Below are 115343 nucleotides of genomic sequence, written 5' to 3'. Positions count from 1 at the left end.
AATTGGATGATGTTGTTGGTGCTGTTTCGGTTCACTTGACATGTGGTATCTGGGGGACATTGGCTGTAGGTATATTCGGTATTGGTGAGTTCTCTTTCATGACTCAATTGATCGGAGTATTGTGTTACGCAGGAGCTGCTTTCCCAATCGCTTTCTTGTTGTTCTTCATCTTGAAGAAAACTACAGGGGTAAGAGTATCTGAACAACATGAGACCGAAGGCCTTGATAGCCACGAGCACGGTATCAGAGGTTACACGATCATATTCGACGAGTAATTCATTCTCATAAAATAAAGAAAGACCTGTTTGCACTGTGGTGCGAACACAGTAAACAGGTCTTTTTCTTCAACTTTAAATTTCAACTCTAAATAAGGTAATAATGAAAAAATTTACAAAAATTTTATTGGCTGCTTTGTTGGTAGCTTCATTTGCAGCGAATGCTCAGGACGAAGAAGAGTCTTCTAAACCAGCGCTTTCGATTTCAGGTAGTGTGGACGCATATTACAGGGTAAATTTGAACTCTGCAAATGACGGGACTGGTTCAGCACCAGGGTCTTCTTTTGCTAATCAAAACGGGTTTGCGCTGGGTATGGCCAACTTAATCGTTGGGTTAGAAGGAGAAAAGACTGGGTTTGTAGCTGACTTGGTATTCGGTCCAAGAGGAGATGCTGCAGTTTTTGGTTCAGTTGACCCTTCTGGCGATCCTTCCAACAGTGCTATTGTCAACCAATTGTATGTGTACTGGAATGTGTCTGATGTGACAACTTTGAGTTTTGGTAACTTCAATACTTTCTTGGGTTATGAGGTGATTTCTCCAACGGCTAACTTCAACTACTCTACTTCATACATGTTCTCATATGGCCCGTTCTCTCATACTGGTTTGAAAGCAGATTTTGCATTGAATGATGACTTAAGCTTGATGGTGGGTGTTTTTAACCCAACCGATATGACAGATTTCAACCCAACTGATACTTACTCATTGGGAGCTCAATTGGGATACAAAGGGGTTTACTTGAACTTGTTGTATGGAGATCAAACTGGAACTGGTGATGATGTGAACGCTCTGTTTCAAGCAGATTTGACTGCAGGATGGGACTTGAGTGATGCATTTTACCTAGGTGTCAATGCTACATATCAAACAACCAAAGTTGTAACCGACGGTGTAGATAACTTTGGGTTTTACGGAGCTGCTGCTTATGTGCAATATTCATTGTCTGATGCATTCGGACTGGGTGTAAGAGCAGAATATTTCAGTGAATTCGGCCAGTATGGTGCTATCGGTCCAGTATGGGATGCTGATGGGAAAAGTAATGTGTTTGACGTAACTCTTTCTGCAAACTATACTGTAGGAGGATTAACTTTCATCCCTGAGATTAGATTGGATGCAGCTTCAGAAGATGTGTTTGGAGACAAAGACGGTGATCCACAAAGTAGCCTTTCTTCATTCGTGCTTGCAGCTGTGTATGCATTCTAAGAACAAGACTTTATTAAGTGTTTAAGCAATTATGTGTTTGGAGTGGGTGCATATGCATCGCTCCAAATACTTTTTATGCCCAATTGATTATCCATGGATATGGAGGGTTTGAAAAAAGTTGCTACCTTTGGTATTCCGTAATAATACGTATTTGTTCTCGGTAGACCACAAAATAACTGACGACACATCTATCTCATATACAACACCCCCCCAAAAGTGAAAAGAGCTTAGAATTAGAAAATTATTAAATACTTATAGAAAAATGGCAAAATCAAAATTAGAGTATATCTGGCTAGATGGATACCAGCCTACTCAATCTCTTAGAAGTAAAACCAAAGTTGTATCAGATTTTAGCGGTAAGCTAGAGGATTGTCCTGAGTGGTCATTTGACGGTTCATCAACCCAGCAAGCAGAAGGCGGTTCTTCTGATTGTATTTTGAAGCCAGTCTATATATGTCCAGATCCAGCAATCGAAAACGGTTACTTGGTGATGACTGAGGTATTGAATGCTGACGGTACTCCACACGAATCTAATGGTAGAGCTACTATCGACGATCAAGATGATGACTTCTGGTTTGGGTTTGAGCAAGAGTACTTCTTGATGGATCCAGAGACTAAATTGCCTGTTGGATTCCCAGCTGGTGGATACCCTGCTCCTCAGGGACCATACTACTGTGGTGTAGGAGGACAAAATGTATTCGGTAGAGACTTCAAAGACGAGCATCTCGATCTATGTATCGCTGCTGGTTTGAATATCGAAGGAACTAACGGTGAAGTAGCTGCTGGACAGTGGGAGTGGCAAATATTTGCCAAAGGTGCACAGCAAGCAGGTGACGAGATTTGGATCGGAAGATACTTGATGGAGAGATTGTCTGAGCAGTACGGATTGTACATCGAGTACCACCCGAAACCACTAGGTGCTACAGACTGGAACGGTTCGGGAATGCACGCCAACTTCTCTAATACCTACTTGAGAACTGCGGCATCAGAAGAGAAAATCAAGAAAGTATGTGAAGCTTTCAGAAGCGTAGTAGATGAGCATATCGCTGTTTATGGTGCATACAACGATCAGAGATTGACTGGATTGCACGAGACTGCTGCGATCACTGACTTCTCATACGGTGTGTCTGATAGAGGAGCGTCTATTCGTATTCCTCTTTACACAAAGAACAAAGGATGGTCAGGTTATCTAGAAGATAGAAGACCAGCTTCTAACGCTGATCCGTACAAAGTAGCAGCAAGAATTATCAAAACAGTGAAGACTGTAGGATAAGAAATTAGCAATAAATAATAAGAAGGGCTGCCAGTGAGGTAGCCCTTTTTTTGTGCCTGGAGTTGCCTATTTTGGTTCAAAATAGGCTCCTGTAGGGAAGATACATGCTTCTTTGCGCCGAGTATCTGCGAGAGAAAAGATCCTCCAACCCTCTGTTGTATGTACGAGCTGAAAGGCATCTACACCACAATGACTGAAGCTGTCACCAGCAAAGAAGGCATAATCACACCAGACCTGCCCCAACCCTCCATCTACGGAGATTTTGTAGTTCCATGATTTTTCGATCCATTTGAATTCGTGGGCTGTACCTATGGCTGTTAGAAACTGAGAAACCTCGCCTCTATGAAATTGGGTCGAATCGTTTCGAAGGTAGATCGTGTAGAGTTTGGCGTCCGTTTGAAACAAATCATGAGCACGGCTACTATCTCCGTCATACATGGCTTGAAAGAGGTCGAGTACAACTTGGCGAATCGCTGTTTCAGTTGTAGTCAGTGTAGGAACGTCGGGCTTGGGAGGAGGGCTACATTGTAACAACGTGAAGAATAAGAGTAGTGCGGCAAGGGGATGCATTTTCATGTTTTTGAATGAATATGCGAGAGATTTAGGGGTGGGTCAAGCTACTCCTGTATCAATGGAGCTATGCGATGATAAGAGGCGGCTCAGATAGCGAAGGCCATCAAAGAACAACTGATCAAGACGATGATTAATATGACTCTGAACTGTTTCATTACTTAGCGTTTGTTTCTATGACAAACAAACGGTGTGCCACCCTTATTTATTGAGAGATGGATTGAAACTTTACATATTGTTTTTCAGATAGTTATGATGATGGGTTAGCTTTCTCTTCTTAGTATAGTGAGTGGCGTTTCGTTCAGAACTGGTCGCATATTGAGTAATCCCATCCCCAATGTGGAGAAAGTCACCACAAGAAGTAGATAGCCCGTCGAGGCAAAATCGATTGTGTACTCGGCTTCAAATAGAGTGACAGAGAGGACCCATGTCAAGAGGTGAGCGGTCAGCAGACCTGTGGTTGCTGCGATGAGACCTAGAGCGATGTATTCTATGGCGATGACACTCATGATATGTTTGGATTTGGCTCCTAGGGTTCGCAAGAGCACACTGTCCTTGATTCGCTGGGATTTGCTCAAAACGATGGAGTTGATGAGTACGAGTAGCCCTGTGAGTACGGAGATCAGGGCCATGAATTGGATGACAAACGAAATTTTGGTGAGCACTTCTTCGACGGTTTGTAGGACGAGTTCGAGATCGATGATTGATATATTGGGAAAGTGCTTGACGATGGTTTGTTGGAAGCTCGCGGATTGTTGATTGTCCTTCACTTTGGTGACGAGCACATGAAACTGCGGGGCTTCTTCGAGTATCCCTGTAGGAAAAAGTACGAGAAAATTAGTTTGTATCCTGCGCCAGTCTATTTTTCTAAAGCTGCCGATATAGGTTTTCATCAATGCGCCCTGTACATTAAATATAATTTTATCTCCAAGCTTCCATTTTCGCCTCTCGGCAAATCCCTCGTCTACAGAGATGAAAATAGAATCGTTGGGTTGGTGGGTACGTAACTGGCCCTCGGTGAGGGTCTCGGAACTGATCAAGCTGTCTCGGAAAGTCACTCGGTACTCTCGGTTGTAGAGCCAGTCCGGGATTTCCAAAGTTGAGTCCTGGCTGGCTTCTTTTTTGGTGATCCCATTGTATTCGAGAAGACGCATCGTTACTACAGGTACATTTTGTACAACGGGTAAGTCAAAATCCATGATCACCTTCTCGATCTCATCTTTTTGATGTGTTTGAATATCGAAGAGTACCATGTTGGGACGTTCTTTGCTTCCCGCAAGGGTAATCTGATCGAGCAGTACGTGTCGCGAAAAATACATGATAGAGATGAGCATGGTGCACATACCTACTGTGATGATGAGTAGACCCGTTTGGTTTTTGGGGCGGTGGAGGTTGGCTACTCCATGACGGAAGAGAAAACTCCAGCTGGGGGAGCTAGTGATTTTGGCTAGATAAATCAGACCTTTGGATAAGGCCCAAAGTAAAACAAAGGTCACCAGCAGGCCTCCGATGAAAATTGCTGCTTGATCCCATTCTCTAATTTGAAAGTAAGAAAAGGAAAACAAGAACAAAGTGATCAAGCCATAGAGGGAGCTTTTGACTAACAGGCCTTTTTGGTCATTCTCTGATTCGAATTCCGAGCGGATCGAATTGAGGGGAGAAACCTTCAATATCGAGAGCAGCGGCAACAAAGAAAAGAGCAGCGTGACGACTATTCCAATGAAAAGGCCTTCAAGAGCGGTGAGCCAGTAGAACCGTGTTTGGATCGAAAAAGGAACGAGACCTTCTACCCAACCAGGCATGAACAATTGGAGACTAGTTCCTATTGCTACTCCGATCAGGGAGCCGACAGAGCCCATGACTAGGACTTGGTAGAGATAAATGAGGAACGCTTGTTTACCACCGAGCCCCAAACATCTGAGGATAGCCACAGAGCGTTTTTTCTCTTGGAGGTAGCTGTAGACTGCTCCTGCTATGCCAATGCTCCCCAAGAGGAGAGCAATGAATGCGGACATATTCAAGAATATGGTCGTGTTGTTGAAGGCGATGCTGGTGTTTTTCTTGCGTTTGTCGACTGTCTCATAGCGCAACGACAACTCCTCGAGTCGATCTTTGTACGTCTCATCGAATTCCTCTTCGATAATTTCTTGATCTGTTTTGAAAAAGTAGGAGTAGTACACGCGGCTGCCTCGCTCGACAAGTCCTGTTTGCTGTAAGTATTGGTGTGGGATGTAGACTACTGGAGCTACGGCAGTATTGACACTGTTTTGACCTGGTATGCTTTGTAATTTTCCTATGATCTGGAATTCTAGTTGCCCTATCTTGACGGGATCACCGATGTTGGCATTGTACTGTATCATCAGAGTCTCATCTACGAGTGCATAGAGTCCTGATTTGAATTCTGTGGCTGCCGAAACTGGAGACGTTTCAATCACGCCGTAGTAGGGGTAATCCCCCTTTAGAGTTCTGACTTGTATCAATCGGGTAGCTCCCGTTTGAGGGAAATATATCATGGAAGAAAAACGACTCTGTAGAGAACGAATTTGCCCCATACTATCTATCAAGCCCATTTGCTCTGCAGTGAAGGGCTTTTGAGAATATACCTCCAGATCTGCGCCGAGTAGGGACTTAGATTGGTTGTTGATCTCGTCGTTGAGGTTTTCTTTGAAGGAGTTGATGGCAACTAGTGCCGCTATGCCTATCGTGATGGATAGTGTGAATAGTAGGAGTTTGGATCTGCTGCGTCGGCTGTCTTTCCAGGCCATGCGGAGTAGCCAGGTGTGGGACATTTGTCTAGGAACTAAATGCGGTGATTTCAAGATTGAGCGTGTGTTTGGCTGAGGAGATCGGATTCAAATACTTTTCCGCCCTTGAGACGAATGAGGTGGTCGGTTTTGTGGGCGAGCTCTATGTCGTGGGTCACGAGTACGAGGGCAGTGCCCTTGTCTCGGTTGAGGTCGAAGAGCAATTTTTCGATTTTAGCACCTGTCTCTTCGTCTAGGTTGCCGGTGGGTTCGTCGGCGAAGAGGATTTTGGGACGGTTGGAGAAGGCGCGTGCCAGTGCTACTCGCTGTTGTTCTCCTCCTGAGAGTTGGGACGGGTAGTGGTTTTTTCGATCTGCCAGCCCGACTTGATCGAGGAGAGCTGTAGCTTCTTGAAGTGCATTTTTGTCACCGAGGAGTTCGAGGGGGATCATTACATTCTCTAGTGCTGTGAGCGTAGGGATCAGTTGGAAGTTCTGAAAGACAAAGCCTACGTTTTCGTTGCGTACTTGCGCTTTTTGATCTTCGCTGAGTTGATCAAGGACGTGCCCTGCTATGCTGACACTGCCTGTATCGATTCGATCTAATCCTGCGCAGAGTCCGAGTAGAGTGGTTTTGCCACTGCCAGAGGGACCTACGATCGCAAGGGATTTTCCTGCTTCTAGACTGAAGGAAATTTGATCTAATACGGTAAGGTTTTTTTCTCCGCTTTGGTATGTTTTGGAGAGCTTGTGAACTTCTAAAATCTGTGACATAAAGGATACTATAAGTCACAATTTACGGGATATGAACCAAAGGGTTTAAGCTTCGAGGCTCCTAATTGCCTTTTGTTTGTAGGTTCTGCTGATGGGAAGGGTGAGTTCACCGATTTGAACTTGATCTTTGGCGAATGCCGTGACATGATGACGATTGACAAGGAAGGAACGGTGGATACGGATGAACTGGCTGGGTAGGCGATACTCGAGTACGCTGATTTTTTCTTTGGTGGTGATTTTTTCACCCGAGAGGTGAATCGTGACATAGTCGCTGAGGCTTTCGATGTAGTGGATGTCATCGAGGTTGACAGGGCGATTTTTGCGATTTTCTTTTATGGTAATGGTGGTGGTACTTGCTTTTTTGACTTCCTCTTCGAACCGAGAAATGGATTGTTGGTTTTGAAAATAGAACCGAACCAAACGAACGAAGGAAAAACCAAAAACGACAAAGTATAGCGCTAGGGTCAATATGGACACGTCTGTGGTGATGGGGTTCATGTTGGTGAAGTCATACTCGGCGAGTACAATGAAGGCGGTGGTGATGACGAGCATCTCAAGGTTGAGTGAGATGATTAGTAGATAAAAGCTGTAAAGTACAAACTTGCCATAGCGCTGCATGAACAAGTACTTAGGTACTAAATAATAGTTGAAATAGTAAGCAGTACCGACTGTCATCGGGAGTAGCAAGCAGACGAAGTAAAACGACTCTGAAAAGCTGTGATAGGATTTGCCAAAGATCAAGGTGAGCAGCAGGACGATGACGACCCAAAAGAAAACATGTCGAGTGATTTTCATGTCGCTAAAATGTTGAATTAATACCGAATATCGAACTTTTGTCGACGAGTAGCAGGTTTAGGACTGGATTCTGCATTGACATCAGGCTGTGGCTGACTCTACCTTTGATTTTATATTTTTCACTTAAATTTAAATGATCATGGTAGAATTATTTTACATGGGCGGAAGCCTTTTTATGGGCGTGTTGACATTGTTGCTGATGGGGATAGTGGCGATAACAATAGCTCAATTTATTGCTCTTTTCAACGGGAAAGCGGTGGATGTCAGTTGGGTCAAGTCTATAGGGTTGTTTGCTTTGGTGTTTGGCGTGCTGGGGCAGTTCATTGGTCTGTATTCGGCTTTTCAGTCCATAGAGCAAGTGGGGCAAGTATCTCAGGCCTTGTTGGCCGGGGGATTGAAGGTGTCTTCGATCACCAGTATGTATGGGATCGTAATATGCTTGATTTCTTACCTGCTGTGGTTTGGTCTCAAGATGGCTAGTGCCAAAATGATAGCGAGACAGGCTGTTTGATGAGGGATAAAAAAAGGATGCTGGAGAGTCATTTCCAGCATCCTTTTTCTACGATAGGTTCAATGGCTTAGAGAAAGCGGTTGAGCTCTACGGATTCTTCGAGGTATTCTACGAAGTTGTTGTCTTTGTCCAGTAGAATCACACTTGGAGTGATGTCTTCATTGGTAAGTTCGTACCCGATGATGATGATCTCTTCGCCTTCACCGATGAGGTGAGAGGCAGCACCATTCATACAGATTTCTTTGGATCCACGGTCTCCTTCGATCACGTAGGTTTCTAATCTAGCACCCGAAGTGTTGCTCACGATTTGGACTTTTTCGCCCTTTTTGAGCCCTACCATATCGAGGAAATCCTTGTCTATAGTAATACTCCCCACATAATTCAGATTCGCTTCGGTGACTACCGCTTTGTGAATCTTTGATCTCATCATCCATCTCATAATCAAGTCGTTCTTGTATGGTTCAGCACTTACGTTGTGCCCTAATGCAATGTTGTTTACGAAACGCAAAATTAATTATTAATTTATTTCAAACCATTTAGGATTAGAAAGTTAATTTTGGTTTCTTATCGAAATACACCCGAAAATCATGTGCATTAGAAACTTACGGATACCCACGACGGTTTTTCTGACGATCTTTTTTTTGTCGATCCTGACCAGTTGTAGTTCAGATCAAAAGCAAAAAACAGCATCTACTTCAGAAATTGAAGAGACCAAGCAAGTCGCAGATGAAGAGAAGAAGACCATACTCTTTTTTGGCAACAGCATCACCGCAGGATACAAATTGGACCTGACCGAAGCGTTTCCAGCTTTGATTCAGGAGCGATTGGACTCAATGGAATTGCCCTATCAAACGATCAATGCAGGTTTGAGTGGAGAGACTACTGCCAGCGGGGATGCTCGGGTGGAGTGGGTGCTGAAGAATCCGATCGATATTTTCGTCCTAGAGCTTGGCGCAAACGATGGACTGAGAGGCGTGAGTACAGAGGAGACTCGAAAAAACTTACGGTCGATCATTGACAAGGTCAAAGCCAAATACCCAACCTGTCAAGTGGTACTGGCAGGCATGATGATCCCACCGAACATGGGAGCGGACTATGCGGAAGATTTTCAGCGCATTTATCCAGAGCTCGCTGCGGAGTACGAGTTGCCGTTGATTCCATTTATCCTGCAAGGTGTAGCAGGTATACCCGAGCTGAACTTGGAAGATGGAATACATCCTACAGCTGAGGGGCATGCAATCTTAGCCGAGAATGTATGGGCTGTGCTACAGCCTTTGCTGTAAATCATTTACAATGAACACGGTTTGGGGTCAAGAGGACTCTGGACTTTACTATTTTCACTCCTTTATGGATTTTTTATACACGTTAGAAGATTTTTTTAAGCAAGCAGAATCATTTGTATGGGGCAAGCCTTTGCTCTTTTTGTTGATCGGAGGAGGGCTCTTCTTTATGCTCTACTCTAGGTTTTTGCCTTTTCGTTACCTCGGGCATTCGATCAATATCCTTCGAGGCAAGTACGATAGCCCAGAAGAGAAGGGTGAGATTTCTCACTTTCAGGCCTTGTCTGGCCATCTGGCTGCTACCGTAGGTATGGGCAATGTCAGCGGCGTAGCGCTGGCGATCGTGGCAGGCGGGCCAGGAGCAATATTTTGGATGTGGGTCAGTGCTTTTGTAGGTATGGCGACCAAGTTTTTTACCTGTACGCTGGCGGTGATGTACCGTGGCTATGATAGTGAGGGACAGATACAGGGTGGCCCGATGTATGTGATTCGAGAGGGGATGCCCAAATATTTCAAACCGCTGGCCGTGTTTTTTGCGGTAGCGGGGTTCTTTGGTGCTACACCTATTTTTCAAGCCAATCAGATTGTGCAGGTCACACGTGAGGTGCTCATTCGTCCACTCGGTTGGGTAGAGGGGAATGAGTTCTTGGTGGATCTTTCGCTAGGGATGGTTATCGTGTTTTTTGCGGTACTTGTGATTTTTGGTGGGATCAAACGGATCGGTGAAGTAGCGTCACGCTTGGTGCCGCTCATGGTCGTAGTGTACATCCTGAGCGTACTTGTGATTATGGTTGTGAACTGGAGTGGCGTGGTTGATAGTTTCTTTTTGATATTCGAAGATGCGTTTCATGCGGACGCAGTGCTGGGTGGTGCTGTAGGTGCGATCGTGGTAGAGGGAGCCAAACGAGCGGCGTTTTCCAATGAGGCAGGTATTGGTACCGCACCGATGATGCACGGAGCAGCCAAGACCGACGAACCCGTGCGGGAAGGGCTTGCGGCCATGCTGGGGCCATTCATTGATACGCTGGTGATCTGTACGATGACGGCTTTGTGTATCCTGTCGACTGGGGTCTGGACGGAGACTGGCCTGGATGGGATTTCTTTGACAGCCAAGGCTTTTGATGTGTCGATTCCTTACCTGGGGCATTATATACTCCTTGCTTGTGTGCTGGTTTTTGCCTTTACGACGGTGTTTGGCTTTTCGTACTTGGGACAGAAATGTCTTTCTTTTTTGGTGGGCGTCAAGTACGCGAAGTTCTTCAACTACTGGTATGTAGCCATCATTTTGATTGGTTCGGTATGGAGTCTAGACGGAGTGGTGAGCTTGATCTTCGTGATGTATGGTCTGATGGCGATCCCCACGATGGTGTCTGCGATCTACCTTGCACCCAAAGTGATGCAGGCCGCTAAAGTGTACTTCGCGAAAGTGGAGTGATAGATGTTTATGCGTGAGTGTTCGGTTTTGTTGATTATTGTTCCCAAAAGCTAAGCAAGAAAGCTAGGATGGATATTATAAGTGAAAGGTATGCTATCAAATACGTTTTGTTGAACTTTTCTTTTTGTTCAGTTAAATCTGCAATAATGGAAGTCATAAGAGGGAATTGAATGCAATTGATATCAGGGTTTTTTTCTGAGCCGAGGCGTCTTACGAAAAGTTCAGCTTTACTTCCATCACTTTTGATAATGCTGTATTTGTGGTTTAGATGGTTGTAGAGTCGATCAAAGATCATGTAATTGTCGCAACCTAGATCTGCACTTATTTTGTCAATATCAATTGGCACATACAATTTATGTTTGTGGGTTTTGCTTGTTTCGTATGATATATAGTTAACCAGATGAAGGCGGTATATTGAGTTCAGCATATCCAAGTCGGTTGGTATTTTCATTTTATGTTGTTTTCTATTTGCCCAACAATCACTTCCGCGTGGACTCTTGAGTTTTCTATGAACCATTTGTTGGTCTGTAGGCCGCCACAGACGACTCCAGCGAGGTAGAGTCCAGGCACATTGGTTTCCATGGTGTCAGGGTTGTGTTGTGGAGTTTTCATATCATCGTCACCAATCGCTATCCCCATCGCTTCTAAGAAAGGAAAGCTAGGTTGGTAGCCCGTCATCGCCAGTACAAAATCATTTGCTATCGTCACGAGTCCATCTGGAGTCATGATGTCCACCTCGTGCTCACGAATCTCAGCTATCGACGAACTGAAATATGCTTTGATGGAGGATTCTTTGATGCGATTTTCTATGTCAGGTAGAACCCAATATTTGACTCTTGGGTTGATTGCTTCGTGGCGAATAACCATGGTGACTTGCGCGCCTTTTCTAAAAGTCTCTAATGCTACGTCCACGGCACTGTTGGCCGCTCCGATCACGACGATTTTTTGTCCAAAGTAGGGGTGGGGCTCATCGTAGTAATGCTTGACTTTGGGCAGATTTTCCCCTTTGACATTCAGCAAAAAAGGCAAATCATAAAACCCTGTTGAGAGAATCACATGGTGAGCGAGGTAGCTTTCTTTGTCTGTGTCAATGCTGAAAATGTCGTTTTTATTTACGGATTCTACTTTTTCGTAGAGTTTGAGATCGAGCTCCCAAGTGGTGGTGACACGACGGTAATATTCGAGTGCTTCGGCTCTTGTAGGTTTACTGTTGTGGGAGATGAAGGGTACACCACCGATTTCTAGCTTTTCGGAGGTAGAGAAAAACGTCATATTCATCGGGTAATTGTAGAGTGAGTTGACAAGACATCCTTTTTCGATGATTAGGTAGCTGAGGCCTTTTTTCTTCGCTTCGATACCACAAGCTAGCCCGATAGGGCCAGCACCAATGATGATGACGTCATATGATTTCGTTGTGCTCATGAGCTAAAAATGGTAAGTTTTGAGTGGAGTGATACAATAGTCCAAAGGGATATCATACGTATCTACGTACGGAATGATGTCCAAAGGAGGAGACATACTGAGGCCGACCTTGAGGCAGTCGGGACGACACCCTGCCAAGAAGCGATCGTAGTAGCCTTTGCCATAGCCGATACGATGCCCTTGCCTATCAAAAACCACGAGTGGCACGAGTACTAGGTCTATGTCCTGTTCTGATATGACTGTCCCATGGACTGGCTCGGGGATCCCCCATTTGTTGTGCTCGAGTTGATTCGGGTTTTTATAGAGGTAGTGGATGAGTTGATTGGTTTCGAGTTTGGACTGGGAGACCACTGTATCGATGTGTTGACTCAGGAGGTAGTCTACGATCAGCCAGGTATTGATCTCATTTTGCTTCGTGATAGGGAGGAATACGTGGGTGTTTTTCACCTGTATTTGTGTTAGAAATAGTTTGAACTGTTCCAAAATCCTGCCAGCAATATGAGCAGACATCTCTGAGGAAAGCATTTTACGTTTCCTTAGATACACAGTTCTTAGTTTGGCTTTGTCTATGCTACTCATTGTGATCCAAATAAAGCCATTCGTAGGCAATTGACCATACAAAAATATTTTTTCATCAAAAAATGTGACTTTATTACAGGGATAGGATTGTAAAGATAAAAACGAATCAATCGAGACCTTGGAGTATTCAGAAGCAGATATCATCGCTAGAGCCAAAACAGATGTGAAGCACTTCGAGCCACTGTATCATCGATACTACGAGGCAATATTTCGATTCGTGTATCGTAGGACTGACGAAGAGAGTGCAGCGGCGGATGTTACGTCTAGGGTGTTTATGAATGCCATGCAGGCATTGCCCAAGTATGAAGTGCGTGATGTAGGTTTTGGTGCGTGGCTATACAAGATCGCGACCAATGAGACGAATAAGTATTTTAGGGAAACCAAAAAACGGCAGCACTTGAGTCTTGAAGACGAAAAGGTCAATCTCGTCATGAGTTGCGAGCAGATTGAGGACCAGGAAGAGAAGCAAACGGTACTGATGCAGTTGATCGCAGAACTCAATGATGATGAGATTCAGATTTTGGAACTCAAATTTTTTGAGAATAAGAATTTTAAAGAGATCGCCTTTATTTTGGAAAGAACAGAAAGTGGAATCAAAATGAGACTCTATCGGTCACTTGAAAAATTGAAGGAGAAGTTTGATGCATTAAGAAAGGAGTCATGACCAAATATGATATCAGATTGAGGAGGGAGTCGGTGAAAAAAAGCCAAATCGACAAACACAAGGATTTTCAATCTTTGAGTGATCTCGTGCAACGTGAGAAAAAATCTACTTCGTCACGCAGGATGTGGTTGCTGCTGGTAGCGGCAGTATTGATCCTCAGTATGCTCGTGATGGGGCTCGTTCGTGTGAAACTTGACAGGCAGCATCCCAAGCAAGAAAATGTGGATCAGATGCTCTTTGACGAATTCAAAAGTGAATAACTGTAATTAAGGCTCATCCCGGGAGCAGTCTTAATTCTGTGATTGAATAAATATTTTAACCATTAAAAGTTACAATTATGGAATTGAGGAAAAATCCAGAAATCGATCTGGAACGCAAAAGAGGTATGTTTTTTAGCATTGGACTGGTGACGAGTTTGTCATTGGTATTGATGGCATTCAATTGGAGGACTGAGGTGGTCGTCACCGATCTACCTGTGCCAGATACCGAACTAGAGTATGTCCATATGATGGAGCCGGTCGCTACGGTAATCAAAGCTCCCGAACGCCCCAAAGCACCTGTAGTCCGCAAGTCTGTCCAAGCACCTGTATACGTCGAGACACAAGTAGAAATAGAAGAACTGGTGGAGGTGGATGATTTGACTGTAGACATAGATGATATAGTCATCATAGACGAGGAACCCATCGATGAAGAACCTGATGTATATGTGGGAGTCGTCGAGGAGATGCCAGAGCCAGTCGGAGGGATGGCGAATTTCTACAATTACATTGGCAAAGAGATGAAGTACCCACGACTAGCTCGTAGCAGAGACATTGAAGGGAGAGTGTTTGTACAGTTCGTGGTGGATCGTGATGGGTCGATTACCGACATTCATGTGATCAAAGGCATCGGAGGAGGGTGTGACGAAGAAGCTGCTCGCGTGTTGGCATCTGCGCCTCGTTGGAGTCCAGGCAGACAAAGAGGACAAGCCGTCAAAGTCAGAATGGTCGTTCCGATTGTATTTAGGCTCAATTGATACGATTTTAAAAGCCAAGACGTGTATCGTCTTGGCTTTTAAATTATGTAGACTTTAGTCTTAGTGGATTCTAAAAAGGTGTACAGTATCTACCAGATACTTCGCAATCATGTTGGCAAATTCATTGTCAGCGCCTCTGCCCACGATATACAAGACAAACAGTACATAGATACCTAGCAATAGAAATGCTTTGGTCTTCCCTATGTATTTGGTCGAAGTGAATATGATCACGGCGATAGTTGTGAGGATCAAAAGAAGCAGTCGAAGTTCACTACTCAAGTCAACAATTTCAGGAGGCATATGGATGGGCCCATAGATGACAGTAAAGAGGAACAGCGGAAAGCCTAGTGCAAAACAAACATCAAAAATGTTGCTCCCTAATGCATTGGAGATTGCATCATCATACTGTCCTCGCTGGGCATCCTTGATCGAGATGATGGTGTCCGGAAAGCTCGACGCAGCAGAAGCCAAGATCAATGCCACAAACATAAGTTCTATGTCGAGTCCTTTGAAAGTTCCCAAGTACGGTACTTCATAGGTTTTTGCTCCCATCCATTCACAAGCGACAACTAGAAAATAACAGACCAAAGCAATGGCTAGAGTTGAAAAAAGTAAGAGAGGCCAAGCATTGGACCCAGAGATTTTTCTTCGGATGAAGGTGTTTTCTAGGTCAAAAGTGAAAATACTTTTAAACAAGGAAGGTTTCGGTTCGTCGTCTTCTTCCTCATCTTCTTCGTTTTCTTCTTTGGGCGACTCGTCTAGCGCATTTTTGCCCATTGACATGAACATGTACGCGATATACACGACATATGCCCCCATCAAGATTGCACCATGGTACCAGTGGAGTTCTGAGCCACTGATCAAGATCAAAAAGAGTAATTCGATGAGTATCAAGGAGACCCCGTCTCGCAGCATGACTTTTTTGGAAACTTCGATGCGTTTGGCAAGTCCCATTCCGATCACGGCGATTACAGATACGGCAGGGATGACCATACTGTTGAATATGGCACTACCAGCTGTCGTACCGATACCTCCCGAAAAACCAGCAGCATCCTGGAGGACAAACAAGAAGAAGAGAGAAGTGAAAACTTCGGGCATGGAGCTGGCAATTGCATTGATAGATGCCCCTCTTACCCCTTCGGATAAATTTCTGCCAATGTACTCTGAAGCTGCCATGAATCCATCTCCAGCTCGCCAAATTACTACACAACTGAAAGCAATAAGTAGTAGTGGTATTAATATGCCCATTCTGTTCGGTTTAGGTCGGTAAAATTGTTCTCTGCAACCATCTTTTGGCGCACGATGTTTTACACAATAGCTGATTAGAATTCTAAATTAAACTATTTTTTTTATTTGGTGAGCGGAGGATTGAAAATAAGGAGAGCCTGTGCTTTGAGGAGGGTATAGCGCCAACTCAACAAATCTTCATTGGAAGAGAAATAGCCCTGTATGATATTTCAATTTGTGGATAAAACTCACATTGAAAAAACTTCGGGCAAGAAAGATTTGTATTCGGCTCTAATGTTCTAAATTTTTGTATCTTTATTTTTAAAGTATAAAAACAAACCTATGGATTTTAGAGCTCAGATGAGTGTGTTGGTGCAGTTGGCCTTGATTGACAACCAACTATCTAGTTTAGAAAAAAGATACGTGTATGCGCTGGGCAAAGCAAATAGCATCCCTGAACGCGAGCTAGACGAACTATTTGAAGGCCATTTGGGGAGTAAAAAAGTGAGTCTTCCAGAAATTGGGACGTTATCAGAAGACGATAAGTTTGAATACCTATACAATATTGTTCAGTTGATGAAAGTAGATAAGAAGGTGTACCTCAGTGAGATACGTTTTTGTCAAAAGCTTGCAGCAAAACTGGGATACAAAAGCTCTGTGGTGTCAGAGTTGAGTAGTGGGATATTCAGCGATCCAGATGTGACAGGAGATAGAGACCACCTCAAGTCACTCATTCAAAAGCATAAAGTGTCCTAACTAAGAATTGAATAAATCAGTAGCCTCATATGGGGGCGGCCTACAGAAAATACAAAGACTATGAATATTAAATCACAACTCAGCATGCTGATCGGGTTGGCAAACATCGATAACGACTTTGCCGATGACGAGAAAGATATGATATATATGGTGGGCAAAGCCAATGGTATCGGGGAAGAAGAGATCGATGGGCTCCTCAAAAATCCAGTTCCCTTGCCAGAGCTAGGTACCATGTCGGATGACGAAAAGTTTGAATACTTGTTTAACGTCGTTCAGTTGATGAAGATAGACAAAGAAGTGTTCTTGAGTGAAGTCAAATACTGTGAAGAAGTGGCGGTAAAACTGGGATTCAAAAAAGCAGTGATTGCAGAACTCTCTGCCAAAATATATTCTAATCCAGCCATTACTTCTAACAAAGATTCGTTGAAGAAGGCTGTATTGAAATACCAAAATTAAGGTGTCGAGCAATACTTTGATATACAAAATATTAGGGGCTTGGCCCCTTTTTTTTTAGGCTTGGTCTAGCCAAAAAATGGACTTTAATAGTATCTAAAAATCCTTACCTTTGCACTTCATTTTTCGGGCATGTGGAATCAAATCTCTCATATAATCATTAAGTTTCGTTTGTACTTGATCATGTTGCTGTTGGCCATCACAGGCTTTATGGCATATCAGGGGCAGTATGTCAAATGGTCGTTTGTCCTTGCCAATGTGGTGCCGGACCATGATCCCGACATGATCGATTTCAAGGAATTCAAACGGGTGTTCGGAGAAGATGGAAACATCTTGGCCCTAGGGATTTTGGACAGTGCGGTCTACAAGACGGACAACTTCCGCAAACTGGGGTATATGTCAGACGAACTCATGAATATCAATGGGGTCAATGACGTGCTCAGCCTACCCTCTCTCAAAAAGTTGGTCAAGGATCAAGAGGAAAAGCGGTTTAGACTGGAGCCTGTGTTTGACCAAATTCCAGACAAGCAAAAGGATTTGGATAGTTTGATCCAATATGCACAAGGCATCAAATTTTACAGTGGACAACTGATCAATCCGAAGAATGGCGCCAATATGGTACTGGTGACCATTCAAAAAGAATTGATGGATACGGATGAACGCAACCGTGTCATTGCTGATATTCTATTTTTGACGAAGGCATTTGAAGAGGATACCGGGATTCAGTTTCGGTATGCTGGATTGCCTTATGTCCGTTACATCAATACATCTCTACTCAAGGACGAGTTGAGAATGTTTTTGGTACTGTCGGTGATTGTGACTGGCTTCATTTTGTTTCTATTCTTCCGGTCGTTTAAAGTACTATTGGTCGCCCTGTCAATCATTGGCATGGTTGTGCTTTGGGTGGTGGGTACGTTGGTGTTGCTTGATTACGAGATTACTCTACTGACGGGGCTCTTGCCGCCAATCATCGTGGTGATTGGAATACCCAATACCGTCTATATGATCAACAAATACCATCAAGAGTATTTCGCTCACGGAGATCAAATGAAGGCCATCACTACGATCATTCGAAAAATCGGTATCGTGACTTTCATTACCAACGTTACCACTGCAGTTGGTTTTTTGGTTTTGGCCTTGACAGACATCGTCATTCTCAAAGAATTTGGGATCGTAGCAGGGATCAACATCTTGGCGACATTTGTGGTGAGTATGATCATGGTGCCCTGTGTGTTTTCTTACCTCAAGCCTCCGAGCCAGAGGCACCTGAAGCACCTTGAGTTCAAGCCTTTGGATAAAGTATTGAATGCATTGGATTTGCTAGTGCACAGATACAAGCATGTTGTGTTCATGGTGACTGGGGTAGTTGTTATAGTATGTTTTTATGGGATTAGTAAAATTCAAGCAGTCTCATATATGGTAGATGATCTGCCCGAGGATAGTCAAATCAAAAAGGACTTGGATTTCTTCGAAGAGAATTTTGCTGGAGTGATGCCTTTGGAAATTGTCATAGATACTCAAAAGAAAAATGGTGTGCAGAACCTCAATAACTTGAGGAAGATTGATGAGTTTGAGGTATTCTTAGATTCGATCAAGTATGTGTCTAAGCCCATGTCAGTGGTGAGCTTTATCAAGGCTACACGACAGGCTTTTTACAACGACAAAGCGAGTTATTATGCTCTGCCAAATAATCGGGACAAAAACTTTATTCTACGTTATTTGAGTAAGGAGACCGATGAGATGGGATTGGCTTCAGCTTTCGTGGATTCTACAGGTCAGCGTATTCGGGTGTCTCTCAAAATGGCAGATATAGGGTCCGTCAAAATGGACTCACTGGTCAATGAGGTCATCGAACCCAAGATTGATGAGATCTTTGGAAAGACAGGATTTGATGTTGCCATTACTGGTACGACGTTGTTGTTTATCAAGGGAAATAAGTTTTTGATTGACAATTTGGTGACGAGCATGCTGATTGCTTTTGTAATCATCGCTTTCATCATGGCTTTGTTGTTCAAGAATTTCAAAATGATAGTCATTTGCCTTATCCCAAATGTGGTTCCTCTCCTGATTACTGGTGGAATGATGGGGTTAGTCGGTATTCCGCTCAAGCCAAGTACAGCCTTGATCTTTAGCATTGCCTTCGGGATTTCTGTGGATGATTCAATTCACTTTTTGGCCAAGTACAGACAAGAATTGTTTGCCAATAATTTCTTTGTGCCAGTAGCGGTGAGTAAAAGTATCAGGGAGACTGGGGCGAGTATGATTTATACCTCGGTGATCTTGTTTTTTGGTTTTGTGATTTTTGCGGCCTCTGAATTTGGCGGGACGGTTGCTTTGGGTACCTTGACTTCTACGACATTGCTGATGGCCATGCTGACCAATTTGACTTTGCTCCCAGCCTTGTTGTTGAGATTTGATAGTGGCAAAAGAAACACGAAGAGCCATCCTTTGATTGAGCAGTATCCTGAGTTTTATGATGAGGACGAGGACGAGGAGATAGATTTGGGGTTGATAGAGGTGGAAACCCCACCCACCGATAAGGAAGAAAGTAAATAATCAAAGAAGATTTTTGAGACTGTGAAATACAGAGAGTATAAAAACATCAACTACGCGGAGGTTGCAGACGAAGTGTTGGAGTTCTGGAAGAAGAATGACATCTTCAAAAAATCTGTGGATGAAAAGGAAGGTGCAGAGTCGTTTGTGTTCTATGAAGGACCTCCATCAGCGAATGGGACGCCAGGAATCCATCACGTGATGGCCCGTGCGGTCAAGGATATTTTTTGCAGATACAAAACACTCAAGGGCTATCAAGTCAATCGAAAAGGTGGGTGGGACACACACGGGCTACCTGTAGAGCTTCAGGTGGAGAAAGAACTTGGGATTACTAAAGAGGACATCGGGGCCAAAATATCTGTCGAGGAATACAATCAAAAGTGCCGTGAGGCGGTCATGAAGTTCAAGAATGAGTGGGATGACCTTACAGAAAAGATGGGGTATTGGGTGGATCTTGATGATCCCTATATCACCTTCGACAAGAACTACATGGAGACGCTGTGGCATCTGCTCAAGAAGTTCTACGACAAAGGCTTGCTTTACAAAGGCTATACCATACAACCGTACTCTCCTGCGGCGGGGACGGGGTTGAGTTCTCATGAGCTCAATCAGCCAGGGACCTACCGTGATGTAAAGGACACGTCCATCGTGGCGCAGTTTAAAGCCAAGAAAACCGCCGCGACGGCTAAGTTGTTTGATGGAGACGAGGAGGTTTACTTTCTTGCATGGACAACCACTCCTTGGACCTTGCCTTCGAATGCTGCACTTGCTGTAGGAAGGAAAATCAGTTACGTCAAAGTGAAGACCTTCAACCCATACACTTTCATGCCAATCTCGGTGATCGTGGCGAAAGACCTGATGGGCAAGTATTTTTCAGACAAAGCGAAAGAGATCGCGTTGGCAGAGTACAGCGCAGGAGACAAATTGATTCCGTGGGAAGTGACAGGTGAGTTTACCGGAGAAGATTTGATCGGGCTGCCGTATGAGCAGCTGATGCCCTATGTGACCAATGCCGAACTGGAAGCAAAGGCTTTTCGGGTCATATCGGGAGATTTCGTGTCGACAGAGGACGGTACAGGCATAGTCCACATCGCGCCGACATTTGGTGCAGACGATTTTTTGGCGGCCAAAGTAGCCGATGTGCCAGGCGTATTGGTCAAAGACGATACAGGCAAAGAGGTGCCATTGGTAGACAAGCAAGGGCGTTTTGTTGCGGAAGTTACTGATTATGCAGGAAGATATGTAAAGGCAGAATACTACAGTGACGAAGAGACTGCTGCCAAGGACTTTAAAGCAACGGACGTATTGATAGCTATTCAGCTCAAAGAAGAAAATAAGGCCTTCAATGTAGCCAAGTATGAGCATAGTTATCCGCATTGTTGGCGAACAGACAAGCCTGTTTTGTATTACCCTTTGGACTCTTGGTTTATCAAGACGACGGCATACAAAGACCGTCTCGTGGAACTCAACAAGACCATCAATTGGAAACCTGCTTCGACTGGCACGGGGCGCTTTGGCAATTGGTTGGAGAACTTGGTGGATTGGAATTTGTCTCGCTCGAGATACTGGGGTACTCCACTGCCTATATGGGTGTCAGAGGACAAAAAAGAAGAAATTTGCATCGGCTCGATCGCCGAACTCAAAGTGGAGATAGAGAAATCCATTGCGGCTGGGTTTATGACAGAGCAGATTGGAGATGATTTTGATTTGCACAGGCCCTATGTGGATGATGTATACTTGGTGAGCCCTTCTGGACAGAGGATGTCTCGTGAACCAGATTTGATTGATGTGTGGTTTGATTCGGGAGCTATGCCTTATGCACAGTTTCACTTCATGGGAGATGATCCTAGCGCCGATGCGCTCAAAGAGGGTGGTTTGAAAGAAGTGTATCCTGCTGACTTTATTGCGGAGGGCGTAGATCAGACCAGAGGTTGGTTCTTTACCCTACATGCGATTGCGGTGATGTTGTTTGACAAGGTGTCATTCAAAAACGTAATTGCCAATGGGTTAGTACTGGACAAGAATGGCAACAAGATGTCCAAGCGATTGGGCAATGCCGTGAACCCATTTGAGACACTCAAGAAGTACGGGCCAGATGCGACGCGTTGGTACATGATCTCCAATGCGAACCCATGGGACAATTTGAAATTTGATATCGAAGGAGTCGCTGAGTCACAGCGTAGGTTCTTCGGTACTTTATACAATACTTACTCCTTCTTTTCCCTTTATGCAAATCTCGATGGCTTCACCTTTGGTGAGGATGAGATCCCGCTGGACCAGCGGACGGAGAGTGATCGATGGGTGATCTCTAAGCTCAATACGCTTGTCAAAAAGGTCGACGAGGCGTATGCCGAGTACGAGCCCACCAAAGCTGCTCGATTGATCCAGGATTTTGTGATCGATGACATGAGCAACTGGTATGTACGACTCAACCGCAAGCGATTTTGGAAAGGGGAATACAATGAGGATAAAAAGGCTGCTTATCAGTCGTTGTATACTTGCCTCAAGACAGTAGCGAAGATCGGTGCTCCGATTGCTCCATTCTTTTTGGATAGGTTGTATTCGGACCTCAATGCTGTGTCACAAAATGAAAACCATGAATCGGTACACTTGTCGGACTTTCCTGTCGCTGAGGAAGCAGCGATTGATGTAGAGTTGGAGGCCCGCATGGATATGGCTCAGAAGATTTCTTCTTTGGTCCATTCGTTGAGGAAAAAAGAGCGTTTGAAAGTACGCCAACCTTTGGCCAAGATCATGATCCCTGTGATGAACGAAAACACGGTGTCTCGAGTGAGTGCGGTCAAGGATTTGATTTTGAATGAAGTCAATATCAAGGAGATTGAATTTTTGGATGATACATCGGGTGTATTGGTAAAGTCTATCAAGCCGAACTTTAGAAAGCTAGGGAAAGAGTTTGGTCCGAAAATGAAGGATGTTAGCAACCTGATCAATGCTTTTGATCAGGAGCAAATTGCCGAGATTGAAAAGAACAATGCTTTGACTATAGCGCTCCATGGTGAGGAGATTACCTTGACACTAGAGGATGTAGAGATTGCATCACAGGATATCCCGGGATGGCTGGTGGCAAGTGAGGGTGGTCTCACGGTAGCTCTCGACATCAACTTGACAGACCAACTCAAGCAAGAGGGGGTCGCGCGTGATTTGGTCAATCGTATTCAGAATCTGAGAAAGGATCAAGGACTCGAAGTTCAAGACAAAATAAGTGTAAAACTAAGTAGCAAGGAGGTTTTGGTCAGCGAAGCAGTAGCTGCGTTCAACGCATACATTTGTGAAGAGACACAAGCCAACGAACTCACCTTGGTAGATGACTTGTCAGAGGGACAAGAGTTGGATATAGATGAATTGAAAATCAGCGTGCAAATTGTAGTTTGCTAGTTGTCAATCTTAGAGCATAATCGATGAAATATTATAAATACTTTTTGATCAGTTTGGCGGTCATTATTTTGGATCAGGTGGTCAAGCTCGTGGTACATTTCAACATGGACATGGGAGTGAATGGTCAGATTCAAATTTTTGGTGAGTACTTTAAGCTACACTATCTGACCAACCCTGGGATGGCCTTTGGGATGAAGCTGGGGACGGAGTATGGCAAACTGTTTCTGACGCTATTTCGCTTGTTGGCGATGGTTGGGATCAGTTATTACCTCTATACTTTGATTCAGAGAGGAGTGGCTACTGGGTTATTGGTGTGTATCGCACTGATACTGGGAGGAGCTATTGGCAATGTCATCGATAGTACATTTTATGGAGTGTTTTTGGACAATGCCCCTTATGACGCGCCGACCCCTTGGTTTTATGGGCAAGTGGTGGATATGTTTTATATCGACATTTGGGAAGGTCGGCTTCCGGATTGGTTGCCAATCATGGGAGGAAAGTACATGTCCTTATGGCCAGTCTTCAATGTGGCCGATGCAGCGATCTTTGTCGGAGTGGCTGTTATACTGATTTTTCAGAAGCGTTTTTTTACTCATTCCGAAAAGGAAAGCCCAGACTCTGCCAGTACAGCTACTGAGTAAATCAGAGAGGGGAGACAAAAAGGCCTAGCACCAGGAGCGTACAAGTGGACTGGTGCTAGGCCTTTTTATTGATGTGATAGTGTAGGGTGTGCTTGTTTTTGGTGCTTGGGTATGGATCTAGCGCATGTGTCCTTTGATTGTCGCCAACTTTACATTATGTTTAGCACTTTGTTGAATTTGCTGAGATGAGACCAACTAGATTTTTGTGGGTTGCCTGGCTGATGCTAGGTTGTGGTGCCGCTATTGCGCAGAGCCAGGAGATGGATACGTCTTTGGTTCGAGTGGATGAGGTAGCTTTTGCTACATCTTACGAAGAGGAGCAGTTTGCCAAAGTTTTGAAAGATGAGGGCGCTATTTTTGAGTTACTCATGACTGTCCAAAGTGACATGACGCCTAACAATATCGGGGCAGACCGTACCATGTTGTCTCACGAGATATCAAAGCTCAAGACAGTTCCCAAACTCACAGGGAAGAAGAAAACCAAGTACTACAAGGATATCTACGACCGTGTGCACAATCGGTTTTTGGAGAAGTATGAGTTGGAAAATTATTTTAGCTCAATTTTTACTTTAGGGGAGTACAACTGTGTATCAGCGTGTGCATTGTACGGTTTGGTATTTGAGGAGTTGGAGATTTCGTTTGTGATCAAGGAGACTCCTACGCATGTGTATTTACTGATTGATCCCAATGATGACCCATTCGTCATCGAAACGACGGATCCAGTGGGAGGTATCAGCAAGTTTAGTACGAAGTTTAAGACCCATTTTGTCAATCAACTCAAAGCCAGCAAATTGATCAGTGAAGAAGAAGCCCGGTATCAAGAGGTCGATGCTTTGTTTGATAAGTACTATTTCACGGATCAAAACTTGGGTATGAAAGAATTGGTTGGAGTGCAGTACTGGAATCAAGGTTTGTACTTGCTAGAAGATGAGGATTATCATGAGGCGTATACGGCCTTCCAAAAGAGTTATTTGTTATTCCCCAATGAGAAAGTAAGAGATTTGCTCTTAGGCTCGTTGAGTTACCTTGTCTCTCAAGTGACTTATTCTCGCTACGATGAGTCTGACTACATCATACAGTTGGCTCGCTTTGATAGTGTCAAGGTGAGTAATCAAGACGTGAGCAACGAATTTCTTCGACTCAACCAGAAGCAGCTCATCGATAGAGGAGATGTAGACCTTTATACCAAGAGCTATACCCATCTCATCGAGGGTTTGGAGAGAGCGTCACTCAGAGAGCAGATCACTTATTACTACAACTACGAAATGGCGCGTACACGCTTCAACAAGGGGCAGTCAAAGTTGGCATTGGAGTATTCTTTGGCCGCCTATGCTCTCAAACCTACTAATATAGACGCAGAGGGCTTGGTGCTGTCCTCGCTGGGGCGACTACTTCAGTACGAGACGGACTACAAGTACAGCTACAATTTGATCGATTCGGTGGCGCTCAAGTACAGCACGCTGATGGACAATGCCAACTTCGGAAACATCTATCTCAATATCAACCTGATTCGAATGGAGGAATACTACCGCATGAGTAAAAGGGGAGATGGAGATTACCATAAAGATAAGTTTGAACAGGCGATCTCTCAGTACCCTAACTTTAGGGCAGATCCTAATTTAATAGGACGCGCCTATTCGCAACTGGCGGTCTTTCATTTCCGACAAGGGAGCTACAGTGCGGCCAAATCCGCTCTGCGTACAGGGTTGAACTATGCCCCCAACAACGTAGAACTGACCAATCGTCTACGAGCCATGCGCTAAATAGGACTGACAACTAGCCTCCTATGGCGAGATTGTAGGTAGTGGTGGTCACGTAGGTATTGCCTTTTTTGGTTTTGAACTCGCCTACGATGTGGAGTTTTTCCATGAGGAAGTGTCCAGGGAGTAGAGAGCCTTTGATGCTTGCTACTTTGCCATTTCCAGGGATTCTTTCAAGTAGATCCTCATCTAGATATTTTCCGTCTTTGAGTTTTCCGATGTAAAACACAGAGTTTTTGGGTTGCCCTTCGAATTGAATGTTAATCTCATAGAGCCCATTGATTGCCGTGAAGTCTTCTGTACTCACCTGTATCTTGGGTTGAGGGATAGGGTTGCCTGATTTGTAGTACTCTACCAAGTCCGAGGCGGGCATATCGTCGAGGTAGTTCATTTGGGCGGAGGGATTGCCATTGATGAAGTAGGATTTACGTAGACCATTTTTTCTCCCTTCTTTGTATTGCGTGGTGCGCTTGAGACTCCCGTCTCTATAGTAGAGACGGGATATGCTGTCCTTTTTACCGTTGTGGTAGTAGAGCTCCAGCTGCACACTCCCGTCTTCATAGTAGCTCTTGGATAGGCCATGTTTGATTCCATTTTTGAGCATTACTTCAGAGTAGAGTGAGCCATTGCTTCGGTAGGTTGTCTTGAGGCCATCAGTGACTGTTTCTTGGTTTGCTGAGCTGCTGGATTGTTCTTTGGGGAGCAATGAGAAATTCTGACAAGCCGAAAATAGGAGTGCTAGAACTAGGGTAGGGAGGTAGGAGTTACGCAAGGTTGGAGACATGTTGTGGGATAAATTTAGCTTTCAAAAAATCTAAACTATACAATTATGACTAAGCAGGCAAGTCAAGGGTTGATACGATTTAGATTAGAGTTCGATTTGCAGTATTTCTTCCAAAGGGGCATCTTCTGATAGCTGTAGTGTTTGGAGTATTTGATTGACTTCATGACCTTCGCTGTTGTAGTGGTGTGTGATCATGATACTTACGTATTGTTCTAGGTGACTCAAGAAATATTGGGATTGGACAAGGTCTACATTCGCTCCATGAATGTGGTATTGGATCACAGAGAGTATCTGGCCGTTGATGGTTTCGTAATGATAATCTGTGAGGAGGGAGTAGTTCTCTCTGTCGAGTTGCTTGCTTTTGAATTCGTCCAAGAAACCCTGAAAATTAGGGACTCCCTCTTGGGCAAAACTTGACGAGTCCACTGCGGTGATTATGAGGCTAGGGTTTTCGGTTTTGAGAAAGGTGTTGAGTTTCTTGTGCTTCGAAACACCGAAGATCGCATACTCAGTATTGATCCTGGTCCAGTTGCTTGGATAGGAGATGCTCAGTAGGGGGTGCTCAAAGAGAACAGGCTCTCTAGTCTTGGTTTGGCATGCCCAGCATAGACAGGAGACGAGGAGGGGGTAGAGGAGATGATGCATGATGTGTTATTGGGCTGAAAACAAAACAACCTCAGCGATAGGCTGAGGTTGTTTTGTTTTCTAGTTTTCTAGCATGCGTAGCAGTGTAGAGAGTTTGTTTTTGAGGCTGCGTCGGTCGACGATGAAGTCAAGGAAACCGTGCTCTTTGACGAACTCTGCACTCTGGAAGCCTTTCGGCAGATCCTTGCCGATTGTTTCGCGGATGACTCTCGGTCCAGCAAACCCGATCAATGACCCAGGCTCAGCGATGTTGAAGTCTCCCAACATGGCGTAGGATGCGGTCACACCACCAGTGGTCGGGTCAGTGAGCAAGGAGATGTATGGAATCTTGGCCTCTGCAAGTAGTGCGAGTTTGGCCGAAGTTTTGGCCATCTGCATGAGCGAAAATCCTGCCTCCATCATACGTGCCCCTCCAGATTTGGAGATCATCAAGAACGGTATCTTGTTTTGGAGGGAGTGGTCGATGGCTCGTGCGATTTTTTCTCCGACGACCGATCCCATCGATCCTCCGATGAAACTAAAGTCCATACACGCGATGACAATTGGTTTGCCATTCATGTTGCCTACGGCACTTCGCAGAGCATCTTTGAGTCCTGATTTCTTTTGTGTCGCTTCGATTCTCGTAGGGTAGGGTTTCGAATCGATGAATTTCAACGGGTCAGCCGAAGACATGTCCTCATCGAGTTCTTCGAATTTATTGTGATCAAACAAAATTTCGAAATATTCTTTCGAACCAATGCGCACATGGTAGTCGTCCTCTGGGCTGACATAGGAGTTGTTTCGCAGTTCTCTCATGTGGACGATTTTTCCACTTGGAGTTTTGTACCACAGTCCGTCAGGAGCTTCTTTCTTTGATTCTGTAGGCGTTTGAATGCCTTTATTTGTTCTTTTAAACCAAGCCATAATTAACTTTTCATTCCTCCATTTAATTCAAAAAAGCCGTATTTGGAGGTTTGCAAAGATAGGAATACAATTGAAAGTAAGTGATGCGATGTGGGGTTTTTTAGTCTGTATCCGTCAGTCCGTCGACATAGTCCTGCAGGTAGCTGTATCGCGGCATGAGTTGACCGTTTTGAGCTATTGTGGCTCTTTCGATGATCTGCTCCTGGTCCTCTCCAATGAGGTGAGGTAGTACATTGTGTAGGAGTTCGTGTCCAAAATCCTGAGAAGCATCTCTGGGCAATTCACAAGGAAGGTTGTCGACAGCCATGACGGTGATGTTTCCTTCATCGGAGAACGCTGGGGCTTCTGTCCCTTGAGTAGGATCAAAATCATAGACGGGATCAGCTATCGTAGACGGACGGAGTGTCGAAGGAATAGAGCCTTGTATGTCACACGTCACATCTGCAATGACCTTGATACTGAAGTCTCGCCCCGCCATCGCCTCACGAGTAAAGAGTACTGGCGCCTTGGGGTTCCAGTAAGCACAGGCGATGAGCAGGTCTGCATGTTGAGCGTAAGCCGAAAAATCTGGCTCAAAATGATCAGGGCTATCAAAGAATTCTTGTCTATTGAATGCCCGACCGTCTGTTGCTTTGTTGTAGTCTCGGTTGTTGAGTTGGGTGTATACGGGTTCGGTATAGTCTCGGTGGACGAACTTGTCGGGAGAGACGCGGCGTATCCCTAGTCCATGCATGATTTCCATGGCTCCTTTGGCCACACGGCCTCCGCCAGTGATGACGATTTTGACGGCTGGCAATTTGATTTTGGGAAACTCCGTTTTGAGATCTTCTAGATCGAAGCATGCATGGGCTCGTCGGATGTGGTATAGGTTGTATCTGCGACCGTAAGTCCATAGGGCATTGTAGGCACCGACGATCCCTGCATAGCGTCCAAACGCTATGATACGTTGCCCTTGGCTATTGGTGAGTGTCTCATAATCGATGAGACGAATGTTTTTGTCTAGGACAGCTCGTAGCAAGTCCCTGTTATAAGCTTGTTTTTTGATCGTGTGAGAAAAAAAGAAGTAGGTCTTGTGATCGAGTAGTTGACCTATGGGGACTTCTTTGACGCCTACGAGAATGTCACAATCCTGTATGTCAGTGGTGAGGGGAATACCTTGCTGGGCATAGTCTTCATCCGAAAAGCACCGAATGTCGCTGTGCTGACAGACAATCTCTACGTCAGGGTACTTCGTTTGAATGCGTAGTGCTTGCTCTGGTGTGATGGCTACTCGTCGATCTACAGGGATTTTTCCTTCTTTGAGAATTCCGATTTTAGGCATTTTTGGGTGTGTTTGATTTGGAATCAAATATCGCAAGAATACAAGGATAGTCGCATGGGAGAGCTTGAAAAAAGTCATGCCACAACTGGAGTAGAAGTGACAAGACTTTGAGTGATTTTAGGAGTAGAGGAGAGGTGAAATCACTTCTTGTCGTTTCTCCCCTTGAGTTTTTTGTCTTCGACATGCTCGTCCAAAAATCGATTGACCTTGTCTATGTCTAGAGAAGATACGATCTCCCCGAAACTATTGATTTCGAGCTCGAACCCATCTAGTTTTGGGTTCACTTTGGACTGAGGGACTTTTTTTTGGGTCATGAGTCAGAAGTCATCGTAGCGAAAGTGCTTACTGCTGATTTTATACGCTCTGCTACTTCTTTTGTTCCTAGGACTTCCATGATTTTCATCAAATCAGGCCCCCCTGCTTCGCCCGTCACTGCTACACGTAGGATTTGCAAGACCATGCCAGCCTTGGTGTCGTTGGCTTCCAGTACTTTTTCGAAGATCGCTTGGATCTCTTCGGCTCCCGTCACCGACGTCTCGTGCAACTGGTCTGCGAGCTGTGGCAAGACTGCCTGTGCCGTTTCTTTCCATTTCTTTCGGACCACCTTTTGGTCATACTCTGTAGGCATGGCGAAAAAATACTGTCCTTTGCTCCATAGCTCAGGGACGAAATCGATGCGTTCTTGCAGGAGCGATGCGATAGCTGTCGCCTTGTTTTCGTCGCAGGTCATGCCCTCACTCTTGACTTGCTCGATGAGTGATTGACCCAGTAGCGCAGGAGAGGTTGCACGGATATATTGTTGGTTGAACCAGATGGCTTTCTGAATGTCAAATTTCGCACCGGACTTGTTGATTCGCTCGATGGTGAAAGTTTCAATGAGTTGCGATAGGCTGAATATTTCTTCTTCTGTTCCTGGGTTCCAACCCAAAAATGCCAAGAAGTTGACAAAGGCATCGGCTAGGTAGCCTTCTTCTCTGAAGCCCTTGAGTTCTGCATCTTCGCCTTCCCCTTGCCAGGCGAGAGGGAAGATCGGGAAGCCATGCTTCTCTGCATCACGCTTGCTGAGTTTGCCATTGCCGTCAGGCTTGAGCAATAGTGGAAGGTGAGCAAACTCGGGCACCTCATCTTCCCAGCCCAAATACTGATACAGCAAGACATGCAGTGGAGCAGAAGGGAGCCACTCTTCTCCACGGATCACGTGGGTGATTTTCATCAAGTGATCATCTACTACATTGGCCAAGTGGTAGGTTGGCATTCCGTCTGATTTCATGAGGACCTTGTCGTCCATGGTAGAGGTATGTACATTGACCCAGCCGCGGACCATGTCTTGGAGACGAATGTCCTCTTTGGCGGGCACTTTGACACGGATCACGTAGGGATCTCCCGCGTCCAATTTTGCTCTGACTTCTTCTTCTGAGAGAGTCAAGGAGTTTTTCATGGTGTTTCGAGAGATCGAATTGTAGTTGAGCGAGTGTGCCTTGGCGGCCTTGAGTGTCTCTCTCATTTCATCGAGCTCTTCAGGTGTGTCAAAGGCATAGTAGGCCTTGCCCTGTTCGAGCAGTTGGTCCACATATTGCTTGTAGAGGTCTTTTCTTTGAGACTGTGTGTAGGGGCCAAAATCTCCGCCCTGGTCTGGACCTTCGTCAGGGGTGATGCCGCACCAAGCGAGCGAATCTTTGATGTATTGCTCGGCTCCAGGCACGAACCTCGATTGGTCTGTATCTTCTATTCTGAGTAGAAATTTACCGTTGTTTTTCTTGGCAAATAGGTAGTTGTATAGGGCGGTTCGGACTCCACCAATATGCAATACCCCTGTCGGGCTAGGGGCGAAACGTACTCTTACTTCTTGACTCATTGGAATTGATTATTTCGTAAAAAAAACCGGACTAAATCCGGCAGGTGCAAAAATCGATATTTTATGCAAGGTTATACGATTGCAATGCAAGAAATTTCTACATTGACATGCTTGGGTAGGCAGCTTACCTCTACGGTTTCACGCGCAGGAGGGTTGGATACGAAGGACTTTCCGTAGATTTCATTCACTTGGGCGAAGTTGTTCATGTCACTGACGAATATGGAACACTTCACCACATGCGCAAATGTAGTGCCTGCGGCTGTGAGGATGGCTTCTAGGTTTTTCATGACTTGTGCAGTCTCTGCCTCGATGCTGGTCATGACCAGCTCTCCGCTAGCGGGATCTATTGGGATCTGACCGGATACATAGAGTGTGTTGCCAGCTAGAGTAGCTTGGCTATATGGGCCAATTGGCTCTGGTGCGTTGGGGGTATAGATGACTTGATGCATGATCCAAATGTAAAACAAACTGAAATGCATTGTGCCATATGGGGCGAGATACTGTGAAAATTGGGACTGTCAGTGACTACTCATTCTTGGGTATTGACCATTAGTTGTGGCATGGAGCTTTGAGAGTACAGCAGGCTAAGGTACTGAATAGCGCCAAAAAGTTGATCGGAGCACTGATGTAGGCTTATTTGATGACTGAAAATTTCGCCCTAAATGACGGAGCATGCCCATCCTACGGACCTTATGCTCACCCAAAAGCTTTAAGCCAGAATTAACATTGGCAATGATATGAGCTTTGACGAATTGGCTGACCTCATCAGCAAAGTGCTAATCTCAACTACACAGCAGTGGTAGGAGACATGTATAGAGATAATGGAAATCCACCCGAAAAGTAAGACCGATCAATTTGGTCACTTTCTCCTTTATGCTACGTTTCAATGATATATATATCTTGAAGGAGTTACATCCAGTCAATATCAAAGGTGCAAGAATCAAGTTTCGGCCGAGTCTGTGGCTTCAGAAATTGATCAAAAACCTGCACGCTAAGAAAAGTCCACTATCTCCGACAGTAGTAAGGCGACACTAGACGCATAAGGTAAAAGTAATGGTGTCTCATACAGTCTAAAACGATCTAGCTAAAGGAGAGATCGTTTTTTGTCGTACTTAGGATCTGGTGGTGAGGCTTGTGCGTCAGCTGTGATACATGTTACTCCACCGTCACAGATTTAGCCAGGTTTCTAGGTTGATCGACATTGCAGCCTCGCATGATAGCAATGTGGTAGCTTAAGAGCTGTAATGGGATTACGGAAATCAGCGGCATCAATGCTTCGTCGCATTGTGGTACTTCGATCACGTAATCCGCCATCTTAGGGATCAATACATCCCCTTCTGTGACTACTGCGATGACGACTCCTTTGCGAGCTTTGACTTCTTGGATGTTGGACACGATTTTGTCGTACGAACTGTCTCGGGTGGCGATCACTACGACGGGCATTTGCTCGTCAATCAAGGCAATTGGGCCATGTTTCATCTCTGCTGCAGGGTACCCTTCGGCATGGATGTAGGAGATTTCTTTGAGTTTCAGGGCTCCTTCTAGTGCCACAGGGAAGTTATACCCTCTACCGAGATAGAGGAAGTTGGATGCATCTTTGAACAAGCTCGAAATGTGTTCGATCTTGTCATTGCTGGCCAGTACTCTTTTGATTTTCTCTGGGATTTGTGCAAAATCGGACAACAACTCTTTGAAGCGGCTATCCGTGATGGTACTCTTTCGTTTGGCGATGGAGAGGACGATCATTGTTAGGACAGATAGTTGCCCCGTAAATGCCTTGGTGCTAGCTACACCGATTTCTGGTCCAGTATGTAAGTATGCACCTTCGTGAGAGGCACGTGAAATAGACGAGCCCACTACATTGACCACCCCTAGTATGATGGCACCTTTAGATTTGGCGAGTTCGATGGCTGCTAAGGTGTCGGCTGTCTCGCCAGATTGGGAGATCGCTATGACTACATCACCCTTGTTGATGACGGGGTTTCTGTACCTGAATTCAGAGGCGTACTCTACTTCGACAGGGATGCGGCAAAACTCTTCGAACAAGTACTCTGCTACCAGACCTGAGTGCCAACTCGTTCCACAGGCGATGATGATGATTCGCTTGGCCTCCGCCAGTGCGTCTGCATACTCTCGAATACCCCCTAGAGTAATTTTTCCGGTTTTGGCATCCAGTCTGCCTCGCATACTGTCAGCAATGGAGTTGGGCTGCTCAAATATTTCTTTGAGCATGAAATGCTCGTACCCACCTTTTTCTATTTCGTCTAGTTCGAGTTCTACTTTTTGGATGTAAGGATCGAGCTCTTCATTTTCGATGGTGGTGATTTTGAAACCGTCTCTGTTGATTACGGCGATTTCTTGGTCGTTGAGATAGACTACCTCATCGGTGTATTCTATGATTGGAGTGGCGTCCGATGCGACGAAGTATTCGTGATCTCCGACACCCAAGACCATGGGGCTACCTTTTCGGGCTGCGATCAATTGATCAGGGTTGTCCCGATCCATGATCACGATGGCGTAGGCTCCTTCGATGGTGCAGAGTGCCTGACGTACGGCTGCTTCGAGAGATATCTTGTTTTGTGTCTTGATATCTTCTATGAAAGTGATCAAGACCTCTGTGTCTGTTTCACTGACGAAGGAGTATCCTTTGATCTCTAGTTCTTTTTTGAGGGCACTGTAGTTTTCTATGATTCCGTTGTGGATGATAGAGAGGCTTTTGTCATGTGAGAAATGCGGGTGTGCGTTGACGTCATTGGGCTCGCCGTGTGTCGCCCAACGCGTGTGGCCAATGCCGATAGTGCTTTGGAGTGCCTGGCCCTTGACGGCCTTTTCGAGTTCAGACACCTTGCCTACTTTCTTGTAGATTTGAAGCTGACTGTCTTGGTGTATAGATATACCTGTACTGTCATAGCCTCGGTATTCCAATCTTTTGAGTCCCTTGATGATCAAAGGGAAAGCCTGTTGATTGCCTAGGTAAGCAACGATTCCACACATAAAGCCTTAATTCGGTTTGGAGTAAAATATTCTTAGTTTGAATCCATCTTGCGGGAGGATGGTTTGATTGAATGATGTCAGCAGGGATGGCATCACGACCAGTTTATATGGGTTTACGTTTCCGTTTTCAACTTGTTGTCCAAAAAAAGTTGCCCCACCTCGATAGGATTGAGTGGCTGAGTCGATGGGCATGACGAGCATGTCTTGTGAGCCAGTCAGATAACCAATGTCATTGAGTACGACCGTTTTTAGAATGTCCAAATCATATAGCCCATCCACATTGATTTGACTAGAGTCTCCAGCGAAAAACAGTCTGGTATTGAACATTTTTCGATTGTAGATACTGGTGTCGTTGGAGGTACTGAACTGAAACTCTAGGTTGTTGATTTGGATCAAATCATTTTCATCGTCGTTGAGAAAATCCAAAAAAGGAGTCATGTCGATTTTTGGATAGATCCCAGTGGCGGAGTTGAGGTAGATGAAGCCGTTTCCAACCTCAAAGTTCTCCAAGTTGTTTTTGATACTGCCACCAATCAAACTGCCGGTTCGGTCCGTGGTGAATTTGCTGTATTTGGCATTCGAAGCAGATAATGAATAGGCCACGGATAGACTGTCCGACACGATGGAGTCGGCTTGGTTGATGTCCTTGCCTAGGATATGATAGTGTACGCTGATATTGGTGTACCCGGCAGGAGTAAACCCTACAATCAGGTTGTTGTTGTCATCTGGAGTGAGGGCGATGCCTTTGAATGTCTGCGTCAAAAGTTCCGTGCGATTGGACTGTGTTGCTATGTCAAACAAGGTTTCAGCCCAGATATCGTTGAGATAGAACTTGACCGTGTCAGCGATGCCTTGATCGACGGAGTCCGACCGTGGGGTAAATGTGAAGACATTATCTGCGTCGTAGGGTTTGAGCGGAGTGTCAAAGTGCGAGAGATAGTATACCCCTGAGAAGATCTGATCGTCGAGCTCTTGGAGACGAATAGTCTGAGGAGCTATGGCGCCTTTGGTATGAATGTAGTCATAGCCAAGCGTCAGTACTGCCGAATCAATAACATATTCCTGCTCGTCTGTTTTGCTTGATACGAGAGAGGTAGAGGAGAGCTGATTGTAAGTAGCCGCAGTAGTCGTACCGAAGATAGGGTCTTCTATGCGTCCCACAAATAACCTTGAGCTATTGTTTGTTCTCAAACTATCGATCCATACGTTTTCTGCCGGGAGTATGATTTCCTCATAATACACCCCAGAACCTAATCCATCAGGATCTAGCCCAAGTCCAACTTCACTAGGGTCTTCACACGAAAAAATGATGAGGGTTGTGAATATCAACAACCCTAACCAGTTTTTATCCAACAAGTTCATTATATAAGTTATAGTACGAATCTAAGTAGTTGTCGTCTTTTTGAATGGTTTCCACCTTTTTGTCCTTCGGCGCGGCGCTGATCAAATTGTCAATGATGTCACCCGCTTCTTCTTTGGACTTGATGACAGCATCAGCATACTCCATGCCGAGTTTGACGAATCCTTCGAAATCTGCGGTGCGGAGATGGTCTAGCATACTTTCGTCTATGTCCATCATCATGGCTTTGTTGATCAAATTGCCTTCAAACTTGTGATCAAAGGAATTGCCGTAGATGTTGTAGATCGACTTGGCATTTTTGAAAATCGGATCGTTTTTGTACGTCGTTTTCAAATAGAGAGGAATGAAGCTAGTCATCCAGTCATTGCAGTGTACGATGTCTGGAGCCCACCCTAGTTTTTTGACGGTTTCCAATACGCCTTTGCAAAAGAAGATAGCTCTTTCGTCGTTGTCTTCATGAAACTTCTCTTCTTTGTCAAAGAATACAGACTTTCTATGGAAGTAGTCTTCATTGTCAATGAAGTAGACTTGTAACTTGGCGTTAGGGATGGAGGCAACCTTTATGATTAGAGGCTTTTCTTCGTCACCTACTGCAATGTTGATTCCAGAAAGTCGCACCACTTCGTGTAGTCTGTTCTTTCTTTCGTTGATTAATCCGAATCTTGGGACCAAGATTCTAATTTCCATTCCTCTTTCCTGCATGGCCTGGGGCAAGGCTCTCACAAAATCAGCCACCTCTGTGGTCTGTAAAAATGGGTTTATTTCATTGGCAACATAGAGTATCTTATACTGTGACATAAACCTTTATTTTTAGTACGTTATTGTTTCAAAATGACCACAAAATTACACTATTTTTGGATCATTTTCAACTATAATGCCTTTTAACATCAAAAGGCTGCTTAGTTAGATCATCTCTTATGAAGGTATTTCACGGTATAGCAGAGTTGCGTGCAGCGCTCAAAGTATTGAGACAAGAAGGCAAGTCTGTCGGCCTAGTGCCCACGATGGGGGCTTTGCATCCAGGGCATCTGAGCCTGTTGAGCCAGAGTGTAGCGCAGAATGACGTGTCTGTAGCTAGTATTTTTGTGAACCCTATTCAGTTCAATAACCCAGAAGATCTGGAAAAATATCCGAGAAGGGAGGAAGAGGATCTCGAACAGCTGCGCTTAGGAGGGTGTGATTTTGTCTTTATGCCGACCCCAGAGGAGATGTATAGGGACAAGTCAAGTCAGCTCAATATGAGTTTTGGGCATCTGGAAAAAGTACTGGAGGGAGCGTTTCGTCCGGGACATTTCTCAGGGGTAGGTGTAGTAGTCTCAAAGCTTTTCAATATCGTTCAGCCTGATCGTGCCTATTTTGGACAAAAGGATTTGCAACAGTTGGCAGTGATTAAGAAGCTGACGTTTGACTTGAATTTTCCAGTGGAGATTGTGGCAGTACCTATCATGCGAGAAACCAATGGCCTAGCCATGAGTTCTAGGAATTTGCGCTTGACACCTCAAGAGCGAGATGTTGCGGCGCAGCTCTACCAGTCTATGGAGCAATTGAAGGCCAACGTGCTTGAGGGACAGTCTATCACTGAGGCGATTCGTGGTGCAGTGGATAGATTAAAAGATCTCGACAATGTGGAGTTGGAATACATGGAGGCAGTGGAGTCTGATACAATGAGGCAAGTCACAGCCCTAGATGCAGGATGTGATGTGTCGTTGTGTGCAGCGGCCTACGTGAGTGGGGTGCGAATAATTGATAACCTATACCTAACGTCTTGAAATTGAAAATCTCAACGGTACTTAAATTTTGCGTGTCGCTCATCCTTGCTGCACTGCTTTTTTACTTTGTTTTTAGAAACATATCCTTTGCGGAGTTTGCGGACAAACTGGATGATATCAATTATTGGTGGATTGGGTTGTCGGTACTTCTTTCTATCGTTAGCCATTTGTTGAGGTCCTATCGCTGGAACTTGACTTTGCAGCCTTTGGGCTATGAGCTGTCCATAGGGCGTACTTTTTTGGCATTGATGTCTGGTTATCTAGCCAACTTGGTGTTTCCGAGGTTGGGAGAGGTGACACGCTGTGGAGTTCTCAAACGGATTGATGGGGTGCCAATTAGTGTTGGGATAGGTTCGGTCATTACGGAGCGGGTGATTGATTTTTTGATTTTGCTGAGTCTCATTGCGTTGGATTTTGTGCTGGAGTTTGATAAGATCTTCGAGTATTTTGTCACTTCAGTGAAAATGGAAGATTGGCTAGCGAACAGGACTTTGATATTTGCAGGGATCGGCTTGCTGGTTGTGGGTGGGATTGTCGGTGTATTGGGCCTGAGATATGTGCTCAAGTACGAATTCAAGAACCCAACCTTGAACAAGGTCAAAGAGAAATTACTTGAGATAGTAGATGGCCTAGGGTCTATTCGCAAGGTTCAAAGTCCAACGGGCTATGTCCTCAGTACGATTGGGATTTGGGTGTTGTATTATTTGATGAGTTATGTGATTTTCTTTTCCATGACGGAGACCTCCGAGTTGACTGTGGGTGCAGGGCTTTCTATTTTGGCGGCAGCTGGGGTGTCGATGGCTATGCCGGTTCAAGGTGGAATCGGGGCTTATCATGCCTTGGTGAGTGGTGTATTGGTGATCTATGGTGTAGGAGCAACGACGGGATTGTTTTTTGCTACGATGCTGCATACGTCACAGATGCTCATGATTGTGGTCGTGGGTGGTGCGAGTATGCTGGGGAGCTTATTTATCCGAAGGGAAAACAAAACAGAGTCTACCACAAATTCGTAAACAAAACAGTATAAATTAACAAAAGAACGTATGTTGATAATATTGATAGTATTCATGATTGTTGGTTTTTTGGTCAGCAATCGTTTGAAGAGCAAATTCAAGAAGTACGCTCAAGTCGGTTTGCAATCAGGCTTGTCTGGACGAGAAATAGCGGAGCTTATGCTTCGAGACAATGGGATATATGATGTGAAAGTCGTGTCGGTGCAGGGACAGCTCACAGATCACTACAATCCGGCCAACAAGACGGTCAACTTGAGCCCAGAAGTATATGGGGGGAGGAGTGCTGCAGCAGCTGCGGTTGCTGCTCATGAGTGTGGTCATGCTGTACAGCACGCGACGGCTTATAGTTTTTTGAGGTTTCGCTCGGCGATGGTTCCTATCCAAAACGTGAGTGCACGGGTACTCAACTTCTTGATGATTGGAATGTTTTTGTTTGGGGGGATGGTCTATGCGATGAATATGCAGACGATATTTTTGGTCATCGTAGCTGCACAAGCAGTCATTACTTTGTTTGCTTTGGTGACTTTGCCTGTAGAGTTTGATGCAAGCAAGCGTGCGTTGGCTTGGATTGACCAAAGAGGTATCGTGACGAGCCAAGAACATGCCATGGCCAAGGATGCCTTGCACTGGGCAGCCATGACATATGTGGTAGCGGCGATATCGGCGATTACTCAGTTGCTTTACTTTGTGATGCTGTTTATGGGTGGTAGCCGTGATTGATTGAGGCAAGAAAAAATTAAAAAGGGCTTGAGTTATTGAGCCCTTTTTTTGTGCATGATAAGTAGAAAAGTATGCGTGCATACTAAATATATTGCTACTTTGTCTTATTTTCACTACTCAACATTTAAAGACGATAAGCATGGACTTTGAATATACTGAAGAGCAATTGGCAGTTCGTGAGGCTGCAAGAGAATTTGCTCAAAACGAATTATTGCCTGGAGTCATTGACAGAGATGAGCATCAGCGCTTTCCCAAAGACCAAATTCGAATGATGGGGGAGTTGGGTTTTATGGGGATGATGGTCAATCCAGTATATGGAGGCGGGGGAATGGATACTGTTTCCTATGTGCTGGCCATGGAAGAGATTTCTAAAGTGGATGCCTCTTGTTCTGTGTCGATGTCTGTCAACAATTCGTTGGTCTGCTGGGGGCTGGAAAAATACGGTACGGAGGCACAGAAGCAAAAATATTTGAAGCCTCTGGCCTCAGGAGAAATCATCGGGGCATTTGCTCTATCCGAACCCGAGGCAGGTTCCGATGCAACTTCTCAACGGACTACGGCCGTAGACATGGGGGATTACTATCTGCTCAATGGGACAAAAAATTGGATCACAAATGGTAGTACTGCATCGGTGTATATCGTCATGGCGCAAACCGATGCGGATAAAAAGCATAAAGGTATCAATGCCGTCATTGTGGAAAAAGGTCAGGAAGGTTTTAGTATTGGACCTAAGGAGAATAAACTGGGTATACGAGGGTCTGATACGCATTCATTGATGTTTACAGATGTCAAAGTACCCAAGGAAAATAGGATTGGAGCCGATGGTTTTGGCTTTAGTTTTGCGATGCAGGTGTTGAACGGTGGACGCATTGGGATTGCGTCACAGGCACTGGGGATTGCGTCGGGTGCATTGGAATTGTCACTCAAATACGCCAAAGAGCGAAAGGCCTTTGGCAAGGCCATAGCGGACCATCAGGCGATACAGTTCAAGTTGTCTAAGATGGCAACAGAGATCGAAGCAGCGCGCTTACTGGTCTTGCAAGCTGCCATGAAAAAAGATCGGGGAGAGCCGTTTGTCAAAGAAGCGGCCATGGCGAAGCTATTTGCTTCACAGGTTGCTATGGATAGTTCGGTAGAGGCTGTACAGATACATGGAGGGTATGGCTATGTCAAAGAGTATCACGTGGAGAGATTGATGAGAGATGCCAAAATCACCCAGATTTATGAAGGTACTTCTGAGATTCAAAATATCGTCATTGCTCGTGAGATATTGAAATAATATAATATGGTAGGGGTAGTTTTGGACTGATTCTTTTTGTGTTTTTCTTTCAAAATATTAGATTTATACAATACAAAGTTTAATATTTGCGAATATTCGAAGGTTAATCCTAAATAATTCACAGTGGAAGATTACAATAAAATTATCGAGTCGCTAGGAGTGAGGTTTATATCGGCTAAGAATATTAATATTTTGCAGCCGGTAACGATAGAAAACTACTACGATGTAGAGAATGTCTTTATCTATGTACATAAGGGAGAAGTGTCTTTTGGCAAGGATAAAGAGACGATCCAAGAGAGTGAGATTCTGTTCGTGCCTGGTGGTAAAATGGTCGCTTTGACCTATGGAGGAGGTAATGCAATCAATCTGTCCAATGATGATTTTATCAACAACAAGGAGAAGTACTTTCAAAACAGTGAGAAATATAACCCACAGTCTGAGTTTGATAATGTGACGATGATCAATTTTGAGGCGAAAGTTTTTGATACGGTAAATTTCTTTGCTTCGTTGGATATCCCCCCTTTTGTTATTCGAAACAATAATAAACTGATTTCTTTGGCCAAGGGGATTGTCAATGAGATTCACTCCACGGCTCCTGGAAAAGCCAGAGTGGTCAAGCTGGAGACGGATTATATTGTAGTGGAATTGATTCGTCATATTTTGGATCAAGGTTTGTTTGTTGAGCAGTTGGCGACTAATTCCACTTATTTCAAGGATCCGCGTTTGATCGATATTTTCGCCTACATCAAGGATAATCTCAAAGATGACTTGTCCAATAAAGCCTTGGCCAATGTCGCAAATGTGTCAGAGGACTATGTAGGTCAGTATTTTAAAATGCTCACAGGGATCAATCCACAGGATTACATAGAGTATCAGCGTATGGAGATGGCCGTCAATATGCTACGTACGACCAAAAAGAGCATCCGTGATATTGGTAAGGAAGTAGGCTTCAAGGACACGGCTTATTTTTGCCGTCGATTCAAGATGATGTTTGGTATCCCTGCGGGTAAAATGAGGAGAAGAGAGTCATTGATGAATGTCTAAGTCTATATTTAGACTGTGAATTTTTTCTGAAGCCTGAGCCAAGAAGCTCGGGTCCTTTTCTAGGGCATTGCCTATGACAATGACGTCTGCTCCCGCCTCCAAAGCCAAATTGATCCTGCTGATGGAGTTGATGCCACCACCTACCACGAGAGGTACAGCAATAGATCTCGATACTTTGGATATGATTTTTTGAGGAATGGGTTGTTGGGCACCACTGCCAGCATCGAGATAGATGGTCCGTAGACCGAGCATTTCTCCAGCCATAGCCGTGCATGCGGCGATCGTGGGTTTGTCAGACGGGATGGGAGTAGTGTTGCTCATGTAGCTTGCAGAGGTGGCAGGGCCAGAGTTGACGAGCATGTATCCCATAGAAATGATTTCTAACCGACTTTTTTTGAGGATTGGGGCAGCTAGGACGTGCTGTCCGATGAGAAAATCTGGGTTTCTACCTGAAATCAATGAGAGCAAAAGAATTGCGTCTGCATTGGCATCTATCTGAATGTTGTTGCCCGGAAAGATGAGCACTGGAATGGCACTGTTTGCTTTGATGATGGAGATGACTCTTGCGAAGTTGTCATTGGTGATTAGGCTCCCGCCTACAAAGATGTAATCGACACGATTTTCTGTACAGAGATTGATCGTCTGAATGAGCCCCCCCGTGTCATCGACCTTGTCTGGATCGATTAAAATGGCCAAGCTCTTTTTGTTGAGTTTCTTATTTTGTTCCAGTTGATTCAGTATGCTCATCTCTTTGGGTCGATGTGATCTGATTGATTTTGTTTAGGGCGATAGGGATCAACTTGCCGACTGCTGCAGTGATTAGAGACTGGCTGACAAGACCTAGTTTTTGTGTTTTTTTGGGTTTGACAACCTTGGGAGTGGCAGGAGTCATGAGACGAAATGCAGTATATCCAGCGACTAGGGCTAAGCTTACTACGCCGAGCGCTTTGAGGGATTGGCTCACTTGCATTTCTAGATCAATGGTTTCTTGATCAAGTTGCTCTTTGAGTCTGAGCTCTTCTTGTTCGAGTTGCTCTCGAAGTTTGGTTTTCTTCTCGCTATTCATGCTCTGCTTTGTCTTTCTGGTTGAAAGTATCCATCATTTTTCCTTCGAAGAAATTTTTCAGCTTACCGGATTTCAATAAGGTAAAGACGACCGCTAGACAGATTGTGTAAAACCCTGCGACCACCATAAAGCCTAGGTATTCGCTATGGAGCTCACGGTTGATGAGAAAGGCTAACCCTAAACTGATAAAGAGTATCACAATGCTCGAGATCAAGATGATGATGAAATACGCGATGACCTGAGCGAGTACATTGGACAGTTGCTCAGTAATATCGAGCTTGATCAAGTCGATTTTGACTTTGAGGTAGTCTGATAGGGCGTCTTTAATTTTGTTGATATTGAATAAATCGATCACTTGTGAGTTGCTTTTATTGGGCTATAAATATAAGTGAATTGAAATAGAACCATCCTTGTTTTGGGATGGAGATATTCGGAGCTGTCCGTCATGGACAGTTTTTCAGAGCAAGAAAAGTCTCGGTTAGCTGGAGAGTTCGTTGATGGCGAGCCATGCCATCAAGCCAGGTCCTAGATTGAGTGCATCTTCATCGATATCAAAAGTAGGTGTGTGTACGGCGGAGATGATGTTTTTGTCCTCGTTTCGCGTACCGAGTCTGTAAAAGCAGGCATCAGCTTTTTGAGAATAGTAGGCAAAATCCTCTGCTCCCATCCATACATCCAGGTCTACCACATTTTCCTCACCTAGATAAGCAATGGCAGCTTGTCTAGCTCTTTCGGTGAGTTCGGGTTCGTTTTTGAGGAAAGGGTAACCCACTTGGATGTTGAAGTCGCAGTACCCTCCCATAGATTCAGCGAGCCCTTCAGCCAATTTTTTCATTCGAACGTGTGCTTCTTTTCTCCATTTCTCATCGAGGGTACGGAAAGTGCCTTCGATTTTAACTTCTGTCGGGATCACGTTGGTCGCTCCTTTAGCTTCAACTTTACCGAAGGTCAGGACACTTGGTGTTTTGGGGCTGGCCATACGGCTCACGACCTGTTGCAAGGCAACGATGATGTGAGAAGCAATCAATACTGAGTCGACGCATAACTCAGGGAGTGCGCCATGCCCTCCTTTGCCACGTACCGTTACGTATATCTCATCGGCACTAGCCATGTACATGCCTTTTCGAAAACCAACTTTGCCCACGGGGATTAGCGGCATGACGTGCTGCCCAAATATAGAGGAGGGTTTTGGGTTTTTAAGAATCCCATCTTTGATCATCAAAGATGCACCTCCTGGGAATAGCTCTTCTCCAGGTTGAAAGATGAACTTGATAGTTCCTTCAAATTCGTCCTTGAGTTCGTGAAGGATGCGTAGACAGGTCATCAAGGAGGAAGTGTGTACATCATGGCCGCATGCATGCATGACCCCCTCATTTTTAGATTTGTAGGGTTTTAAGCTCTCTTCTTTGATAGGGAGAGCGTCCATGTCTGCACGTAGGGCAGTGATTTTCTTTTCTGGATTTTTGCCTTCAATGATCGCTTCGATACCATTGCCAGCAATGCCAGTACGGTGTTTGATGCCTAGTTTCTCGAGGTATGCCTTGACATATGCTGCAGTTTCTGTTTCTTGGAAAGATAGCTCTGGATGAGCATGCAAATGTCTTCTGTTCGCGACAGTGTCTTCGTGAAATGACGCAGAAAGCGATTTTATTCTATTGATTAAATCCATAGGGAAATTTTCGGCAAGTTAATCAATTTCGGCTTTCGCTATTCTTCTCTTTTGGTATATGTGTAAAAAATTGAATCAAATGCAATGAATAGGTTGTTTTGATGAGACAATCGCAAGGAGCGGAATTCTGAATTACTCTTGAATTTCAATTTTGGCGGGGATCAATACGGCCCTTGAAAACGATTCTTTTAGAATTTTGAAGTCGTGATTTGCCTCCAGTTTGGAGTAATACTTGCCTACTCTGACTTTGTAGTTGGGCTGATCGTATATTACCTTGGGGCTTTGATCGTCGAGGAGGTTGTATACACGACTTTTATAGCTGTTTGCCTGCTCACGGCTATTGCCAGAGTATATCTGAATCGTAAACCCATCTACATAGTTGATCGCCTTGCGCGAATCAATGATGATGTTGGTGACACTATCGAGATCTTGATGAATGTCGTGAGTTGGTGCGCTGGCTACAAGGACAGGCTCTTCTATTGTTTGTGTCTCTGTCACGTCGATCGAATCTGTACGGCTGTAGTCATTTCGATAGATCGATAGATCCTCGCTGTACGAACTGTTGCTTGTACTCGTAGAAGCAGTCGGTGCACAAAACTGAAGTAGCGTAGCGATGGTGATGATCGGAAACACGATTTTGAAGTTAATGGGACGATTCGTTTTCAAGGGATTAAAGATAGCTGTTATCAATTAGTTTTCAATCACTACACAGTTGTTGCTCAATACATCTGCTTCTACACTTTTGAATTTCACGTCTTTTTTGACTGTTCCATCAGCGTATTGTACCGAGACCTTGTCGTTTCGGCCGTATACTTTTTCGGATTTGATTGGAGCTGTTTTTTCTACAGGTGCTGTACGGTTAGCGTTGGGCTGTCTATTACCTCCACTCAATGCCGAACCACTTTCTTCTTTGCTTTCCTGATAGTTTTGAGCAGCGCGTTGGCGTCTAGCTTCTTGTACTTCTTCTGGATCCTGGACTGGTATTTCGGCTTTGGTCAAGAAGGATACAGTATCCTCATTGACACGAGAAATGAATTGCTTGAACATCTGGTATGACTCGAACTTGTAGACCAATAGAGGGTCTTTTTGCTCGTGTACGGCCATTCTTACTGATTGTTTGAGGTCATCCATTTCTCTGAGATGCTCTTTCCAGGTTTGGTCGATGATGGCTAGTGCTATGAGTTTCTCCATTTGTTTGATCAACTCACGACCTTCACTGTCCACAGTTTTTTGTAGGTTGGCCACTACTCCGATTTGCTTTTGTCCGTCGGTAAAAGGAACCCTAACTTCCTTGAAGGTAGCTCCTCTTGTTTCAAGGATGTTTTTCATCACAGGGATTGATTTCTCTGCGACGGTTTTGTTTTTTGCTCGGTAGTTGGAGAGAGCTTCATGGAAGAGTTCTTCACCTAATTTGTCTTCGGCTTTGCCCAAGAATTCATCTTCTGTGATTTTGGAGTCTAGACCTAACGTACTCAACCCATTGAGTTTGAAGCTTTCATAGTCGTTGGTAACTTTGGCATTGCTTGCGAGTTCCTCGGATGTGTCATACATCATGTTGAGGATGTCTAGATCGAGACGTTCTCCAAACAACGCATTTTTGCGACGTTTGTAGATGACTTCCCTTTGTGAGTTCATCACGTCATCATATTCGAGTAGATGCTTTCTCGATGCAAAATTGTTTTCTTCTACTTTTTTCTGTGCTCGTTCTATTGACTTGGTGATCATGCTGTGTTGGATCACTTCCCCTTCTTCGAGACCGAGTCTATCCATGATTTTGGCGATCCTTTCTGAGCCAAATAGACGCATCAAGTTGTCTTCGAGTGAAACAAAAAATTGTGACGACCCTACATCTCCTTGACGTCCAGATCGACCTCTTAGCTGTCTATCTACACGACGTGACTCGTGTCGTTCGGTACCAATGATGGCTAGCCCACCTGCGGCCATGGCCTCCTTGGTGAGTTTGATGTCCGTACCACGACCTGCCATATTGGTGGCGATGGTGACTGTACCTGGCTTACCAGCTTCTGCTACTACGTCTGCTTCCCTCGCGTGTTGCTTGGCATTGAGGACTTGATGTTGAATCCCTTTCATGTTGAGCATTCTACTGACTAGCTCAGATATTTCGACGGATGTCGTCCCGACTAGTACAGGTCTGCCTGCTTGAGTGAGCTTGACGATTTCGTCAGCTACGGCATTGAATTTTTCTCGCATGGTTTTGAATACCATGTCTTCTCTGTCGTCTCTTTGGATGGGGCGATTTGTAGGGATGACAATCACGTCCATTTTATAGATCTCCCAGAATTCCCCCGCCTCAGTCTCTGCCGTACCCGTCATACCAGAAAGTTTGTGGTACATCCTGAAGTAGTTCTGCAGGGTGACAGTGGCATAGGTCTGCGTGGCATCTTCCACTTTTACATTTTCTTTGGCTTCTAGAGCTTGGTGTAGCCCGTCAGAGTATCGTCTCCCATCCATGGCACGGCCTGTTTGTTCGTCGACAATCATGACCTTGCCTTCTACTACGATGTATTCTGTATCTTTCTCAAAGAGAGTGTAGGCTTTGAGCAGTTGGTTTACCGAGTGGATGCGTTGAGCTTTGGCCGAGTAATCACGAATCAGGGCTTCTTTTTGGTGAAGCATGTCTGACTCATTGAGGGAAGTATTGTTTTCCAACTGGGCAATCTCCATGCCGATGTCAGGTAGGATAAAGAAGTGAGGATCTTCTCCTGATCCAGTGATCAAATCTATCCCTTTGTCCGTTAGCTCGATCCCGTTGGTTTTTTCATCAATGGTGAAATACAACGGCTCGTCTGCTTCTGGCATTAGTTTTTGATTGTCTGCCAAATAAATGTTCTCAGTCTTTTGGAGTATTTGGCGGATGCCAGTCTCACTGAGGAATTTAATCAATGGCTTGTATTTGGGTAGCCCTCTAAAAGCCCTAAATAAGGCTAGACCGCCTTCTGCCTCATCTCCTGCTGCCAATTTCTTTTTGGCTTCATTGAGGTATTGACCAACTTCTTTTCGTTGCGCTTCGACGAGTTTGGCGATGCGTGGTTTGAGTTCATAAAATTCATGCTCGTCTCCTTTGGGGATGGGGCCAGAGATGATGAGTGGTGTACGGGCGTCATCGATCAAAACAGAATCGACTTCATCGACCATGGCGAAGTGATGTTTGCCTTGTACGAGTTCATCTGGGTGGTGTGCCATGTTGTCCCGTAGGTAATCAAACCCAAATTCGTTGTTGGTACCGTAGACAATGTCACATTTGTATGCCTGTCTTCTTTCTGGGGAGTTGGCTTTGTATTTGTCGATACAATCAATCGAAATCCCATGAAACTCGAATATTGGTGCATTCCATTCGGCGTCTCTTTTGGCAAGGTAATCATTGACTGTGATCACGTGTACCCCTTGTCCAGATAGTCCGTTGAGGAAGGCGGGAAGTGTCGCGACTAGGGTTTTACCTTCTCCTGTCATCATTTCAGCAATCTTGCCTTGGTGGAGCACTACACCGCCGATGAGTTGTACGTCGTAGTGTATCATGTTCCACTCTACGTTGACGCCCGAAGCAACCCATTTGTTGTGCCAAATGGCTTTCTCACCTTGTATCTCTACGTGCGGTTTTTTGGCGGCATATTCTTTGTCTTGCATGGTGGCTTGCACCACCAGCTGTTTGTTTTCGGTCAATCTTCGAGCCGTATCTTTGACGATAGCAAAGGCTTCTGGAAGGATTTGGAGCAGTACAACCTCCAGTTCTTCGTCCCGTTGTTTGGTGAGTTTGTCTATTTTGCCAAATACACTTTCTTTTTGGTCTATATCCATCTCTGGGTCATCAGCGATGGTTTGGTGGTGGGTTTTGATCTTGTCGTCTATCTCTTTGAGATGAGTACTGATTCTATCCCTTAGTTCTTGGGTTTTTGCGCGCAATTGGTCGTCAGAGAGGGAAGACAATTTTGCATATTCACCATTGATTAGATCCACATAAGGCAGCAAATCTTTGAGGTCCCGGTCTGCTTTTGTTCCGAATACTTTTGCAATGCCTTTGGTTAATATATTCAACATATTCTAATAGTTAATTCTGAGCCATAGGTCAGAAGCTTTAATTACTTGATAACAATGAATGACCAGTATGGTCCCCTCTACGGTGATCATGATCATGGAGCTATTGTGAAGTAGCGACCATTTGATCGAAAAGTCTTTTGCCGAAACGGCAATGTCAGACTTTTAATGTGTGTCATTCATTCCGAATTTGCTTTGACGAAATTCGAAGATACCTAGCTGTAAATTTAATTTCTTTTTGATTCTAGCCTATCTATTCATGTTTTATATCCAGAAGATTTTGGACAAAAATGGTAGTAGGTTGTTCGTCATGAAAGGAAGCTGTAAAAACCTTGCCAAAGGATCTTGTAGCGACAAAATGACAGGATGTGATATACGTCTTAGATATTGATGTGGCCATCAAAGACACGAAGTGCCGGGCCTATAAGCCAGATGTTGGTGAACCCCCCAGGAGTGCGCTCAAATTTTACTTGGAGTTTTCCGCCTTTGGCCTGTACGTCGATGGGGCTCATGAGTCCTTTGTCTGCTGCCGCAAGAGAACAGGCAGTGATCCCTGTGCCACAAGAGAGTGTCTCGTCTTCTACTCCACGCTCGTAGGTGCGAACGAATATTTCGTGTTGGTTCAGTATTTCTACAAAGTTTACATTGGTGCCATCAGGCTTGTACTGGTCTGAGTATCGGATCGTAGACCCTTGCTTGACGACAGGTGCGCTTTCAGCTTTTTCTACGAAGACGATGTGATGTGGAGAGCCGTTGTTGAGGAAATAATGGTCCTCGTGACGAGCCGGCTCCATTTGGTCTTTCATCTTGAGGTGTACAATATCCTGGTCGATGGTGGCGTAGTACTCTCCGTCTATGGTTTGAAACCGAGTTTCGTTTTCTATGAGGCCTAGCTGTTTGGCAAAGCGCACAGCACATCTGCTGCCATTGCCGCACAAGCTCTGGCTTCCGTCTGCATTGAAGTAGATCATGTCAAAATCCAGAGTGTCGTGATTCTCAATGAGGATCAGCCCATCCGCTCCGATACCTGTGCGTCGGTTGCATAGTTTGGCTATGTGAGAGATCTCGTGTGGAAAAGCACCCTCTCTATTGTCTATCATGATAAAGTCGTTGCCTGTACCTTGATATTTGTAGAATGTAATAGACATGGAGTATGTATTGTTTCTTGGTTAGCTTAGATACGAATGGATGGTAAGCAGGTTTGGTCAATAAAAAAGCCATTCGTCTAGTGACGAATGGCTGCAGTGTCTTGTGACGCTGAAGAATTACAGTTTTTCTTTGATTCTTGCAGCCTTACCTTTTCTTCCTCTCAAGTAGAACAATCTTGCTCTTCTTACTTTACCTCTTCTTAGAACTTCGATTTTCTCGATGCTAGGAGAGTTGACAGGGAAAATTCTTTCTACAGCGATACCGCTTGAGATTTTTCTAACAGTGAAAGTCTCTCCTGTAGTGCTAGGGTTTTTGATCTGCATCACCGTACCTTGGAACTGCTGAATTCTTTCTTTAGTACCTTCAGTAATTTTTACGTGGATGTTTACAGTATCACCTGGTCCGAAAGAAGGAAACGATTTTCTTCTTTCTTTATATTCTTCTTCGATAAGTTTTATTAACTCGCTCATTTCTTTAGCTTTTAATGCCCTCCTAAAAAATCGGACTGCAAATATAGAAAATATTATTTCAAACTGTAATCATGATTTCAAATATAATTCATTGAATTTCTGATCTTTTTATCTTTTGAGTTACAGTTTTGGATTGTTTTTTAATAAATCGGGTCTTTTGGCCTGTGTTCGTTGTACTGCTTGATCAAATCTCCATTCGTTGATTTTGGCTTCATGGCCTGAGGTGAGGACCTCTGGGACTTGCCAGCCGTTGTATTCTGCGGGCCGGGTATAGACTGGAGGCGCTACCAGATTGTCTTGAAAGGAGTCTGTGAGCGCGGAAGTCTCGTCGTTCATCACTCCAGGGAGTAGGCGGATCACAGAGTCTGCGACTACCGCAGCAGCGAGTTCTCCTCCAGTGAGTACATAATCTCCGATACTGATTTCTCGTGTAACCAAGTGTTCTCTGACACGCTCGTCTACGCCTTTGTAGTGGCCACAAAGTAGAATGATGTTTTCCTGAAGGCTCAGTTCGTTGGAGATGTTTTGGGATAGCAGCTGTCCATCAGGACTCATGTATATGATGTCGTCGTAGCTGCGTTGTGTTTTGAGCTCTGAGATACATTTGTCAATCGGTTCGATCATCAATACCATGCCAGCACCACCGCCGAAAGCATAATCGTCGATTTGATTATGCTTGTTGATGGCATACTCGCGTAAGTTGTGTACGTGGATATGGGCAAGGTTTCGCTCGCTGGCACGCTTGAGGATACTTTGATCCACAGTGCCTTTAAACATGTCCGGCAAGCAAGTGATGATATCAATTCTCATTGTCTTCCAAATATACGTCGAGTAAACCTTCGGGTAGTTGTGCTTCTATGCGTTTTTTGTCAAAGTCTACGGATAGGATGATGTTGTCATTGATAGGGATCATGATTTCGTGACCTTGATGTTGTAGTGATAGGAGGTTTTGAGGAGCGATCTCATAGACCCTGTCCACGACGCCTAGTGCTGTGTCTCTATCCCAGAGCGTCAGTCCTACGAGTTGGTGGTAGTAGTAGTGACCGTTTTCTAATTGGGGAAGGCTATTGAGTGAAAGGTATAGCTCTTTGCCGACCAACTTTTCAGCGGTTTCTATATCGTCTACTTCTTCTAGCTTGGTGATAGACTTCTTGGCATTGATCTGAATGTATTCTAAAAAAAATGGAACCAGTGTGTTGTCCTGTTTGACAAACACTGATTCCAAATTTTGATAATCCAGAGGGTCGTCCACATCCAAAAAGAGTTGAACTTCCCCTTTCAATCCATGAGTCTTGATTACATAGCCAAGCTGGTAGCAATCTTCGACTTTCATATGATTTTATTCAGCTTTCTTCTCTTCTTCCGCTGCTGGTGCTTCCTCAGTTGCTTCTGCTACAGGGGTCTCTGCCTCTGTTGCAGGTGCTTCTTCAGTAGCTGCTTCTTCGCTAGTTTCTGCTTCGGCAGCCGCTACAGCTTCTGCTTCTTCTTCCACTTTGTTTTTCTTTGCGATTTCTTCTGCTCTAGCTGCATTTACTTTCGCTTCTGCTTCTAGTCTTGCTTTTCTGTCAGCTGCTTGCGTCTTGGCTAGGCCATCTGCAGTGCCTTGTACTTTCGCTTCTTTTTCACTCCACCATGCATCATATTTCTTGTCTGCATCCTCTTGAGTGATTGCTCCTTTGTTTACACCTACTTGCAAATGCTTTCTGTACATTACGCCTTGGTCTGAAAGGATTTTTTTGGCTGTTTCTGTCGGGATTGCTCCGTTCAAAACCCATTTTACTGCGCTCTCAACATTGATGTTGACGAATGCAGGGTTTGTGTTTGGGTTGAAAGTTCCCAATTTCTCGATGAATTTACCATCACGTGGTGCTCGAGCGTCCGCTACTACTACATCGTAGATCGGTTGTTTTTTTCGGCCTCTTCTGGCCAATCTGATTTTTACTGCCATTATATATAATGTTAAAAGTTCGCGGATCACGTCCGCATTTATTTAAAAAGTCCGCAAATATAGAATATTAATCATAGATAAGGAACAGGATTCGAGGACTTTCTTAGGGATTCTTCCGCAGCGGACTATCTTCTTTTGTTAGGGCCATGTTTGGCTGTGTTTAGTGTGTTGTTCGTGGTTTGTGGGTTATTGCAGTGTTTTTTATGTGGTTTTAGGGAGGATGTCGAAGTTGCTGTTGGTCGGAAAAGTATGCGGTATTTGTTTCAAAGGGAGCTGGAATCTATGTTTGGAGATTGTTTTAGCTATAAATCGTGCATTCGTTTATACGGTTTTCAAATGTAATATATACCCTCTATATTTGTCATCGCAAAATCAAAATTTGATGTGATGGACAAATATTCTTATATCGCGAATGCACATACCAATGTGATCGACGATATGTACCAGTCGTACAAAAATAACCCTGAGTCTGTAGATGAGACTTGGCAGAGGTTTTTTGAAGGGTACGATTTTTCTTTGGCCAAGTATGGCGAAGACGGACAAGCAGATGTAGGTGTATCTAATAAGGAGATCGCAGTGCGCGACCTTATCCATGCCTATAGATCTAGAGGTCACTTGAAATCTACCACGAACCCAGTCAGAGAGAGAAAAGACAGAGAGGCTCGCTTGGAGATTGAGGATTTTGGTCTCAGTAAGGCGGACCTCGACACGGAGTTTGAGTGTGGTAAGCTTATCGGAGTTGGCAAAGCCAGCTTGAAGAAAATAATCGAAGCGCTCAAGGATATCTATACAGGCAATGTCGGGTTTGAATATTTGTATATCCGCAAGCCAGATATCGTAGATTGGTTCAAAGAAAAGGTAGAGAAGGATGCTCTTAAATACAATCCCCCTATCGAGGAGAAAAAGCAAATACTATCAAAGCTCAATGAGGCTGTAGTTTTTGAGAATTTCCTCCATACCAAATATTTAGGTCAGAAGCGATTTTCTCTCGAAGGAGGGGAGACGACTATTCCGGCCTTGGACGCGCTCATCGATCGTAGTGCCGAGCTAGGTGTAGAAGAAGTTGTGATCGGTATGGCTCACCGTGGACGTCTCAATGTCCTCGTGAATATCATGGGTAAAACCTACGAGCAGGTATTCAATGAATTTGAAGGGTCTTTTGCTCCGGATCAAACAATGGGTGATGGTGATGTGAAATACCACATGGGTTTTTCGTCACAAGTAGTAACTCCATCAGGCAAGAATGTCAACTTGAAGTTAGCGCCTAACCCGTCTCACTTAGAAGCAGTCAATCCAGTCGTGGAGGGATTTGTAAGAGCGAAAATTGACAACCTATATAAGGATAGCAAAAAAGTAATGCCGATCCTCATCCATGGTGATGCGGCATTGGCAGGTCAAGGAATTGGATACGAGCTGATCCAGATGTCTAAGCTGGAAGCCTACGGGACTGGGGGGACAATTCACTTCATTATCAACAACCAAGTAGGTTTTACCACAGATTTTGATGAAGCGAGATCGAGTATTTATTGTACGGATCTGGCGAAGACTGTGGATGCACCTGTGCTTCACGTCAATGGAGACAGTCCTGAGGCTGTGGTCTTTTGTATGAAGGTAGCCGCAGAGTACCGCCAGAAATTCGAAGGGGACATCTTCGTCGATATGGTGTGCTACAGACGTCATGGACACAACGAGTCAGATGAGCCGAAGTTTACTCAGCCATCGCTCTACAACTTGATCTCTAAGCACCCGAACCCAAGAGAAATTTACAACAAGAGCCTCATCGAAAGAGGGGACATTGATGCGGGATTGGCCAAGTCAATGGATAAGGAATTCAAAGCGCAGTTGCAAGATCGTCTCAATATGGTCAAGCAAGAGCAGCTTCCATATACACTGCAGGAGAGTGAGAAGGAGTTTTCGGAGATGAGACTGTCTCGTCCAGAGGATTTTGATGAGTCTCCAGATACGTCTGTGAGCGCAGAGTATATCGAGAAAGTAGGTAAGGCTTTGATGAGCGTACCGAGCGGCTTCAAACCAATCAAGCAAATCGACAAAGTGCTCAAACAGCGCAAAGAGATGTTCTTTGACAAGAAAGAGCTGAACTGGGCCTCTGCAGAATTGTTGGCTTACGGATCGCTATTGCTTGATGAGAAAGTCGTGCGTATGACTGGGCAGGATTGTAAGCGAGGCACATTCTCTCACCGTCATGCGGTAGTCAGAGATATGAATACCAACGAGCCGTACAACTTCCTCGATCATATCGAAGAAGGACAAAAGCCCTTCCAAATCTACAACTCACTGTTGTCAGAGTTTGGGGTACTTGGTTTTGAGTTTGGCTATGCGATGGCGGATCCAAACGCAGTAGTGATTTGGGAAGCACAGTTTGGGGATTTTGCCAACGGTGCACAGGTGATGGTGGATCAGTTCATCTCATGCTCGTACACCAAGTGGAGAAGAATGAACGGTTTGGTTCTTCTTTTGCCGCATGGCTATGAAGGGCAGGGACCTGAGCACTCCAATGCTCGCCCAGAGAGATATCTACAGTTAGCATCAGGCAACAACATGTATATCTGTAACCTAACCAAGCCTTCTAATTACTTCCACATGATCAGAAGACAGCTTGCTATGCCGTTTCGTATGCCGTGTATCTTGATGTCGCCTAAGTCTCTGTTTAGACACCCATTGGTGGTGTCGAAAGTAGAGGAGTTTACCGACGGGAAATTCCAAGAGGTGATCGGAGATGACTATGTCGATGCGAAGAAAGTAACGAAGGTACTGTTGTGTACAGGTAAGGTTTATTTTGATCTACTCGAAAGACAGCAAAAGGATAAGCGCAAGGATGTCGCAATCATCAGAGTCGAGCAGTTGCACCCATTCCCTAAAAAGCAAGTGATGGCTGAGCTGGACAAATACAATGTCAAGACGGTACATTGGGTACAAGAAGAGCCAGAAAATATGGGCGCATGGTCGTTTATCTTGAGAACTTTCAGAGAAGTGAAGAAAGACGTCATCTCAAGAAAGAACGCCGCTTCACCAGCGACAGGATTTGCGAAAGTTCACAAACAAGAGCAGGAAGACATCATGAACAGGTCGTTCGCTTAATTTAATATTTGAATCAAAACATTGAAAACATAGAGATATGATTGAGGTTAAAATACCAACAGTTGGCGAGTCGATCACAGAAGTGACGATCTCCCAATGGACCAAACAAGATGGGGATTACGTCGAAATGGACGAGGTAATCTGCGAATTGGAATCTGACAAAGCGACGTTCGAGCTCAATGCTGAATCAGCTGGAATCCTAAGTATCAAAGTAGAGGAAGGCGAAACCATCGAGATCGGTACAGTAGTATGTACGATCGACGATAGTGCTGCCAAAGGTGCGTCCGCTTCGGAAGCTACGCCTGCTGCTAAATCTGCAGAGCCTGCAGCTGCTCCAGCGTCTAGTGGGGGCAAAACAGGTGAAATCTACGAAATGATCGTCCCTACTGTAGGGGAATCTATCACTGAGGTGACTGTGGGCTCATGGGTCAAAGAAGACGGTGACATGGTCGAGCTGGACGAAATCATCGCAGAGATTGAGTCAGACAAAGCGACTTTCGAATTGACTGCTGAGGCGAGAGGAATCCTCCAAATCGTCGCACAAGAAGGAGATACCATCGAAATCGGTGGCATGATCTGTAAGATCGAAGTAGTAGAAGGGGCAGCACCAGCTGCCAAGACAGCAGCAAGCGCACCAGCTGCCACAGCTAGTGACGAAGGAAACTATGCGGCAGGGCATCCATCTCCAGCAGCGGCTAAGATACTCGCAGAAAAAGGTATCGATGCATCACAGGTGAAAGGCACTGGCAAAGACGGTCGTATCACCAAGGAAGATGCAGAAGCAGCTCAAAAGGCAGCACCTGCACCGAAGAAAGAAGCGCCTAAGGCTGCTGCGGCTCCTGCAGCTCCGTCACTGGGAGGCAGCAGAGAGCAGACACGCAAAAAATTGACACCATTGAGAAAGACGGTTTCTCGTCGATTGGTGTCTGTGAAAAATGAAACGGCAATGTTGACTACTTTCAACGAAGTAGACATGAAGCCTATTATGGATCTTCGCAAGAAATACAAGGATGCATTCAAAGACAAGTACGAAGTAGGGCTTGGGTTCATGTCTTTCTTCATCAAGGCATCTTGTATGGCACTCCAAGAGTGGCCTGCAGTCAACGCACAGATCGATGGAGATGAGATCGTCTACAACGACTACTGTGACGTATCGATTGCAGTGTCTGCACCGAAAGGGTTGGTAGTACCTGTGATCAGAAATGCCGAATCTTTGTCGTTCAACCAAGTGGAGAGTGAAGTGGTGAGATTGGCTGTCAAGGCTAGAGACAACAAGCTGAGCATCGACGAGATGCAAGGCGGTACTTTTACCGTGACCAACGGGGGTATCTTTGGTTCGATGCTGTCTACGCCGATTATCAACGCACCACAGTCAGCCATCCTAGGGATGCACAACATCGTGGAGCGTCCTGTAGCGATCAATGGCCAAGTAGAAATCAGGCCAATTATGTACTTGGCACTGTCTTACGATCACCGTATCATCGATGGGCGTGAGTCTGTGAGCTTCCTCGTGCGACTCAAGCAGTTGCTCGAAGACCCAGCGAGATTGATGCTTGGTATTTAGTACCGAGTCGTAGGTATTGTGTATTGAGATTAGTTGGAGTTGGGATAACCTAGTGATTTTGCTATCTTAACTCCTAAACCAAATCCAATCTTATGCACAATTACAAGGAACTTAATGTTTGGAAGAGGTCTGTTGATTTAGCAGTCAAAGTGTATCAAGAGACTTCTTCTTTTCCGTCTGATGAGAAGTATGGAATGACGAGCCAAGTCAGAAGGTGTTCTGTATCGATTTCTTCTAATATAGCAGAAGGATCGGGGAGATCAACGGACAAGGATTTCAATAATTTCCTTTCTTATTCATACGGAAGTTCATGTGAGTTAGAGACACAGCTGATTATTTCTAAGCGGGTGGGGTTACTGACGGATGAACAGTTTAATCAATTGAATAAAGAGATACAAGACATCCAAAAAATGCTCTTTAGCCTGAGGAGGTCATTACAGTAAAGAGTGCGGGTCTAAATACTCACTACTCAAATCACAAGACTAAAAAAATATGAAATACGACATAACAGTAATCGGATCGGGTCCTGGTGGATATGTGGCAGCCATTAGATGTGCACAGCTAGGGATGAAGGTCGCTATCGTAGAAAAATACAGCACACTTGGAGGCACTTGTCTCAACGTGGGGTGTATTCCTTCCAAGGCTTTGCTGGACTCTTCGGAGCACTATCACAATGCCGAACATACGTTCAAAGAGCACGGGATCGATATCCCAGCGCCTAAGGTGAACTTCACACAAATGATCGCACGCAAGGGTGAAGTGGTGAAGCAGAACGTCGAAGGCATTGCTTATTTGATGAAAAAGAACAAGATCGATGTATTCACTGGTCACGGTTCGTTTGTCAACAAGAACACTATAAAAGTTTCAGGAGAGAAGGAAGAAGAAATCTCGACGGACAAAGTGATCCTTGCGACGGGTTCAAAGCCTACTTCTTTGCCATTTATTGAGATCGATAAAAAACGCGTCATCACCAGTACAGAAGCACTCGTGATGAAGGAAGTGCCGAAGCATTTGGTCATCATCGGTGGCGGTGTGATCGGATTGGAGTTGGGTTCTGTCTATGCGAGATTAGGATCTGAAGTGTCGGTGGTGGAGTACTTTGATCGTATCATTCCTGGTATGGATGGTACCATGTCCAAAGAACTCACCAAATCGCTCAAGAAGCTCGGGATGAAAATCTATACCAAGCACAAGGTGACCGAAGTGAAGTCAACGGCCAAAACCGTAACAGTCAAAGCGGATACACCAAAAGGCGAAGTACTGGAACTCAAAGGAGACTACTGCCTCGTGTCTGTAGGACGTAGAGCCTACACAGACAAGCTTGGTTTGGAGAACGTCGGCATCAAAACCGACAAAGCAGGAAGAATCGAAACGGATGATCACCTCAGAACGAGCGTAGACAACATCTACGCCATCGGTGATGTGGTCAAAGGAGCCATGCTGGCGCACAAAGCAGAGGAAGAAGGTGTCTTCGTCGCAGAGACGATTGCAGGACAGAAGCCGCACATCAACTACAACCTCATCCCAGGAGTCGTGTACACATGGCCTGAGGTCGCAGGTGTCGGTCAGACGGAGGAGCAGCTCAAAGAAGCCGGTCGTGCCTACAAAGTGGGTTCATTCCCGTACAAAGCATTGGGTAGAGCCAGAGCCAGTATGGATACCGATGGTTTGGTCAAAGTGCTCGCAGACAAGAATACGGACGAGATCCTCGGGTTACACATCATCGGTGCGAGAGCAGCAGACATGATCGCTTCGGGCGTGACTGCCATGGAATTCAGAGCGTCAGCAGAGGATGTGTCGCGCATGTCGCATGCACACCCGACGTATATGGAGGCTGTCAAAGAAGCCTGCCTTGCAGCGACGGACAACAGACCGATCCATATGTAAGTAGAAAGAGTTGAAACCTTAAATTAGGAAGCCCTTAGCCATTGATTTGACTAAGGGCTTTTTTATGTTTGGAGGAGGAATCTGACCTGTCAGGTGTGATGGCTGTCACTGTACAAGGAAAGCAGAGAATAATACATTGAGACATGACTAAGAAAAAAATCAAACAAGTATTCAGGATAGTGTTGTTCTCTGGAACGGCAATCTCTATGTTTTACGTGCCGTGGATATTGGTGTGGGCTTGGATACTGCCGCTACCAGATACGGTTCAAGAGCAACTGGATGAAGCCATCGGTCACGGGTTTGATGGGATGATCGTCTATGTGGACGAAGCAGGAAAAGCCCCGGCGTTTTATACAGCGGGCTGGGACGACAGAGACAATCAGATACCGGCCAGACCGGATGCTTTATTTAAGATCGCCAGCATCAGCAAACTGTACGTGGCAGTTTCTGTCGCCAAATTGGCTCATGCCCAACGCTTGTCTTTGGATGAAACACTAGCGGATTATTTTCCAGAGCTGGTGGGTCGCATCGAGCATGCAGACCAAATCACCTTGAGGATGATGGTGCAGCACCGGAGCGGTATTCCCAATTTTACCAACAACCCTGCTTTCTGGGAGGACGAACAGGAAAACGGAAAACGAGCCTTGAACTTTGCGTTGGACTTGCCATCGAGTTTTGAACCAGGCGAGGGCTATGAGTATTCTAATACCAACTATTTGTTGCTCCGAGAGATCATCGAGCAGGTGGTGGGCTATGGTCACTTTCAATACATCAAGGAAGAAATATTGGAACCTCTCGGGCTCAAGCATACCTATGGTTCGCTGAAAGAAGTGAATATTGACGATGTGATGAGCGGCTACTATGTCGGTATTGATGCGGATTTTAAGACGAACGAAAACGGAATGCTTGCTACCGCAGAGGATGTGGGGAAGTTCTTGCGCGCGTTGAACGACGGTTCCGTATTCGACGAGGGAGAGCAGGACATCTACTCCTCGATATATGAGTACGAGCATGGCGGGCTGGTGCCTGGCTACCAGAGTCTAGCAGAGTACCACAAGGACATAGATACAGTGGTCGTCCAATTTGTGAACACGACGGACTTTGAAGGGTACGAATGGAACTTATCAGAGATCGTCATCAATCGCATCGTGAAGATATTGAGAAAGGAAAAAAGGTCAGTATAGTGCGTTTTGCTCTTGTGAAATAGGGGATAAGCATAGAGATGATCGTTGACTTATTCATAGGTGATGCATTTGTGCTCAACTTCCGATCAAACCAAAGCAGTGCAACTGGCTTCATCACGTACAGTTACTTTTGTCTGGAGCTTGCGCAAGCAGGGCTGGTTCGTTGCGCAACCCACCAACCCTGCTTGCGCAAGCTCAACGCTCTACTTGCGCAACGAACCAGCCCTGCTTGCGCAAGCCTAATAAAACAATGAGTCAATGGTAGAAAGTACTACTGCTTACTCCGGTTTTTTTTAACAATCTTTAGCATTTATAAGCCATCTACTGGTATAGATGTTGCTGATAATCAATCATATCTTGCAGAGCGCTCAGTTAGGATTTCATATCAATCCATGTTTAATCTTTTAAATATTATCAATTATGTCTGTACAATATAAAGTAGCAGAGCGCGCTGACCCAAGAGATGTTACGCTCCCCAAAAAGTTTTATGCCAGAATCAGCAATGGCGATGATGTTAGTTTTGAAGAATTGGCAGTGCTTATCAGCAAAGTATCTAGTTTGAACTATGGCACTGCGTTAGGTGCCTTAGGAACCTTGATCGAGGTGATAGAGATGCAACTTGCTCACGGTAGACAAGTGAGGCTTAGTAATCTAGGGACCTTCTACCTGACGCTGAAAAGCCAAGGAGTAGATGCTCCAGAGGATTTTCGTACCGCTCAGATCAAGGGTGCTCGCATCAGGTTTAGACCAGGAGCAAGACTCCAGAAGCTAACGGATAATCTGGAGTACGAAAAGGTAAGTGTCCATGAAACTACCAAGACGACAGATCAAGCTGCATAACGATTACCCTAAAGTATATACCATGTGTAACGATAGACAATGAAACGGTCTCGCTGAAGTGAGGCCGTTTGGTGTTATAGGCCGAAGTGTACATTATAGAATCAGGGTTTCAGATGGCTAATGTTTTGATGTAGGTACATATTAAAAAGTGAATTATTGTTTTGATAAGTTGAGTTTTTTCAAAATTATTGTGTCCCTAAACTAATGATCAACCAAACGGTGAAAGCAAGATGATACGGCGTAGCACCCTGATTCATGTTGTTTTTGCACTGCCAACTTATACCAACCAACCATGAAAAAGGAGTTCTTCCCAGAAGAGTTTATTCAAGCGAGTGTAGAAAATTATACATTCAAAATCAACCGCCCTACCAATAGGATTTACTTAGTCCTACTCAGTTGCATACTTATATTTCTTGTCATTTTGCCATTGGTATCTGTGGATGTCATCGAGTCTACCTCTGGAAGAATCACCTCCATGGGCAAAAAGTACACGATTCAAGCACCTGTTACGGCTAGAATAGTCTCTTCACGTTTAGAAGAGAACCTTAGTGTAAACCAGGGAGATACCTTGGTGAAGTTTGATGATAGGGTTATTATTTCTGAAGTGGACAGAATACGCACAAGAAAATCTCAACTTGATCAATACACGCTAGATTTAGAATTGTTGTCTGATCCAGTCCGTGTTAATCGTTTGAGAAGTGATCGAAAACATCGCTTTGGGGGAGTTTCAGCCAGATACCCAAAGAATCGTACAATTGGCACATGAGTTGGGTGTCTTAGGCTTTATCAATGAATTACAGGGAGGGTTTTCTGCCTATTTGGGAGAAAACGGCACCAACCTCTCCATCGGTCAGCGTCAGCGATTGGCGATTCTCAGGACATTGTACGCCGATCCTGAGGTAGTAATTTTTGATGAGGCGACTTCTGCCTTGGATAAGAAGTCTGAAGCATTCGTGCTCAAAACCATGCTGAAACTTAGAGATCAGGGCAAAACCGTCATCTCTACCTCACATCGACTCAATGCCGTGACCATGGCAGATCAGATAGTGCTGCTAGAGAATGGGGATATCATCGCCAATGGCAGCCATGAAGAACTTTCTCAGTCCAATCAACCCTATCAGCAATTGATGGGGCAGCAGGAGAATATCAATACATTGTCTTACCAAAATCAACCCTCATGAATTTCATCAAACAGATAGAGAGAATCCAATTGATCAACAAGCTCATCATCTCTGAGTCAACAGGCACACCTGATGAGCTGGCAATACGTCTAAATATCAGCAAGAGACAACTGTACAATCATATAGAGTCTCTTAAAAATTTAGGCGCGGACATCGTGTATGACAAAGTGTATAAGACCTACTATTATACAGATCGAAGAATTAAAATTGATTTTCATTTTGAAGTGCTTAGCTCAGAGGTTGTTATGAAGACGGATGGTGGTTTTTTGTTAAAAGAGTCAGAGTGCAATTTTATTTCACTTTGCGAATCTACCTTAGTTGCATGCTAGCATAAAGGGTGCTTCCTGCCACCCAAACAAAGAGCAGGTCTAACTTAAGTTTTAATACAAAATGGAAAATTTGAATGAATTGGGTCTTGTGGAGATGAGACAATCTGAGATGAATGAAGTTGATGGAGGGATGTTTTTGAGCTTCAATTGGGGAGCTTTTTTTAGAGGTGCTGGAGTTGGAGCTACAGGCGCTGGTGCATATTACGCTTTGACTTAATTGATTATGGAGTCAGGATTTATGAACCGATTCTTACGAGGAGTACTTTTTGGTATTGCATGTGGAGTTATTGGTGCCGTTGTGTATTATGTTTTTTGTTAACCTTTTTAAGGTTATTAATTATGACTGATGGAATGTTAAATGATTAGGAACTTACTGTCATGAGTAATGACGAGTTAAAGGAAATCGACGGAGGTGTTTTTCCTTTGGTACTTGGGTATGTGGTTGGAGTGGCAGTAGGGACAGGGTCAGTAGTAGGAGTTGTCGAATTCCTGAAGTGGGCGAATGACTAATCTGACTACTATTTCTCAATTGAAAAATCGAACTACTGCTTGTTTTTTTAGAATAACGACTTGAACCTGTAGTTTAGAAGTAAAAACCCAGTTGTCTAAACTGGGTTTATTTTTGATCATCATGAATAAGGAGAGGCTTTAACAAAATTTAAAACCGAACTCAGGTTAATACCAGAATTTACTTCCCGATAGAGCCCATCACACGGCTCATGAAGCCATTGAGTGCGTCTTTTTCTGCAGTGCCTTTTTTGATTTCTTTGTGAACCTCTAGGCTGCCGTATAGGTTGGAGAGGAGTTCGCCGATCACTTCGAGTTCTTCGTCTTTGATTCCCTTGGCATCCGCCAAATGCTCCAGCAGTTCGATGGTCTCGTGTACCCAATCCTCGTCGTTTTCTTTGACGAATTCCAATGTGTGTTTTATAATCGGTAGTCTCATGTCTGTATTGCTTTGTTATTATCGTGTTGCAATATTAGATACGAAGGAGGATGTATGCAGAATAAGTTCATCAATAAAACCAATCACACCATAAGCGATGAGAATCGAGTCGTCCTTCTTTGCGGGTCTTCATCTGTTTGTCACAGGATTGGAGCAAGTCTAGCAATGACAGATTTCTTTTTATAGGTTTGATTTTTTGAAGACTAGTGGGATGGGACACCTGTCATCCTCGCAGTTTGGTTTACTTTTATGTGCTGGATGGAGCAGCAGCTAAAGAAACAAATCGACCGTGTAGTGGAGTTGACCCCTGAGGAGTTTTCGGTGGTGCTCGTACATTTTACGGTCAAAACTTTCAAAAAGCGTCAGTACGTTTTTCGAAAAGGTGAGCGCGTAGATTATGCCTATTATGTAGGTCAAGGACTGCTCAAGCTAATACACACGGATGACATGGCTCGTGAGTACATCGTGTCTTTTGCGATGGAGGATTGGTGGGAGAGTGACTTTATGGCTTACTTTGACAGAGGGACAGCAAGCATGTCCTTGAAGTGCCTAGAAGATACGGTGGTTTTGTGCTTGTCACTGGACAACTATCAGAAACTCCGCAAGGAAGTACCTAAGATGGAGCGGTTTCTTCTTGAAAAATCCAATAGAGGATTCATCGCTTCTCAACAGCGAATCTTGTCTCTGATGACTCTCAGCGCCAAGGAACGGTACGATCAGTTACTGGCTCAGTATCCGAGTTTGCTGCAGCGCGTCTCCAAAACACAGCTCGCTTCGTATCTAGGTGTCTCACGCGAAACGCTGAGCCGGTTGTCCTCCTAGACTCTAGTCTTTTTTGTAATTGTGACGTAGGTCACAGGTAGAGTTGAGCCTTGCACTCCAGTTTTGTAATTCACCAATAAACGAAATACAAATGGAAAAGAGAGTCATTAACCCATGGCAATGGCAGGATGCACGAAGCTATGTGCAGGCCGTAGAAATCAAACAACCAGAAGCCGTACTCTATGTAGCGGGACAGGCAGCAGTCGATGAGCATGGGGGATCAAGTGCCGAAGACATGAGGAGTCAATTGCTATTGGCAATTGCTAACTTGGAAAAAGTGATCCATGAGGCGGGTTATGAACCCAGTGGCATTGTCCGGTTGAATATTTACACTACCTCTGCCGAAGAATTGTTGGGTTGCTTTGATGTCTTTCAGGATTGGGTTGCAGCACATGGTATCAAGCAGGCCAGTACGCTGCTCGAGGTTCAGTCTTTGTTTGACACGTTGACCGTAGAGTTGGAAGCCACTGTGGTACGAGGGGAGAGATAGGGGGAAGGGGACCTAGTAGGTACCGCTGACCTCCCTAAAAATAGTGAGTGGTACCTCCCTAAAAAGGGTTGATTTTGGCTCGGAAATGGGCTTTTTGAAAATTGTGTACTAGTTTGATTTTTCAAATTTAATCAAAAAGGAAAGACTATGACCAATTTTTCGAAATCACAAAGAGAAGAATCACAACAGGCCAATCCAGTCACTGACTTGACAGAGTATGGCTATTACGTTTTGATCGATGGAGCGTTTTATCTCATCGAGCCTTACAGTATTCAGATGGAGTTTGGGTTCAACAAATTGGGGCAAATCAAATATGCTCCCGTGGATGAAACCCCGATTCGTGTGATCGTGTATCGCCCGGATTGGCACTATGAGCACACGTCGTTTTTTGCACAGGATTTGGATGTCGTCAACCATGACTATACCCAACGCATCGAACCACAAATCACGCAAAGAGCCGAGCATGTCTTTGAGTTGCATTTTCCTGCACTGACCCGTGGGCAGTTGCTTGTGATCCGTGATTACAACAACCTATACTGTATTGGGATGGGGAGTGTATCGGAGACATTGGTTCAGCTTTTCAATACCACGGATGCTCCTGCTTATGCGGTGGTAGAGAATATCAAACAAGCACTCAAGTCATTCCCTGACAACCTGCAGCTACAGGCTAGCCTAGGTGTATGGGAACTCAAAAACATAGACGATAAATCGGCCAAGGCGTGGAAGCAAGTAGAAGAGAAGTGGGCGCAGTATAATGAGAGAGAAGATCGGGAAGGCAAGTTGTTGTTTGCGGGAGATGTAGAACATGAAATCGCATATTACCTGTCACTCGATGATCAAATGCCACAGCGAGAGGCTGCGGAAACTATGCTTTCAGAGATTGAGACTTTGAGACAGACGAAACCAGAAGAAGAGACCAAAGAGGCATTGGACAAGGCAAAGCTCGCTCCAAACACGATGGTGTATCGTGCAGGGCAGTTTACAGTCACTGCAGTAGAGGTTGGTGAGGAGGTGCTCCTGAGGTTCACGGGACTCCCCAACGAGTTTGATGGCAAAGTACTGCGTCATCAGAAAGCCATCCAAAACGAATCGACAGGGGCGTATATTCTACAAACCACAGAGGTGACAGGTGACAACTGGAACACCTTCAACCATGAGAATGATGGCTGGGGAGGTTTGAGGACTTTTGTTTATCCACCGATGATCGAGCAGCAATTTGATGTGTACTATGATGAAGATCTAGCGGGGGAGTCTCCAGAGCAGATGTATGAGGACTACTGTGCGCAGTTGGCTTGACAGCTGTGCCATGGTCAAAATCAAACCCGTCACCAATCATACCAGTGACGGGTACTTCTACTCTGCGCTGAGTAGGTAAGCCAAGGCGGCTTCTTTGTTGTCAAAGGGCTTCATTTTCGCTTCGCCACTTACGGCGTTGTAGCCATTGAGGAGGATCTTTTTGATGCCTGTGATGCCGAGTGCAGCGCTTTTGGTTGTTTTGGACTGAAGGATCTTTTCTCTGGCTGCTTTGGCGGCATTCATGAATTCCGTGCTGCCGTGCGCATTGGTATAGTCAAAGAGCAAGAGGAGGTGTGGATCAGGAAGGGCAAGTAGGTAGTCAGCCACTTGGGAGACGACATCTATCATTTCTTTTTTGTTTTTGCATTGGGAGTAATCTACAAAAATGATGCGTTTGCCTTGGTGGGTGATTTGTGAGATGGACATGTCAGTTTCTTTTGATTTGCTGTATGAATTTACTTTCTAATGATGAAACCCCAAAACGTAGCTGCCCTTCTTTTGGGGAAGGGGTTCTGTACAGGTTTTGCAGCGAATCTTTCATTTCATGGCTTTTGATAGGTGTTTTCATGTGTTGAAGCAATTATAAATATGGCTTTGTATCCATGTGCAGACTTAGGCCAAAATCCTTTGCAAATGCGCTTTGATGTTCACCGGGTTTATTCTTCCTTTCTCCTATCAAATCATTGGGTTCACCGAAAATAGATTTTACGAACCAAAATGAGACGGTATCATTGCTTTGTAGTCACACAGGAAGTGCAGAGAGAATCAGAAGAGTTGACTACATCGAGTAAGGTTTCTTACTCCACTCAATAAGAATAGTAATTTAGTCTTTCATAATCATGCTTAAGCTGCTGACCCGGACGGGGTGAGCAGCTTTTCTTTTTATATAGGGTGTGGATAGACTGATGCAGGAGGTGAAAAATGATCAGTCTGTAAAGTTGGAGGATAACAATCCATCTCGGATATTGAGCATTCGGTATTCCAATTTACCTCAAAGACGCATAATGGGTGGTTTTTTATGAAGGAAACCGCAACGAATTTCGAACAATGAATTTTGAACAACGGAGTGACCTTCGGTCTCTCTCCAGAGACAGAGATAGGTCCCAAATATTGAGCTTCCTTATCCTTCATTTCACCTGCATAATTCTGCACTTCACCGAAAACGGCTTTACAAAAAAGGTATGCATGCCTATCATTGCTTTGTAGTCACACAGGAAGTGCAGAGAGAATCAGAAGAGTTGACTACATCGAGTAAGGTTTCTTGCTCCACTCAATAAGAATAGTAATTTAGTCTTTCATAATCATGCTTAAGCTGCTGACCCGGACGGGGTGAGCAGCTTTTCTTTTATATAGGGTGTGTATAGACTGATACAGGAGGGAAAAAAGATCAGTCTGTAAAGTTGGAGGATAACAAGCCATCTTGGAGATTGAGCATTCGATGTTCATTATTCTACTATATAAACATTGTCTCAAGGACACGTAATGGATGGTTTTTAATAGAAACAGTCACGGATTTCGGACAATGAGTCTTAATTACGGAGTGGTGTTCGGTCTTTCTTCAGAGACACAGATTGACTCCAAATATTGAACTTACTTATCCTTTACTTCACCTGCATAATTCTGCACTTCACCGAAAACGGCTTTACAAAAAAGGTATGCATGCCTATCATTGCTTTGTAGTCACGCAGGAAGTGCAGAGAGAATCAGGAGAGTTGACTACATCGAGTAAGGTTTCTTACTCCACTCAATAAGAATAGTAATTTAGTCTTTCATAATCATGCTTAAGCTGCTGACCCGGACGGGGTGAGCAGCTTTTCTTTTTTATAGCCTTTTAGGCCATGGAAGTCAAAAGGTCTTCGTCTTGAACCTGCCCATTGTATAGTTGAAGTGTATGTGCTTCCTCTCTATGTTCCAGAAGAGGCCTTACAAAAGGATACGGAGTAGTGAAGGGTAGAATGGGTAGGTAGGTTTGACAGAAATATACCTGTCACCCGTAAATGCACATCAATCGAGAAATAATGCTATTGGCTCATATATTTTATCCTACACTTCACCCGAAAAAAAGTAAAGCTCACCGAAATCGGGTTTCAGAGTCCCTCTATCCCCTCTAAACTTGCATCGTAACCAATATTCAATTAAACACTACTACAATGAAAACTACAATGAAAACGCTCGCGGTGATTGCAATGGTCGCCATGTCCACGTTTACTTTTGCCAAAGGAAACGGAGGGAAATCAGAAAAAGAAGTTAGTCCAGAGCTGGATGTAAGAATCGTCGCTGTGGATGAGTCTAATGTTGCGGTGACTTTCGCCAAACTCGAAGGAGAGGAAGTGAAAGTAAAAATTTATGACGCATTTGGAGCCTTGGTGCACAAGGAAAAGGAAACTGAAGGAACAGCATTTTTGAAGAAATTCAACATGTCTGCATTGCCATCAGGTGAGTACACGTACATGGTTGCCAATGACCTGTATAGTGTCAAAAAAGTAATCACTAAGGACTAATTGTTTTTAGATTAAGGTTGTTAGCCCTGGACTCTTGCCGTCTGGGGTTTTTTTGTGCGTTGGCTATTTTAATATTACTTTTTATACGCGTACTTCGTGTATAATTTTTTGAATGAATGGCAGATTTTTCGAGTGTATTGAGATGGACCCGGGTCAACTGGTGGCGATGGATGAGTATCGTGTTTATGGGGGCGGGTCTTCGTCTGTTCATAGATATTATTTACAGTGTATTTTATACGGACCTCCCGCTCAAATGGGAGCCCAATGAGTATGTCTATGCTATCATCTTGGCATTTTTCGTACTGGAAGGTATTCGATGGATCAATCGGCGATTGGATCGTTTTCAGCCTTGGGAGTCTGGAGCCAAGAGCCGTTTCATTATACAGTTGAGCTCCAATACGGTCTACGCTTTTGCGGTGATCGCTTTCTTTGGAGCATACCTCTACCAGTTTGTCAACGAGTACAACTCTCGTCCGTTGTTTGATGATATAGTGGTGATCACCACGGCACTTTCGTTGACCATACTTGTTGTATCCATCGAGCTGGGGATGTTTTTTCTCAATAAGTGGAAAATATCAATGATTGAAATCGAGCGTTTCAAAAAGGAGGGTTTGGAGTTTCGCCATGAGATGCTCAAAACCCAGGTCAACCCGCATTTCCTTTTCAATAGTCTCAACACTTTGTCGTCATTAGTCTACTCCGATCCCAATACGGCCTACAGCTTTATTCGCAAGTTGTCCAATGTCTACCGAAATGTACTTGAACATCGCAACAAAGGTCTGGTCACAATCAAAGAAGAATTGGAGGCCATCGAGTCATATGTAGAGCTGATTCGTATGCGTTTTGGCGAAAAACTCATCATCAATATCGATCCGATGAAGGAAGTAGAAGAGTGTCAAGTGCCTCCGTTGATTCTGCAGTTGCTTATTGAGAATGCCATCAAACACAATGTCGTCTCGACAAAGTACCCCTTGTCTATCTGGGTGTACCACGAGCGCAAAAGAATAATTATCAAAAACTCTCTAAGACTGAAATCTTCCAAAGGGTATTCGTCTAAAATCGGCTTGGACAACATCATCAGTCATTATGACATTGTCACAGATAAAAATGTAGAGATCAAGCAAACGGAAGAGTATTTTATAGTATTATTACCATTATTAAGTCCTGATTATGAAGGTATTGATTATAGAGGATGAGCGCTTCGCCCAAGATGAGCTGAAACGGCTATTGGCGGCTACTCCTTACACCATAGAGATTATAGAGTGCTTCGAATCCATAGAAGAAACCGTAGAGTGGTTTGAAGAAAACGACGAGCCGGATTTGGTGTTCATGGATATACAACTCTCCGACGGATTGAGCTTTGAGATATTTCAACAAGCCAAAGTGACTTGTCCGATCGTCTTTACGACGGCATTTGAGAACTACGCCATTCGGGCGTTCAAGGTCAATAGTATTGACTATTTGCTCAAGCCCATCGAGCAAAAGGACCTAGAGGCAGCCCTAGAGAAGTATACGAATTTGAAGTCGGAGGACGAAGAAGGTAGCGTGTCTCTTAGTGTAGATCAGGTTCAGCAGCTTCTCAAGTTGTCGGACGAACAAAGGGACTACAAGAAACGCTTCATCATAAAATCTGGAGACCGTCTCAGACACGTGTCTGTGGAGGATATTGCCTACTTCTACGCTGAGGATGATTACACCTATCTAGTGGCCAAAGAAGGCGCGAAGTACATTATTTCATTCAAGCTGGATGAACTCGTCAAACAACTCGATCCCAATGATTTCTTTCGCCTTTCGCGAAAGTACATCGCAAACATTCATTCGATCAAGCTGGTCAATAAATACTTCAACAGTAGATTGGAGGTGATTCTTCAACCTGAAACCAAGGATCAGATTTTGATCAGTCGAGTACGTGTCCCTGAGTTTTTGAGCTGGATGGAGAAGTAGTCAACGAGCTGTGCAAACCAGCGCCCTCATTTTTTTTCGCGTTGACTCTTCTCAATGCCTTGCAAGGGGTGAGCAAGAGAGCAAAGAGCCAAACAAGGGCGGTACAGAGAAGTCAAATGCTTCAGTATAGCCCTCTAGAGCTTTTAGCTATTTCCCCCTTTTAGGATGGATTTGATTTCATTGAGTTTGAGCAATGCCTCTACTGGAGAGATTGTGTTGATGTCTAGTTTATTAAGTAAAGTCAAGACCTCTTCGAAATGAGGATCACTCTCGAACATGCTCAGTTGAAAGTTGTTTTTGGGGATGGATTCTATTTTGCTTGCTTCGGCTTCTTTGATTTTGTCTTTTTCGAGGTGCCCTAGGATTTCGTTGGCACGGAGGACGACGGCATTGGGCATGCCGGCCATCTTGGCGACATGGATACCAAAGCTGTGTTGGCTACCCCCTTCTTGTAGTTTGCGCATGAATATGACTCGGTTGTCTAGCTCCTTGACAGAGACGTTGAAGTTTTTGACCCTCGGAAAATCCTCTGCAATTTGGTTGAGCTCGTGGTAGTGTGTCGCAAACATTGTTTTGGCTCGGTGCTTGGGATGGTTGTGTAGGTGCTCCACGATGGACCAAGCGATGGATACGCCATCATAAGTACTGGTGCCCCGTCCGATTTCGTCCATGAGGACCAGTGTGCTGCCACTGAGGTTGTTGAGAATGCTGGCGGTTTCGGTCATTTCTACCATGAAAGTTGATTCCCCTTTGGAGAGGTTGTCTGAAGCTCCCACACGTGTAAATACCTTGTCTATGAGGCCAATTTTGGCGTAAGAGGCAGGTACGAATGACCCCATCTGTGCCATCAATACGATAAGTGCCGTTTGTCTTAGTAGGGCGGATTTACCTGCCATGTTGGGGCCTGTGATGACCATGATCTGCTGAGACACATCGTCCAGCAGTACGCTATTGGGAATGTACTCTTCTCCGGTGGGTAGTTGGGTTTCGATGACTGGGTGTCGCCCTTCTTTGATGTCGATGAGGTCTTCTTCTTGGATCAGTGGTCTGCAGTAGTTTTGTTTTTTTGCGACATGCGCGAAAGACAACAGACAGTCAATCTCCGCGATGCTCTTGGCATTGACTTGGATCTCGCTGACATAGTCCGCAGTAAAGGTGACGAGCTCGTTGTATAGGTCAAACTCAATGGTGCTGAGTTTCTCTTCGGCAGTGATGATCTTTTCTTCGTAGGTCTTGAGTTCCTCGGTGATGTAGCGTTCGGCATTGACGAGTGTTTGTTTTCTGATCCACTCTGCTGGGACTTTGTCTTTGTGAGCATTGGATACCTCGAGGTAGTAGCCAAACACCTTGTTGTAAGCGATTTTGAGTGAGGAGATTCCCGTACGTTCTTTTTCTCTCTCTTGGATTTGCAGGAGGTAGTCCTTGCCAGAAAAAGCAATTTTGCGCAATTCATCCAGTTCTGCATCTATGCCGTCTTTGATCAAGTTGCCTTGTGTGGCGTTGAGGGGGACTTCATCCTGCAGGTTGGTGTCTATTTTTTCTAGCAGTTGTGAGCAGGGGTTGAGCTTGTCTCCGTATTTGGAGAGTGTCTCGATTCCTGAGTTTTCCAGCAAAGTTTTGATTGGCTGTATGTGTGCAAGTGCCCTTTTGAGATGCAGTAGTTCGCGTGGATTGATACGTAGCGCAGCGACTTTGGAAACGAGCCGCTCGATGTCTGAGATCTGCGAGAGGTGAGACTGGATGGCTTCTGATACGTCAGGTTGGGCCAGGAGAGATTCCACAACGGAGAGTCGCGCTTCGATGACCGACTTTTCTTTGAGAGGCAGTACAAGCCATTTTTTGAGTAGGCGTGCACCCATCGCTGTATGGGTATGATCCAGTACTTGGAGTAAAGGGACCCCATCGTTTTGCTGTGGATACACCAGTTCGAGATTTCGGATGGTGAATTTGTCGAGCCAGACGAACTTGTCTGTGTCGATTCGAGAGATTGAGGAGATGTGGCTGATTTCTTTGTGCTCCGTCTCTTCGAGGTAAAATAAGATCGCACCTGCGGCGCAGATGCCTTCTTTTGTGTCTTCTACTCCAAAGCCCTTGAGATTCTTGGTTTTGAAGTGTGTGTTGAGTTTTTCATAACCAAAGTCTAGGCCGAATATCCACTCTTCGAGGCAGAAGGTGTTGTGGTCCGTCCCGAGTAACTTCTCGAAGTTGGCCTTTTGATTTTTGCAATAGATGATCTCCGAGGGACTGAAACTTTGGATTAGCTTGTCGATGTAGTCGTTGTTGCCGGCAGAGAGCATAAATTCCCCAGTACTCAGATCGAGAAACGCTACCCCGTGAACATCCTTCCCAAAAGCAATCGACGCTAGGTAATTGTTTTTTCGTTGTTCGAGGACATTGTCGTTGAGTGTCAGTCCTGGGGTGACGAGTTCGGTGACGCCTCGTTTGACAATGCCCTTGACGTCCTTAGGGTTTTCGAGCTGGTCACAGATGGCGACTCGGTTGCCAGCTTTGACGAGCTTGGGCAGATAGGTGTCTAGTGAGTGGTGGGGAAACCCTGCCAGTTCGATGTGAGATGCAGATCCGTTGGCTCGCTTGGTCAAGACAATATCGAGGATTTTGCTCGCTCGTACTGCGTCTTCACCGAAGGTCTCGTAGAAGTCTCCGACTCTAAATAGTAGCAATGCATCAGGGTGCTTGGCCTTGATGGCATTGTATTGTTTCATTAAAGGGGTTTCTTTTTTTGCGACTGCCATTGTGATAGGATCAAACCACGAATTTAAGAACTCATCAGCGATTAGACTGAGTCCTTGGGATTTCTTTTTTGTAGGATTTAAAATATGTTTTGATATGAAAATGTCTGAGGATGGTTTTCTTTGCCATTGCATATTTAGCCAAGCAAGATGAGGAAATTGAAGAATGAAGAACTCCAGCGACCAAGTGTGGAGGAGTTTAAAAGTCAGAAAAAGAATCAGGTCATCGTCGTGCTCGACAATGTCCGTAGTCTCAACAATGTTGGTTCTGCTTTTCGGACATCGGATGCCTTCAATATCGAAAAGATCTATTTGTGTGGAATCACCGGCAAACCACCTCACCGTGACATTCACAAAACCGCATTGGGAGCCACTGACTCGATGGCGTGGGAGCATGTGTCCAATACTGTGGAGCTAGTCGAGCAGTTGCAAGCTGATGGATGGACTGTGCTAGCCGTAGAGCAGGTAGAAGGAGCTACGAGGCTCGACAAGTTTGAGCCTGCCGTTGGAGGGAAGTACTGTTTCATCTTTGGCAATGAAGTGTTCGGTGTAGAACAAGACGTGGTGTCTGCCAGCGATGGATGCTTGGAGATTCCTCAGTTTGGTACGAAGCATTCACTCAATATCTCCGTGACCATTGGGGTGGTGTTGTGGCACTATGTCAGAGCGATGATTTAGTCTCCATCGTTGTCCGAAGGGGTGACGGTCAGTCCGATATTGGACATCATATCTGTATGCATGAGGGAGAGTAGACTCTGTGTTTCTGCCAGCAATGCTTCGACCGCTAGAGGATCGTTGACGACTGCAGTTTGTAGGGGTTGGTTGATGGCATTGGCAGCTTCTAGACAGACTTGGATTTGTTGGTTGATGCGTGCAGAGAGTGTCGTGTTTTGATCAAAATCGATGGCCAAGGCGTCCAAATAATCATCATAGCCTGTTCCTTCTCCTCCGTTGAAAGTTTGAGCGATCGATAGTAGATTGACTTTTATCCACTCCAATGATTCCTGTGCATAGGGTGATTCTACTAGGTCAGGATTGACGCTAGACGAAACGTCCGTGAGACCCATGGGGTTTCCGAGTTTTTTGATGTTGAGATTGCTGAGGCTTTCCAGGAGTTGGTTGGCAAGGAGCGAAGCAGAAGAGCTTGTGCCGCTACCTGAGAGAGCAATGAAATCCGCCCGATAGGTTTCCCATTCGTTGAGAATCCGCGTAGCGATTGTTACTAAGTCGGAGGTGTACAGGGACAGTATAGCCATTCTTTTTTCGTCGGAGAATTGACTCAAAGTCTCGTGTTCATCTGACGAGAAGAGGAGAAATTCGATGGCTGCCAAGCCCTTTCTGTTGCTGCCTAAGGTTTGGATGTAGTCGTCCGATCCACTGTAGTTTGAGACGGCTGTTTCGATGAATGAGGCGGGTGTAGGGTAGTAGTGGATTTTGCTAGATAGTGAGCGCGTACGAACTGGACCGATGTTGAAGGATTCGGTGTTTTTCCAGCTGAGGGCAGCCTTTTTCCATGCGGCCTGGCATGCAGCGAGTGTTTCATTTGTTGGGTTTTTAGCAAAAGCGTCAACTTGAGTATCTAGGAGCGAAGCTGTGGCCAAAAAATCCTCATAGCCGGGTAGGATGATTTGGTCTGCCATCTGAATGAGCATCGGTTGACGGTCAAAACTAGGGCTATTGTTGGTTTCACAAGCAATGAGTAAGGATGCTGTCAAGCATACAAAAAGTATCGGGTAGTATCTCATAGTGATTCTAAAAATTGAAGGACCTGATTTCTTTCGGTTTGGTTGAGGGATTTGAATGCGGAGACACTGGCAGAAGCTTCGCCTCCATGCCAGAGTATGGCCTCCTCGAGGTTGCGGGCACGCCCGTCATGTAGATAAAAGGTGTGTCCACTGACGACTGGAAAGAGACCAATGCCCCAAAGAGGAGGGGTACGCCATTCAGTGCCTGTAGCCAAACCGTCGGGACGGTGATCTGCGAGTCCTTCGCCCATGTCATGAAGTAATAAATCTGTAAAAGGACGAATCGTTTGGTTGTCAAACTCAGGAAAATCTAGGTGTGATGCAGTGGTCATTTTGGTGATGTGACAGCCGCTACAATTGAGGTCATCGAAAAGCAGTTTGCCCTGAATCACATTGGGTTGATCCCAGTTGCGTCGACGGGGTACAGCGAGAGCAGCAGAGTATAAGGTGACCCGGTCGAGTATCTGATCCGTCAGCTCGTATCCTGTCTCTGAGTATGCTTCTTGACAGTCGAGTTGATTCGTTGCACAGTCTTGATTGGGAAAGAGTGCGGAGGTGATCCCTATGTCACCTAAAAAAGCACCTGCTACTTGTTGACGTACGGAAGGTTGGTTGGCTTTCCAGCCAAATCGCCCTATGGCAGGTAGGCCTGTAACCACGTCTTCGACGTAGTTGGCCCGGCCAGAGATGCCGTCTCCATCACTGTCTGCTTCATCGGTATAGTTGAGGAGGGTTTGTTCTGATACAGCCTCTAGCAATCCTAGTCCGATCATGTGCGGTGCGATCCGAGGGGACACCATGAGATTTGGGGACATGTCGCCATAGTGGAGGTCATAAAAATGATACGAGGGTTTGCGTAAGGAGTATGTCGCTCCGTCAGGGTAGTTGCCTGATATTTCATCGTAGGTGACGGATACTTTTCCTTCAGGTTCTACGCCCAAGATGGATAAGTGATTGAACTGACCGCCATAGTTGGGATCGGGAAGGGGCTGCCAATCAATTTGTTCGGCAATGCTCAGTCGAAACAAGAGTGATACGGGTTCTTCAGTAGGGTCTAGTGGTGGAGCTCCTCTGCCGTCTTTGTCGTGGCAGGAAGAGCAAGAACGAGCATTGAACAAGGGTCCTACTCCGTCTAGGTCCTCAGTGGATGAGGGAGCAGTCACCCAGTTGCGCTTGAAGAAGGCGTTGCCCGTGACAAATTCCAAATCTTTGTTGCCGGTGAGGTTAGGAGCCGCTTGGCCAAAGGCATTGACGGATTCATCTATCACGCTTGTTTCTCCTCCCAAAAACTGTTCTTGAGGCTCTAGTTCGTCTAGTATGCTGCCTTCGTCACTTTGACAACTAGCCAATAATAACATGCCGAGGCATGCCATGTATATCTTATTCATTCTCTTACTCCTTGCTTAAACGTAAAAGTACACTTCATTCAGAAATGAAGTGTACTTTAAAAATCATTGATGAAAGGAACTTATATGTCGTCTGGATCGAAAGACAAGTCAAATGCATCTGCTGCTTCGGCAAGCAAGTCTCCTTGGTCTCTGAGCAGGTTGATGGCTGTCAGGACTCGGTCTCCACCTTCTACTGAGAGAATCTCTTGGTCAAATGGAGAGTGAATGGCTTCACAGGCGGCTAGAGCTTCTTCCATTTTTGTGGAAATATCATCCGCCAATTTACTGTCTTTTTCAGCAATTATGCTTTTGATGCTGACACCAGTGACGATAGATCCACTTGTGGTTTTGTATCTGCCTTCGTACACATTTTGAATGCCCAGTGCATTGGTGACGATGTCCCTGTGCGTATTGTCACTGAAGCACGAGTGTTCGTCTTCTTTGCTTTTCAAGTCAAGCGCTACATACATTCTTTCTCCAGCCAACTCTCCCTTGGATAATTTGCCTAGTGCGGAAAGGATATCTCCAAAAGCCGCAGTGTTGTTGTCAGAGGCAGTGAAGCTGACTCTGAATGCACCGTCTGCGGCCCATTCATCGACGAGAGACTTGAGGTCATCTACGACGAGCGCAGTGACTTCTGAAAGATAGGTTTTTCTGCGGTCTGCATTCTCGAGCGTAGTATAGTCCGTATAGGGTCGTTCTCCCCCGCCAGCGTCAGCACTCACGTCTTGCCCCCATAGGAGGAATTCGATCGCGTGGTATCCAGAACTTACGTTGGTTTCACCTCCATTTTCATTTTGCTCAGCGATTACTTCTTTGGTGATCGTCGGGAATTCGTCAGGGCTATTGATGATGTTTTTGCCTTCACCACCTACTTGTCCGTCACCGTTGGAGTCCACAGTGACATAGTCTATGTGTGATTCGTCCAAGGGCCAAGCATTGAGCTGGCCCTCGGGACCGTCTTCGTCATCAATCGGCCCCCCGTAGAACCTGAATGCTTCGGTCTGGCCGTACGTTTCTCTGGCGGCAAGCCATGCATCTTTTGCGGCTTCCATTGTGGCTTCACTTGGTGCTGTGATGAAAGTCCCTACAGCGGTTTGTAGCGCGCGCGCATCGTCATAGGCGTCCAAGTAGTTTGCTTCTACGATCGCTGCATAGTTTTCGATGGCTAGAGCCAATTGTGCATCATTGTTATTGCTGTCATCGTCATTGTCACAGGCACTGAGGGCAACCAAAGACGTTAGGATAAGGGTGAAAAATCTTTTCATGATGTTATTTGTAATTAGTTTAAATAAAAAGCTCTACAAGGTTACTGTCAAACGGTCAGATCATCTATATACTCTTGTATGTTCTCACTCAAAATCACTAACAGTAGTGATTTTGAGTGAGAATTCTTATTGAATTGAAAGGGATACTTAGTTGGTTGTAGTGATTCTATGACTATTTTTGGCACAAATTATCTAAGACATGGAATACAGAATCGAAAAAGACACAATGGGGGAAGTACAGGTTCCCGCTGACAAATATTGGGGAGCACAAACCCAAAGATCTAAAATGAATTTCAAGATAGGTGGTGAGAGCATGCACATGCCTAATGAGATCATCAAGGCGTTCGCCATTCTAAAGAAGTCTGCTGCAGAGACCAATGCCGAGTTGGGAGTGATGGACAAAGAAAAGGCAGAGTTGATTGGTCAGGTTTGTGACGAGATTTTGGAGGGGAAACTTGACGATCAGTTTCCACTTGTAGTATGGCAGACTGGCTCAGGTACCCAATCCAACATGAATTCTAACGAGGTGATTGCCAACAGAGCCCATGTAATCAATGGTGGCTCACTAACAGATGAAAAGAAATTTATCCACCCAAACGATGACGTGAATAAGTCACAGTCATCCAACGATACATTTCCTACGGCGATGCATATTGCAGGGTACAAGATGATCGTGGAGACGACCATACCTAAAGTAGAGAAACTAAGAGATACCTTGGATGCGAAAGCAAAAGCGTTCAAAGATGTGGTGAAAATCGGGCGTACACACTTCATGGACGCGACACCATTGACGCTAGGACATGAGTTTTCAGGTTATGTAGCTCAATTGGATTTTGGCCTAAAGGCCTTGAAAAACACTTTGGCACATCTGTCAGAGCTGGCCTTGGGAGGTACTGCCGTAGGAACAGGTCTCAATACCCCTAACGGATACGCCGAATTGGTGGCAGAGAAAATTGCCAAGCACTCAGGTTTGCCACTGGTGACCGCACAAAACAAGTTCGAAGCATTGGCAGCCCACGATGCGATCGTGGAATCGAGTGGAGCATTGAAACAACTCGCAGTGAGTTTGATGAAAATTGGAAACGATGTGCGCATGTTGTCTTCTGGGCCTAGAAGTGGGATAGGAGAGTTGATGATTCCTGAAAATGAGCCAGGTTCATCGATCATGCCTGGTAAAGTCAACCCAACACAATGTGAAGCACTCACGATGGTATGTGCGCAAGTGATTGGAAACGATGTAGCAATCTCTACAGGTGGTATGACGGGGCATTTTGAATTGAACGTGTTCAAGCCCATGATGATATACAACTTGCTGAATTCGGCACGTTTGATTGGAGATGCTTGTGAGTCTTTCAATGACAATTGTGCCGTAGGAATCGAACCGAATCACCCAGTCATAGAAGAAAAACTAGAGAAATCTCTGATGTTGGTGACCGCACTCAATCCACACATAGGATATGAGAATGCAGCTAAAATTGCCAAGAAAGCTCATAAAGAAGGTAAAACGCTGAGAGAGGCAGCATTGGAATTGGAATTGTTGACCAATGAGCAGTTTGACGAATGGGTCGTGCCAGCCAATATGGTGGGAGGTCTCAAGAGCTAAAGGAGTTTTCGTCGGATTGAAAAAAACAAAAATATACTTCAATTCGATGAATATTTTTGTACATTAGTCACTATAAATAGGATTAAATCATAAATTATGAAAAGCATAGTAGCAATTTTCTCTGTCTTATTTGCACTGTTGGTGTCGGTAGATGCCTCAGCTCAGATGTCTAAGCAAGAGAGTAAAGAGTGGAAAAAAAGAATCAAATCACTCACACCAGAGCAATACAAAGCTTTATTGGAAGAAAACAAATCTTTGAAAGGACAGTTGAGTAGCCTGAAAAAAGAAGCGGCAGGCGTAGAAGATCGCCTCAATGAAAAAGATGACCAAATTGCAGATTACCAAGATCAAGTATCTAGTTTGAGAAAGGAATTGGCGGAAGCGAAAAAGGGCGGTTCTACTGGCGGTGATGCTGTAGCTACGAGAGGAGCGGCTCCTTCACAAAAAGGTGTTCTTTTCAAAGTTCAGATTGGTGCTTTCAAGCAAAAGGATTTATCTAAATTCTCTCAGAACAACCCTTCATTCGAAGTGGACGGTACTGACGGAACGATGAGATATACGATTGGTATGTTCCAAGATTATTGGGAAGCCGATACTTTCAAAAAGTACTTGAGAGAGATGGGTGTCAAAGATGCTTGGATCGTAGCTTACAAAGATGGTCAGCGTGTTCCGATCAAAGAAGTATTGGAAGGAGTGATCTAACGAATGGATATTGTCATTGCAAGGCCCTGATCCTGTGTTCGAGTCATTTCGAATAGGGGTCAGGGTTTTTTGTTTCTTGATGAGTCTAATTTGCTTTACTTTTGCAGTTTGACAACAAAGAGTACTATGATTCAATACAAGACAAGGGAAGAAATCGAACTGATGCGTGAAAGTGCGCTCATCGTCTCCAAAACCTTAGGTATGTTGGCGGCTGAAGTGAAGCCGGGAGTGACACCTTTACAGCTTGATGCGATGGCTGAGGCTTGTATTCGAGATCATGGTGCTGTACCTGGGTTTTTGGGACTTTATGATTTTCCCAATAGTCTTTGTATGTCACTCAATGAACAGGTCGTACACGGTATCCCTAATGATAAGCCTTTGGAGGAGGGTGATATCATTAGTATCGATTGTGGTGCTTTGAAGAATGGTTTTTATGGAGACCATGCCTATACTTTTGAGGTAGGTGAAGTCGCTCCAGAAGTCAAGAAGTTATTGGAGGTGACCAAAGAGTGCCTAGATCTTGGGATAGCTCAAGTCAAAAAGGGCAACCGTATTGGCGATGTGAGTTATGCCATACAGCAGCATGCAGAGAAGCATGGGTATGGAGTGGTCAGGGAGCTGGTAGGCCATGGTCTTGGTAGAGAAATGCACGAGAGCCCAGAGGTCCCGAACTTTGGCAAGAGAGGTCGTGGACCTGCTATCAAAGAAGGGTTGGTCATTGCCATCGAGCCTATGATCAACTTGGGGACAAAAGATGTACGGCAGCTACCGGATGGCTGGACGATCATCACGGGGGATCGTAAACCCTCCGCTCACTTCGAGCACGATGTAGCAGTAGTCGATGGTAAACCAGAGGTATTGTCTACCTTCAGCTATATCGAGGAAGCGCTGAAAAAGAATAGTGCTACGGTATAAGTACTATATAAAGGTAGAAATATCCTATTTTTAGTTATTTTTAACTTTATTATCAATCCAAAAGACCTGTATGAATCAAGAACCTACGAATTATCTAGAGATTTGGACGTATATCGCCCACATGATTGCTTTGGTATTGGTGCTGTTGGCTTGTGCCAACTACATCATTTACATGTTGATTGTGTCGATCATGGGAAACCGATCGGGCAAGTATAGCTTCGTGCTCAACAATGAGATTCGTGTCATGCTGGTGTCTGCCATTGGCGTCTCGATAGCGATAGCGCTTGTGCTCAATGTTTTTATGTTGAATGAGCGAGACTTTACGCATGTGTTTGTGTTTTCACTCAAGACAGGCTTGCCTTTGGGGATTGGGGTGACGATAGCGTTTGCGTTCAAATCTTATCTGACATATTATTATCCATTCATCTTAGAAAATAGACTTGCAGACATCCGGTTTAGGGAACGCAATAACCCGAAGACGGGACACGCGATGCGTTTGCTCAATGAGCAGGATGAGGACGAATACTTGAGCGAGGAGATGATAATCCAAGAGGAGCAATTGGCATATGACTTTGATGTATGGTTGGATGACAAGACGGGAGATACGATCATAGAAACCTACAAAGGAACCACCAATCGAATCTGTCACAAGTGTCATTTTCGCACACTCAAAATGGTCAAAGAGGAAATTAGCGAGACTTCCAAATTGAAAGTAAAACATTACCAGTGCTCGCATTGTGGACACAAGGAGAGGCTCGAAGGAGCGTAATGTGTAGGGGTTTAAGATTCCTTTTTTATTGGCAAGTAGCAATAAGTCGTGTGACTCATGGCATTTGTGAGACGACCGTTTAAATTGTATGAAAATTAAAAGCGTATGCGTCACATCTATTGGTTATTTTTCCTCTTATTCGTCCTGTCTTGTACAGGCTCTACCTCCTCTAAAATGAGTCGCACGAACCAACAGTGGCTTGAGCGACATGTCAGTGCGAATACTTCAACACAGATGGAAAAGGGGTCAACCTATTTGTCCATTTATAGCGAGATCAATAGTTTTGATCAAGACACTAAGCATGGCTTGACAGTGACGGTGAGTATGCGTAATATTTATGATGTGGACACACTCTATATCTCAGGTATTAAAAGTTATGATTCTGGAGGGGAGTTGCTGCATGACTATCTAGATCATGACATCTACTTGAAGCCTTTGGAGACGATGGAGATTATCATAGATGAAGAAGATGAGTATGGAGGAACCGGCGGGAATTTTATTTTTGATTGGTATGCATCGCCAGCCAAGGAACCTCTTTTTGAGGCGGTGATGATCCGCACTTCAGGCCAACAAGGGATTTCATTTACTACAACGGGTATTCGGAGAGATTGAATTGTCTTTTGACCCAGAGTCAGGCCAAAAGACAATGCTGGGTCTTCTACAGGTATCGTCCCAAAACCAATAGTGCCCGTTTAGTGTCAGATAGTCTTTATTGTATCACTTCCCCTTTGATCATGAGTTGGACAGGGGCACCTACACTAGGTTGTACAGTGATACTTTTTTGGAAGCTACCGGTCTTGGCGGCATTGTAGGTCGTACGGACATGACCTTTTTCTCCAGGTTTAATTTCACCTTTGGTGTAGTCTGCGACAGTACATCCACAGGAGGCTTTGGCAGAAAGAATCAAGAGCGGTACATCTCCATCATTGACGAAATCAAAGGAAGTGGACACAGGTACTCCTTGCTTAATCTGTCCGTAGTTATGCAGGGTTTTAGCCCAGACGAAACTGTTTTCTTTTGTCATGTGAAAGGCACTGAGTGCTACGATGAGCCCAAGAGCTAGAATTACATTTTTCATGATTTTTATAGTTTGTGATTTGAAATATTTTGGATCAAAGATGTCGATCCTTGGTGTTAGGAGCTGTTAACGCAATCCTATCTATTGTTAATGGAATGTTAAAATCGCGCGATTGGGCTAGGTTTAGGGGATATAGGGCGATTTTTATAAAGAATCCATGCAATTAAGAGAGGACTTCAATGAACAGGAGAGCATTTCAGATTTTGGTAGTGATGGCAGCAATATCTATTGTAGGTACATTGGCGGTGCAGTTCTTTTGGTTGAAAAAGGCATTTGATGTCCGTAATCAGCAGTTCGATCACAATGTCAAAAGTGCATTGCTCAAAGTGACAGAGAGTTTATGTCAAATCAACCAAGAGGTATCACGCACCGACGCGATCGAGCAGGTTTCGTCCAATTATTTCATAGTCTATGTCAACAATAAGATTGCTCCAAAGACCTTGGAGTCATTGTTGAAGCGAGAATTTGTAACGAGAGCCATCCATGAGGGGTTCGAATACGGCATCTTCGACTGTAGCAATCGAGAGATGGTGTACGGCCAGTATGTTGATGTAGAGCAGTCTATGGAGGTTGCCTCTGCTTTGGGATCTTTTCCTCAGCTCCTTAAGGATCAATATTATTTCGGGGTGTATTTCCCACACAAGAGCGCAGGGTTAGTCAGTCAAATGGGGATTTGGATTTTCTCCTCATTATTGGTCTTGGTAGTGGTGATTTTTTTCGCGCTCAGTTTATTCATTATTTTTCGACAAAAAAGATTGTCTGAGATACAAAAGGATTTTATCAATAACATGACGCATGAGTTTCGCACACCTATTTCTACTATGGCGATCGCCTCGGAGGTGTTAAAGATTCCTGGGATCGTGAAGCAACCAGAGCGACTCAGTACCTACGCAGAGATTGTGCAGCGAGAGGCGTATCGATTGCAAGGTCAGGTGGATCGGGTGCTGCAAATGTCCAACGTTTCTAAGAATCAGATGCTACTGAAGAGGGAGGTATTGGACATGGAGGACCTTGTAGGTGAGCAATTGCGTAGCTATCGTGTTGCCAACGACTCGGCCAGGTTGGAGATGAGTGTTGCAGAAGATCTGCCACCTATAAATGGGGACAAGGTACATCTGACTAATGTCGTAAGCAATCTGATTGACAATGCGATCAAATACAGTGGTAGTGAACCGGTGGTGATGGTTTCACTGATGGTCTCTGTTGGTGGTTTGACTTTGGTTGTCTCAGACCAAGGGAAAGGGGTGGAGGCCAAGTATTTGAAAGCGATCTTTCGTCAGTTTTATCGCGTGCCGACGGGCAATCTACATGATGTCAAAGGTTTCGGACTGGGACTCTACTATGTCAAGATGGTCGTAGAGGCACATGGGGGCAAAGTCGAAGCGATGAGCCGAGCGGGAGAGGGAACTGAGATCATGGTAACTTTACCCATAGACAAGTCATGAACAAAAAAATACTTCTTGTAGAGGATGATCAGAGTCTGGGGTTTGTGATCAAAGATAATTTAGCCGTGCAAGGCTATCAGGTGGACTTGTGTGTAGATGGTGATGCTGGATGGGTCGCATATGAAGGAGCGACTTATGATTTATGTCTGTTGGATATCATGCTGCCCAGGAGAGATGGAATATATCTGGCAAGACAGATCAGGGCCGTGAATCCTATTATTCCGATCATTTTCTTGACGGCTAAGTCATTGCAAGACGATAAGTTGGCAGGTTTTGAGGTAGGTGCAGATGACTATATCACCAAACCTTTTTCAATCAAAGAATTGCTCTACCGGGTAGAAGTATTCATGAAGAGGAGCCAAGTGGTATTGGACAATCAGCAGCAGATCAAGGTGGGGGCTTATCATTTTGATCTCGATTCCTTCCAGTTGTCTCGTGAGAGAGAGACCAAGAAACTTACCCGGCGCGAAGCTGAAATCCTACATTACCTCTATCAGCGAGTGAATACGGTGGTGAAGCGTGATGAAGTATTGGTAGCGCTTTGGGGAGACAATGATTATTTTAAAGGACGCAGTCTTGATGTGTTTATTTCCAAGCTGAGGAAGCATCTCTCCGGTGATGAGCAGGTGGAGATTGAGAATATTCATGGAGTGGGGTTTAAACTACGTATCAAGAAAGCGTGAAATGGCTTTTCAGGGAGGAAGAATTGCTTTATGTCTCAATGTACAAATTGGGGAGTTAAATAGGGTTAACTTAACTGGCGAGAGGCTTGTTTTGTGAAAACGAGCCTATGACTATTCGATAAGTAAACTATGAAGCACGCGATTTGGTTAATGTTGGGTTTGATGTGTTGGAGTTGTGACAAGCGAAGCAAACAAGAAGAGGTGGAAATGGACGACAGAAAGAAACAACTGATAGAAGAGTTTGGGTATTATGAAGAAAAAGTATCTCCAGAAAATGAAGCCTACTACGAGGCTTACGACAAGACCTTGATGCTGTGGCAGACAGTCTATCATCAAGTCTACGTCCCGACGAGTTATGGAGAGGCACATGTAGTGGTTAGCGGCCCAAAGGATGCAGAACCCTTGGTGCTCTTGCACGGTATGAATGCCAGTTCGACAATGTGGTATCCAAATATCAAAGCACTGTCAAAGAAGTACAGAATCTACGCAATAGACTACCTACTCGAACCAGGCAAGTCTAAAGTGACTGGTAAAGTGGATGACATGGAGCAAGTGATGGATTGGTATACTCAAGTTTTTGAAGGGTTAAAATTGAAACGGTTTACTTTTGTAGGTGCTTCGAAGGGAGGGTGGTTGGCCCTCAATTATACTATGAGGCACGAAGACCGAGTGGACCGACTCCTATTGTTAAGTCCCGTACAGGCCTTCGCTTGGATCAAACCTGGGGCGGAGATGATCTCCAATATCAGCTATGCGATCTCACCAAGCAAAGATGATCTCAATCAAATGATGTCAGGCATGTCTGTCAAAGCTGATCAGATTGCAGAGGAATACAAGAACCAATACCTCGAAGGGACAAGGAGTTCAAAAGAAGATTTGTTGATAGTCAAGATGAGACCGTTTTCTGATGAGAACTTGGAGGCTGTCAGCCTACCAGTATTGTTGCTCATTGGGGATCAGGATGCTATGAACAATCCAAAAACGATTGAAAAGGCGAAGGAAGTGTTGCCACGGGTAGAGGCCGAGATCGTCAGTGATGCGGGACATTTTCTGTCGGTGGATCAGCCCGAGGTGATCAACGAGCGTATGCTTGGTTTTTTGGATCAATACCCTGTGAGTCCGATGGATGGGGAGGATTAGTGGAGGAGACTCGCAGCATACCATCTGCGGCGAGGCACACGGAGCCTGAGGAGGTAGCTTTTCTACAGATGAACAAATGCCCCTTGGATTTGAGTCAATAACCTTTTTGTCCATGAGAAGAGGTTGATTACCTTAGGGATTGAAAAAAACGTGCTGAGTTGACGATCAGCGATTATTAAAAGACAATTACTATTTTATGAAAGGTAGAAAATTACGCATGGGGATGATCGGTGGCGGCCAAGGATCCTTCATTGGTGAGGTACACCGATTGGCCGCTAATTTGGACGGGCAGATTGAGTTGGTCTGCGGAGCATTTAGCAGCAAGCCAGAGGTATCTAGGGCTTCGGGTCAGGCACTTTTCCTTCCAGAGGAGCGGTGTTACGCGACCTACGCAGAGATGATTGAAAAAGAAGCAGGCTTGCCAGATGGCGAAAGAATGGATTTCGTCTCTATCGTGACCCCAAACCATGTACATTTCGAACCGACCCAACTGGCTTTGGAGGCAGGATTTCCAGTGATACTGGACAAACCGATGTGCTTTGATTTTGACGAAGCATTGCAGATGCAGGAGATCATTGAGCGCACTAGGCTGCCTTTTGCGCTGACACATACTTACACCGGGTACCCGATGGTCAAGCAGGCCAAATCCATGGTCAAAGAGGGTGCTCTGGGCAAGATAAAAAAAATCAATGTAGAGTATCCGCAGGGTTGGCTCTCTGAAAAACTCGAAGACACAGGTGCCAAGCAGGCAGCGTGGCGTACAGATCCTAAGCGCAGTGGCAAGAGTGGTTGTTTCGGAGATATTGGTACGCATGCAGCGAACATGGCTGAGTATGTGACAGGTCTCAAAATCACCAGCGTGTTGTCTCGGTTGAAAACCGTGGTGGAAGGTCGGTTGTTAGATGATGATGCCGATGTATTGCTAGAGTTTGAGGGAGGTACCCATGGATTGTTATCTGCTTCGCAAGTATCTACCGGAGAAGAAAACGGTATAAAAATTCGTATTTATGGAGAAAAAGGCGGGTTGGAATGGAGACAAGAGGATAACAATTCACTAGCGGTCACCATGCTGGGACAGCCCAAGCAGATATTGAGGGCTGGCGGCAACAATGCTTACTTGAGTGAAATGGCTTTGGCGGCTTGTAGAGTGCCTGCAGGGCACCCCGAAGGTTACCTCGAAGCATTTGCGAATATTTACAAAAACTTTGTGCGATCGATCAGAGCGCATGCCGCGGGTCAAAGCCTTGATTTTACGATTTATGATTATCCAGGGATAGAAGATGGCGTACGCGGGATGGCGTTGATTGATGCGATGGTAGCCTCTACTGAGGGGGGCAATGTCTGGACAGATGTAGCGGTAAAATAATAATTGACAATAGAAGACAACGTAACGATGAAAACAATAAAAGGACCAGCAATATTTTTAGCGCAGTTTGCGGGAGACCAAGCACCATACAATACACTCGACAACATGTGCCAGTGGGCAGCAAGCCTAGGCTACAAAGCGGTGCAAATCCCAGCTTGGGATACACGGTTGATAGATATCAAAAAGGCTGGAGAGAGCAAGGACTATTGTGACGAACTGAAGGGTACAGCAGCCAAGTACAATTTAGATATTTCGGAAATTTCAACACATCTTCAGGGGCAGTTGGTGGCCGTACATCCAGCCTATGACAGCATGTTTGACGGGTTTGCACCCAAAGAAGTTCACGGCAATCCCAAAGCGCGTACGGCTTGGGCTATTGACCAAATGAAGTCGGCAGTATCTGCTAGTCAAAATTTAGGAATCGATGTGATGGGGACTTTTTCTGGTTCGTTGCTCTTTCATACGGTATACCCCTGGCCACAACGACCGTCGGGGTTGGTGGAGGCAGGGTTCAAAGAGCTGGCAGACAGGTGGCTGCCGATCCTTGACCATGCCAAAGACTGTGGTGTGGAGGTTTGCTACGAGATTCATCCAGGCGAAGACTTACATGATGGGGTGACTTTCGAGCGATTCCTAGCTGCTACGGGCAATCACAGCAGCGCGAAAATTTTATATGATCCGAGTCACTTTGTTCTGCAGCAGCTGGATTACTTACAGTATATCGATTTCTACCATGAGTACATTCGTATGTTTCATGTCAAGGATGCGGAGTTCAATCCGAATGGTAAATCAGGCGTATATGGCGGCTATCAAGATTGGGTAGACAGACCTGGGCGTTTCAGATCGCTGGGGGATGGACAGGTAGATTTCAGAAGCATTTTTAGCAAGTTAAGTCAGTATGGGTATGACGGATGGGCAGTACTGGAGTGGGAGTGTTGCATCAAGTCACCAGAGCAAGGGGCAGCAGAAGGCGCACCTTTCATCGCCGATCACATCATAGAAGTAACTCAAAAGACCTTTGATGACTTTGCAGGGAAAGAAACGGATGAAAAGGAACTGAGAAATATATTGGGCTTGGAGTGAGATGATGATGAGCATTACCCATATGATGGTGCTGAGTATGCTTGCTAAAAGCGGTAGGTGTAAGGGGGGTATAAATAATTGTTTTTAAGCTAGATAGTCCGGTTTATTCGTCTCCTCAATCGAATGAAAGCGTTGTATGAGATGAGATTATTTTCAGAGGAAATGGTATGAAACCAAGAATTGTTGAGATGCCTTTTTGAGGTGTACTATCATTTTTGCGTATGTTTTTTAGCCATTATTTAGCTAATATTGTCTCTTATTTTTTACTAACCAATTAACTATAGTATGAAACGTATACTGTTACTAATCTCCCTGATACCAGCTTGTTTTGCTTGTCAGGAAAAAATTGATCTAAGTGGTTCAACAGTGGCTGATGAAGCCAAAACTGTATCATTGACGCTTAGAAATGTCCCAGAAACTGAGTTGGACGAAAGGCTCATCATTTTTACTTTCACCAACGGGGTAGTTTATTCTGCCATTGAAGCCATTGCAGAAGAGGACACGACTTTTATGTTTGCTCCTCCTGAGGGAAACAAGGCTTATGATGTGATTGCTTTCATTCCTGGTGCAGATTGGCAGGATGGCGATGATACGATGACAGGAAAATATAGTCGCTTCGCAGGTTTGACAGAGAGAATGACTGACCTAGTTGCGGATGCGTGGCATGACGCCACAGGTGTGTCACCAGAAGACTTAACTTCAGATGGAGCCTTGAAAGCGGTGAAGGTTACTTTGAGTTTGCCTGCGGGGGATAATGAATATGATGCGGGTGATATTGTTTCCATTGGCGCGACAGTTACGAACAATGGGGAACCAGGAGTAACGATAGCAAGTGTGACCTACTTTATTGATGGGGTGGAAGAAATTTCCTATACGCAAAAGCCATATACATGGAATTATAATACCAAAGACTTGGGGCCAGGGAAGTATTCGATTTCTGTCATTGCGACAAACTCTGAAGGACATTCGGATGAAGACATAGGAGAGATTGTGATCAATGATGATTTGAACGATGGACCTGATGTGGATATCACTTCACCTACCGCTTTGTCGTCATGGACACATGGCAACTTCTACAATGTCAATGCGAATATTACGGATTCTGACCTTGCGAGTGTGGAGTATAAAATCAACGGGAGTACTGTTGCTACCTATTCAAAGGATGATATCGATGACGGCTTGCATACTACGTACCGTTGGAATACAGCTGACAATAGTGCGGGCTTAAACACCATAGAAGTAATCGCTACGGATGAGGCAGGAGCGACAAGAAGTGATGTGATCAATGTGAATTTAGATGTGCCTTCTAACTATACTCCAAAAGGAGAAATAGCCAATCCTGTCAGTAACGAGGAATTTGATGAAGGAGAAGTGATTAGCTTTATGATCAATATCAGTGATGTTGAGAATGAAATCGATAGTGTTGTATATACTTCTAATGCAACAAGGTACAAGCTAACAAGCGCACCCTATACCTACTCTGGTTTTAATACGGCAGGTTTGAGCATGTATCAGTCTGTATCAGCCCAGATCTACTACAACGAAGGGAATGGAAGCCAAGTCACCAGTACAGGTTCCACAAGTTTTGTTGTCAATCCTGCTCCCTAAACCATATATCAACCGAATAAAACACAGAAATTATGAAATTAAGAATAGTATTTATATGCCTGCTTGTGGCAGCTGCTAATTCTATGGCAGTGGCTCAACTGATGGAAAGAGAAAATGTTGACGCAAAAATCTACGCTGGTACCCGTCCAGAGGCTGGAGATTTCGGATTCACTTTGGCTGCTGGATATGCAGAGATTAAGGAGATGGCAGACGAGGATACGGATTATAGAGGTTTCCCACTGATGAATTTCAACTACTATGTCTCTAACAATTTGGAGGCGGTGATTGGTATTCAAGTATATAATCTTTCAGAGAAGTTTAACGGAGAACTGTTGGATGCTGTAGGGTTAGAAATCGACACAGAAAAGGAAAGTAACTTCCGGGTGACTCCTGGTGTCAATTATCACTTTGCTCCTTCCAATTTTCTTGACACCTACTTAGGTGTGAGCGCTATCGTCGGGACAGAGAAAAACGAAGTGGTGACTGCAGATAGGACCAGTTTGACAGGAGATTATGCAAGCGAGCATTTTTCTAAGAGCACTTTCGTGACCGGGTTTGATTTTCGTTTTGGTGTAAGGACATTCATTGCGGACTTGCCTTTTGCGTTGGGTGCTGAATTTGGTATCAATGGCGTCAATCATTCAAACTTGCAATACGAGACGACTACAGAGTCCTCTATTGGAGGTGTCACGACTAAGCAGACTTTCTATACGAAAGAAGCAGATGCAGCTGCGGCGAAGTACAAGTCGCTGGAGTATAAGAAATTTGAGATGGGGTCAAATGTTAGACTTGTGCTTACTTACTACTTTAGAAAATAAATAGAATGATTATGAAAAGAATTTTATTCCCTGCCATAGTTGTTCTAGCGGTTGTTGTGTCTTCATGTAGTCAGTTCAGAATTGTGTCTGAACGAGAAACCATGTCTCTAAGCCCAAATTACGTAAGATTGGACTTGAAACTCGATGATTTCGAGTATATGGGAAAGTCTGAAATTTCCGTGGTTTCACGGAAATATTTGGGAGTGTTCAAGAAGATAGATTCTGTCAACAACGAGGCATATAACTTTAGAGATGTCAAGGTGGTGAATCTATCTGGATTGTCCAATATCAAATTGAAAACCGAAATGCGTAAGGCAGCTTACAAGGTTTTAGATGATTATCCTGACGCCAGTTTTTATGTAGTAGGTAGTGATTATACCAAAGTGCATAAGCTGTTTTTAGGATCGAGACATTTGAGGTCTATGGAGATACATGCCTACAAGTATAAAAATCAATAAGTAACCATATGAAGAGTAAGTTGGGGTTGGTTGTAGGAATCGTTGGTGTTTTGACACTATGGTTTTCTTGCGAAGAAGTGGGAAAGGACGATCCAATATTAGTGTTTTTAGAGCCTAGTGAAGCGAGCTTGGAGGTCAATTCCAATGAGTTTGTTCAAATCAGCTTAGAGGCTTACTCGAGCAATGGTGTATTAACCGAAATGGTCATCGATCAGACCGATGACTATTTCGGTTTTGTTAATTTAGTAGACTCAATAATCAGTTCGGAGAAGCTCAATTATCAGCTCAATTATAGAGTGCCAGAGTATCCTGACTCTACCGTGGTTCTACTTACTTTCACTGTAAGTGATGACCAAAAGAATACGGCAAGAATTGCCAAAACTATTCAAGTAAACCGGACTGCAACATTTATCAAAGCATCCTCAGGTCATACGATGTACTCTGCGCAGTCCGAGGATCCAAGTGCGTTCAGTTTGATGGAGCTCTCTCCAAAATACTTAGCTGATAGTTTAGATGCACAGTTGGATTTTGTAGAGTTGACTTCAGATGTGACTCCAGATGTCCTGTCTTATGACTGGGGTAGTCGTTCTGGGATCAGTTTTGTGAAGTTCAATGATTTTAACTATCCTGCAGCCACTTCTATCAGTATTCGCAATGCCTATCAAGGAGGAACGAAACGTTCCATGATTACCAATATTGAGGACTCTGATGTTTATTTATTTGGTCGAGAGGGAGTCGCCTTCGGTGCACTACAAATGGTCGCCATCGTGGATGCTGAGGGCGCCTTGAATGACAAGTATGTTTTTAACTTGAAATTGATATCTGGTGTTGATTTGGAACAAGACGCCGATATGTCAGGCGAAGTGGTTGAATAAAAGCATGATTAGAGTTGCTTGACAGCTCTGATTTTCTTTTTACTGGTTTTGTTGAAATCGTACCTCCCGCCACTGCTAAAGCTAATTCCCCAAGCATTGCTGTAGCTGCTTTCAGAAGAACTCCAGTAACTGCTGTTTTCAAAATTGCCTAAGCCATTTTTCTTGAGGTTTTGATACATGGCTTTCAGCAATGTTTGATTGGGCAAGCTCCAGCCTAATGTCCCGTCAACGGGTCGATTAGCTACCTTTTTTGCGTTTTCCCAGTCCAAGCCTATTCCTCTGTTTTGGTCTTGTTTGGCGGCTATCCAGACCTTGTTGTCCTCCCTGTCTATTTCAAAGATGATTCCTTCTTTGTATTCCAGTCCGATAAAGTCAGAAGTGACTAGCCCGGCTTGAAGCAAGGCGTTGGGCGTATATCCATTTTCTAACAAAACTAACGGGCTTGTGCCTTTTTCAATCAGCTCGGGTAGTGACAGGTTGCTGTCAAGGTTTCGCTCTGTGTGAGCGATTAGAGTTGTGCTAGGTGTCGTGCTCGCAGAGAGGGTAGGGCTGGGGCTGACTGAGAGGCTTTCGTTGAAATAGAACTTCCCTGTTAGCTGAGACCACTCTTGAGGGCTTTGAGTGTTTCCACTTATTTTCCTGACTTTGTTTCTAGTTTCAATGAATACATCTTCAATTCGCTGATTGACATGCATTTCTTCTACGAGTACTTTGGTATATAGCCCATTGTTGCCATCGCCATCGGCTGCTGTGGCCCCTTCACTCGTGGCATAAGCGATGATGGTTCCGCTTGGGGCCGATACGGCTTTGAAGCCTCTACTTGAGCCTCTTGACCAAGTCTTGAAGGGGTCGTTTCGACAAGCATCGAGGATGACAATGTTGGTGTTGTTTTGATGGGCTTCAAATTGACCAACGATTCGGTTGAGGTCGATGGCTTCAAATTGTGCTCCTATTTTGTCGTCTATTTTTGCATCAATCGGGATGAGATAATTGGTCCCATCCACTTGCACACCATGCCCTGCATAATAAAATAGGGCCACATCATATTGGTTTAGTTGCTTGCTGAACTCATATATCGCTCGTTCCATTTTTGACTTGTCAGCATCTGTATGGATGATCACCTCAAAGTGTAAGCCTTCTAAGGTTGAGGCCATCAATTTTGCGTCGTTGACAGGGTTTTTAAGCGTCCCACTGTTTGTATAAGCAGCATTTCCTATGACAAGAGCCAATCTACGGTCTTGAGCGATGAGTTGGGTGCTGAAGAATAGAAGTATGAATAGGGTACGTTTCATGTTTTCTAGGTTGTGTATCACAGTAAAATTACACATTTATTACGTTGTAGACAGGGCTTAATTGTGCTTTGAAGATGTTTTTGTGGGCTCAATGGAGATGGGCGATAGGTTCTGCTTAAGAAAACTCAAGTGGTCAAGCGTGCTCTAAATATTTTAGGAGAGAGTCTGAGAACTTGGGGATGAGAGTCAATATTAGATATGGGGCATTGGGTATTCATTGTTCCACTTATTTAGACATTAGCGCATAGATTCATAAGGGGCTGTTGTTTTATGAAAAACAGTAACGAATATCGAATAATGAATCTTGAACAACGAAGTGATCTGCTGTCTGTCTCTCCCTCCAGAAATACGAAGTGTTCCAGAAGTAGGAGAGATCTGTTGTGAGACCCAGGTGTCTATAGTCCTAAAAAGAAAAAGCCTGAGTAAATATTACTCAGGCTTTGTGACCTCCTCAGGATTCAAACCTGAAACCTCCTGAGCCGTAATCAGGTGCTCTATTCAGTTGAGCTAGGAGGCCATTTCCTTTTTTCGAGGTGCAAATATACTTGCTCTCGCAAAAACAACCTTTATTCTGTGATAAATTTTATCACTAAAGTTAAGATTGCCAATGATCCGTAGTACTGCAGGACCATTATTCTATTTTGTTTGTCCATCCACCATAGTACGATCCATGGTTTATACAACAACCCTACCGCTAATGTACATAGTGAGAGGTAGAAGAGAAAGCTCGCCAAGTGGTGGATCGCTTCCATATATGGTCTTAGAGCGAACGTTTTACTTCTCTTTGCTCGTATCCTTCGATTACATCACCGATTTTGATGTCATTGAATCCTTTGATGCTGATACCGCATTCGTAGCTGTATTTCACTTCTTGTACATCGTCTTTGAATCGTTTCAACTGCCCGATTTCCCCTTCGTAGGTTACAATACCATCTCTGATGAGGCGGATATGGTTGGCACGCTTGACGTACCCGTCTGTGACATAACAACCAGCTACAGTACCGACTTTCGATATTTTGAAGACTTCTCTTACCTCGATGTTACCTGTGATGATTTCTTCAACGGTTGGAGCCAATAGACCTTCCATAGCGTCTTTCACATCATTGATTGCATCGTAAATGATAGAGTATAGTCTGATTTCGATTTCATCCTTCTCAGCGATCTTTTTCGCACCACCTGATGGTCTCACTTGGAAACCAATGATGACTGCATCAGAGGCCGTTGCTAAGAGTACATCAGACTCAGAGATTTGTCCGACTCCTTTGTGGATGATATTGACTTGTACTTCACTCGTTGATAGTTTCAACAACGAATCAGACAATGCTTCCACAGATCCGTCCACGTCACCTTTGACAATTACGTTGAGCTCTTTGAATGAGCCAATGGCCAATCGACGACCAATTTCATCCAGCGTGATGTGCTTTTTGGTACGAATGCTTTGTTCTCGGACGATTTGTTCACGTTTGGTAGCAATTTCGCGTGCTTCACGGTCACTGTCCATTACGTTGAATTTATCACCTGCTTGGGCTGCACCATCCAACCCGAGCATTTGCAGAGGAGTAGATGGTCCTGCTTTGTGTAGTTTCTTGCCTGTGTGGTCAAACATGGCTTTGACCTTCCCGAAGAATGACCCTGCCAATACCACATCTCCTACGGTTAGAGTACCTGATTGTACCATCATGGTAGTGACATAGCCACGCCCTTTGTCCAAGGTCGCTTCAATCACTGAACCAATCGCCTTTTTGTTAGGGTTGGCAGTCAGTTCGAGTACTTCTGCTTCGAGCAATACTTTTTCAAGTAGGTCTTCGATACCTTGGCCTGTTTTGGCTGAGATCTCTTGACACTGGTATTTTCCACCCCAGTCTTCCACCAAAATGTTGTTTTGTGAAAGCGCTTCTTTGATTTTATCAGGGTTAGCCTGTGGTTTATCCACTTTGTTGATCGCAATAATGATCGGTACACCGGCTACCTGTGCGTGATTGATGGCCTCTTTGGTTTGTGGCATGACGTCATCGTCAGCTGCCACTACGATGATGACAATGTCCGTGATCTTCGCACCCCTCGCTCTCATCGCGGTAAAGGCCTCGTGACCTGGTGTGTCAAGGAAAGCAATGCGCTTGCCTGATGAAGTTTGTACGTCGTATGCTCCGATGTGCTGCGTGATACCTCCAGCTTCGCCTTCGGTGACACTTGCATCTCGAATGTAATCGAGGAGTGAGGTTTTACCGTGATCTACGTGTCCCATGATCGTGACGATTGGAGCACGTTCTATCAACGTATCTTCACTGTCTTCTTCTTCTACGATATCTACTTCTTCATCGTGAGTAGTGAACTCGACATTGAAGCCAAACTCATCCGCAATGATGGTGATGGACTCGGCATCCAATCTTTGGTTGATCGATACGAACATCCCCAATGACATGCAGGTAGAGATGATTTCATTGACAGATATTCCGAGCAAACTAGCCAAGTCATTGGCAGAGATAAACTCGGTTACTTTTAGTGTTTTTGAGTCTTCTTGCTCTTGGATGAGCCTTTCTTCGTTGGCCTCCGCTACAGCATTTCTCTTGTCTTTTCTATACTTTGATCGGCTGACATTTGAGTTGGTTTTTCCTCCGCTGAGTTTTGCCAAGGTCGCCTTGATCTTGTCTTGGATTTCTTTGTCAGTGAGTTCTTCTTTGACTACCTTTTTTCTAGGGTCTTTGTTGAACTTTCCTCCACCAGTTCTAGGACCATTGCCACGTTGTTGTCCTCCTGGTCCTCCGCCACCTTGTGGTTTGGGTCTGCTGATACGTTTTCTTGGGCGTTTTTTATCGTCTTTGTTCGTGTCAGACGAAGCGACAGGTTTGTCTGACTTCTTTTTGGTAGCAGGGAGCTCGATTTTTCCCAGTACTTTCAAGCCACGCAACGAATCTGCTTTAGCCTCGATTGTTTTTGACTCTTCTTTCTTCTCTTCTGGTTTTGCAGGGGTTTCTGCTTTAGGTGCTGGCGCAGCTGTTTTTTCCTCTACCTTTTTGTCTTCTTGCTTAGGCTCTGGCGTCTCTTCTTTCTTGGCTTCAGCTTTGACTTCCGGTTTTGGTTCTTCTTTTTTCTCTGGAGCTTTTTCTTCTGGCTTTGCTTCAGCTTTGACAGGCTCAGCAACAGGGGCAGGAGTTTCTTCCTTCTTAGGCTCCTCTTTTTTCGGCTTTTTGCCGTCTAGATCTATTTTTCCGATGACTTTAAACCCTTGGAGTTTGTTGCCTTCTGCTTTGATAGACTCTTCTTTTTTGGCTTCTTCTTTGGGTTCCTCTTTAGCAGGAGCTGTTTCCGAAGCCTTGGTGTTGTCTGTGATGAGAATTTCTTCTTCTCTTGGTTTTTCTGGAGCAGGAGGAGTAGCTGATTCAGCTTTGATCACTACATTGTCGCTTGTCTTCGTGCCGATCGTGAGGCCAGAAGCCTCTTCTTTTTCATGCGCAGAGTTGGCGTACTCCTTGGATAGTATACCGTATTGTTCAGACGATATCTTCGTGTTAGGGCTGCGTTCTATTTCGTAACCTTTTTCTGTCAAGAATTCCACGACAGTGTCTATGCCAACGTTTAGTTTACGAGCCACTTGATTGAGACGAATCATTTTACCTTCTGCCATATGCTAATTTACTATCCTTCTTTACTTAATCCTTAATTATTGTTCAAATTCCTGCTTTAGGATGTCAAGTACAGCTTGTATGGTTTCCTCTTCCAAATCTGTTCTTCTTTGAAGTTCTTCGATGCTCAAATTTAAAACACTCTTCGCAGTGTCCAAACCGATCTTTCTTAGTTCTTCGAGTACCCAATCTTCGATTTCATCTGAGAATTCGTTCAAGGCGACATCTTCGTCTTCTTGACCATCCAATTCTCTGAATACATCGATCTCCATATCTACCAGTCTGCTTGCCAATTTGATGTTTTGACCGCCTTTACCAATAGCCAATGACACTTGGTCTGGTTTGAGATATACAGAAACTCTCTTACTTTCTTCTTCTATCTTGATGCTTGTGATTTTGGCAGGGCTCAGAGCTCTGGCAATATACAAGTCCAAATTTTCCGTATAGTTGATTACATCGATGTTTTCGTTTTGCAATTCTCTCACTATACTGTGGATTCGAGATCCTTTCATACCGACGCATGCTCCTACAGGATCGATGCGGTCATCGTATGACTCGACAGCTACTTTTGCTCTTTCTCCTGGTTCTCTGACGACTTTTTTGATGGTAATCAAGCCATCGTACACTTCTGGGACTTCACTTTCGAAAAGTCTCTCTAGGAAGGTAGGAGAAATTCTAGACAAGATGATTCTAGGGTTGCCATTGTTGATCTCTACGCGATCGACTATAGCTCGTACCGAATCCCCTTTTCTGTATCTGTCTTTGTTGATTTGCTCTGATTTTGGGACGGTCAATTCATTGCCTTCGCCATCTATCAAGAGTACTTCTCTGCCCAGCACTTGGTATACTTCGCCTACGATGATTTCGCCTACGAGATCCTTGTACTTCTGAAACAGAATATCTTTTTCCAAGTCTTTGACCTTTTGGATCAAAGTCTGACGAGCCGTCATGACCATTCGTCTACCAAAATCGATCAGTTTCACCTCTTCGGCTACTTCCTCACCTATTTCGAAATCAGGCTCTATTTTCTTTGCCTCACTCAAGCTGATCTTGTCATGGTCCCAGATGTCTTCAGAGTTGTCATCTACGATTTCTCTAAATCTCCAGATCTCAAGGTCACCTTTATCCGCATTGATGATAATGTCAAAGTTATCATCATATTCAAACTTCTTTCGGATCATCGTTTTGAATACATCTTCCAGTATTCTGATCATCGTTGGTCTGTCGACGTTTTTGCTTTTCGCAAAATCCGAAAATGATTCTATTAGTACAGAACTATCCATTTTGTTATTTGAATGAAACTAGAACAATAGTTTTACTTATATCACTAAAATTGATAACCCTCTTTTCAGTGAGTTTCTTTTTTTTGTCTGTGATCACATTTAGCTCGATCGTATCGTCGGTGACGGACAGGAGTTCCCCCTCTTCTTGAGATTGATCGTTTAGCGTCACTTTGACCGATTTGCCAATGTTTTTCTTGTATTGGCGAAGCAGTTTCAGTGGGTGGTCCAACCCAGGGGAAGAAACTTCCAAGGTCAACGGATCCTGCAATTCCAACTCTTCGTCTAATCGACGCGAAATGGCTCTGCTCACCTCGACGCACTTATCTATCGGCACACCTTGATCACCGTCCAATAGAACGATTACTTTGCTGACTGCTGCGTTTCCCTTTTTGATGATGTCTACCAAAAACAGGTCTTCTTGATCAGCAATGCACTCCAAGGTCCAAGACTCAATATGTTTAACTACTTCGTTCAATTAATTTTTTACATAAAAACAGAGGGGACTTGTGCCCCCTCATTCCTTGAAAACGATATTTCGATGCAAAAATAGCTTATTTATCTGTGATACCAAATAATTATGAGGATATTGAATACGTAGCAACCTGCCTGATACAGGTGTGAGACTGTGGGATTGGTCCATGTGGCACCATTGTGTAGGTGTGATGGCAAGATGAGAACGGTACAATCTCCTTGGGTCGAGTAAAGGTGTAATCTAGAAGATGATTTTAGGATTCGCTTGCGAATGCCTAGATTATGGTATGATAAGTGCTTTGAGTGTGTGTCGCAAAGATAGAATGCAATGAAGGAAATTAGAACAGAGATATTGATCGCAGCGCCTATCGAGGTGTTGTGGAGAGTTTTTATAGACTTTGAGTCTTACAGCGATTGGAATTCGATCATGACGGTGTCCGGCGAATTGGCAGTGGGGCACCGGCTGAAGCTTACGGTCAACCTCAATGGAAAGGTGTCTTCTTTCAGGCCGAAGTTGACCGTGATTGAGGATCAACGACAGGTAGAATGGGTAGGGAATTTAGGTCACCGGAGAATTTTTTCGGGCAATCATTATTTTCATTTCTTGCCCGAAGGAGAAGGGCAAACTCGATTCGTGCATGGTGAGCGGTTTTCGGGTGTGTTTAGCAGGGGGATTCTCAAGAAAGTCATGGACCCTACGGAAGAGGCCTTCCATAAGTTCAATGCTTCGCTCAAGGAATATGCCGAGGATTTGGTGATCTAGGTAGTGCAGGACGCAACAGTTGTATAGTATGCGTGCAGCATAAATACGTAGTTCTCTTTTATTTCGGGTGTTTTGGCTGTATTATTGGAAACTAAGCAGCTAAGATTATGAAGACATACGCCCAAGTATTGCTCATTGCTATTCCCTTTTTTATTTTTTTTCTTCTTATCGAAGGCCTATACGGTTGGTTGGTCAAAAAACAGACTTTTCGAAGTTTTGATACCATTTCGAGTCTAAGTTCTGGAGTGACCAACCTCCTCAAAAGCCTATTGGGCTTGACCCTGGTCATCATCAGTTATACATGGATGGAAGAGCATTTGGCCTTGGTACATATTCGTGCTACATGGCTGGTGTATCTGATTAGTTTTGTTCTGATTGATTTGGCGGGGTATATCAAGCACTATCTGTCCCATCATGTCAATTATTTTTGGAACGAGCACGTGATACATCACAGCAGTGAGGAGTTTAACTTGGCCTGTGCTTTGCGCCAACCCATTGCAGAGATTTTTGCAATCAGTGCTTTTCTGTTGATACCTGCTGCACTCCTTGGGATGCCACCTAAGGTGATTGCTACCATTGCACCGATTCACTTGTTTTTGCAGTTTTGGTACCACACCCGCCATATTCCTAAACTCGGCTTTGTAGAGTATCTGATCGTGACGCCCTCACAGCATCGGGTACATCATGCAATCAACCCACCCTATTTGGACAAAAATCTAGGACAGATTTTTCCATGGTGGGACCGGATGTTTGGGACATTTCAAGAAGAGTTGGATGAGGAACCTTGTGTATATGGAGTCAAGAGGCCCGTTCAGACTTGGAACCCTGCTTTGATCAATTTTCAACATTTGTGGATGTTGGTACAAGATGCTTGGCGTACTTCGGATTGGAAAGCAAAATTCACAATTTGGTTCAAGCCCACAGGGTGGAGGCCAGCGGATGTGGCGCGACGGTATCCGGTTCAAGTCATAGATAGGCCTGAGGACCTGGTGAAGTATGATACGGAGGCTCCTTGGTCGCTACACCTATGGGCTTGGTGGCAGATGATCATGAGTTTGGGAATGCTGTTTTACATGTTGTATGCTTTTGAAGAGATCGGTGCACCAGGGATATTTTGGTATGCTGCTATTCTTTTTGTACATATCTATGCTTACACGACCTTGATGGACGGGGATCGCTGGGCCCTACTGTTCGAGTCCATCAAATGTCTTGCGGGTCTTGCATTGATCCGGTTCACAGGAGATTGGTTTGGCCTCAACGAACGATTCGCATATGCCTCTTGGGCTATGGGGGTATACTTTGTCATTTCTTGGCTTGTCGTTTTGTATTTCACACCTAGTAGGCCAAAAGACGAGTAAGGGGAAGGTCCTCACCTGCGCAGATTTGTCTTCGGATTGACGAGAAATCTTGATTTGTCCGACAGAATTGAACGATCCTTTCTAACTTGTGGGCGATAAAGATTGTGATATGAATATGCAAAAAATAGCCTTTATTACCGGGGCAAGCTCGGGTATCGGTGAAGCCATCTCTAGGTCATTGGCTGGAGAGTATTCCTTAATATTGTGCGGAAGAAGACAAGAGCGGTTGGATCGCTTGAAATTAGAGTTGGAAGGAAAGAGCGACGTGCTCACATTGACATTTGATGTGGGAGACCATGCGCAAGTGTTGGAGGCGGTTGCGTCTTTGCCAACTTCTTGGCGTGACATAGATGTCTTGGTCAACAACGCGGGAAACGCCCACGGAAGAGCGCCGCTACATCAAGGAGATGTTTCGGATTGGGACGCGATGATTGATTCCAACTTGAGAGGCTTGCTATATGTGACGAGGGCGATTTTGCCACGGATGGTTGAGCGCAAAACAGGTGACGTCATCAACATATCGTCGATCGCTGGCAAAGAAGCGTATGAAAATGGGAATGTCTACTGTGCGACCAAGTTTGGTGTGGATGCCATCACCAAGAGCATGCGTCAAGAACTCGTCGAGCACAACATTCGCGTAATGTCTGTCAATCCAGGGTTGGTACATACAGAGTTTTCGAATGTGCGCTTCAAGGGAGATGAAGACAAAGCAGCGTCGGTCTACCAAGGGATGCTGCCGCTGCTCGCTGTGGATATTGCAGAGGTAGTAAGGTTTGCTCTGAGTCGGCCCGCCCATGTCAACTTGGCCGATACGACAGTGCTCGCCAGAGCACAAGCTAGCGCCACCAAAGTGCACAAAACCCTATAAGAGATGATGAATTGGAAGAATTTGATGTCAGCCGAGAGAATCGGTGAAGTCAAACGAATGCATGCACATCCTGCTGGGAATCTACGGAGTGAGTTTGAGGCCGATTATGACCGGATCATTTTTAGTCGCCCGTTTCGCAATTTGCAGGACAAGACGCAGGTGTTTCCTTTACCAGACCAAGATTTTGTACACACCCGATTGACACATAGTTTGGAAGTATCTAGTGTGGGGCGCTCTTTGGGCAAGAATGCGGGAGCCAGTATTCTCAGCAAGTACAAGGACATAGAGGGACTGACTCCAAGTGATTTTGGGGCGGTAGTCGGAGCAGCTGCTCTGGCCCATGATGTAGGGAATCCTCCGTTTGGCCATTCTGGCGAAACGGCCATCTCGGACTTCTTTGCGCACCACCCTGTAGCCAAGATGCTGCAAGAGGAAGTCTCCAAAGAACAATGGGCGGATTTGACGGATTTTGAAGGCAATGCACAGGGGTTTCGTCTTTTGACAAGAAACCAACGGCAGGGATTGAAATTGACCAAAGCGACCCTAGCGGCCTTTACGAAGTATCCATGCTATTCGGCTTTTGCCGAAAGGGACAAGAAAAAGAAGAGCCAAAAGAAGTACGGTTATTTTCAAAGTGAGCAAAGCATTTTTGCGGAGATGGCCGATAGTCTGGGCTTGATCCAGCGCCATACTGGCGTATGGTCACGACACCCTTTGGCTTTTTTGGTCGAAGCAGCGGATGATATTTGCTACAGTATCATCGATTTGGAAGATGGTTTTGGCCTAGGCTTGGTGTCGTTTGAGCAGACTCGTGATTTTTTGGCAGCCATACTCAAAGACAAGTACATGCCCGAGAAGTTGGAGCAGATCCCAAGTGACAAAGAAAAAATAGGGGTATTGCGAGCAGTAGCCATTCAAGTGTTGATCGAAGAGAGTACGGCCGTTTTTCTCACCCACGAGGAAGCCATGTTGGCAGGGGGATTTGACCAGGCGATTACAGACTTGGTCCCTTCGGCTCCTGTACTCGAAGAGATCGGTGTCTTTTCGGTGGAGCACTTGTATCAGAGTAGACAGGTTTTGGAAAAGGAAGCCGCAGGGTTCGAGGTGATCGATGGTTTGCTGGATGCATTTGTACTTGCGGTGCATGCCAAGTACTACCAAAACAAGGCGTATACAGGCAGGCACAAGAGTGTGTTTCGTTTGTTGCCTCCTGATGTGGTCTACAAGTTGGATCATGAATCGACAAGTTTGTACGAGTCGATTCTGTTGATTACCGATTACATATCAGGAATGACGGACAGTTCAGCGATCAAGCTGTTCCGAATTTTGAAAGGAATTAGTATAAATTAGCGTTTTAGAGCAGATAATCAACCGAGGAAATGAATCAGAACTGGCAACGTTTTACCTATCCATCCTTAGAAGATCTCAAACAGGCCAAGGAGCAGAGTCACCAAGCCATACAGAATGTAGCAGCTGTGGGGCGCTCCTTTCTGGAAGAAAGTCCCAATGACGAGCATGCCAACCTAGAATGGGACACCAAACTCCAGCGCTTGGTGGGAAGATGGGTGCAGGCGGATGTCACTTTTCGGTCGTCGATCAGTATTTATGATTTCAAGGTTTATCTCGTGGACGAGGCTTTTCGGACCATATCCTCCATAGCCATGGAAGGTGCCACGCAGACAGACGTCATGGTGTGGTTGGAGCAGCAGTTGGGAGAACTAGGCGCAGATTTCTCGAAGATCAATCTGGACTATCCCTATGACTTGCCAGAGTATTTTTCTACATCACGTGCTACTTTTGGGATCGCCAACTCCCAAGCGAGTCGTGAGTTGAGTAGATTGTATCACAATACCTTGCTGATGCTTGAGGAAGTACTGAGCAAAGAGGAGAAGACGACACCCATCAAGTGCTGGCCGCATCACTTTGATATCGCGGGATCGATCATACGGTTGGATACTGGAGATCCAGAGACTTCCAAACAGATCGGCGTGGGGATGTCTCCTGGCGATGAGCATTACGATGAGCCGTATTTTTATGTCGCACCGTGGCCTTACCCTGTCAAGGACCTGCCTGATATCTCCGATACACGTGGACACTGGCACAAGAACAATTGGATCGGAGCAGTATTGCCTTACTCTCAATTGGTCGAATTGGATTTGATTCAAGATCAGATTCGTGTGATTAAAACGTTTTATGAAACGGCCATTCATGGCCTCAAAAACTTGTAGTGGGAGAAGCTATTGCTTCACCAAATGATTGTATCCGTCAAAACCGTATCCTGTGATCAAATACTCTGTCATCGTACCTGTATACAACCGCCCTTCGGAGATGAAGGAACTGCTAGACAGTCTCGCCGTGCAGGCTAGAGCAGATATCGAGGTGGTGATTGTCGAAGACGGGTCGACGGAGCGCTCCGAGCATTTGTTGAGAGACTATACCTTCCAGATTCAGTATTTCTACAAATCAAATACCGGCCCTGGTGATAGCCGAAATTTCGGTATGGAGAAAGCGACGGGGCAGTATTTGCTTTTTTTTGATTCGGACTGTTTGCTGCCGGAGGATTATTTTGCGCAGCTCGACGCAGGCATCATGGAGCACCAGCCTGACGCCTTTGGGGGGCCAGACGCAGCACATGAGTCATTTTCGGACGTCCAAAAAGCCATCAACTATGCCATGACCTCTTTCTTCACTACTGGGGGGATACGAGGGGGGCACAAACAACTCGATAAGTACCAGCCGCGCAGCTTCAACATGGGCATGACACGCCAAGTATACCAACGAGTGGGTGGTTTTTCGGACATACACCCAGGAGAGGATCCCGATTTGAGTTTTCGAATCATGGCCGAGGGCTTCAAGGTTTGTTTGTTGGCGAAGGCCAAAGTATACCACAAGCGTCGGATTGATTTTTCCAAGTTTACCAAGCAGGTCTATAAGTTTGGAGTCGTGCGGGTGATTCTCAATCGCTGGTATCCACATACTCAAAAGCTCGTGTACTTTTTGCCGTCGCTGTTTCTGCTGGGAGTGCTGGGCTGTGTCTTGATGGGCTTGCTGCTGACTCCCTGGTTTTTTGGCTTGCTACTGATGTATGGAGGCATGCTCTGGGGAGATGCTCTCCTCAAGGGCAATACGCTCAAGGTTTCCTTTTTGGCCGTACCTGCGGCATGTATTCAACTGTTGGCTTATGGCTTTGGCTTTCTCAAGTCAACATGGAAGCTGACTGTCAGAGGGCTAGACGAGCGCCAAGCCTTTCCTTCCTTCTTTTTCAAGAAAAACTAAGGTGCTCTTGGCCGTTGGCCTGTAAGGAGTCTGGGGACAGTGGTTTTGGTGGCACACAGAAAAAACCCTGACCGGTGAGTCAGGGTTTAGTAGCACTTGTCCTACCGTCTATAGGATAAGCTATGAGAAAAAGAATCTTTAGGCTATGGCTTTCAGGATGTAGGGCTCTTTCATCGCTGTGTTGAGTTCCCGAGCGATTTGTTGGGCGAGTGCCTTTTCGCTTGTCGCAAACTCCATGAGCAAGGGCAGGCTCTGTGGAGTGTCACAGGATGCCTGCAGGGACTTGTACTCCTCGGCACTGCCCTCTCGGTAGGTGGCTGTGGTGGGATTGTACCAGATGAAATGCCTGCTCTTGGCCTTGTGAGGTATCCATGCGGACAAATGTGCCCAAGTGGTGCCGATGATTTCGGGTAGAGGGTGGAAACGATGGGTTATCATTTTTGGGAAGGTGTTTGGGTTGGAATAGGGGTTTCGTCAATTTCTATATGGCGTATGTTGAGTTGCTTGAGTATCTTCTGCGTCAGGTGCTGTGAGTAATGGTCGAACTTCATCAAGACGGACACTGCTTGAGGATCCCGGGCGTTGTTGCTTGCTCGGAGATAGTCCTCGGATTCTCCATAGCCATATGCTTGTATTTCTGAATTGTACCAAATGAGTTTCATCATGTTGTTGGGTTTTGAATCCTAATCAAAACAACAACATTACGATGAGACGATCCTGCCAAAATACTTCAGCAGGCTGCCAAGGCAGGATTTTGAATAAATATGGCAGAATTATGAAGGGTTAATCTTCGTTGAAGTTGATGGTGTCTACGACATACTCATCATTGACGACTTTGAGCAGAAGAACGACCCGGTAATTTTTGGAACGACTGGTGTAGAGTCCGATGTTGTATTTGAGTCCTTCGGGGGATTTGCCTTTGTGGATGTACTCAAAGCTCGTCGGAGGGTTTTGTTTGAAGAAGTCACGGAGCATGGGCTCTGCTTGCGCTTTGCTGTAGTTGGCCCCTACATCGTTGATTTTGACCTCTGTCACTTGGTTGAAATACTTGATGAGCTCTTTGGCACTACCCGCATTGAATGCTTGCTCCACATAGTCTGTAGTGCTTTGGGCCTGTCCCATGTGGGATAAAAAGACCAACGTGAGTACTGCTATGAAATGTTTTGCCATGAGATACTTCATGCAGCTAATATAGTGCCAGAGGAGTGAAATCACTAAAAGTTGGGAGTGAAAAGGAGAAGAGTGAGGTTGGACCAAACCCACGGTAGCCAAAAGGAGTAACCTGCGACCGAGATGAAGCGGACGATCGCAGGTCAGCGGTTCTATACGGCGACTAGTGTTTTGCCTTCCATCTTAGGGACGACTTGGTACTCGTCGATACGCAGGCAAAAGGCGATATCCTCCTTGATATTGAGGCGATTGAGCCGTTTGGCGTGAGAGGAGTTTTCGACCGTCTCTGTCAGATTGTCCTTGATGCTTTCCCAATATTTGAGGGTCACGTGCGGAGTGTCACAGCCTAGATGGTGGGAGTGTTTTAGTTTTTCTACCAGTGCCCCAGCATAGAGTGTGTCCTCCATGTTGGTTTTACCTTTCCAACCGGCGCAGTGTATGATCACGTCTTTTTGCTGCTGCTGGATGTAGTCTGCCACACTTGATAGGTTCAAAAATGATCCCACCAGTACTTCGTCTGCAGCACGTGACTTTTCGATGGCCACTGTGCCGTTGGTCGTGGTGATCACAATCGAGCTGCCTTGGATGCACTCATCCATGTAACTAAACGGAGAATTGTCGAGAGGAAAGCCTTCTACCTGTTCTCCTCCTCGCTCTGCGGCACAGAGGTAGGCTTCTTTGTTGAGGTATTTCTTCGCTTCTTCGAGCTGTTCGACAGGGATGATTGCTTTGGCACCATGTGCCAAAGCGGTCGTCATGACCGAGGTGGCTCTCAAAATGTCCACTACGACTACTATTTTGCCCTCTAAATCATACAGGTCTATCAATTTGGGTGATAGACATACATCAATACTATTCAATTTCATTACCCTTTATAAAGTGGAAGCTTCGTGACCTTGGCTTTTAATGTTTTGTTTCTGACTTGGATGAAAATTTCACTGTCTGGCAAATGGTTGCCAAAGCGGACATAGCCCATGCCAATACCCACGTTCATGGAGGGAGACATGGTACCCGATGTGACTTTTCCGATGGGTTGGTTTCGGGCATCTAGGATTTCATAGCCTCCTCTTGGGATGCCTTTTTCTTCCATGATGAAGCCCACGAGTTTTTGGGTGACGCCTGCTTCTTTTTGTTGGAGGAGTGCCTCGCTGTTGGTGAAGCTTTTGGTGAACTTGGTGATCCAGCCAAGCCCTGCTTCTAGTGGTGAGGTGGTGTCGTCTATGTCATTGCCATAGAGGCAATAGCCCATTTCGAGTCGTAGAGTGTCTCTGGCTCCCAGGCCGATGGGTTTGATATCAAATGTTTCGCCTGCTTCGAATACAGCCTTCCAGAGTTTTTCGGCATGTTCGTTTTTGACGTATAGCTCAAAGCCTCCCGCTCCGGTGTATCCAGTAGCGGAGATGATGACCTCATCTACGCCTCCTATACTGCCTTCGGTGAAATGATAAAACTTGATAGCAGAGAGGTCTACCGTGGTGATCTTTTGGAGGGTGTCGATGGCTTTTGGGCCTTGGACAGCAAACAGGGAGTAGTCATCCGATACGTTGGTCATCGGTATGTTGTCACTGTTGTATTGGCTGATCCAGTTCCAGTCTTTGTCGATGTTGGATGCATTGACTACTAGGAAGTATTTTTCGGCGCTCATGCGGTAGACGATGAGGTCATCGACGATCCCTCCGTCTTCGTTGGGCAGGCAGGAGTACTGGGCTTGTCCATCGACAATTTTGGAGGCATCATTGCTGGTCACTCGTTGGATCAGATCCAAGGCTTGTGGGCCTTCGAGGAGAAACTCCCCCATGTGTGAGACGTCAAATACACCGACACCTTGCCTGACGCAGAGGTGTTCTTCTTTGTCCGAACTGTATCGTACGGGCATGTTGAACCCCGCAAAGGGTACCATTTTCCCTCCAAGGGAAATATGCAAGTCATTTAGGGCTATGTTCTTGTCACTCATGTTTGTTCAATTTTAGGGGGCAAATCTAATGGAATTCTGTAGCTACTTGGATAAGGCACGCTAGAAATGTCGCTCTCCTAGCTTTCCAAGCGGAAGGGGCAGGATGCGGTCTATTTGGTGTATAAGGAACACCCCTTTCTTCTCGGGAACACTAAGGGGGGCTCTAGTGCGGAAACGGATGACGGCTGCACACCATTGCTTTTCACCTTCAGTATGTCCTGCCTCCGCTCATCAGCGGGGGAGGTATTTATTGCTTGATGATTTTTTGGGTATGTTCTTGGTCATCGTAGACCACCTTGACGAAGTAGAGCCCGGCTTTGAAAGAGTACACGTCAAGATCGATGGTATTGAGTCCGCTGTTGACATCCATGAAGGTCTCATAAAAGACAACATTGCCCGTCGCATCGATGAGGTAGAGCTGCACGGGAGACTTGCTGGGCAATACCATCTGTACGTAGAGAGTGTTTTGACCAGAGGCTAGTGGATTGGGAAACGCTTGCTCGATGACCAATTTCTGCTCAAAGTTGAGACAGCCCTCGTTGTTGAGCGGGTTAGAATCGGTGAGCTCTCCTTCGTTGGCGACTAGGGTCACGCAGAGGAATTCGACGTTGTTGTTGTCGGCGGAGAGGCTAAAGTTGAGCGGGAAGCTGACAGACTCTCCGCGCCTGAGTTTCTCATTGTATCTTTCGTAGATCGAGTTTTGTCCTTCTAGGTCGATTTGAGTTGTGAAGCCATCGAGATTGAAGGAACTATTGTTGAAGGCCGTGATCCATATACTGAGTGTACCGTTGGATTCTCGTGCTTCGATTTTAGTGAGCTGTAGGTCGAGCTCAGGGTCTGCTACGAGGATGTCAATGTATGCCGAATCACTACAGAATTCGTTGTAGGTGACGAGTTCGGCGAGGTAGTCGCCGTTGGTGGTGTAGGTATAGCTAGGGTTCTCTTCGGTGCTGACGGAGCTGTCATCTACTCCGAAGTCCCATGCGTAGCTGCTGCCTTCATCAGACTCGTTGCTGAACTGGACAGCAAGTGGCGCTCCCCCAAATTCGTCATCGACGGTGAAAGCAGCGGTAGGAGAAGCGTGTACGGTGAGGGGTTGTGAGGTGCTATTTTGACATCCCAGCTCATCTTCTACTAGGAGGCCGATGAGGTAATCGCCCGCTTGATCAAAGGCAAAGGCCGTTTGTGTGCCGTTGGCCGTACCTTCTCCGTCGAAATCCCACACGCGAGAGAGGAGGGCTGGGCCTTCGGTGGTGGATTCATCGACAAAGACCGTGGCCTCATTGTCACAGTTGTTGGTCGCACTGAAGGCAACCACAGGGAGGTTGTAGATGGTGAAGTCCTTTTGGATAGTAGATACGCAGTGATTGGTCGGTGTGACTGACAAACTCGCCGTGTAGCTCCCTGCTTCATCAAATACTGCGTCGATGTTTTGGGTGAAGTACTCTTTGCCGTCTACGACCCAGTACCAACTTGTGATTTGGTTTTCGGACAAGGAAGTGCTTTGGTCGACAAAGGCTGTACGCCCCTCGATACACCCCAGATCAATGGAGAAGTCGGCAGTAGGGGCTGGTTGTACGATGACCGTTTGTGTGGCGGTATTGGCACAGTTTCCGGTGTTGGTGACGGTCAAGCTCACGGTGTAGTTGGCTGATTCGTCGAAGGTGAAGCTCGGGTTTTGTTGGTCCGATTCGCCGAGCGAATTGAAGTCCCATGCCCAGCTTTGGAGGTTGTTGAGTGCATCTCCAGGGCTGGATTCGTCAGTGAAGTCTATGGTTTGCTCTTCACAACCGGGTGTATGCACAAAGGCCACCTCTGGCAGGCCGTTGATGCGGACCGTGCGTGTGATGGGCGTGACACACCCGAGGGCGTTTTGCATGGTGAGTGTGACCGCATAGTCTCCGGTGGCGAGGTACTCGTAGGAGGGGGAGCTCAGGGTAGAGGAGCCTAGTTCATCACCAAAATCCCATGTGGCATGCGTGAGGTTGTCGCCTGTGCTGAGATTGGTGAACTGGGTGTCGTCCCCGAAGCAATCGTCTGCATAGCTAAACTGCGTGTTGGGACCTGCGACAATCGCGATCTCCTGCGCAGCGGTCGTCAAACAGCCCGGTATGTTCATGGTCAACCCGATGGAGTAGTTGCCCGCCCCAGCGTAGGTATGTGAACCGTCCGTAGAGGTCTCAGGACTGCTGCTGTCACCATAGTCCCAATCGTAGGAGACCGTCGTGCCGTTGTAGAGACTCTCGTCGGTGGTGTTGTCAAAATCGAGTGCGGTATGGCTGCAATAGGGAGCAGAATTCGACACAGCAAAACTAGGCGCAGGGGGAACAGGATAGATCGATATGGGCTGCACGCTGAGGTTGCTACAGGTGCCGTCGGATATGGTCAGCTGTGTGGCATAGCTGCCACTCGCTGGGTACTGGTAGCTCGGGTTGGGCTCAGTGCTGTCCACAGTACCGTCCCCCTCAAAATCCCAAGCATAGGAACTGATCGCTCCCGGATCATCGACGAGTGCGGTGAAGGTGTTGGTATTACCGATGCATCGAGAGTCATCGATGGAGAAGGAGACATTGGGAGCAGTGGAGGTGGTGACGGTGATGGATTGGGTGAATTCAGAGAAGACTCCATCATTGTTGTATGCACGTAGACTGATGTTGTAGGTCCCAGCGGTGTTGTAAGATACTCCAGTAGGAGTGCTTGAGGCTGTATTATTAATATTCTCTCCACAGTCCAATGGGAAGTTGAACTTGTATATGGAGCCATTGGTTCTAATTTGAAAAGCATACCATTGTCCTTGGTCATATTGCAACGACAGTCCCATAGTGATACCACTAATGGTAGTGGTCAATGTTTCGGTCGCGAGTGTAGGATTTGCTAGATCATTTCCTAAAGTAATTCTATATGATCCTCCGCTGTTTCCATAGACAAAACCTATATACTGGCCCATTTGGTAAGTGAAGTCAATAGATAATGGGTTTGTTGGAAATATTGCATTTCCAATGTTTGTGAAAGAAGGAGAACTAAAGAGCTGATTGCCAAAATCTAGTCGATAGAGGCTTTTGTTGTCAAAAGCCGCAGCAAGACCGAACCAGTTTCCGCATTGGTTGAATAGGCTAAGATCAGCAAATCCAGCCCCTGGGATAGCAGCAGTTTCAATGATGTCATCTACAGGGTCTGGCGTGTTTGTGAGAGAATTTCCAAAGTTGATGATAGTGAAATTGTCGTTGAGGCTACTCGAGAGTATTGCCACCCATTGATTGTTGTCATGTTCTAGACCTAGGTTGTCTGCTGTGGTGCCAATGCTACTGACGGGGATGGATATGCTAGGGGATTGATTGGTTAAATCGCTACCAAAATCCAATAAGAGTATTTCTGCATTTCCGCCATTGTGAATCAAGGCATACCATTGATTGTTTTCTTGAACGATTTGAATCGGAGTTGCACTGTTCAATATGCCCCCTAGGTCTGAGGAGAAGTTTAGAACGGGAGTGTTGTCAAGAGAGTTTCCAAAGTCTAATCTGTGGAGTAGGTTTTTGTTTCTGTCTAAAACAAACCCGAACCAGTTGATGCCGTCAGATACGATTTCAATGTCTCTTGTGTTGGTTGATCCAGCAATGGAGTATGCGATTGTTTCAGTAGGTGTAGTGAAAAGTTCTCCAGCGCAGAAGTCCCATTGATAAGATTCGGCATTGAGGGAAGAATTTTCGAATGTTAGGTTTTCGTTGCTACATACCGTCGATTGGGTAGAAAAATCCGCAGTAGGGCATTGAGCTTGAGAGGTAGAGATGGTTTTGGAAACAGAATCCTCACACCCTTGCATAGTGGTCACTGTGAGTCCAACAGTATAGTCTCCAGGAGTCTGGAAAGTGAAGCTAGGGTTTTGGTTTGAGGCAGTGCCTAGTCCGTCAAAGTCCCATGACCAGCTATCGACCGCATCGTCAGAGAGAGTCAGGTCTTCTCCTAAGAAAGCTACAGGGATGTTTTCGATGGCTTCTCCATAACTAAAGTTTGCTTTGTCCGCATCGGATACGGTGACGGTCTGTGAAGTAGTTGTCTCACATCCAGTAGTGTTGGACACGGTGAGGCTGATGGTGTAGTCTCCAGTGGCCGTGTATTCATGGCTAGGGTTTTGGTCGGTGGATGCAGGTGACGCGTCTCCAAAATCCCAAGTGTAACCATTGATGTCGCTTCCTGTGGAAGTGTTGGAGAATTGTATCGCTTCCCCAAAGCAGTTGTTGGTGTAGATGAAAGAGGCATTGGGCCCTTCGATGATGCCAATGACGTCAGAATATACAGTTGTCGTACAACCGGGAATCATAGCCGTCATGGAGACGGTTTTTGAGCCCGCCGTTGCAAAGGCATAGACGGGGTCTTTGTCTGTGGAGGTAGCTTCTCCATTGAAGTCCCAGAGGTAGGTCACCACATCGCCTGCACCATTTTCGTTGGTGAGGTTGGTGAAGCTAATGTCCGAGTTGCTGCAAAGCGTAGCAGCACTGTAGCTAAAGGCAGGATCTGTGGGAGCGTTGTAGAAGGTGAACTCTTGGGTGCTGGTATTGGTACAGCCGTCGGTACTCACGATAGAGAGCGTAACAGCGTAGGTCCCAGATGCGTCATAGGAGTGTGTCGTAGTGGCGCCAGCTTCTAGGTTTCCATCCCCGAAATCCCAAGCATAGGAACTGATTGCTCCCGGATCATCGACGAGTGCGGTGAAGGTGTTGGTATTGCCGATGCATCGAGAGTCATCGATGGAGAAGGAGACATTGGGAGCAGTGGAGGTGGTGACGGTGATGGATTGGGTGAATTCAGAGAAGACTCCATCATTGTTGTATGCACGTAGACTGATGTTGTAGGTCCCAGCGGTGTTGTAAGATACTCCAGTAGGAGTGCTTGAGGCTGTATTATTAATATTCTCTCCACAGTCCAATGGGAAGTTGAACTTGTATATGGAGCCATTGGTTCTAATTTGAAAAGCATACCATTGTCCTTGGTTGGTTGATCCAGCAATGGAGTATGCGATTGTTTCAGTAGGTGTAGTGAAAAGTTCTCCAGCGCAGAAGTCCCATTGATAAGATTCGGCATTGAGGGAAGAATTTTCGAATGTTAGGTTTTCGTTGCTACATACCGTCGATTGGGTAGAAAAATCCGCAGTAGGGCATTGAGCTAGCGAAACTCCTGGTATGAATACAAGTAGTAGAAACAGTATATAGCGATACTCTTTGGACATCTGATTAAACTAACGTTCTCTTACGAAATATATTGGGAAAGGACAGAGGGAGGGTAGAAGGTCAATATAGATGACATTGCTGTAATGCAAAAGTATGTTTTCAAAATTGATTATGAGCTAATTAAGTATAATATTCTTTTCTAACGTCGTGTTGTTGATTTTAGATAAAAGTGTCTTTTAAGATATGATCGATTCGCAATTTCGAACGGTATGCTAAACCTATCTCACGGTTTTGTGTTCTTGTGTGTTTCAGGATCACCTCTTGTATGTCTTGTATGTGTTTTGTGATCGCCATGGATGAGAACTCATCCAGACATACCCCAACTTGTTTTTCTTCCGCGATATTGTCGTCTTCAGACACGCCGCGGCACACGACATACGGGAGACCACACAGCAAGTATTCTGCCACTTTCGTCGGAGATCTGAATTTTTGGGAAGGAGTGGGGGGAATAGCTACTATGCCCATGTCTGATGCACTGAGGTAGGCAGGCATTTCTGTAAAGGGGATGAACTCTCTCACTTGGTAGTTGTCCGAAGGGATATTGGATTCTTGAAACCATGATTCAATGGTCTTATGATCATAATCGGTTGCGATCAAAAAGAAACTGTTGCTGTCCTCTTCATAGATGCTACCAAACAGATCAATCAATTCTTTCTCATAGTATAGTCCTCCTAGTTTGCCTGGGTAGATGAAAAGATGGCGTGAACCTATGTTTAGCTCGTGTCTGATCTGTTTCCTTTTGGCTTCATCGAATCGAAATATTTCAGGGTCTACTGCAGTGGGTGCTCTGTGTACGGTGGCTCGTGTTCCTTCTTTTTGTAGTTTTTCTACCATGTGACGAGTCCCTGTCAAGATATGATCGGCATATTTTCCTGCCCATTGCTCCAGTTTATGAAGGATTTTATACTTGATGCTTGACGTCTTCCAGTGTCCCATCTCTACCATAAAATCACTGTGAGGTTCGTAACTATAGATGACTAGTTTCATTCGTAATAGGGGCGAAAACAAAATAGCAATAGCAGCGGATACATTGGCGAAAGCGAAGGTGTAGGTGCTTTTGTGACGGATTTTGATGCGAAGGACAGACCAAAAAGTTTCTAACACATTCATGGCTTTTTTGATCAATAAGAATCGCCCAGTTTGGAATTGTCTAGGGTGCCAGTGGATACCCCACTCCTTTAGACTTTCTTTTTCTTGTCTCCTTTCACTAGGAGACAAAGCATATTGTGGTTGTTCGAAGGTGATCAGGTCAAAGCGATAGCTTCCATTTTGGCTCAGTGTCTTGATATAAGAAAGAATGAGGTTTTGAAACAAGGGGTCCTTGTAGCTATTGTAGATAAAGACTAGAATGGAGACGGGTTGTTTCATGCAATAAGAATTCTAAAAAGACAACTCACCGAAGATAGCCAACAATTCCAAATGTGGATTGATGGTCGCTTGACTGAGCCCTTCGTTGGCTCCCCAGTATCCGAAAAATAGAATGTTCATCGTGTGCGCAAGATATGCAACAAAACCTGACAGGTTTCTAAAACCTGTCAGGTTTGAAGTAGTAGTTTAATGCTGAATATAGTCTTCCTACACGTAAGTAGCTTTTTAGCATGATGCTTTTTCTTTTTGACCGAAAGGCTTTGATGAGTTGCGAAGGAAGATTCAAAGACATGAGTTTGTCTTCGAGATCGGTATAGCCCTTGGCAAGCCCATCGAGGTTGGACATGGCCGAGCCATCTACGAGCCTTCTGAGGTAGGAGGTGCTTGTTGTGAAGCGATATTCCTTACCCTTTGCCATTTGGATGTAAAACCATAAGTCTTCTCCATGTGTCAATGTTCGGTCAAAGGCGTAGTTTTTTTCTGTTTCTCTTTTGATCATCCATGTGATGCCAAAAAAGGATTTTCCTGTCAAGGAAACCAAGTCTTCGAGGGGTTCTCCTTCAAAGTTAGGTGTCCATTGGGTGACTTCTTGCGTCATCTGTTCGTCTCTCGAACTCACTCGTCCATCTACAAACGCCACTTGGCTGTTGTTTCTGAAGATCATCAACCGATTCGCTAGACTGTCGGGAGGAAAGCAATCATCTCCATCCAAAAAGCAAAAGTAGTCGCCCTTCATGTGGGCTAGTCCTACGTTTCTAGCTGCACTCACTCCTTGATTATCTTGGGAGAAATAATGAATGCGTGGATCTTGGTACCCTCGGATGATCTCTGCAGATCGATCGGTACTGCCGTCATTGATGATGAGCAGCTCCCAGTTGGTATGGCTTTGTGCCAAGACCGAATCGATGGCTTCTGCCACGTATTTTTCCGCATTGTACACGGGCATGATGATCGAGACCAATTCAGACATGGGTATTGATTTTGTTTTCAATTCGATCGATTTGCTTCTCATAGGTGTTGTCATTTGCGATTGCCTTTCGTTGGTCAGACATCTCAGAGCTACTCCATGCGGAGTATTCGGCTATTGTCCGCTGGAGTAGGGGGAGCCACTCTGCTTGTGTGGTGCACATCTGTACTTCCTGTAGCTCGACGTAGGTAGATGTCAAACTCGAAACGATGGGTTTGCCAGAGGCCAAGTACTCCATGAACTTGTGAGGATTGGCGAGTTGATCGGGGTAGTCATCTGCGAGGTAGCACAGGATCAACAGGTCCATCTCGGTATAGAAGGAGCGCATCTCGCTCGCGTTCAACTGTCCGAGATAGACGACAGTGGGGTGCTGTAGTTTGTCCTGATTACGCTCACATTTGCCTGCCAGATAGAAGGTGCAATCCGTCAATTGAGCGAAAGCCTGCTCCAAGGTTTTCCAGTCCAAATAGGGGATATCCAAATTGCCACAGTAGCCTATCTTCATGCCATCGACTGGTTGAAGGTCAATAGCTTCTTGCTCATCACTGAGGTGCAGCCCGTGGTTGATGAAGTGGGTGTTAGGATT

Annotated in this window: 106 protein-coding genes and 1 tRNA gene (2 of these 107 only partly in view); 57 read left to right on the top strand and 50 right to left on the bottom strand. The window is 45.1% G+C overall.

Features of this window, described 5'->3' with window-relative positions:
* From BFP72_RS15580 to BFP72_RS15570, 3 genes are all read left to right on the top strand, one after another.
* Window positions 1–275 carry the final stretch of an ammonium transporter gene (locus BFP72_RS15580; RefSeq protein ID WP_369824148.1) on the top strand. The gene continues 997 nt to the left of window position 1, outside the view, so only the last 275 of its 1272 coding nucleotides appear in the window; its start codon lies beyond the left edge, outside the window; the stop codon is at window positions 273–275.
* A gap of 103 nt (window positions 276–378) precedes the next feature.
* On the top strand, window positions 379–1473 hold the full coding sequence (locus BFP72_RS15575; protein ID WP_099600018.1) for a porin: 1095 nt from the start codon (window positions 379–381) through the stop codon (window positions 1471–1473).
* Window positions 1474–1735: 262 nt separating this feature from the next.
* A complete protein-coding gene (locus BFP72_RS15570; protein ID WP_099600017.1) occupies window positions 1736–2746 on the top strand; it encodes a glutamine synthetase beta-grasp domain-containing protein in 1011 nt (336 codons plus the stop codon).
* Between the two features lie 66 nt (window positions 2747–2812).
* Here BFP72_RS15570 and BFP72_RS15565 read toward each other — a convergent pair whose 3' ends face one another.
* The 4 genes from BFP72_RS15565 to BFP72_RS15550 form a co-directional block, all read right to left on the bottom strand.
* The gene (locus BFP72_RS15565) at window positions 2813–3322 is read right to left on the bottom strand and encodes a nuclear transport factor 2 family protein (RefSeq protein WP_143520097.1); all 510 of its coding nucleotides are present in this window, start codon (window positions 3320–3322) and stop codon (window positions 2813–2815) included.
* 257 nt (window positions 3323–3579) lie between these two features.
* Complete coding sequence (locus BFP72_RS15560) at window positions 3580–6105, bottom strand: ABC transporter permease (protein ID WP_255397232.1); 2526 nt, start codon at window positions 6103–6105, stop codon at window positions 3580–3582.
* A gap of 26 nt (window positions 6106–6131) precedes the next feature.
* A complete protein-coding gene (locus BFP72_RS15555) occupies window positions 6132–6833 on the bottom strand; it encodes an ABC transporter ATP-binding protein (protein WP_099600015.1) in 702 nt (233 codons plus the stop codon).
* A gap of 45 nt (window positions 6834–6878) precedes the next feature.
* A complete protein-coding gene (locus BFP72_RS15550; protein WP_099600014.1) occupies window positions 6879–7628 on the bottom strand; it encodes a LytTR family DNA-binding domain-containing protein in 750 nt (249 codons plus the stop codon).
* 139 nt (window positions 7629–7767) lie between these two features.
* Here BFP72_RS15550 and BFP72_RS15545 point away from each other — a divergent pair, with 139 nt between their 5' ends.
* On the top strand, window positions 7768–8139 hold the full coding sequence (locus BFP72_RS15545) for a MotA/TolQ/ExbB proton channel family protein (RefSeq protein ID WP_158233436.1): 372 nt from the start codon (window positions 7768–7770) through the stop codon (window positions 8137–8139).
* A gap of 67 nt (window positions 8140–8206) precedes the next feature.
* On the opposite strand, the gene panD is transcribed toward BFP72_RS15545, so the two are convergent.
* Window positions 8207–8569 (bottom strand): aspartate 1-decarboxylase, encoded by a 363-nt coding sequence (gene panD, locus BFP72_RS15540; RefSeq protein WP_289847948.1) that lies wholly within the window; start codon window positions 8567–8569, stop codon window positions 8207–8209.
* A 157-nt stretch (window positions 8570–8726) separates the two neighbouring features.
* Here panD and BFP72_RS15535 point away from each other — a divergent pair, with 157 nt between their 5' ends.
* The gene (locus BFP72_RS15535; protein WP_073121007.1) at window positions 8727–9422 is read left to right on the top strand and encodes an arylesterase; all 696 of its coding nucleotides are present in this window, start codon (window positions 8727–8729) and stop codon (window positions 9420–9422) included.
* Window positions 9423–9432: 10 nt separating this feature from the next.
* On the top strand, window positions 9433–10854 hold the full coding sequence (locus BFP72_RS15530) for an alanine/glycine:cation symporter family protein (protein ID WP_369824133.1): 1422 nt from the start codon (window positions 9433–9435) through the stop codon (window positions 10852–10854).
* Window positions 10855–11301: 447 nt separating this feature from the next.
* Here BFP72_RS15530 and BFP72_RS15520 read toward each other — a convergent pair whose 3' ends face one another.
* Both BFP72_RS15520 and BFP72_RS15515 read right to left on the bottom strand, forming a co-directional pair.
* Window positions 11302–12276 (bottom strand): YpdA family putative bacillithiol disulfide reductase, encoded by a 975-nt coding sequence (locus BFP72_RS15520; protein ID WP_099600012.1) that lies wholly within the window; start codon window positions 12274–12276, stop codon window positions 11302–11304.
* Window positions 12277–12279: 3 nt separating this feature from the next.
* The gene (locus tag BFP72_RS15515; protein ID WP_158233435.1) at window positions 12280–12855 is read right to left on the bottom strand and encodes a 5-formyltetrahydrofolate cyclo-ligase; all 576 of its coding nucleotides are present in this window, start codon (window positions 12853–12855) and stop codon (window positions 12280–12282) included.
* Window positions 12856–12973: 118 nt separating this feature from the next.
* Here BFP72_RS15515 and BFP72_RS15510 point away from each other — a divergent pair, with 118 nt between their 5' ends.
* The 3 genes from BFP72_RS15510 (at window position 12974) to BFP72_RS15500 (ending at window position 14534) form a co-directional block, all read left to right on the top strand.
* The gene (locus BFP72_RS15510) at window positions 12974–13519 is read left to right on the top strand and encodes an RNA polymerase sigma factor (protein WP_158233434.1); all 546 of its coding nucleotides are present in this window, start codon (window positions 12974–12976) and stop codon (window positions 13517–13519) included.
* Window positions 13516–13779 carry a hypothetical protein gene (locus BFP72_RS15505; protein WP_099600009.1) on the top strand — a complete coding sequence of 88 codons (264 nt, stop codon included), beginning with the start codon at window positions 13516–13518 and terminating at the stop codon, window positions 13777–13779. The genes BFP72_RS15510 and BFP72_RS15505 overlap by 4 nt, the downstream gene beginning before the upstream one ends.
* A 77-nt stretch (window positions 13780–13856) precedes the next feature.
* Window positions 13857–14534 carry an energy transducer TonB gene (locus BFP72_RS15500; protein WP_099600008.1) on the top strand — a complete coding sequence of 226 codons (678 nt, stop codon included), beginning with the start codon at window positions 13857–13859 and terminating at the stop codon, window positions 14532–14534.
* 60 nt (window positions 14535–14594) lie between these two features.
* Here the strand turns inward: BFP72_RS15500 and BFP72_RS15495 are convergent, their stop codons facing one another.
* Window positions 14595–15782 (bottom strand): sodium:calcium antiporter, encoded by a 1188-nt coding sequence (locus tag BFP72_RS15495; protein ID WP_099600007.1) that lies wholly within the window; start codon window positions 15780–15782, stop codon window positions 14595–14597.
* A gap of 321 nt (window positions 15783–16103) precedes the next feature.
* Between BFP72_RS15495 and BFP72_RS15490 the strand changes: the two genes are divergently transcribed.
* From BFP72_RS15490 to BFP72_RS15465, 6 genes are all read left to right on the top strand, one after another.
* Complete coding sequence (locus BFP72_RS15490) at window positions 16104–16517, top strand: hypothetical protein (protein ID WP_099600006.1); 414 nt, start codon at window positions 16104–16106, stop codon at window positions 16515–16517.
* A 60-nt stretch (window positions 16518–16577) separates the two neighbouring features.
* Window positions 16578–16973: a hypothetical protein gene (locus tag BFP72_RS15485; RefSeq protein ID WP_099600005.1), complete on the top strand. Its 396-nt coding sequence runs from the start codon at window positions 16578–16580 to the stop codon at window positions 16971–16973.
* 129 nt (window positions 16974–17102) lie between these two features.
* Window positions 17103–19526 carry an RND family transporter gene (locus BFP72_RS15480; protein WP_099600004.1) on the top strand — a complete coding sequence of 808 codons (2424 nt, stop codon included), beginning with the start codon at window positions 17103–17105 and terminating at the stop codon, window positions 19524–19526.
* Between the two features lie 21 nt (window positions 19527–19547).
* Entirely contained in the window at window positions 19548–22919 is a 3372-nt protein-coding gene (ileS, locus tag BFP72_RS15475) for an isoleucine--tRNA ligase (protein WP_099600003.1), read from the top strand.
* Between the two features lie 23 nt (window positions 22920–22942).
* Window positions 22943–23560 carry a lipoprotein signal peptidase gene (locus tag BFP72_RS15470; protein ID WP_099600002.1) on the top strand — a complete coding sequence of 206 codons (618 nt, stop codon included), beginning with the start codon at window positions 22943–22945 and terminating at the stop codon, window positions 23558–23560.
* A gap of 185 nt (window positions 23561–23745) precedes the next feature.
* On the top strand, window positions 23746–25323 hold the full coding sequence (locus BFP72_RS15465; RefSeq protein ID WP_143520096.1) for a lipopolysaccharide assembly protein LapB: 1578 nt from the start codon (window positions 23746–23748) through the stop codon (window positions 25321–25323).
* Between the two features lie 13 nt (window positions 25324–25336).
* Here BFP72_RS15465 and BFP72_RS15460 read toward each other — a convergent pair whose 3' ends face one another.
* The 10 genes from BFP72_RS15460 to BFP72_RS15420 form a co-directional block, all read right to left on the bottom strand.
* Window positions 25337–26104, bottom strand: a complete 768-nt coding sequence (locus BFP72_RS15460; RefSeq protein WP_099600000.1) for a toxin-antitoxin system YwqK family antitoxin — start codon at window positions 26102–26104, stop codon at window positions 25337–25339.
* A gap of 84 nt (window positions 26105–26188) precedes the next feature.
* Entirely contained in the window at window positions 26189–26749 is a 561-nt protein-coding gene (locus BFP72_RS15455) for a hypothetical protein (protein ID WP_099599999.1), read from the bottom strand.
* A gap of 60 nt (window positions 26750–26809) precedes the next feature.
* Window positions 26810–27652 carry an acetyl-CoA carboxylase, carboxyltransferase subunit beta gene (gene accD / locus BFP72_RS15450; RefSeq protein WP_099599998.1) on the bottom strand — a complete coding sequence of 281 codons (843 nt, stop codon included), beginning with the start codon at window positions 27650–27652 and terminating at the stop codon, window positions 26810–26812.
* A gap of 100 nt (window positions 27653–27752) precedes the next feature.
* The gene (locus BFP72_RS15445) at window positions 27753–28973 is read right to left on the bottom strand and encodes an NAD(P)-dependent oxidoreductase (protein ID WP_099600810.1); all 1221 of its coding nucleotides are present in this window, start codon (window positions 28971–28973) and stop codon (window positions 27753–27755) included.
* Between the two features lie 140 nt (window positions 28974–29113).
* Window positions 29114–29287 carry a hypothetical protein gene (locus BFP72_RS19290; RefSeq protein ID WP_185123731.1) on the bottom strand — a complete coding sequence of 58 codons (174 nt, stop codon included), beginning with the start codon at window positions 29285–29287 and terminating at the stop codon, window positions 29114–29116.
* Window positions 29284–30828: a glutamate--tRNA ligase gene (gltX, locus tag BFP72_RS15440; protein ID WP_099599997.1), complete on the bottom strand. Its 1545-nt coding sequence runs from the start codon at window positions 30826–30828 to the stop codon at window positions 29284–29286. Before gltX ends, BFP72_RS19290 begins: the two co-directional genes overlap by 4 nt.
* A 71-nt stretch (window positions 30829–30899) precedes the next feature.
* Window positions 30900–31277 carry a RidA family protein gene (locus tag BFP72_RS15435; RefSeq protein ID WP_255397231.1) on the bottom strand — a complete coding sequence of 126 codons (378 nt, stop codon included), beginning with the start codon at window positions 31275–31277 and terminating at the stop codon, window positions 30900–30902.
* 706 nt (window positions 31278–31983) lie between these two features.
* A complete protein-coding gene (gene glmS, locus BFP72_RS15430; protein WP_099599996.1) occupies window positions 31984–33822 on the bottom strand; it encodes a glutamine--fructose-6-phosphate transaminase (isomerizing) in 1839 nt (612 codons plus the stop codon).
* Between the two features lie 6 nt (window positions 33823–33828).
* A complete protein-coding gene (locus BFP72_RS15425) occupies window positions 33829–35184 on the bottom strand; it encodes a DUF4270 family protein (protein WP_099599995.1) in 1356 nt (451 codons plus the stop codon).
* The gene (locus tag BFP72_RS15420; protein WP_099599994.1) at window positions 35168–35980 is read right to left on the bottom strand and encodes a glycogen/starch synthase; all 813 of its coding nucleotides are present in this window, start codon (window positions 35978–35980) and stop codon (window positions 35168–35170) included. The genes BFP72_RS15425 and BFP72_RS15420 overlap by 17 nt, the downstream gene beginning before the upstream one ends.
* Before the next feature lie 119 nt (window positions 35981–36099).
* Here BFP72_RS15420 and panC point away from each other — a divergent pair, with 119 nt between their 5' ends.
* From panC to BFP72_RS15395, 5 genes are all read left to right on the top strand, one after another.
* Entirely contained in the window at window positions 36100–36951 is an 852-nt protein-coding gene (panC, locus tag BFP72_RS15415; protein WP_099599993.1) for a pantoate--beta-alanine ligase, read from the top strand.
* Entirely contained in the window at window positions 36948–37964 is a 1017-nt protein-coding gene (locus BFP72_RS15410) for a lysylphosphatidylglycerol synthase transmembrane domain-containing protein (protein WP_158233433.1), read from the top strand. Before panC ends, BFP72_RS15410 begins: the two co-directional genes overlap by 4 nt.
* Before the next feature lie 30 nt (window positions 37965–37994).
* Window positions 37995–38684: a zinc metallopeptidase gene (locus BFP72_RS15405; RefSeq protein ID WP_099599991.1), complete on the top strand. Its 690-nt coding sequence runs from the start codon at window positions 37995–37997 to the stop codon at window positions 38682–38684.
* Between the two features lie 139 nt (window positions 38685–38823).
* Complete coding sequence (locus BFP72_RS15400; RefSeq protein WP_099599990.1) at window positions 38824–39963, top strand: acyl-CoA dehydrogenase; 1140 nt, start codon at window positions 38824–38826, stop codon at window positions 39961–39963.
* 123 nt (window positions 39964–40086) lie between these two features.
* Window positions 40087–41007: an AraC family transcriptional regulator gene (locus tag BFP72_RS15395; RefSeq protein ID WP_099599989.1), complete on the top strand. Its 921-nt coding sequence runs from the start codon at window positions 40087–40089 to the stop codon at window positions 41005–41007.
* Here BFP72_RS15395 and BFP72_RS15390 read toward each other — a convergent pair.
* The 11 genes from BFP72_RS15390 to BFP72_RS15340 form a co-directional block, all read right to left on the bottom strand.
* Window positions 40990–41754, bottom strand: coding sequence for a geranylgeranylglyceryl/heptaprenylglyceryl phosphate synthase (locus tag BFP72_RS15390; RefSeq protein ID WP_099599988.1), 765 nt, complete (start codon window positions 41752–41754; stop codon window positions 40990–40992). The two genes, BFP72_RS15395 and BFP72_RS15390, sit on opposite strands and share 18 nt — an antisense overlap.
* Window positions 41723–42073, bottom strand: coding sequence for a hypothetical protein (locus tag BFP72_RS15385; RefSeq protein ID WP_099599987.1), 351 nt, complete (start codon window positions 42071–42073; stop codon window positions 41723–41725). Before BFP72_RS15385 ends, BFP72_RS15390 begins: the two co-directional genes overlap by 32 nt.
* Window positions 42066–42428: a hypothetical protein gene (locus BFP72_RS15380; protein ID WP_099599986.1), complete on the bottom strand. Its 363-nt coding sequence runs from the start codon at window positions 42426–42428 to the stop codon at window positions 42066–42068. Before BFP72_RS15380 ends, BFP72_RS15385 begins: the two co-directional genes overlap by 8 nt.
* A 123-nt stretch (window positions 42429–42551) precedes the next feature.
* The gene (locus BFP72_RS15375; RefSeq protein ID WP_099599985.1) at window positions 42552–43742 is read right to left on the bottom strand and encodes a M20 family metallopeptidase; all 1191 of its coding nucleotides are present in this window, start codon (window positions 43740–43742) and stop codon (window positions 42552–42554) included.
* A gap of 132 nt (window positions 43743–43874) precedes the next feature.
* Window positions 43875–44408 carry an SPOR domain-containing protein gene (locus BFP72_RS15370; RefSeq protein ID WP_158233432.1) on the bottom strand — a complete coding sequence of 178 codons (534 nt, stop codon included), beginning with the start codon at window positions 44406–44408 and terminating at the stop codon, window positions 43875–43877.
* 24 nt (window positions 44409–44432) lie between these two features.
* Window positions 44433–47798 carry a preprotein translocase subunit SecA gene (gene secA / locus BFP72_RS15365; protein WP_099599983.1) on the bottom strand — a complete coding sequence of 1122 codons (3366 nt, stop codon included), beginning with the start codon at window positions 47796–47798 and terminating at the stop codon, window positions 44433–44435.
* Between the two features lie 377 nt (window positions 47799–48175).
* Window positions 48176–48943, bottom strand: a complete 768-nt coding sequence (gene dapF / locus BFP72_RS15360) for a diaminopimelate epimerase (RefSeq protein ID WP_099599982.1) — start codon at window positions 48941–48943, stop codon at window positions 48176–48178.
* A 117-nt stretch (window positions 48944–49060) separates the two neighbouring features.
* Window positions 49061–49414: a 50S ribosomal protein L19 gene (rplS, locus tag BFP72_RS15355; protein ID WP_099599981.1), complete on the bottom strand. Its 354-nt coding sequence runs from the start codon at window positions 49412–49414 to the stop codon at window positions 49061–49063.
* Between the two features lie 120 nt (window positions 49415–49534).
* The gene (gene trmD / locus BFP72_RS15350) at window positions 49535–50224 is read right to left on the bottom strand and encodes a tRNA (guanosine(37)-N1)-methyltransferase TrmD (protein ID WP_099599980.1); all 690 of its coding nucleotides are present in this window, start codon (window positions 50222–50224) and stop codon (window positions 49535–49537) included.
* Entirely contained in the window at window positions 50214–50747 is a 534-nt protein-coding gene (gene rimM / locus BFP72_RS15345) for a ribosome maturation factor RimM (RefSeq protein ID WP_099599979.1), read from the bottom strand. The genes trmD and rimM overlap by 11 nt, the downstream gene beginning before the upstream one ends.
* A 6-nt stretch (window positions 50748–50753) precedes the next feature.
* Complete coding sequence (locus tag BFP72_RS15340; protein ID WP_099599978.1) at window positions 50754–51362, bottom strand: 30S ribosomal protein S16; 609 nt, start codon at window positions 51360–51362, stop codon at window positions 50754–50756.
* Window positions 51363–51749: 387 nt separating this feature from the next.
* Between BFP72_RS15340 and BFP72_RS15335 the strand changes: the two genes are divergently transcribed.
* The 10 genes from BFP72_RS15335 (at window position 51750) to BFP72_RS15295 (ending at window position 61956) form a co-directional block, all read left to right on the top strand.
* Window positions 51750–54461, top strand: a complete 2712-nt coding sequence (locus BFP72_RS15335) for a 2-oxoglutarate dehydrogenase E1 component (RefSeq protein ID WP_099599977.1) — start codon at window positions 51750–51752, stop codon at window positions 54459–54461.
* A 37-nt stretch (window positions 54462–54498) separates the two neighbouring features.
* Window positions 54499–56025, top strand: a complete 1527-nt coding sequence (odhB, locus tag BFP72_RS15330) for a 2-oxoglutarate dehydrogenase complex dihydrolipoyllysine-residue succinyltransferase (RefSeq protein WP_099599976.1) — start codon at window positions 54499–54501, stop codon at window positions 56023–56025.
* A gap of 92 nt (window positions 56026–56117) precedes the next feature.
* On the top strand, window positions 56118–56468 hold the full coding sequence (locus BFP72_RS15325; protein ID WP_099599975.1) for a four helix bundle protein: 351 nt from the start codon (window positions 56118–56120) through the stop codon (window positions 56466–56468).
* 49 nt (window positions 56469–56517) lie between these two features.
* Window positions 56518–57912, top strand: a complete 1395-nt coding sequence (lpdA, locus tag BFP72_RS15320; protein WP_099599974.1) for a dihydrolipoyl dehydrogenase — start codon at window positions 56518–56520, stop codon at window positions 57910–57912.
* A 143-nt stretch (window positions 57913–58055) separates the two neighbouring features.
* Entirely contained in the window at window positions 58056–59096 is a 1041-nt protein-coding gene (locus BFP72_RS15315) for a serine hydrolase (protein ID WP_099599973.1), read from the top strand.
* 420 nt (window positions 59097–59516) lie between these two features.
* Complete coding sequence (locus tag BFP72_RS15310; RefSeq protein ID WP_099599972.1) at window positions 59517–59936, top strand: HU family DNA-binding protein; 420 nt, start codon at window positions 59517–59519, stop codon at window positions 59934–59936.
* Between the two features lie 698 nt (window positions 59937–60634).
* Window positions 60635–61117, top strand: coding sequence for an ATP-binding cassette domain-containing protein (locus BFP72_RS15305; RefSeq protein ID WP_099599971.1), 483 nt, complete (start codon window positions 60635–60637; stop codon window positions 61115–61117).
* Window positions 61114–61446: an HTH domain-containing protein gene (locus BFP72_RS15300; protein WP_099599970.1), complete on the top strand. Its 333-nt coding sequence runs from the start codon at window positions 61114–61116 to the stop codon at window positions 61444–61446. The genes BFP72_RS15305 and BFP72_RS15300 overlap by 4 nt, the downstream gene beginning before the upstream one ends.
* 61 nt (window positions 61447–61507) lie before the next feature.
* A complete protein-coding gene (locus tag BFP72_RS19240; RefSeq protein ID WP_158233431.1) occupies window positions 61508–61663 on the top strand; it encodes a hypothetical protein in 156 nt (51 codons plus the stop codon).
* Between the two features lie 161 nt (window positions 61664–61824).
* Complete coding sequence (locus BFP72_RS15295; RefSeq protein WP_099599969.1) at window positions 61825–61956, top strand: class IIb bacteriocin, lactobin A/cerein 7B family; 132 nt, start codon at window positions 61825–61827, stop codon at window positions 61954–61956.
* Between the two features lie 178 nt (window positions 61957–62134).
* Here BFP72_RS15295 and BFP72_RS15290 read toward each other — a convergent pair whose 3' ends face one another.
* Window positions 62135–62392 (bottom strand): hypothetical protein, encoded by a 258-nt coding sequence (locus BFP72_RS15290; RefSeq protein WP_073122907.1) that lies wholly within the window; start codon window positions 62390–62392, stop codon window positions 62135–62137.
* Between the two features lie 258 nt (window positions 62393–62650).
* On the opposite strand from BFP72_RS15290, the gene BFP72_RS15285 reads away from it, so the two are divergent.
* The 3 genes from BFP72_RS15285 to BFP72_RS15275 all read left to right on the top strand — a co-directional run bounded on the left by BFP72_RS15285 (window position 62651) and on the right by BFP72_RS15275 (window position 65000).
* Window positions 62651–63214: a Crp/Fnr family transcriptional regulator gene (locus tag BFP72_RS15285; RefSeq protein WP_099599968.1), complete on the top strand. Its 564-nt coding sequence runs from the start codon at window positions 62651–62653 to the stop codon at window positions 63212–63214.
* Window positions 63215–63305: 91 nt separating this feature from the next.
* Window positions 63306–63704 carry a RidA family protein gene (locus BFP72_RS15280; RefSeq protein ID WP_099599967.1) on the top strand — a complete coding sequence of 133 codons (399 nt, stop codon included), beginning with the start codon at window positions 63306–63308 and terminating at the stop codon, window positions 63702–63704.
* Window positions 63705–63851: 147 nt separating this feature from the next.
* Window positions 63852–65000 (top strand): hypothetical protein, encoded by a 1149-nt coding sequence (locus BFP72_RS15275; RefSeq protein WP_099599966.1) that lies wholly within the window; start codon window positions 63852–63854, stop codon window positions 64998–65000.
* Window positions 65001–65057: 57 nt separating this feature from the next.
* Here BFP72_RS15275 and BFP72_RS15270 read toward each other — a convergent pair whose 3' ends face one another.
* Window positions 65058–65426, bottom strand: coding sequence for a hypothetical protein (locus BFP72_RS15270; protein WP_099599965.1), 369 nt, complete (start codon window positions 65424–65426; stop codon window positions 65058–65060).
* Window positions 65427–67150: 1724 nt separating this feature from the next.
* Between BFP72_RS15270 and BFP72_RS15265 the strand changes: the two genes are divergently transcribed.
* The 3 genes from BFP72_RS15265 to BFP72_RS15255 all read left to right on the top strand — a co-directional run bounded on the left by BFP72_RS15265 (window position 67151) and on the right by BFP72_RS15255 (window position 69445).
* Window positions 67151–67501 (top strand): T9SS type A sorting domain-containing protein, encoded by a 351-nt coding sequence (locus BFP72_RS15265; protein ID WP_099599964.1) that lies wholly within the window; start codon window positions 67151–67153, stop codon window positions 67499–67501.
* Between the two features lie 116 nt (window positions 67502–67617).
* A complete protein-coding gene (locus BFP72_RS15260; protein ID WP_099599963.1) occupies window positions 67618–68697 on the top strand; it encodes a sensor histidine kinase in 1080 nt (359 codons plus the stop codon).
* Complete coding sequence (locus BFP72_RS15255; protein ID WP_099599962.1) at window positions 68672–69445, top strand: LytTR family DNA-binding domain-containing protein; 774 nt, start codon at window positions 68672–68674, stop codon at window positions 69443–69445. Before BFP72_RS15260 ends, BFP72_RS15255 begins: the two co-directional genes overlap by 26 nt.
* Before the next feature lie 143 nt (window positions 69446–69588).
* On the opposite strand, the gene mutS is transcribed toward BFP72_RS15255, so the two are convergent.
* Window positions 69589–72198, bottom strand: a complete 2610-nt coding sequence (mutS, locus tag BFP72_RS15250; protein ID WP_099599961.1) for a DNA mismatch repair protein MutS — start codon at window positions 72196–72198, stop codon at window positions 69589–69591.
* 147 nt (window positions 72199–72345) lie between these two features.
* On the opposite strand from mutS, the gene BFP72_RS15245 reads away from it, so the two are divergent.
* The gene (locus tag BFP72_RS15245; RefSeq protein ID WP_099599960.1) at window positions 72346–72873 is read left to right on the top strand and encodes an RNA methyltransferase; all 528 of its coding nucleotides are present in this window, start codon (window positions 72346–72348) and stop codon (window positions 72871–72873) included.
* On the opposite strand, the gene BFP72_RS15240 is transcribed toward BFP72_RS15245, so the two are convergent.
* The 3 genes from BFP72_RS15240 to BFP72_RS15230 form a co-directional block, all read right to left on the bottom strand.
* The gene (locus BFP72_RS15240; protein ID WP_099599959.1) at window positions 72870–73940 is read right to left on the bottom strand and encodes an imelysin family protein; all 1071 of its coding nucleotides are present in this window, start codon (window positions 73938–73940) and stop codon (window positions 72870–72872) included. The genes BFP72_RS15245 and BFP72_RS15240 overlap by 4 nt on opposite strands.
* Window positions 73937–75328: a di-heme oxidoredictase family protein gene (locus BFP72_RS15235; RefSeq protein WP_255397230.1), complete on the bottom strand. Its 1392-nt coding sequence runs from the start codon at window positions 75326–75328 to the stop codon at window positions 73937–73939. The genes BFP72_RS15240 and BFP72_RS15235 overlap by 4 nt, the downstream gene beginning before the upstream one ends.
* An 80-nt stretch (window positions 75329–75408) precedes the next feature.
* On the bottom strand, window positions 75409–76596 hold the full coding sequence (locus tag BFP72_RS15230) for an imelysin family protein (protein ID WP_099599958.1): 1188 nt from the start codon (window positions 76594–76596) through the stop codon (window positions 75409–75411).
* A gap of 199 nt (window positions 76597–76795) precedes the next feature.
* Between BFP72_RS15230 and fumC the strand changes: the two genes are divergently transcribed.
* The 5 genes from fumC (at window position 76796) to BFP72_RS15205 (ending at window position 81197) form a co-directional block, all read left to right on the top strand.
* Complete coding sequence (gene fumC, locus BFP72_RS15225; protein ID WP_099599957.1) at window positions 76796–78199, top strand: class II fumarate hydratase; 1404 nt, start codon at window positions 76796–76798, stop codon at window positions 78197–78199.
* A 96-nt stretch (window positions 78200–78295) separates the two neighbouring features.
* Window positions 78296–78901, top strand: coding sequence for an Ezrin/radixin/moesin family protein (locus BFP72_RS15220; protein WP_099599956.1), 606 nt, complete (start codon window positions 78296–78298; stop codon window positions 78899–78901).
* 126 nt (window positions 78902–79027) lie between these two features.
* Window positions 79028–79816, top strand: coding sequence for a type I methionyl aminopeptidase (gene map / locus BFP72_RS15215; RefSeq protein WP_099599955.1), 789 nt, complete (start codon window positions 79028–79030; stop codon window positions 79814–79816).
* A gap of 70 nt (window positions 79817–79886) precedes the next feature.
* Entirely contained in the window at window positions 79887–80585 is a 699-nt protein-coding gene (locus BFP72_RS15210; RefSeq protein WP_099599954.1) for a hypothetical protein, read from the top strand.
* A gap of 174 nt (window positions 80586–80759) precedes the next feature.
* Window positions 80760–81197, top strand: a complete 438-nt coding sequence (locus tag BFP72_RS15205; protein ID WP_158233430.1) for a DUF3124 domain-containing protein — start codon at window positions 80760–80762, stop codon at window positions 81195–81197.
* 97 nt (window positions 81198–81294) lie between these two features.
* Here BFP72_RS15205 and BFP72_RS15200 read toward each other — a convergent pair whose 3' ends face one another.
* Window positions 81295–81663, bottom strand: a complete 369-nt coding sequence (locus tag BFP72_RS15200; RefSeq protein ID WP_099599952.1) for a DUF1573 domain-containing protein — start codon at window positions 81661–81663, stop codon at window positions 81295–81297.
* Window positions 81664–81842: 179 nt separating this feature from the next.
* Here BFP72_RS15200 and BFP72_RS15195 point away from each other — a divergent pair, with 179 nt between their 5' ends.
* The 9 genes from BFP72_RS15195 to BFP72_RS15155 all read left to right on the top strand — a co-directional run bounded on the left by BFP72_RS15195 (window position 81843) and on the right by BFP72_RS15155 (window position 91139).
* Window positions 81843–83108, top strand: coding sequence for a sensor histidine kinase KdpD (locus BFP72_RS15195; protein WP_099599951.1), 1266 nt, complete (start codon window positions 81843–81845; stop codon window positions 83106–83108).
* Window positions 83105–83791 carry a response regulator transcription factor gene (locus tag BFP72_RS15190; protein WP_099599950.1) on the top strand — a complete coding sequence of 229 codons (687 nt, stop codon included), beginning with the start codon at window positions 83105–83107 and terminating at the stop codon, window positions 83789–83791. The genes BFP72_RS15195 and BFP72_RS15190 overlap by 4 nt, the downstream gene beginning before the upstream one ends.
* 162 nt (window positions 83792–83953) lie before the next feature.
* On the top strand, window positions 83954–84931 hold the full coding sequence (locus BFP72_RS15185) for an alpha/beta fold hydrolase (protein WP_158233429.1): 978 nt from the start codon (window positions 83954–83956) through the stop codon (window positions 84929–84931).
* Window positions 84932–85127: 196 nt separating this feature from the next.
* Window positions 85128–86297: a Gfo/Idh/MocA family protein gene (locus BFP72_RS15180; protein ID WP_099599948.1), complete on the top strand. Its 1170-nt coding sequence runs from the start codon at window positions 85128–85130 to the stop codon at window positions 86295–86297.
* A gap of 27 nt (window positions 86298–86324) precedes the next feature.
* On the top strand, window positions 86325–87380 hold the full coding sequence (locus tag BFP72_RS15175) for a sugar phosphate isomerase/epimerase (protein ID WP_099599947.1): 1056 nt from the start codon (window positions 86325–86327) through the stop codon (window positions 87378–87380).
* Window positions 87381–87665: 285 nt separating this feature from the next.
* Window positions 87666–88988 (top strand): Ig-like domain-containing protein, encoded by a 1323-nt coding sequence (locus BFP72_RS15170; RefSeq protein ID WP_143520095.1) that lies wholly within the window; start codon window positions 87666–87668, stop codon window positions 88986–88988.
* A 32-nt stretch (window positions 88989–89020) separates the two neighbouring features.
* Entirely contained in the window at window positions 89021–89806 is a 786-nt protein-coding gene (locus tag BFP72_RS15165) for a hypothetical protein (protein WP_143520094.1), read from the top strand.
* A gap of 11 nt (window positions 89807–89817) precedes the next feature.
* Window positions 89818–90264, top strand: coding sequence for a hypothetical protein (locus BFP72_RS15160; RefSeq protein WP_143520093.1), 447 nt, complete (start codon window positions 89818–89820; stop codon window positions 90262–90264).
* An 8-nt stretch (window positions 90265–90272) separates the two neighbouring features.
* Window positions 90273–91139, top strand: coding sequence for a hypothetical protein (locus tag BFP72_RS15155; protein WP_099599943.1), 867 nt, complete (start codon window positions 90273–90275; stop codon window positions 91137–91139).
* Between the two features lie 8 nt (window positions 91140–91147).
* Here the strand turns inward: BFP72_RS15155 and BFP72_RS15150 are convergent, their stop codons facing one another.
* From BFP72_RS15150 to rimP, 5 genes are all read right to left on the bottom strand, one after another.
* Window positions 91148–92431: a caspase family protein gene (locus tag BFP72_RS15150; protein WP_158233428.1), complete on the bottom strand. Its 1284-nt coding sequence runs from the start codon at window positions 92429–92431 to the stop codon at window positions 91148–91150.
* A gap of 443 nt (window positions 92432–92874) precedes the next feature.
* A tRNA-Arg gene (locus BFP72_RS15145) sits at window positions 92875–92948 on the bottom strand.
* Between the two features lie 243 nt (window positions 92949–93191).
* A complete protein-coding gene (infB, locus tag BFP72_RS15135; protein ID WP_099599940.1) occupies window positions 93192–96056 on the bottom strand; it encodes a translation initiation factor IF-2 in 2865 nt (954 codons plus the stop codon).
* A 36-nt stretch (window positions 96057–96092) separates the two neighbouring features.
* A complete protein-coding gene (gene nusA / locus BFP72_RS15130; RefSeq protein WP_099599939.1) occupies window positions 96093–97337 on the bottom strand; it encodes a transcription termination factor NusA in 1245 nt (414 codons plus the stop codon).
* 4 nt (window positions 97338–97341) lie between these two features.
* Window positions 97342–97812 carry a ribosome maturation factor RimP gene (rimP, locus tag BFP72_RS15125; protein WP_099599938.1) on the bottom strand — a complete coding sequence of 157 codons (471 nt, stop codon included), beginning with the start codon at window positions 97810–97812 and terminating at the stop codon, window positions 97342–97344.
* A 324-nt stretch (window positions 97813–98136) separates the two neighbouring features.
* On the opposite strand from rimP, the gene BFP72_RS15120 reads away from it, so the two are divergent.
* The 6 genes from BFP72_RS15120 (at window position 98137) to BFP72_RS15095 (ending at window position 104073) form a co-directional block, all read left to right on the top strand.
* Window positions 98137–98571, top strand: a complete 435-nt coding sequence (locus BFP72_RS15120) for an SRPBCC domain-containing protein (protein ID WP_099599937.1) — start codon at window positions 98137–98139, stop codon at window positions 98569–98571.
* Window positions 98572–98678: 107 nt separating this feature from the next.
* Window positions 98679–99929, top strand: coding sequence for a sterol desaturase family protein (locus BFP72_RS15115; protein WP_099599936.1), 1251 nt, complete (start codon window positions 98679–98681; stop codon window positions 99927–99929).
* Window positions 99930–100038: 109 nt separating this feature from the next.
* Window positions 100039–100797, top strand: a complete 759-nt coding sequence (locus BFP72_RS15110; RefSeq protein ID WP_369824132.1) for an SDR family NAD(P)-dependent oxidoreductase — start codon at window positions 100039–100041, stop codon at window positions 100795–100797.
* A 3-nt stretch (window positions 100798–100800) separates the two neighbouring features.
* Window positions 100801–102147 (top strand): deoxyguanosinetriphosphate triphosphohydrolase, encoded by a 1347-nt coding sequence (locus BFP72_RS15105; protein ID WP_369824131.1) that lies wholly within the window; start codon window positions 100801–100803, stop codon window positions 102145–102147.
* 29 nt (window positions 102148–102176) lie between these two features.
* Window positions 102177–103025, top strand: a complete 849-nt coding sequence (locus BFP72_RS15100; RefSeq protein ID WP_099599934.1) for a hypothetical protein — start codon at window positions 102177–102179, stop codon at window positions 103023–103025.
* Between the two features lie 52 nt (window positions 103026–103077).
* The gene (locus BFP72_RS15095; RefSeq protein ID WP_255397229.1) at window positions 103078–104073 is read left to right on the top strand and encodes a glycosyltransferase family 2 protein; all 996 of its coding nucleotides are present in this window, start codon (window positions 103078–103080) and stop codon (window positions 104071–104073) included.
* A 138-nt stretch (window positions 104074–104211) separates the two neighbouring features.
* Here the strand turns inward: BFP72_RS15095 and BFP72_RS15090 are convergent, their stop codons facing one another.
* The 9 genes from BFP72_RS15090 to BFP72_RS15050 form a co-directional block, all read right to left on the bottom strand.
* Entirely contained in the window at window positions 104212–104511 is a 300-nt protein-coding gene (locus BFP72_RS15090; protein ID WP_099599933.1) for a hypothetical protein, read from the bottom strand.
* Window positions 104508–104738 (bottom strand): hypothetical protein, encoded by a 231-nt coding sequence (locus tag BFP72_RS15085; RefSeq protein WP_143520092.1) that lies wholly within the window; start codon window positions 104736–104738, stop codon window positions 104508–104510. Before BFP72_RS15085 ends, BFP72_RS15090 begins: the two co-directional genes overlap by 4 nt.
* A gap of 118 nt (window positions 104739–104856) precedes the next feature.
* Window positions 104857–105243 carry a DUF4783 domain-containing protein gene (locus tag BFP72_RS15080; RefSeq protein ID WP_221406528.1) on the bottom strand — a complete coding sequence of 129 codons (387 nt, stop codon included), beginning with the start codon at window positions 105241–105243 and terminating at the stop codon, window positions 104857–104859.
* A gap of 152 nt (window positions 105244–105395) precedes the next feature.
* A complete protein-coding gene (locus BFP72_RS15075; RefSeq protein ID WP_369824130.1) occupies window positions 105396–106109 on the bottom strand; it encodes a 2-phosphosulfolactate phosphatase in 714 nt (237 codons plus the stop codon).
* The gene (gene gcvT, locus BFP72_RS15070; RefSeq protein WP_099599930.1) at window positions 106109–107197 is read right to left on the bottom strand and encodes a glycine cleavage system aminomethyltransferase GcvT; all 1089 of its coding nucleotides are present in this window, start codon (window positions 107195–107197) and stop codon (window positions 106109–106111) included. The genes BFP72_RS15075 and gcvT overlap by 1 nt, the downstream gene beginning before the upstream one ends.
* 247 nt (window positions 107198–107444) lie before the next feature.
* A complete protein-coding gene (locus tag BFP72_RS15065) occupies window positions 107445–112421 on the bottom strand; it encodes a T9SS type A sorting domain-containing protein (protein WP_099599929.1) in 4977 nt (1658 codons plus the stop codon).
* 160 nt (window positions 112422–112581) lie between these two features.
* Window positions 112582–113790 carry a hypothetical protein gene (locus BFP72_RS15060; RefSeq protein WP_099599928.1) on the bottom strand — a complete coding sequence of 403 codons (1209 nt, stop codon included), beginning with the start codon at window positions 113788–113790 and terminating at the stop codon, window positions 112582–112584.
* A 157-nt stretch (window positions 113791–113947) separates the two neighbouring features.
* Entirely contained in the window at window positions 113948–114760 is an 813-nt protein-coding gene (locus BFP72_RS15055; RefSeq protein WP_158233427.1) for a glycosyltransferase family 2 protein, read from the bottom strand.
* Window positions 114753–115343, bottom strand: partial view of a glycosyltransferase gene (locus BFP72_RS15050; protein ID WP_099599926.1) — the 3' portion only. The gene runs 462 nt beyond the window's last position; 591 of the gene's 1053 nt are visible here — the last part of the coding sequence; its start codon lies off the right edge, out of view; the stop codon is at window positions 114753–114755. Before BFP72_RS15050 ends, BFP72_RS15055 begins: the two co-directional genes overlap by 8 nt.

The sequence above is a fragment of the Reichenbachiella sp. 5M10 genome, from assembly GCF_002742335.1.
Lineage (GTDB): Bacteria > Bacteroidota > Bacteroidia > Cytophagales > Cyclobacteriaceae > Reichenbachiella.
Note: the sequence above shows the minus strand (reverse complement) of the source record. Positions and strands in the feature narration are given on the sequence as shown.

Coding starts and splice junctions, on each gene's coding strand:
- BFP72_RS15060 (WP_099599928.1), bottom strand. CDS start 113,790: ATGAAACAACCCGTCTCCATTCTAGTCTTTATCTACAATAGCTACAAG.
- BFP72_RS15335 (WP_099599977.1), top strand. CDS start 51,750: ATGGACAAATATTCTTATATCGCGAATGCACATACCAATGTGATCGAC.
- BFP72_RS15120 (WP_099599937.1), top strand. CDS start 98,137: ATGAAGGAAATTAGAACAGAGATATTGATCGCAGCGCCTATCGAGGTG.
- BFP72_RS15205 (WP_158233430.1), top strand. CDS start 80,760: ATGAGTCGCACGAACCAACAGTGGCTTGAGCGACATGTCAGTGCGAAT.
- BFP72_RS15325 (WP_099599975.1), top strand. CDS start 56,118: ATGCACAATTACAAGGAACTTAATGTTTGGAAGAGGTCTGTTGATTTA.
- BFP72_RS15185 (WP_158233429.1), top strand. CDS start 83,954: ATGTGTTGGAGTTGTGACAAGCGAAGCAAACAAGAAGAGGTGGAAATG.
- BFP72_RS15400 (WP_099599990.1), top strand. CDS start 38,824: ATGGACTTTGAATATACTGAAGAGCAATTGGCAGTTCGTGAGGCTGCA.
- BFP72_RS15405 (WP_099599991.1), top strand. CDS start 37,995: ATGTTGATAATATTGATAGTATTCATGATTGTTGGTTTTTTGGTCAGC.
- BFP72_RS15260 (WP_099599963.1), top strand. CDS start 67,618: ATGGCAGATTTTTCGAGTGTATTGAGATGGACCCGGGTCAACTGGTGG.
- BFP72_RS15165 (WP_143520094.1), top strand. CDS start 89,021: ATGAAATTAAGAATAGTATTTATATGCCTGCTTGTGGCAGCTGCTAAT.
- lpdA (WP_099599974.1), top strand. CDS start 56,518: ATGAAATACGACATAACAGTAATCGGATCGGGTCCTGGTGGATATGTG.
- BFP72_RS15295 (WP_099599969.1), top strand. CDS start 61,825: ATGAGTAATGACGAGTTAAAGGAAATCGACGGAGGTGTTTTTCCTTTG.
- BFP72_RS15275 (WP_099599966.1), top strand. CDS start 63,852: ATGACCAATTTTTCGAAATCACAAAGAGAAGAATCACAACAGGCCAAT.
- BFP72_RS15255 (WP_099599962.1), top strand. CDS start 68,672: ATGAAGGTATTGATTATAGAGGATGAGCGCTTCGCCCAAGATGAGCTG.
- BFP72_RS15235 (WP_255397230.1), bottom strand. CDS start 75,328: ATGAATAAGATATACATGGCATGCCTCGGCATGTTATTATTGGCTAGT.
- BFP72_RS15200 (WP_099599952.1), bottom strand. CDS start 81,663: ATGAAAAATGTAATTCTAGCTCTTGGGCTCATCGTAGCACTCAGTGCC.
- BFP72_RS15520 (WP_099600012.1), bottom strand. CDS start 12,276: ATGAGCACAACGAAATCATATGACGTCATCATCATTGGTGCTGGCCCT.
- nusA (WP_099599939.1), bottom strand. CDS start 97,337: ATGGATAGTTCTGTACTAATAGAATCATTTTCGGATTTTGCGAAAAGC.
- BFP72_RS15460 (WP_099600000.1), bottom strand. CDS start 26,104: ATGTCTCCAACCTTGCGTAACTCCTACCTCCCTACCCTAGTTCTAGCA.
- BFP72_RS15290 (WP_073122907.1), bottom strand. CDS start 62,392: ATGAGACTACCGATTATAAAACACACATTGGAATTCGTCAAAGAAAAC.
- BFP72_RS15375 (WP_099599985.1), bottom strand. CDS start 43,742: ATGGATTTAATCAATAGAATAAAATCGCTTTCTGCGTCATTTCACGAA.
- BFP72_RS15530 (WP_369824133.1), top strand. CDS start 9,433: ATGAACACGGTTTGGGGTCAAGAGGACTCTGGACTTTACTATTTTCAC.
- BFP72_RS15240 (WP_099599959.1), bottom strand. CDS start 73,940: ATGAGATACTACCCGATACTTTTTGTATGCTTGACAGCATCCTTACTC.
- BFP72_RS15505 (WP_099600009.1), top strand. CDS start 13,516: ATGACCAAATATGATATCAGATTGAGGAGGGAGTCGGTGAAAAAAAGC.
- BFP72_RS15555 (WP_099600015.1), bottom strand. CDS start 6,833: ATGTCACAGATTTTAGAAGTTCACAAGCTCTCCAAAACATACCAAAGC.
- odhB (WP_099599976.1), top strand. CDS start 54,499: ATGATTGAGGTTAAAATACCAACAGTTGGCGAGTCGATCACAGAAGTG.
- BFP72_RS15420 (WP_099599994.1), bottom strand. CDS start 35,980: ATGTCACAGTATAAGATACTCTATGTTGCCAATGAAATAAACCCATTT.
- BFP72_RS15265 (WP_099599964.1), top strand. CDS start 67,151: ATGAAAACTACAATGAAAACGCTCGCGGTGATTGCAATGGTCGCCATG.
- dapF (WP_099599982.1), bottom strand. CDS start 48,943: ATGTCTATTACATTCTACAAATATCAAGGTACAGGCAACGACTTTATC.
- BFP72_RS15390 (WP_099599988.1), bottom strand. CDS start 41,754: ATGAGCATACTGAATCAACTGGAACAAAATAAGAAACTCAACAAAAAG.
- BFP72_RS15550 (WP_099600014.1), bottom strand. CDS start 7,628: ATGAAAATCACTCGACATGTTTTCTTTTGGGTCGTCATCGTCCTGCTG.
- BFP72_RS15230 (WP_099599958.1), bottom strand. CDS start 76,596: ATGAAAAGATTTTTCACCCTTATCCTAACGTCTTTGGTTGCCCTCAGT.
- BFP72_RS15080 (WP_221406528.1), bottom strand. CDS start 105,243: ATGGCAAAACATTTCATAGCAGTACTCACGTTGGTCTTTTTATCCCAC.
- secA (WP_099599983.1), bottom strand. CDS start 47,798: ATGTTGAATATATTAACCAAAGGCATTGCAAAAGTATTCGGAACAAAA.
- BFP72_RS15270 (WP_099599965.1), bottom strand. CDS start 65,426: ATGTCCATCTCACAAATCACCCACCAAGGCAAACGCATCATTTTTGTA.
- BFP72_RS15150 (WP_158233428.1), bottom strand. CDS start 92,431: ATGAAACGTACCCTATTCATACTTCTATTCTTCAGCACCCAACTCATC.
- BFP72_RS15105 (WP_369824131.1), top strand. CDS start 100,801: ATGATGAATTGGAAGAATTTGATGTCAGCCGAGAGAATCGGTGAAGTC.
- BFP72_RS15445 (WP_099600810.1), bottom strand. CDS start 28,973: ATGCCTAAAATCGGAATTCTCAAAGAAGGAAAAATCCCTGTAGATCGA.
- map (WP_099599955.1), top strand. CDS start 79,028: ATGATTCAATACAAGACAAGGGAAGAAATCGAACTGATGCGTGAAAGT.
- BFP72_RS15535 (WP_073121007.1), top strand. CDS start 8,727: ATGTGCATTAGAAACTTACGGATACCCACGACGGTTTTTCTGACGATC.
- rplS (WP_099599981.1), bottom strand. CDS start 49,414: ATGAGCGAGTTAATAAAACTTATCGAAGAAGAATATAAAGAAAGAAGA.
- BFP72_RS15085 (WP_143520092.1), bottom strand. CDS start 104,738: ATGATGAAACTCATTTGGTACAATTCAGAAATACAAGCATATGGCTAT.
- BFP72_RS15500 (WP_099600008.1), top strand. CDS start 13,857: ATGGAATTGAGGAAAAATCCAGAAATCGATCTGGAACGCAAAAGAGGT.
- BFP72_RS19290 (WP_185123731.1), bottom strand. CDS start 29,287: ATGACCCAAAAAAAAGTCCCTCAGTCCAAAGTGAACCCAAAACTAGAT.
- BFP72_RS15470 (WP_099600002.1), top strand. CDS start 22,943: ATGAAATATTATAAATACTTTTTGATCAGTTTGGCGGTCATTATTTTG.
- BFP72_RS15190 (WP_099599950.1), top strand. CDS start 83,105: ATGAACAAAAAAATACTTCTTGTAGAGGATGATCAGAGTCTGGGGTTT.
- infB (WP_099599940.1), bottom strand. CDS start 96,056: ATGGCAGAAGGTAAAATGATTCGTCTCAATCAAGTGGCTCGTAAACTA.
- BFP72_RS15385 (WP_099599987.1), bottom strand. CDS start 42,073: ATGAATAGCGAGAAGAAAACCAAACTTCGAGAGCAACTCGAACAAGAA.
- gcvT (WP_099599930.1), bottom strand. CDS start 107,197: ATGAGTGACAAGAACATAGCCCTAAATGACTTGCATATTTCCCTTGGA.
- BFP72_RS15055 (WP_158233427.1), bottom strand. CDS start 114,760: ATGTCTGAATTGGTCTCGATCATCATGCCCGTGTACAATGCGGAAAAA.
- BFP72_RS15090 (WP_099599933.1), bottom strand. CDS start 104,511: ATGATAACCCATCGTTTCCACCCTCTACCCGAAATCATCGGCACCACT.
- accD (WP_099599998.1), bottom strand. CDS start 27,652: ATGGCTTGGTTTAAAAGAACAAATAAAGGCATTCAAACGCCTACAGAA.
- BFP72_RS15490 (WP_099600006.1), top strand. CDS start 16,104: ATGGATTTTAGAGCTCAGATGAGTGTGTTGGTGCAGTTGGCCTTGATT.
- BFP72_RS15435 (WP_255397231.1), bottom strand. CDS start 31,277: ATGCATCAAGTCATCTATACCCCCAACGCACCAGAGCCAATTGGCCCA.
- BFP72_RS15565 (WP_143520097.1), bottom strand. CDS start 3,322: ATGAAAATGCATCCCCTTGCCGCACTACTCTTATTCTTCACGTTGTTA.
- BFP72_RS15170 (WP_143520095.1), top strand. CDS start 87,666: ATGAAACGTATACTGTTACTAATCTCCCTGATACCAGCTTGTTTTGCT.
- BFP72_RS15465 (WP_143520096.1), top strand. CDS start 23,746: ATGAGACCAACTAGATTTTTGTGGGTTGCCTGGCTGATGCTAGGTTGT.
- BFP72_RS15075 (WP_369824130.1), bottom strand. CDS start 106,109: ATGAAATTGAATAGTATTGATGTATGTCTATCACCCAAATTGATAGAC.
- BFP72_RS15455 (WP_099599999.1), bottom strand. CDS start 26,749: ATGCATCATCTCCTCTACCCCCTCCTCGTCTCCTGTCTATGCTGGGCA.
- gltX (WP_099599997.1), bottom strand. CDS start 30,828: ATGAGTCAAGAAGTAAGAGTACGTTTCGCCCCTAGCCCGACAGGGGTA.
- panD (WP_289847948.1), bottom strand. CDS start 8,569: ATGATGAGATCAAAGATTCACAAAGCGGTAGTCACCGAAGCGAATCTG.
- BFP72_RS15545 (WP_158233436.1), top strand. CDS start 7,768: ATGGTAGAATTATTTTACATGGGCGGAAGCCTTTTTATGGGCGTGTTG.
- BFP72_RS15285 (WP_099599968.1), top strand. CDS start 62,651: ATGGAGCAGCAGCTAAAGAAACAAATCGACCGTGTAGTGGAGTTGACC.
- BFP72_RS15340 (WP_099599978.1), bottom strand. CDS start 51,362: ATGGCAGTAAAAATCAGATTGGCCAGAAGAGGCCGAAAAAAACAACCG.
- glmS (WP_099599996.1), bottom strand. CDS start 33,822: ATGTGTGGAATCGTTGCTTACCTAGGCAATCAACAGGCTTTCCCTTTG.
- BFP72_RS15110 (WP_369824132.1), top strand. CDS start 100,039: ATGAATATGCAAAAAATAGCCTTTATTACCGGGGCAAGCTCGGGTATC.
- panC (WP_099599993.1), top strand. CDS start 36,100: ATGAAGGTATTTCACGGTATAGCAGAGTTGCGTGCAGCGCTCAAAGTA.
- BFP72_RS15315 (WP_099599973.1), top strand. CDS start 58,056: ATGACTAAGAAAAAAATCAAACAAGTATTCAGGATAGTGTTGTTCTCT.
- BFP72_RS15155 (WP_099599943.1), top strand. CDS start 90,273: ATGAAGAGTAAGTTGGGGTTGGTTGTAGGAATCGTTGGTGTTTTGACA.
- rimM (WP_099599979.1), bottom strand. CDS start 50,747: ATGAAAGTCGAAGATTGCTACCAGCTTGGCTATGTAATCAAGACTCAT.
- BFP72_RS15220 (WP_099599956.1), top strand. CDS start 78,296: ATGAAAAGCATAGTAGCAATTTTCTCTGTCTTATTTGCACTGTTGGTG.
- BFP72_RS15570 (WP_099600017.1), top strand. CDS start 1,736: ATGGCAAAATCAAAATTAGAGTATATCTGGCTAGATGGATACCAGCCT.
- BFP72_RS15195 (WP_099599951.1), top strand. CDS start 81,843: ATGAACAGGAGAGCATTTCAGATTTTGGTAGTGATGGCAGCAATATCT.
- BFP72_RS15115 (WP_099599936.1), top strand. CDS start 98,679: ATGAAGACATACGCCCAAGTATTGCTCATTGCTATTCCCTTTTTTATT.
- BFP72_RS15575 (WP_099600018.1), top strand. CDS start 379: ATGAAAAAATTTACAAAAATTTTATTGGCTGCTTTGTTGGTAGCTTCA.
- BFP72_RS15100 (WP_099599934.1), top strand. CDS start 102,177: ATGAATCAGAACTGGCAACGTTTTACCTATCCATCCTTAGAAGATCTC.
- BFP72_RS19240 (WP_158233431.1), top strand. CDS start 61,508: ATGGAAAATTTGAATGAATTGGGTCTTGTGGAGATGAGACAATCTGAG.
- mutS (WP_099599961.1), bottom strand. CDS start 72,198: ATGGCAGTCGCAAAAAAAGAAACCCCTTTAATGAAACAATACAATGCC.
- BFP72_RS15515 (WP_158233435.1), bottom strand. CDS start 12,855: ATGAGTAGCATAGACAAAGCCAAACTAAGAACTGTGTATCTAAGGAAA.
- BFP72_RS15425 (WP_099599995.1), bottom strand. CDS start 35,184: ATGAACTTGTTGGATAAAAACTGGTTAGGGTTGTTGATATTCACAACC.
- BFP72_RS15495 (WP_099600007.1), bottom strand. CDS start 15,782: ATGGGCATATTAATACCACTACTACTTATTGCTTTCAGTTGTGTAGTA.
- trmD (WP_099599980.1), bottom strand. CDS start 50,224: ATGAGAATTGATATCATCACTTGCTTGCCGGACATGTTTAAAGGCACT.
- BFP72_RS15175 (WP_099599947.1), top strand. CDS start 86,325: ATGAAAACAATAAAAGGACCAGCAATATTTTTAGCGCAGTTTGCGGGA.
- BFP72_RS15560 (WP_255397232.1), bottom strand. CDS start 6,105: ATGTCCCACACCTGGCTACTCCGCATGGCCTGGAAAGACAGCCGACGC.
- BFP72_RS15280 (WP_099599967.1), top strand. CDS start 63,306: ATGGAAAAGAGAGTCATTAACCCATGGCAATGGCAGGATGCACGAAGC.
- fumC (WP_099599957.1), top strand. CDS start 76,796: ATGGAATACAGAATCGAAAAAGACACAATGGGGGAAGTACAGGTTCCC.
- BFP72_RS15180 (WP_099599948.1), top strand. CDS start 85,128: ATGAAAGGTAGAAAATTACGCATGGGGATGATCGGTGGCGGCCAAGGA.
- BFP72_RS15480 (WP_099600004.1), top strand. CDS start 17,103: ATGTGGAATCAAATCTCTCATATAATCATTAAGTTTCGTTTGTACTTG.
- BFP72_RS15300 (WP_099599970.1), top strand. CDS start 61,114: ATGAATTTCATCAAACAGATAGAGAGAATCCAATTGATCAACAAGCTC.
- BFP72_RS15485 (WP_099600005.1), top strand. CDS start 16,578: ATGAATATTAAATCACAACTCAGCATGCTGATCGGGTTGGCAAACATC.
- BFP72_RS15310 (WP_099599972.1), top strand. CDS start 59,517: ATGTCTGTACAATATAAAGTAGCAGAGCGCGCTGACCCAAGAGATGTT.
- BFP72_RS15245 (WP_099599960.1), top strand. CDS start 72,346: ATGAGGAAATTGAAGAATGAAGAACTCCAGCGACCAAGTGTGGAGGAG.
- BFP72_RS15065 (WP_099599929.1), bottom strand. CDS start 112,421: ATGTCCAAAGAGTATCGCTATATACTGTTTCTACTACTTGTATTCATA.
- BFP72_RS15160 (WP_143520093.1), top strand. CDS start 89,818: ATGAAAAGAATTTTATTCCCTGCCATAGTTGTTCTAGCGGTTGTTGTG.
- BFP72_RS15210 (WP_099599954.1), top strand. CDS start 79,887: ATGAATCAAGAACCTACGAATTATCTAGAGATTTGGACGTATATCGCC.